Here is an 81,329-nt window from a genome sequence, read left to right as displayed (position 1 = left end):
ATCAAAACTCGTAAATCCATCGGCTACTGCATCATCACACAATCGCAAAGGGCCCGAAGGCTCCGTAGCCACAGGACTAAACCTAACTTCCAACAACAACTCTACTACCGAATAACAACTGCTGCTTAAACTCTCTATCCTAGCCCATACATTATCGTTCCAAGGATTATCATTCGTATACAAAGGACCTATGGGCAATATCCCATTCTCAGCATCCAGCATCGTCCCATGATAGGTCACTACCAAATCAGGATCACCACCCGTTAAATCATCATCCGCCATACTCAAATCAAACTCCATAAACCCATCATTGTCGTCGTCGCATAAAATTAAAGGAGCGGGGGAATCATTATAGGTAAATGGCGGTGCAAATTCAACAAAGAGTGTACCTTCCGTTTCACATCCTGTTGCACCTCCAAAAGTGACTATTAATTTATAATTTCCAGTTATGGTCACATCAACTGTTGGACCTGTTTCGGCTGGAACAAAAGGGACAAATACTCCGGAGCCTATGGGATCTTCATATTGCCATTCATAGGTAGTTCCATTAGGAACATTTAAGTCTGGTATAATAGTAAAGGTTTCCCCTTCACATCTTGCTAAATTATTATCAATGGTTAAGTCAACTCCTAAATCTACATCCCCAATATTAAAAGAGCCAGCCTCAAGAAATACTGCTATGTCATAGGCCGTGTCAGATTCATCGGCAATGACCAATTTAATAGTATATGGATTACCAACAATTACGTCACCCATAGCAGTTAGTTCTACCGTTTGACCATTAAAATCTATGGCCGCAAGATTTTGATCGTTAAAGGGTAAAAAGTTGTATTTATCAAAATACTCAGGGTTTACAGCAGAGCACTGTCCTGGAACATCTTCTCGTATATTTGTAACTTCAATTGGAATTGCTGTACCTGGTAGCACTGCTAAATTCTGTACAACACCTGTAACCTGATCTGTTAAAATAAAAGCAAAAGCATCAGAAAAAGAACACTCAAAAAGTTGGTTATATTCCTCAGAAGCCATGATAAAATCAAAGCTAATTTGTGGAATCAAGGGTGTAAAGTCAAACTGAATCCAAGAGGCATTATTTGTATTGGTTGCGGTAGTATTGGCTTCTAAATCTGCATCTCCAGGCCAACCAATGCCTCCATCACTATGAACTACTAAATTAGGCCCAGGTGCATTTGCTACATTCCCAGAAGTTAAAATAATTCCCGACTCAAAGGGGAAATCTGATCCATTTCTAAAGAAAGCTCCTATACCGTTATCATCCCCATAATCAGTCCCAGTACTTTGGGAAAAATTAGAAACATTGGCACAGGTACCACTAATTAAGATGTCCTCCACAAGTTCTTGTGTGGTAAAGGTTTCATCAATTGTAATTTGACCATACCCAAACCATGATAATAGCAATAAGATGGGGAGTAAAAGTCTTTGCATAAATAGGTTGTTAATTGCCAAATATATTGAATACTGTTGTTTTCTTTCATATTTTTGCAAAAAAATGCGACAAAATGGAAGATTTTAACATAGCTATTCAACCTACTAAGAACGAAAATATTGTAAAATTTATTGCAAATGCTTTCCTGACAGGGGCTGAGAGCTTCGAATTTAAAAATATTGATGAAGCAAAAAACAGTCCGTTAGTACAGCAGTTATTTCATCTTCCTTTTGTAAAAACCGTATATGTTTCACAAAATTTTATCGCCATTGAAAAATACAGCATTGTAGACTGGGTAGACGTTCAAGAAGAAGTGGGTGCTTCCATACAGGCTTATTTGGAAAGTGGAAAACCCGTTATTATTTCTTCGGAAGATTCCAAAAAAATCCCTGTTACAGTATACGCAGAAAGCACACCCAATCCTTCAGTGATTAAATTTGTTGCTAATAAACCCTTAACTGAAGATACTTTTGAGTTTAAAAGTATTGACGATACCGCATCTGCTCCTATTGCGAAGGAGTTGTTTAGCTTTCCATTTGTGAAAGAGGTATTTATTCATTCAAATTATATTTCTATCACTAAATATGATATTGTTCCTTGGGAAGAAATTACTATGGAATTGCGAGAATTTTTGAAGAAATATCTTGAAGATGGAAAAACCATTTTTTCTGACGGAATCCTTCAGAATCATACTTTAAATCAAAAAGAATCTTCTTCGGTAACTTCAGAAAATGTAAACCATACTGCATTTGAAAAAGAAATAGTTTCTATCTTAAAGGAATATGTTCAGCCTGCCGTAGCAAGTGATGGCGGTCATATTGCGTTTGAATCTTATAACGAAGATTCAAAAACCGTTCGGGTGGTATTGCAAGGTGCCTGTAGTGGCTGCCCCTCTTCAACCTTTACACTTAAAAATGGTATTGAAACTATGCTCAAGGAAATGCTGAATGACCAAGCATTACAGGTAGAAGCCATAAACGGGTAGTTTTTTTACTAAAAAGCCAAATTCTAGCTTATTTTTTATACTTTGAGGTATTAATCCTAAAAATTATAAAATATGGCCATTTTAAAAGTAATTGAAGTATTAGCAAATTCTAATACTAACTGGGAAGAGGCAACTCAAAACGCGGTGAAACACGCTTCAAAAAGTGTAAAACACATTCGCTCGGTATATGTTCAGGAACAGAGTGCCATCGTAAATGGAGATAACATCACAGAATATAGGGTAAATGTTAAAATAACATTTGAGGTAAAATAACACATTTGTTAAATCTTACTTTACTACGCTTTTGAAATTTCAAAAGCGTATTTTTGTTTTTATTTTTTACTATGCAAAAACTTTTACTTTTTACCCTTTTAGGAATTTTATTTCTATCGTGTAATTCTTCAAAAAAAGAGCCTTTGGAAACTCATAAATACACAAACGACTTAATAAACGAAACCAGCCCTTATTTGCTACAACACGCACATAATCCTGTAAACTGGAAGCCTTGGAATCAAAAAACCCTAGATGAGGCAAAGCAAAGCAAAAAACTGATGGTTATAAGTGTTGGTTATGCCGCTTGTCATTGGTGTCACGTCATGGAACGGGAGAGTTTTGAAGATTCTACTGTTGCAGCCGTAATGAACAAACATTTTATCTCGGTTAAAGTAGATCGTGAAGAACGCCCAGATGTAGACCAAACCTACATCAATGCAGTGCAATTAATGACAGGAAATGCAGGATGGCCATTAAATGTGATTACCCTACCAGACGGCCGACCCGTATACGGTGGCACGTATTTTAAAAAAGAGGATTGGATTACTGCTTTACAACAACTTCAACAATTGTATGAAGAGGAACCCCAAAAGCTAGTAGACTACGCTACGCAGTTGGAAGAAGGTATAAAAAGTCTTGACTTAGTAGCTTTTAATAATGATGACATTGATTTCACAAAAGTGGATTTAAAACCCATTATTGAGAAATGGGTAAATAGTTTAGACACTGTTTATGGAGGTAGTAGAGGCGCTCCAAAATTCATGATGCCTAATCAATTATCTTTTTTCTTACGGTATGCACATAAAAATAATGATAAAGCCCTTGAGAATTATGTAAATCTTACGCTTCAAAAAATGGCTTTTGGTGGTCTTTACGACCAAGTGGAAGGTGGTTTTTCTAGATATAGCACCGATGAAAAATGGCACATTCCTCATTTCGAAAAAATGTTATATGACAATGCCCAATTAGTAAGTTTGTATAGCAACGCTTATGCTGTTTCTAAAAATCCGCTTTATAAAACAATAGTTGAAGAAACGCTCTCTTTTGTTGCTGCTGAATTAACAAATAATGAAGGTGCGTTTTACTCTTCACTAGATGCCGATAGCTTAAATGAAGAAGGAGACCTTGTGGAAGGAGATTACTACACATTTGAAAAAGAAAAATTACAAAGTATCATTCCGCAAAAGGATTGGACTTTATTTGAAGACTATTACAACATTAACAGTTACGGAAAATGGGAGGCCGAAAACAACTATGTTTTAATTAGAAAAGTAACCGATGAAGCTTTTATTTCTAAACATAATATAGACTTAGCCTCGCTTTCTCAAAAGAAGAAAGATTGGAAAAAAATATTACGTGACCATAGAAATACAAGACAAAAGCCTCGACTTGATGACAAAACCCTAACCTCGTGGAATGGTCTTATGATAAAGGGATATGTTGATGCTTATAAAGTTTTTAAAAATGAAACGTATTTAAAAGCTGCATTGACCAATGCTAACTTTATACTAAAAAAGCAACTACAATCTAACGGGGCGCTTTTCCATACTTACAAAGACGGGAAAAGTAGTATTAATGGTTACCTAGAAGATTACGCTTCGGTTATTGAAGCATTTATTGCGCTTTATGAAGTAACCTTAGACACCAAATGGATTGAGGAGGCAGATGAACTTTCAAATTATGCTTTCAACAATTTCTTCGATAAAGAAAAACATATGTTTTATTTTACGTCTAGGGAAGATGCCGAAATTATTTCCCGAAATTTTGAATATAGAGATAATGTGATTTCTTCTTCAAATTCAATAATGGCGAAAAACCTATCTGTGTTAGCGCATCATTTTGACAATGAAAAATTTGCAATCACTGCGTTACAAATGCTTAAAAATGTGCAACCAGAATTGGAGAAATACCCTTCAGGTTTTGCCAATTGGATGGATCTCTTACTCAATTACCAATCTAAGTTTTACGAAATTGTAGTGGTGGGCGAAAATGCTTTTGATAAAATTTCAGAATTCAACCAAAAGTATATTCCCAACAAACTAGTTGCTGGCGCTACACAATCTTCTAACCTTCCTTTATTAAAAGAAAGATATGTTAACGGTAGAACATTAATTTATGTATGTGTAAACAATACATGCAAACTTCCGGTGGAAGAAGTATCAAAAGCCATGGAGTTTTTAACAAAATAGATCTAGTTAGAAGCCAGAAAAAACATTTCCTTAACATTTGGGTAAGTTGATAATTGTTATCTTCGCACCTTCTATTGAAAATCTCACTTATCGTTTTTTATAAAATTCGAACATGTTTTCTTTAGTTAGTTAAGCATTATAATTACTTTTAAAACATATTTAACCAAAATCAGAATTATGCAAAAATTATTTTCAACTCTATTACTTCTTACTTTGTCGTTTAGCGCCTTTGCACAAATGGAAACTGAAGAGGAAGCGAAGGATAAATATCTTACCAATGTTCCTATAACCATTAACTCTGAAGCTGTAAATTATTCAGGTTCTGCTTATGAAAATGAAGAATTTGTGCTTGGAACTGTCTATAAAAGTGGAAGAATAGTAGCAAGTAATGTGGCATTACGCTATAATGCTCTTCGGGATGAGGTTGAAGTAAAATCCTCTATAGACGCGCCAAATTCAACGGCAAGAGTAATGATGCGGAATCCAGACATTTATGTAAAGATGCTGAACAATGTTTTTGTCTATGCTGCGCCTAAAGAAGGTTTAGATAGACCTGGATATTTTTTGGTTTTATTTGAAGGTGAAAGTGCAGATTTATATAAGAAAATATCTAAAGAATTTGTAGAAGGAATGGCAGCAACCACATCGTTAACACGAGATATTCCTAGTAGTTATAAAGAAAAAGAAGCTTATTTTTTATTGAATAAAAATACAAATTCGTTTCAAGAGTTTCCTAGTTCAAGAAATGCAAAATTTGGCCTTTTCGACGACAAGAAAAAGGAATTGAAAACCTATACCAAAGAAGAAAGACTAAATATCAATAAGGAATACGCACTAATAAAACTTGTAAAATATTACAACACCTTATAGTACTCTAAACATACTTCATTTATAAAAGCATTGAACTATTTCAATGCTTTTTTTGTGCTTATTAAAAATAAAATTAATATTTTACCAATCTAAAATATTTAATCTATGAAATTCTTTTTATTTATTTCCATATTCATTTCTGCTTTTTGCAGCTTATCCGCACAATTTGATAGCAATACAAACTTCATTAATGCTTCAAATGGAACTTCTAGTAATTTTGGCATTCAAACAGTTTCAAATAATTCTAATTTCGCTAGAGTTCAATCTTATGGAGCAAAATTTGATGATGGGAGTAGCGGAAATGATCCTGATACAGTTGGATCCCCTTATATGAATGATGAATATCAATTAGGAAGTATAATTAAAGATAGTCTAGTTTACGCAGATAACATTGCAGTTAAATATCAAGTTCTTGAAGATTATTTTATTGGAAAATTATCACTAACTACTAATGATGAAGAAGCTAGAGTGATAATTAAATCCCAAGATTATAAAATAAAAATGGGAGATAAATTATTTGTTGCTCTCCCCAGTATTGAAAACTCTGGCAATTTAGAATATTTTCAAATTTTAGTAATAGGAAATAAAGGTACTCTTTATAAAAAAAATAAAAAGATATTCAAGCCTAGAATAATGGCTACTACTTCATTAACTAAAAACTCTCCACCAACATTTAAGGATGATGAAGAATATTACTTTGGAGATTTTAATGGGAATTTTACTAAGGTGCCAACTTCAAAAAAGAAAATTTTAGAGTTATTTGAAAATAATAAAAAAGAGGTGTCTGCTGTTATCAAAAAGAACAAACTTAACCTGAAGAAGGAAGAGGACTTAATCCGTTTGTTTAGGTTTTACGAAACATTATAATTCTTAATCCCTTTTTTTAAAACTTACTTATGAAAAATTTTAAATCTCAACATTTCTTTTTCTTTGTAATGCTATTTTTTTTCAACCTTTCCTTTGGGCAAAATGATAACTTTTACACTAAAATTCAGGAAAAAAAGATACGAGGTGAGCAATATTGGGATTCTTTTAAATTATATGAAGAGGCTTTAGAAAATGCTGAGGGTTCCCCTTATGCAAATCCAGACTTTCTTCCTGGAAGACTATATAAAGGCAAAGAATCTGTATCAAACATTATGTTTTTAAGATATAATGGGATGTCTGATGAAATTGAAGTTAAACCAACAGAAGGAACAACACAAATTCAAACCATTATTAAAGACCCTGAAATATTTGCAAAGGTTGGGGACGAAATGTACATGTATGTAGAAAGCGAAAATCCCGATGAAAATGGAGGTTACTTTAAAATTGTTAAGGACTTACAAGTGTACGATTTGGTTAAGAAAGTAAAAATTACCTTTAAAGAAGCACAATTTGCAAAAACATCGTATGATAAAAATACGCCAGCGCAGTTTATTACTGAAACCACCTATTTCTTAACAGATGATAAAGGTACATTTTATGAGTTACCAAATTCAAAAGCTAAAATTCTAAAAGTAATGGCAAAAAAGAAAAGCGAGGTCAAAGCTTTTATGCAAAAAGGAAATATTGACATTACAAAAGAGAATGACTTATCTAGGCTCGTAACCTATTTTAATTCACTTTTATAAAATTAAGTCTTTATAAAATCCTTTAAATAATAGGGTTCAAAATAAGCAACATCTTCAAAATCATTTTGCTGAAATTTTTCATATGCTAAAAACGCCATGGAAAGTGCTGTAGGCATTTTTCCTTCTACAAATTTTGCATTAGCATGGTTGCAAATCTCTTTAAATTTTACCACCCCATTACCTATAAAAGTAACGGTACCTTTTTCAAGGTATTCTGAAAAACTATTTTCATTTAAAACCTCTGCTTTTGTATTTCTTATTTCTTGCTTTTTTCCATTATAAACCGAAGCATAGACTTCCATTCTTCTGGCATCTAACATAGGAATGATGTAATCTGTTTGGTCCTTTACTTGCATGACCAAAGACTGTAAAGTAGGAATTGAAATTAAAGGCTTGTCTAAAGAATAACTCAATCCTTTGGCTGAAGATACTCCAATTCGCAAACCCGTATAAGAGCCAGGCCCTTTACTAATGGCTATGGCAGAAATATCATTTAAATTAATGTTAGCTTCTTCTAATGCCTCCTCAATAAATACATGAAGTCGTTCTGCATGAGAATATTCCTTACTATTATCTTCTCTAAAAGCAATAACGCTTCCGTTTTCCGAAAGCGCTACTGAGCAATTTGTGGTTGCTGTTTCTAAGCAAAGTATCGTTGCCATTATTCTTCTGATTCTTCTTTATCTTTAGATGATTCAACAGTCACTTTATCACCATTTTTCAATGTTTTTGTCACTGTGTTATAAGGTCCCGTAATAACGGTTTCCCCATCTGAAAGTCCCGAAGTAATTTCAATCTTACTATCGTCTTGAATTCCTGTTGTGATGACTCTAAGTTTCGCTTCGTCGCCGTCCATTACGAATACACATTCAAACTTTTCATCACTGTCCAAAACCGTTTCCTTCACACCTAGCTTTTTGGCACTACTAGTGTCGGTTTTAATAACAACGGCACTAATGGGTACGCCAATTACATTTTGTTTCTTTTCGGTAATAATATCTACCGTCGCTGTCATTCCAGGACGGAAGGGTGAAAAATATTCAGGCTTTCCTTCGGTTAAATCTTTATACGAATCTGCTAAAATTCTCACTTTCACTTTAAAGTTTGTTACTTGATCTGAAGACAAAGCCGTTTCTGCAGAGTTTGCAATTTCAGTAACTATTCCCTTAAATTCTCTTTTTAAATACGCATCTACTTCCACATTGGTTGAATCGCCAATTTGAACTTTAACAATATCATTTTCATTTACGTCCACCTCAACCTCCATGTTTGAAAGATTGGCCACCCTTACAATTTCTGTACCTGCCATTTGTGCCGTACCTACTACTCTTTCTCCTAACTCTACCGAAAGTTTTGAAATAGTTCCGGTCATAGGTGCGTAAATGGACGTCCTAGTAAGGTTATCACTTGTTTGTTTCACATTGGCTGCGGCGCTCTGTACATTGTAATAGGCAGATTCTTTATTGGCTTGTGCCACTTCATAATCGGTCACAGCTCGATCCCATTCAGATTTTGAAATAACTCCCTTTTCAAATAGGGTTTTACTTCTATTATAGTTTAACTCTGCATTTTTTAAAGAAGCAGTTGATTGTGCCAACTGTGCTCTAGCGTTCTGTAAACCTGCTTGTGCCTGAGTTAATGCAGACTGAATTAAATCTGGATTAATTCGAACAAGCAAGTCCCCCTTTTCTACTTGCTGCCCTTCTTTTACAGGAAGTTCGATAATTTCTCCAGATACTTCGGAAGAAAGCATTACCTCCACTTCTGGTTGAATTTTTCCTGTGGCAGCTACAGTCTCCATAATGTCGATAGGAGTAATTTTGGAAACTTCAACCTCTTTGAAATTTCCTTTTTTGCCAAACCACCCTTGACTATTCCCAATTAAGAGAATGGCAATAATTAAAATTGAAATTATTATTATCCAGTTGCGGGTTTTTGTGCTCATAGTGTTAAAACTTAAGTTCGGCTGCAGGAATACCAAAATACAATTCTAATACCTTTAATTTAAAAATATAATCATATTTTGCTCTATTCGCTTCAATTTTAGTGTTATCATAACGCACTTTCGACTGGCTAAAATCAAAAGCATTTGTTAATCCTACGTCATATCGATCTTTTGCATATTGGTATGCCAATTCTTGCGATTCTAATGCTTTTTGAGCAGCTTCAAAGGACTTATAAGCCCCTTTTGCATCTACATAAGCTTGATATACTGTGGACTCTAAGTCAAGTCTAGCTTGCTCTAGTAAAAACTCTTGTCTTTTTATATTTACTTTACTCCTCTTAACACCATTTCTAGTTGAGAATCCATTAAAAATAGGGACATTTAACTGAAAACCGTAAGAAACACCATCGTTTAAATACAATTGTTCTGTAAATGGTAGCGCATCTAATTCTCGTAACCCTAAAATATTAGGTTCATATCCAAAAACAGACTCCCCCGAAGATCCAACCACACCAATAGGAGTGTCACTTAAGGTTACAGGGTCATTTGGGTCGATAATGGTTTCTATTCCACTTGCTCGATCAGACTCACGTGTATTGTAATTAATAAATGCATTTAGTGTTGGCATGTACGTCGACTTCGATATTTGAAAGTCTTTTACGGCCAATTCCAAGTTCGTTTCTGCAATTTTAATTTCACTTCTATTCTCTTTAGCAGACGCAATAATTTCTGAAATATTTTTTGCAGTAATTCCGTCGTCAATTATTTCGTACCCTTCATCTTCAATATCGAAATTTTCGTAATCTTCAATTAATAATAATTGGGCAAGACTTAGTAATGAAATTTTTACAGCATTTTCGTTTACCGCAATATTTTGCTTTTCGGTAGCATCTGTTGCTTGAATTTCTAATAAATCACCACGAGGTAGCACCCCAGCATCCACTAAATCCATGGTACGCTGAATTTGCTCCTGAGTAACCTTGTTTTGAGATTGAAGCACTTCCAAATTTGCTTTGTTGGTAAGTACTTGAAGGTAGGAATTAGCAACAAAAAGCGAAATATCGTCTTTCATTTTTGAAAGTCCATAATCACTAGCGAGTTGAGACAATTTAGCTCTTTGATACACTCTATGGTTTCTTAATCCTTGAAAAATATTCACTCCAAGAGTTACACTATAGGAAGAGTTTCGCGAGGTCTGGTTCTCTAAAACACCCGTCGTGATATTTTGGGTTAGTCCTGTATTCCAAGAATTGGAGGCAGAACCGTTTAATGAAGGTAAAAAATTACCAAAAGCATCACTTTTTTCTATTTCTGCAAGTTCTTTATCTAGTTCACTTTGCTTTACAGAAATATTATTTTCTAGTGCATGTTCAACACACTCACGCAATGTCCATTTTTTATTTTGCGCTTGGATAGAAACCCCAAGACTAAAAAGTATAATGAATAAACCTAATTTCTTCATAATAGATTGTTGACCCATTGGTCTTTTTATTTATGAAAGTGTTACAAATATCGGCAAAATAAATTGCTAATAAAATCAGTACGGAGAAAGCAATTAATAAAGAAGATTTACCCTTCTTTCTTTTTATGCTTTTGCCTCATTTTATAAATCACATAACCCACTCCTCCTACGAGTAGATACGGGAAAAGCATTAGGTAGACGATGCCATTATTAATCCCTTTGGCTGCGGCACCTCCATCTTCACTTTCTAAAACAGCTCGACACATAGCACATTGGGATTCTGCAGGAAGTACTAGGAACAAAAAAAATAATATGAAAAGAAACCTTAATTTCATTTTTTAATAATAAGGAGAAATCATTAGGTAAACTACAACCCCAGTAACAGCAACATATAACCAAATAGGAAAGGTGATTTTTGCAATTTTTTTGTGTTGAGGAAATTTACCTGTTATTGCTCGAACATAGGTTATAAGTACTAAAGGGATTACTGTAATCGACAACACTATATGAGAAACCAAAATAATATAATACACATATTTTATAGCTCCCTCACCTCCAAAAGGCGTGGGATCTGACGTCATATGATACGCCACATACATTCCCAAAAATATCACTGATAATACAATACAAGATTTCATAAACACCTCGTGAAGAAACTTATTTCCTCTTTTAATATTAATAACTGCAAGCACTAATAAAATAGAAGTAACAGCATTTATCGTGGCATAAATAGGTGGTAAATAAATAAGGGGTTCTGCATTGGGTATTCTAACTCTAAATAGAATTGCCACAACAACAGGGATTGCTATGGATAATATCCAAGTCCAAATGGTATATTTTTTATTTGGATCAGCCTGCGACATATTATTCATTAAGTAATTTTTTAATATCTGTTATTAGCATCTCGACGCCCTCCTTTTCCAATCCGTCATAATAGATAATCGGGTTTCCATTTGCATCGATTCTGGATCGAATATTTCCATTTTGGTCTATTAATGCAAAAAAACCTGAATGCTCAAAACCTCCTTCAACTTCTGGAGCTTCTCCTACATACAAGTTAAACCCCTCGTTTGTCAATGTATAAATCTCATTATGGTTACCAGTAAGAAAGTGCCAATTTGGTTGTACCACTTCATATGTTTTTGCATACTCTTTTAAAACCTCCACAGTATCATAGGTCGGATTGATCGTTATAGAAGCTATCCCGAAGTTTTCTTCATCTAAAAAAGCATTCTGAATCTCTTTCATATTCTGATTCATTATAGGGCAAATGGACGGACACGTTGTAAAGAAAAATTCTACCACATACACCTTGCCAGCAAAACTTCGGTTTGAAATGGTATCATTGTTTTGATTAATAAATTGGAATGCCGGAACTTCACCAATGGTGATTAATTTTGAATCCTTATTAATGGACTTTCTTTCAAGATTATGACGATCATTATCAACTATTTCTTTGTTGTTGATTCTATTTAAAATTTTTGGAATGAATATAATCCCGAAAACTAGTATAACAAATGAAATACCTATATATGAATAGTTCTTCTTCAAAATTAAATCTCTCTTTTTGTTTTGTATTTTTTTAATGCTAGACGATATTCTGCTAAAACAACTTTTATATCATCACTCATCTTATTATTAATTTCGGCATAATCTGAAGCATTAAAACCATACATGATTCCTACATCTTTATCGTTATTTCTACCTCGTAAACTTCTTTCCTTGTCGATAATATATACTAGATTAGTTGCAAAGTTTTCATTTAATGCCCCATTGGTTTGTAATGAATAGAACACATCTTCAATATCCTTTGAAGAACCAAAAGCAAATTTATAATGAACTGGGTCTGCAATTTCTTTTAAACGTTCTTTCAATTCATCAACAGCCTCTCGCTGACTTTCATCAACTAATATGATAAACTGAAATTCCTCAAACTGATAATTCTTTTTATATATTTTGTGAGCAAGATTATAAGCATTCGCTTTTTTCTCTTCTACTTCTTTTCCAAAAAAACCTAATACTGTAATTTTATTTTCCAGTTGAAGGGTATCACTGTGAGGAGAGGTAAATTGAGTGAGCTCCAAAACATTATTAGTTAAAATAGGGAGCTTTACAAAGTTGTTGACTCCTGTCGCAAAAAACATGTATACCGAAATGGGTAATAAAAAAAGAATGCCAAGGACTATATATTTCTTTGCTTTCAAAAGCGATAATTTTTCACAAAAATACGACCCAAAATAAGGGTAAGCAAGCTTAAAAGGTTAATTTTAAAAAAGTGATTTTAACAAAAAACCCCATCTCTAGATGGGGTTTTAATTATTTCAAAAAAGAGAGGTTTAGAAGTTAAACTTTATAAATCCTTCCTTATATATGTCAAATATATAATCTCCTTCAATTAGTAAAATCAAAATTAAATAACAAATTAGAAAAACACCTGTCCATACTACAGACCTTCTAAGAGATTTAAGTTCGTCTCTCATGTGCATAAAATCCCAAGTAATATAATATGCCTTAACTAGGGTTAAGATGATAAATATCCAGTTAAGAACTTTCATTGCTAAGAAACGAGTACCTGTAAGTGATTCTGGCTTTATAATACCTAAAACAACTTCAACAGCAGTAACAATACAAAGGAACGCAAATACACCCCAAATCTTGGTAATGTTAGATTTAAATTTAACTAATCCTCTAAATATTTCTAATTTATGTTCGTGTGCCATGTTCTATTTTATATGAATTAAACAAGGTAAAAGAAGGTGAATACAAATACCCAAACTAAATCTACAAAGTGCCAATACAGTCCAACTTTTTCAACCATCTCGTAGCTTTTTCTTTTCTCGTAGGTTCCTAAAATAACATTGAAGAATATAATGATATTGATTATAACCCCTGAAAATACGTGGAATCCGTGGAATCCTGTAATAAAGAAGAAGAAGTTAGCAAAAAGTGGATGTCCATATTCGTTGTGCCTTAGATTGGCTCCTTCAACTACGAGTTTACCATCGTTCATTATTTTTGCTACAGACTCTTCACGAGAGAGAACCGTAGGATGACCATGTTCATCGAGGTATTGAGTCCTTACTAAAAGATTATCATTTGCTAAAAAACCAGCTTTTACTTCTTCGTATGAGAAAGAAGTTCGGGTAGGCTCAGCGGCATACCAAACCCCATTCTTTTTTTCATGGGTCACTCTTTCGGTAGGTATGTGTTTTGCAAAATCTGCAATCGCCACTCGCTCTCCTTCGGTATTTAAAAACTGAAGAATTTTTCCTCCTTTAGTTTCAACTGCTCCATAATCTCCCTTAATAAATGTTGCCCATTCCCAAGCCTGTGAACCTACGAAAATAGCCCCACCAATTATGGTAAAGAACATATACCAAATTACCTTTTTCTTCTGCATTTTGTGTCCAGCATCTACAGCAAGCACCATGGTTACAGATGAGAATATAAGTACTAATGTCATAAAAGCCACATAGTACATTGGTGCTGGAACACCATGTAAAAAGGGAACGTGTGTAAACACTTCGTCTGCAACAGGCCAAGCATCTATAAACTTAAATCTTGAAAAACCATAAGAGGCAATAAATCCAGAGAAGGTTAAGGCATCCGATACAATGAAAAACCACATCATCATTTTACCATAGCTGGCATTGAGTGGGCGATTACCTCCACCCCAGGTTTTTCCTTCGGTACCTGTTTTAGCAACAGTTGCTTCCATACACAGAAATTGGTTTATTTAGAGTGCAAAAATAAGTATAATTTTTATCTAACGAAATAGAAAAACAAAAAGAGGTAAATCCAAAGGAAATCTACAAAGTGCCAAAAGGTGGTAGCGAGTTCAATACCAAGGGTTTTACCGTCTTTATACTTTTGTTTAAAATGATTATAAATTACCACAAAAAGTGAAATAATTGCAGCAATAATATGTGCTATGTGCACCACAACGATAATATAAATAAACGAAAAGGCAATATTTTCGTTAAAAGCATAGCCAGATTGGAGATATATTTCAGAAAATCCTCTTATCTGCAAATAAATAAACGTAAGCCCCAACGCAAGCGTAACAAGTAATAAAAACATTCCTGCTCGCTGCTCTTCCTTAATAATCATTTTTTTTGCAAAATGCATGGTCAGACTGCTCATAATAATAACAACTAGGCTTATATAAAAAGCCTCTGGAAGCACTAAGCTTTCCAACCAATCCCCTCGTTCTTTACTTACTACATAAGCACTTGTTAATCCCGCAAAACTCATAGACAAGCTAATAATGCCAAACCATAGCATCATTTTTTTAGCTCTCTTGGTTTTTAGTTCTTCAGATCCCTCAGTATAGTTCATTAGCTTAAAAATTTATCGGCAACAAAAATTATTTGTAATAAGGTTATATAACTTACACTTACCAGCATTAATTGTTTTGCAGCTTTTTCAGTTTTCAATTTATATAGTCGTATAGCATAATAAATTAACCAAACGCCAATACCGAAAACAATTACCGCTGCCACCCTACTTAGTTTAAGACTACCCGTTACTTGAAATGCAGGAATTAGGGAGGCAAGCACTGTCCAGATACTATATAAAACTACTTGTATGGCTGTTCCATTATCTCTTTTACCTGTAGGGAGCATAAAAAACCCACCCTTTTTATAGTCCTCAAACAGAAACCACCCAATTGCCCAAAAGTGAGGAAATTGCCAAAAAAATTGAATCATAAAAAGAGTTCCTGGTTCTATTCCAAAAGTATTTGTAGCTGCCACCCAACCCAACATGAAGGGTATTGCTCCTGGAAAGGCTCCCACAAAAACCGAAAGAGGTGTTTTAGTCTTTAAAGGGGTATAAAGACTTACATACATAAAAATTGAAATAGCCCCAAACATCGCCGTTTGTGCATTTATAGTATATAAGATTACAATCCCCAGAAGGGTAAGCAAGGTAGCTAAAACAAAAGCCAAGCGCACACTCATCCTCCCAGATGGAAGGGGTCTATTTTTGGTCCTATCCATAAGGGCATCTAGGTCCTTTTCAATTATTTGATTCCAAACATTTGATGCACCCACCATACAATATCCTCCCAAGCATAGTAACAGTAAAATGGTAAAATTAACAGTCTCTGCCCCTAATAGATATCCAGCAATGGAAGAAAAAACCACACTCACAGATAATCTTATCTTGGTAATTTCAGCAAAATTTGCAATTATTCCAGAGGAAACAGAAGTTGAAAGGCTTTTGGACAATACAATTTATTTTTATGGCGCAAAGATACATTACACACACCTTTTTTTACAACTTAAATGCTATATAATTCGTTGTGTAATGGTTCTTTTTATTAAATTCACCCCATTAAAAAATTTAAACCATGATACGTACATTCTTACTTTTAATTTCTTTTTTTCTTTTAAGCGGCCAAGTTGTTTTTTCTCAAAATGATAGTGATGCAGCACAACCAAAAATTACCACCAATAAACAGAAGAAGAAGGAAGCAAAAAAACAAGCCAAGTTAAAAGAGGCACAGGAGAAACAAATAGAGAAAGAAACTAAAGATTTTGCCGATGAAAAAATGAAAAGTAATGAAGCAAACTATATCCCCACCTACCCTGTTGCTACTGTAAAAGTAAGAGATAGTATTTATATGCTAACAGGAAGAGGAGGCAATATTGGACTTTGTGTAGGGAAAGATGGAGCTTTTATGATAGATGACCAATTTGCTGAAGGTACTGAGGCTATTTTAAAATCTGTAAGTAATATAACAGACAAATCTGTTCGATTTCTTATAAATACACATCATCATGGTGATCATACAGGAGGTAATAAAAATATGCTTGAAGAGGGTGTTGTTATTTTTGCCCACGAAAATGTAAGAAAAAGACTTATAGACGAGGCTAGAAAAAAAGTACAAGACTCATTAGAAAAAATTTATCAAAAAAACTTAGAGAAATTTTCTAAAGATGGGTATGGAGAAGATAAGGCCGCAACTGGAGCAAAGAGGGTTGCTGAAAATGTTGAAGCATCCATGAAAATTGACAATACTTTTCCATTTATCACTTTTGAGGATGACCTAACTTTTCATTTTAATGACCAAAAGATTTTAGTTTTTCACGTCCATAATGCCCATACAGATGGAGACTCCATGGTTTACTTTACTGATAGTAATGTTCTTCACACAGGGGATGTTTTTTTTAATGGCAAATACCCATATATTGACATAAATAATGGCGGAAGTTTTGACGGTTATATTAATGCACTCTCAAAAATATTAATGTTGGTCGATGAAGACACCAAGATTATTCCAGGTCATGGGGAAATAGCCAAAATGAAAGACGTGAAGTACACTAAATCCATGTTAGAATTCTTGCATTCTAAAGTTGCCTATCACTATGTTGGTAGAAAATCCAAAGAGCAAATCATGGCTATGAAAGACATTACCAAAGAGTTTGATGATAAAGGATATGGCAGTGGATTTATTTCAACTGAAAAATTTATGGACTTTATTTACGAAGATGTTGCTTTGAAATATAAAGATAAGCGAGTAAAACAATAAATTAAAAATCGTAATACCAATTAAATAAGTCGGTCCTAATTCCAAAATTAAACCAGGTGGTTTGATTGCTGAAAACGGTTTCAGTATTTACCAACGGAGAAAAATCTCTATAAATTAGATTTCCGTAAATTTTTAAATTGGATGCTGGGTTAATTACATAGCCTATTTGGAACTCACCGTGAAAAAAATCGGTAGTATTTCCTTGAGCTAATTCATTTCCTTCATCTGCAATTCTATTGTCTTCGGTACCATAAATATTTCCTCCATAGAAGAAACTATCTTCTGAAGTATTAAACTCAAACCCTCTTTTGGCAAAAATAAGTTTTGCACTTGAAAATATTCTCCCTCTTTGGTAACGCGCTATGGTAATAAATTCCGAAAAATTAGCGCCTAATGTATGAGCCATAGATTGATTGGCGTGGCCATAGTTTAACACTACGGTATTATGAGAATAAGTGTACGGTCTTACTCGGTTATATTCTGCTTGCAAATAGAGATTTTTTAAACCGAAAGCATCATAATACTTTGCTCCTATTTGATAGCCAATTTTATTTTTGTAACTCCCATTTCCACCAAAAATATCACTGGTAGAAAACTCATCTATTATTAATTGACTATAGGCATTTACCCTATTATTTACCTTATATTTTGCGCTTAACCCAATTAGTGCATTTCCACCTCGAGAACCTGTTGAAAACTCAATGGCCCGATAAAAAATTACAGGATTAATGTAGTTAAAATCAAAACCCCTATCATTATCGTTTTCCCATATTACCGATTCAAAAAGTCCAATATTTAATCTCTTTGTCACGTTGTAACTTAAATAGTGGTTTGCCATAAATTTGGTTCTAAAAGAACCGTCTTCCGTCACTTCAGAACGTACATCTCTTAGCGACATCCAAGTATTGGTATATTTTAACTTCCAAATGGTGGTGTTAAGTTTAAAAAATGGATACGGACTGGCATTATCACTCAAAAATAAAGATCGGTATCCATCCCCAATAAAGTTTTTTCCGTGTCCTAATTGAATATTAAAATATTGAGATGGAGTAAATGAAACATACCCTGTTGCCACTGGATAATCGTAAGAGTCCTTTTTAAATCTCTTTGCAATTCCACGTCCAGGAATAATAGCAGGGTTTCCTCCATCTGGTTTTATAGACTCTGCATAGCGATTAAAATAATCTGCAAACCTTCCTTGACTTTCATATATAGTTGCGAAAAAATTGACTTGCTTTCCAATTCCTCCTTGTGTATAAATTAAACGAGTATTGTTATACGTACTTATATCTGCATCTGTGTCTTTCCCAGCTTGAAGATCCACTCCTGGGTCAAGGGTAAACCAATAATCTTTTCCTTTTAATGTCAACATATGTTCATTCCACCATTTTCTACCTAGCCAAGAAGTTCTTTCTTTTGAAATAGCCTTATTTTCAGATTCAAAATTATAATACTTATTTACCTCGCTATAAATAAATGGCTTTTGTGCTGTATGATTATTAGCTCCCACTTGATTAACATATGGATCAAAAAGACTGTAGTTATGATGTGAAAGCGGAATATTTAAAGAACTTGTATATTCTTCATTTGTATACGGTAATTTTTCAATAGCTTCGTATTCTGTAAGTTCCTCATTCCCAATAATTTCCTTGGCCTTTGTAACTGAAGAAATTTCTGAATTGTTGTTTACAGGCTCACTCCCTAATGGAATTCTAAAAGACATGGTGTATTGAGCATAGGTTGGCCTTCCATTATAGGTGGCCGGAGTTATTTTTGGAAATTCTCCAAAGACACGAGTTATCTCCTCTTTCAACTCTTTATAAAATGCATCCACATATAATACTTTGAAAACCCCTTCTGAATTTACTTCAAAAAAAACGGAGGCTTCACCATTATAGTTTTCTTCATCGACAATGCTGGGTAACTCCAAATTTGAAAAGAGCAAATCTTTAACTGTAGTATTAAAGCAGTCCTTTAAAGTTGCTACATCCACAGGTTCGCAGTTAGGAAAAATAGGATACTTTTCTAAACTATTATCACTGGTTTGTGCCTTACTAGTTGTGAAAATAACTACAAAGCACAGGGGTAGAAAAAACAAACGCATCATAGGTAAAGGGCATTTTATTTACCTCGAAAGATACGCTTTTTTTAAAATGTTCTTTTTAAAAAAACCCGCAATTAAGCGGGTTTAATTTTTTAGTGTTCAATGTTTACCATTATCGGGACAGTATAAATAACATCCACCAATTCATTTTCATGTTTGGCAGGTATCATTTTAGGAAGGTGTCCAATAACTCTTTTTGCTTCGGTATTTAAATCCTCGTTTGGATTACTCGTTTTAATATTTACAATTTCTCCTCTTGAATCAACAGTAAACTGAACATCAATTCTGTTTTTCTTACCTGCATATTTATTTGAAAACTTATCGATATCAAATTTTCTACTAATAAATGCGTTTATTTTTTCGTTTAAACAGGCCTTCCTTTCACTATTCGTTGAAAGATTTTCGCACCCTGGAAATATAGGGGCATTATCAACAGAAATTAGGTTTTTTATGTCGGGCTTTTTAACCGTAGGTGAACTTATCACAGGTTTTTCAATTGGTACATCTGGTTCCACCTCTGTCGGCGCCGTTTTATCCTCTAGCTGTTTTGAAATATTTTCTACAGGTTTAAAATTAGTCGAAGCGACGGGCTTTATAGGCTTCCTCTCCTTCACAATTTCTTTTGGTTCCTCTATCTTCTCTACATGAAAAACATCAATAACATAATTCTTTAGAGCTACTTCCTTCAATTCTTTTTTATCTGGGATAACATAAGCCATTTCAGAAAAGCCTAAATTACTTTCTACTATCAAGAATACAAATAACATGCTTATGATAAGTCCTATTTGAAAAAACAATCCAGAATTCCAACGGATATTAATTCTCTTTTTCTCCTCTCTTTTTGAAAGCCCTTCTACTTTAGAGCGGCTTTCCTTTTTTACTGATGGTACCATTGTGTTATTATTTAAAAGTTATAGTAAGAGTATTACAATGGATGTGCCAAAAATGAAAACGTCCTGCTATATGCGGGACGTTTTATATAAAGTAAGAGTTATAAAATCCTAATTTTCTACTTGGAATAAAATAGGTAGTGCATACAACACCCCAACAGCTTTACCACGTTGTTTCCCAGGGGTCATCTTAGGAAGTGCCTTTACAACATTAATAGCTTCTTGCTCAAGACGAGGGTGAGGAGCACGAGCTCTCACATCCACAACATTTCCGTTTTTATCTATCTTAAACTGAACGGAAATACGTTGTCTTCCTTCAAGACCTAAATCGTTTGCTAATTCGGTATCAAATTTTCTTGAAACAAACTGTTGTATTTTTTCAGACATACATGCTTTTTTCGCATTGTTGTTTCCAGCATTCTCACAACCAGGATACACGGGAACATTTTCAATTACTGCAAATGGTACATCTGCAATTTCTTCTTCCTCTACTTCTTCAATCTCTTCGATTTCTACAATCTCTTCATTTTGATTGGTCTCTGTAGATTCTATAATGGTTTCTTCCACTTCTTCTTCATCTTCAACAACCTCAATTACTTCAGGCGCTGGAGGTGGCGGAGGTGGTGGAGGTGGAGGTGTAATAGGTTGGGTGATTGGAATATCTTCCAAAAGATCATCTCCAACATTTAATGTGTCTCCTGCAAGATCATCCTTGTCAAAGGTCTTATGCTCGATGGCTCTCCAAGAGATGAAAAGCATTAAAGCCAAACCAGCAAGGACGTAAATGTTACTCCACTGATTTAAATTTGCTTTAGAATTTTTTTTCGGTTCCATAATAGAAAATTTAGATAGTTGCTAAAATAGGTAAAAATGTAATGTTTTTAAAAGGGAATCTCATTTTTTAGAAAGAAAAGTATCTTTTGCTTTATAAAACACGAGAACTCCAATAATAATTCCAGTTGCATTTGCTACAATATCCCAATTATCATGAGTTCGTGTAACAATATAACTACCTTGTAGGACTTCAATAATTATACCATAAATAAATAATGCGATAGAAACAAATACGTATATACTTTTAGATTCCTTTCCTAAGCTTCTAAAATAGAAAAGCCAAATAATTGCGAACAGAAAATAGAGTAACGCATGAACAATTTTGTCGAAAAAAGGAATATTTACTTTAGGTCCTTTTGTTATAGGCACCAACATAATAACCGTAACAAATAGGGAATAACCAATTGCAAGTATTCTTAGAAAGTTACTTTTCAATAATTGCTTTATAAGCTGCATCATCAAGCAACGCTTCTATTTCCTCAGGATTTGAAATTTTAATTTTAATTATCCAGCCTTCACCATAGGGGTCTGAATTTACCTTTTCAGGATCGGATTCTAAAGAATCGTTAAATTCAATTACTTCACCTGATAAGGGGGAGAAAAGGTCAGATACTGTTTTTACAGCTTCAACCGTACCAAATACTTCATGTCTCTCTACAGTTTCGTCAAGTGCTTCCACTTCAACATAAACTATATCGCCTAATTCTCCTTGGGCAAAATCTGTGATTCCAACGGTAGCAATGTCGCCATCAATAAGCACCCACTCGTGGTCTTCTGTATATTTTAAGTTTTGAGGAATGTTCATTCTTAGTATAATAAAATGTTAAATTAATTAGTTTCCAAAATTATATCTCAGGGTCAAACCACTTCTAATGGTTGTCTGTGGAAATGCAGTGGATATTGCATATTCAGAAAATGTGTGATCATAATAGAACAATGCAGTAAGATTTTTGCTTAAAGCATAATCTGCAGAAAATTGCAACCCGTAAATAGTTTGTCCTGCCGTAGTTTGATTGTTATTAATATCTAAATACCTAATGATTGTTTTATTATATCTTCTAGAAGCATCTAGCTTAAAGTTTAAATCACTTTGTAAAATTCGTTTCTTACCTCCAAAGTTGGTGCCTATACGCAGATCCTTAATACGATATCCTAACCCTAAAATGATTTCGTTTCCTTGAATTTCAGTCAACAAGTTATTTGCAAAACTTAATGACAAAGCTCGATCTTTTCTTAGCTCCACCATTATCTTTACAGAATTTTGCATCTCAAAATCAATCTTAGCTAAAGGAGAAAATTGCTCTGTAAGGTTTACATTACTTAGGAAAATAGCACTTTTAAAGTTCCCGGATTGATCTAACTCTAATGGGTTTTCTCTATCAAAATCTAAGTTTGTTTGAAATTGATTTACCGTATAGGAGGCGCGGTATCCATGTTGAATTGAGAAACGTTTAAATTGTTTCTTAAACCATTTTATACGCATGAAGCCCGTGTATTTTAAATCCCAATTAGGCAATGGTATATCACGGAAAATTCCAGTTTTTTCTTTACTTGCATCACTCCCTTTGTATGCCGATAAGAAAGACCCTAATAATACTTTTTGACTTGTAGGTCCAAACCCAACGGGGAATCCTGTTTCGGCATCAATGGTATAGGTATAATTTGGATCGTTTTGATCCAATTCTCTTGCTAAACGATCTGCAATAACGCTGCGGTTTGCTCTAAAATCATCAAAAGCAGCCGATCCATTTTCATCGCTTTTACTAAAGGCTGTTTTAATTAAAAGCGTTGAAATATTAAAGTTCCCAAAGGTATTTGGTGTTAACGATTCATATAGACCATCTTCTACTATATAGTTTTCTGCATAGTTTTCAGAATAGGCTCTACTTCCATTAAAATCAATTTTTAAATCTGGTAGTAATTCCATATTCACTTGAGCATCTAACTGTCTGCTTTCAACTTCAGTATATTGCTCGTTAAATTCTGGGTAGATTGTTAACCAACCTTTTTTAGCCGCTAAATCCCGAATCTCTGCCTGACTACCAAAAACGAATCCAGTAGATGGCTTTAACGAACCTGCAAATCCAATGGATGGAGTATAACCAGGTAAGAATATACCGTTATTTTCTTGGTAGTTTAATTGAATTTTCTTGATAGAAGTAACCAAACCTATTAACGTGTTGGCAGCCTTTTCTCCTCCACTCAAAGTACCTCGCCCTCCAGCACCAGAACCGCCTTCGTTTCCAACTTCATTAGAACCTCCTCTACCTCCAACAAGATTTTGCTCTCTACTACTTTTTGGGTCATTCTTGCCGGTTTCTTCTCCTTTTCCTCCATTACCCTTATTACCATTAAGAAGTGAAGATCCTCCTGACTTTTCATTTCCACCGCCATTTCCAACATTTCTACCTGGCTTAATTTTTGTTAATCCTACATATCGATAGAAACTATTCATATCTAATGTTGAATTTATTCTATGTGTACTAGCATTTTGAACAGAATTCCCTAAATCATAAACCGTTGGGTCTCCCTCCACAGTAATTTCACTAAATAAATCACTACCGTCCTGCCACTGGTAATCCCCTTGATAAGAATAGGCAATTCTCATCCATTTTAAGAATGGAAACTTAGCTGTAGGTAAATCGTAATTTACTTGAAGTGATTGAAAGTGTTGATTTGGGTCTCCCACTTGGAAAAATCCATCCCAAACCCCTATCGAGTTATCTACCAATCCACCATCTATATAATTATTTACAATGCGGTTATTGGCCGAATTAAAATTGAAACGTAAAGAATTAGTAAGATTATAATTAACTGTATACTGCCAATCGAATAAGAAATTTCTTTGGTATAAAGTTGGTAATCCTATTTGTCCAGGCAATAAATTCAATTCCCTAAATTTTTGCTCATTATATTGTCTGGTAATATTAGAACTAACCGAAATATTACTTGGTAATGGATTAAAGTTCAAATCCTTCAAAAACTGCCAATACTTTCCAGTAAATAACGAATCATTTTTCTTGAATGGCTCTATAGGCTTCGAATTGATGGTGTAATCATAAGTACCTCCCAAGCGAACATTTTGATTTAATGCTTCTTCAATTTCAAAGTCGTTGTGGTCTACTTGATTGTACGTAAATGAGAATGTGAAGTTTTCAATATCATAGGGCATAGGTTTACTTGGGTTTTCTCCGGCCTTATTTTTCCGTACTCCAATAAAGTTAACACTTTGCCTTTTGGTATAATCCACAGATTGATCTTCTACAGCATTCTTTTCTTCGGCATCTGAGATATTATCCAATCGTGTTTGAAGTTCAATATCTTCAAATTCTGGATCGTATTTTGGGGTTATTAACTCCTCTCCAATACCATAATTAAAGGGTAAAACAATTCCCCATTTTTTCGGAAATAATTGCCCTAAATTAAAATTAGTAACAACATCATATTGTTTCGTGTCTTCTAAACTACGTTGATTGGGTCCTTGTTCAATAGATCCAAAACCAATGGTACTTACATTACCTGTAGCACTCACATTAGCAAAGTCGGCTAGATTTGCATCCATATTAAGTACGGCTGCCCAACCTCCCTTGTTTTCTAGTTCGCTCATACGTAATTCGTTGAACCAAACTTCCCCGCAAATGTTGGTGTTGGATTTATTACGTAGTCCAATCATAATCACCCTAACATTACCAAAACTTGGTGTTCCCTTAATACCAATTCTTAATTCGTTTTCGCTCCCACTAAAGGTAGGGTCCAACTCAGATTGCATAAAATAGGTGACCTCAGTAGGGTCAACTGGAACTTCAGAGCCTAGTACTCGTGTCTTAATTTCTTGAAGTAATGAAAGAGGAAGGTTTAGTCTATTTTCAAGTGGCCAAATAGTCTCTGCATCAGATTCATTGGCACTTGGAATTTCTGGGGAAACATTTAGCGGAATTTCAATTTCGTAAAAGCTGGTGTTTAAGTCATTTCCTAATCGAATAAATGCTGACATCTGACCATCTGCTAATAGGGGAGCTGGCGCATCCAATGATTCAGCATGAATAAACATCTCTAGGTTTTTGTACTGACGCATATCCACATTAAAGTTTTTATACACAGCTCGAGCATCTTCAGGCTCAAGATCACAAACTTTTAATGCTAACGATTGCTCGTCTTGACGAATAATATTATTGTTATTATTTAACTCTTCTCTAAATACTCCTGGAGGAATAGTATAATTACTGTTTTGAATAATCCCAACTGCTTCGTTTTCAAAAGTAGTATTGTCTTGATCATTACTAGAATTGTCTACATCCAAGGATTCTGTATATCTTCTATAATCTCCACGGAAAAGCTCTAATGTTCCCAAACGCAATACGGTTTCCTGTTGGAATCCAGACATATACATTCGCATAAATCGGATAGATCTAAAGTCTGAAATTCCATTTACAGCTTCGTCATAATCACTTAAAGGAATTCTAAATTGAATCCACCTTACAGGTATTTCTTGGTTGTTTTGAGTCGTTACTGTGATTTCTTTTATGTCTGTTACATACTTTGATTCAAGACCCATATTTGGGGTAACATTAACTTCATACTCGAAGTAACTATCCACCGTATTCATGGTATTGTCACGGTTGATATCCTCAACATCAGGTTGTGCTGTTGATCCCCTATCAGTATTACTTAACTGTTCTGGTGAGTTTCCTTCGGTACCATTGTATGATTTATAGCGTTGAAGAATATTTCCTTCTCCTTGTAAGAAGTATTGATAGTTATCGTTTGCGGGATCTGGTAGTCCAGCAAAAGCCGGGAATTTAGCGGCCTCTTCACTATCACTTAACCCATCAAGACCAATATCTTGATTTATTCGTTCTTGACCCTGTGTAGCAAATGTATACACTAAGGATTGATTGCTTGGTACTTTTCCCCACTCGGTACTTAATGTATTTGCAGAAGAGCCATCCTCGGGTAAACCGTTTTCATATTGTTTACGTCCATCTTTTAAAATATCTTCAGAAATGTTTCCTAAGTTAAAGGTTAACTTCCCTCCAGGATTATTGGCGTTCTCATCATAAATAAATGGATCCATCAACCAAAACTGTATATACTCAACATTGGATCTCTCAAAATCGGTAGTAGAAAGTTGTCTTGTAATACCCCCAAAACGAGTTTCAGGATTAGGCAGTGAATTTCCTCCTGAGGCCAAAGGATTAAAGTTGTAGGGGCCTCTTTCAGATGGATAAAAAGCTAAATCTAAGGGGAATAACGCCTGCGTTTGCCCTTGAATAATATCTTGATCTGGGAAAATTTCATTTCTAAAAACTCTTCTTGTAAATGGATTTGACAAATCTTCGTCTGTAATTCCATCTGGACGTAGTGAACTATAAAAAACTGGATCAATTGTATACCAATTTAAACGAGCACGATTGTAGTTGTAAGCTAGGTTATTGTTATCCAATTCTCCTCCAAAACCAACGGGTGTACTAGAAAGGAACCAACTTAATGGAGTGGCTACATCGATGGCAGTTTGAGCAGCTTCAAAGTCATCAACGTATGCCGTTACCTTACCATCAAAATTAGAAATCTTTGGAGCTCCTGGCAATAGATAAGCAAACTCCCCTCTTATCGAAACATTAGATTCTACATCTGTATCGATATTTGGAAGTTTATTTACCAATCTAGTTAAGAAAGGAACTTCGGTTGAGTAATTGGCATTAATACCAAACATGGTATTATTAATAGGTTCGTTTTGAAAAGAAGACTTTTGTGTTAATGGTCTTTCATTCAAGTTTAGAAAAGTACCTCCTACTTGGAAATTTCTATTGAATTTATGCTGAATATCTAACCCTGTAAAGCGTTTTGTCTGTTGCCCAAATAAGGTGTTGTTTTCAACACTAATATTAATAGGGGTATTTGAATTTTGTAAAGAAGGGTCCAAAATTTGTACTCTTCCCAATTGATAGTTTACCGTATAATCTACCCCTTCAACAAGCGTTCTTCCTCCAGCAGTAACAGTCACAGAACCTTGTGGAATATTAAATGCTCCTATTGGAATCCCATCTGCTCCTGTGGATTTATAGGTTCCCTTTAACTGAAATTTGTTCTTGTCACTCCCTTCTTGTTCTGCCTGCGTTTTTGTAGATCGATACATAGTACGGAACACGTACTTCTGTTGGTTGGCATTGTATGTTAAAGGGTTGTCATAATCTTCATTGGTATTCAACTCTAACTTTTCGAAAAGATAATCCCCAAATGGTTCCACACTGGTGAAAATAATTCGCCCATTTTGCTGGTCTACAGTAATTCCAGGATAAAAATCAAAGAATCCATCTCCCCCTTGTTGTGGGTCATTGTTAAAATTTAACTTATCAAGGTTGAAGACTCTTAAAAGCGTTGCATCATCTAAATCTACATCTCCTGGATTCACTTCTGGAAACTCAGTTCCAGCAACAGGATTAATATAGTTAATAGGTGAAGGATCTAGGTATAAAATATTTAGTCTAAAGTCTTCTTGTTCCAATTGGTAAGCACCAATAGGATAGATGTTTTTCATCATAATATCCCAAACCGGTTCATTAACATTGGTGATATTACTTTTTAATAATTTTACTACTAAGTTTTGTGGAATACCTACTTCGTTTTCACCTTGATTTGGATCTCCTCCACCTTGGGTGGTTTGAATTCCAGTAGCCTCAACCCCATCTGTAGAAAACTCTCCTACTTGATACACATTTCCATTTACAGTGTACTGAAAAGCTACAGCCAATACTTCATCATTATTTAATCGTTGATTTAATGAAATATATCCAAGCTGGGTATTTAAAGAATATTCATTCCCTTGAAGTTTACGTGCATTTTCAAGACTTACATAATCTGTTCCGTCGCTTACCGCTACACCGCCAAAACCAGCTTGTACAGTTGCTACGTCTCGAATGGAACTATTAAGCACACTTTGAACCGAAGGATTGTCTATCCCAAAAGGGTTGAAATCGTTATTTGAGTTATCTGGATAAGAGTTTCTTGGTTTATTAATAAATCCTCCAGGAATAACATTTAATCCTATATTGGTTGGATCTGCCTCCCCAATATCCTGCAAAGCCACAATATTTCTAACATCATTAGTGGTTGTATTTCTATTGGTAATCCAAATTTCGGCACGAGTGACTTGGACCGAAGAATTAATGAATGGATAATTCTCTAAAACCCTATCATAGTTATCCCTAAAATAGTGAGCTAAAAAGAAGTGTCTATTTTCGTCATAATCTAAAGCAAAAAGTTCAAAATCGGTTACGGTTGCACCACCTTCGGCTACTACAGACCGTGTTTCGGAACGTTGTTCGGAAAACACCCCTGTAATTGTTGTTTTTCCAAACTGAAGTTGTGTTTTTACCCCAAATAAACTTTGCGCTCCTTGAATAAGCGAACTATTAAGTGGCATACTTACATTACCCACTTCAATTTTCTGAATAATATCATCCTCGGTAGGTGTATACTCGAGTTTTATTAGATTTTGAAAATCGAAAGTAGATTGCGTATCGTAATTAGCTGTTACCTGTAACCGTTCACCAACCTTACCCAATAAGCTTAAACTAATTCTTTGGTCAAAGTCGAAAGAAAAATTACTTCTATTTCGAGGGGAAAACTGTGGGTTGTCCTGTTTTGTATATAACAGCCCTAAGTCCATTTCTACAGTACCTTGAGGAATTACCTCAATAGTATTCCCTCCAAAAATAGTTTCGAAGAAGCTTGAATTTACATAAAACGTAGGTAGCAGATTTTTTTGACCTTCCTCAGATCCTTCTTTACGTCCATCTGCAGCATCTATCTTTTCTTTAAAATACGCTTTCATTTGCTCTCGCTGAACCAAATCGCGGTATTCTTCAGCCGTAAGGATAACTGGGTAAGAAATATCAAAATCTCCTACCATTCGAGTAAGAATATACCTATCGGTTATTGGATCATAGGTATACATATTCTGGATACTGGTTGGATTGGGTAAATCTAATCTACCCGACTCGTATCCTGTAGCAGTGGAATCTTCTTGCCCGTAACTAGTAGATACGGTGAGAAGTGTTATTCCGAAAAGTATGCATTTAAAAAAGTGGTTCCTAAAATTGTAATTTTTCACTCCCAAATCTTTACAAATTTTTTAAGGCTTGTTTTATTATTTCCTCAATGGTTGCTTGTGGATGGTTTTTTAACACATTATCGCAAGCCTTCTCGGCTTGTTTCCTTGCAAAACCTAATGTCTCCAATGCAGATAACGCTTCATTTCTGTTCGTATTGCTTGACTTTGAAGAATTAGGCAACGAGCCATAAACTTTTATTATTTTATCTTTTAAATCCAAAACAACTCTTTGGGCTGTTTTGGTTCCAATTCCTTTAACACTTTGAATTGTCACAATATCTTCCGAAAGTATTGCATCCCTTACCAATTCTGGTGAAAGTGAAGATAGCATCGTCCTTGCCGTGCTTGCCCCAACTCCCGAAACCGAAATTAATAAATTAAACACTTCTCTTTCTTCAACCGTTGAAAACCCGTACAATGTATGCGAATCTTCCCTTACAAGCAATTGCGTATACAATTTTACTTTTTCTGTATTGGGGATTTGGGAAAAGGTATGTAACGATATGTTTAAAAAATACCCTACGCCATTACAGTCTACCACCACATCGGTTGGGTTTTTCTCCACTAATTTGCCCTCAATATGGGTAATCATTCGTTAATAAAAAGTTAATGCACCAAATATAGTATAATTATTTTCAACTAGCAGTGTTGCAAAAACGAAAAATAAACTATTGCTCTTCTATTTTTTTTGCTTCTTTTTCTCCTTTGCAGCCTTCTCTTTTTGTTGTGCATCTACCACCGCTATTGCCGTCATATTTACCATTTCTTCTACGTTGGCACCTAACTGAAATATATGTACTGGTTTTTTCATTCCCAACATAATTGGCCCAATAGAAAGTACGTCTTTTTGCTCTTTTAGCATTTTATAATTACTATTGGCAGAATCTAAATTGGGAAAAATAAGGGCGTTTACTTTTTTCCCTGCCAATTTTGAAAAAGGGAACTTGTTTTTAAGCATTTCGCCATTGATGGCGAAGTCAACCTGTATTTCTCCATCCACAATCATATCGGGATTAGAATGGTGAAGCATGGAAACGGCTTGTCTTACTTTTTCAGCATGAGGATCTTTTGAAGAACCAAAATTTGCATAAGAAATCATGGCAATAACAGGATTTAAGCCAAACATTTTTACCGTGTAATTGGTCATTTGCGCAATATTTGCCAATTCTTTTGCTGTAGGATCAATATTAATTGAAGTGTCTGATAAAAATATAGGACCTCTACTGGTAAGCATTAAATTGGTGGTTGCAATTTTATCCACCCCGTCAAATTTACCAATAGTCTCTAAAATAGGGCGAACGACTGTGGGATATGAACGAGCATATCCAGAAACCATGGCATCTGTATCACCCTCTTTTAACATCATGGAGGCAAAATAGTTCCGCTCCCGCATTAATCTTGTGGCATCAAAAAGAGTAACACCATTTCTTTTTCTTTGCTCCCAAAATTTATGTGCGTACCTATGAAGTCTTTCAGATTGTTCATCAGATTTTGGGTCGATAATTTCAATATCCTCTTCAAAATCCAATTCCTTCATTAGTTCTTTAATCACTTCCTTTCTGCCCAATAATATAGGAGTTGCTAATCCTTCTTCAAAAACTATCTGTGCTGCTTTTAAAACATCCAAGTGATCTGCTTCGGCAAAAACAACTCTTTTCGGGTTAGATTTTGCGCGATCCATAAGCAGCTTGATGATTTTATTATCGCTGCCCATGCGCTCGTTCAAATCATCTACATACTTTTCCCAATCTGTAATGGGCGACTGTGCAACACCACTCTCCATAGCAGCTTTCGCAACAGCTGGCGGGACAGAGGCAATTAATCTTGGGTCAAATGGTTTTGGGATAATGTATTCTCTACCAAAATTTAATCGTGTTTCTCCATAAGCAATATTTACTTGTTCAGGAACAGGTTCCTTTGCTAACTCCGCCAATGCTTTTACTGCAGCCATTTTCATGGCTTCGTTAATTTTTGTGGCTCGAACATCTAGCGCACCCCTAAAAATAAATGGAAATCCAAGCACATTATTCACTTGGTTAGGATGATCGCTTCTCCCTGTTGCCATAATGATATCCTCTCTTACTTTTATAGCCACATCGTAAGCTATTTCTGGATTGGGATTAGCCATGGCAAAAACAATTGGGTTTGCAGCCATGGTTTTAAGCATTTTTGGTGTCACTATATCCGCAATGGAAAGTCCCACGAAAACATCCGCGTCCATCAAAGCTTCTTCTAAGGTTTCAATATTTCTAGAAGTGGCAAATTCTAGTTTTTCTGCTGAAAGATCTTTTTGACTTTTCCTAATTACCCCTTTACTATCCAACATCACAATGTTCTCAGGTTTCGCTCCAAATGCCTTGTAAAGTCTTGTACAAGAAACGGCAGCTGCACCAGCACCACTAATTACTATTTTTACTTTCGTAATGTCCTTTTCAGCAATTTCAATTGCATTTATCAATGCCGCAGCGGAGATAATAGCTGTCCCATGCTGATCGTCATGCATGACAGGAATATCAAGTTCTTCTTTTAACCTTCTTTCAATTTCAAAAGCTTCAGGCGCTTTAATATCTTCCAAGTTAATTCCACCAAACGTAGGCGCAATGTTTTTTACCGTTTCAATAAATGCATCGACGTCTTCAGTTCCTATTTCAATGTCAAAAACATCGATATCTGCAAAGATTTTGAAGAGTAATGCTTTCCCTTCCATTACAGGCTTAGACGCTTCAGGACCAATATTTCCAAGTCCTAAGACAGCTGTTCCATTAGAAATTACTGCAACTAGATTCCCTTTATTGGTGTACTTATAAACATTTTCGGTGTCTTTTTCAATTTCCAAACACGGCTCAGCAACCCCTGGAGAATAGGCCAATGACAAATCCCTTTGACTTGAATATTTTTTTGTAGGGACCACTTGAATCTTCCCAGGTTTAGGCTTTGCGTGGTATAATAAAGCTTCACGACGTTTGCTTTGTTTGCTCATCTTTCCTAATTATGTAGACTTACAAAGGTAACAGACTAGTTGAAACCAAAAAATTTTAAAGATTAATCTTTTAAAAAAGAGATATTTCGTTTGAGCCCTGAAAATTTAGTCCTTTTTACTGCACTTTTTTTGAAAATTTGATTGAAAATTTCTTCAGTAATCTCTTCCCACTCTTTTTTTGATTTTGAAAGTAATCCTGGGTAGGGATTGAACAAGGGTTCATTATGCGATTTACTAAAACGATTCCAAGGACATACATCTTGGCATACATCGCAACCAAACATCCAATCATCCATTTGATTTGAAAAACTTGATGGAATTTCATTTTTCAACTCAATTGTGAGGTACGAAATACACTTACTCCCATCTACCACATGCGGTTGTACAATCGCTTGTGTTGGGCAAGCATCTATACAGGCAGTACAAGTCCCACAATGGTCTGTTACTGGGCTATCATGCTCTAATTCGATGTCGACAATTAATTCCGCAATAAAAAAGAAAGAACCTACTTGCTTGCTCAAAAGATTGCTGTGTTTTCCAATCCATCCTAATCCACTTTTGGCTGCCCAAACCTTGTCCAATACTGGAGCTGAATCTACAAAAGCACGTCCATTTACTTCGCCAATTTCATTTTGAATAAAAAAGAGTAGTTCTTTTAGTTTTTCCTTTATCACAAAATGATAATCGGTACCATAGGCATATTTAGAAATTTTATACGAATCCTCTCTTTGTGATTCATTCGGAAAGTAGTTTAATAATAAAGAAATAACACTTTTGGAACCTTCAACCAATTTAGAAGGGTCAAGTCGTTTGTCGAAATGGTTTTCCATATATCCCATTTCTCCATGCATATTCTTTTTTAGCCATTTTTCTAATCGTGGAGCTTCCTCCTCTAGAAACTGTGCCTTACTAATTCCGCAAGAAAGAAATCCTAAGCGTTTTGCTTCTTCTTTTATAATATTTGTATTGTGAAGCTTGGATTTCATTTAAAAAAGTCCACCCTGAGTTCCTCCTTTTATCTTTCCTAAATGCGTATAAGCAAATTCAGTAACTTCTCTTCCACGTGGTGTTCTCACAATAAATCCTTGCTGAATAAGAAATGGCTCATAGACTTCTTCAATCGTTTCGGCACTTTCTGAAACCGCTGTTGCCAAAGTGGTAATCCCTACAGGGCCTCCCTTAAACTTATCGATAATGGTTTTTAAAATTTTATTATCCATTTCATCAAGCCCATGCATATCCACGTGAAGCTGTTCAAGTGCATATTTTGCAATCTTAATATCAATGTTGCCATCTCCTTTAATTTGGGCAAAATCTCTAACTCTTCGTAATAATGCATTAGCAATTCGAGGGGTTCCACGACTTCTACCTGCGATTTCAATTGCTGCTTCCATAGAAATTGGAACACTTAAAATATGGGCGCTCCGCTGAACGATTGTTGTAAGCAGTTCGGTAGTGTAATATTGTAATCTTGAAGAAATTCCAAAACGAGCCCGCATGGGAGCCGTTAACAATCCTGAACGGGTAGTAGCCCCTACCAAAGTAAACGGATTCAAATTAATTTGAACGGTTCTTGCATTGGGTCCAGACTCAATCATAATGTCTATTTTGTAATCCTCCATTGCAGAATAAAGGTATTCTTCTACAATAGGACTCAAACGATGAATTTCATCTATAAACAACACATCTCTTTCCTCTAGATTGGTAAGAAGCCCCGCTAAGTCACCTGGTTTATCTAAAACAGGGCCCGAAGTAACCCTAATATTTACTTGAAGTTCATTTGCTAAAATATGTGCTAAGGTAGTTTTCCCTAACCCTGGAGGACCATGAAATAGGGTATGATCTAAGGCTTCTTCACGCAAATTGGCGGCTTGAACAAAAACCTGTAAGTTTTCTAGCACTTGATCCTGACCGGCGAAATCTTCAAAAGAAAGAGGACGTAGCTTTCTCTCTAAATCTAATTCTTGTTCAGAAAAATTTTCGCTTGTTGGATCTAGATTTTCGTTCATACTACAAATATACAAAGGTTCCTTTACTGAAAATCTATTTAATTAAAACTGTTACACCTAAATTATACTTGTACAGTTTTCCACTTTCCTTTTTTGAACCAAATAATACCTAAAATTGCTATTAAAATTTCAGCAAAGGTAATGGCCAGCAACACGCCTGTAGCTCCTAGATTAAAGGTTAAAGCCGCTACATACGCAAAGGGTAATTGAAAAAGCCAAAAGCAGAAAAAGTTAATAATCGTTGGTGTTTTTGTATCACCAGCTCCATTAAAAGCTTGAATTACCACCATTCCGTAGGCATAAAAAACATAGCCAGCAGCAATTATACGTAGGCTCAACGCCCCTTTGGAAATAACTTCAGGATGATTACTAAATATTTTGATAATAGTTTCTGCAAACAAAAGATAGAAGATAGAGACACCAACCATGAACCACGCGTTATACTTTCCAGTTTTCCAAACAGACGATTCGGCTCTTTCTGGTTTTCCAGCTCCTAAATTTTGACCCACCAAAGTTGCCGCAGCGTTACTCATTCCCCAAGAAGGCATTAGGGTAAACATAAGAACACGAATTGCAATGGTATAACCAGCCAATAATTCGCTCCCAAATTCTGCCATAATTCGCATTAAAAATACCCAGCTCGTTGTACCAATAATAAACTGTCCAATACCTCCTAACGATACTTTTATTAAATTCCACATAATCCCTAAGCGAAGGACAAAATCTTTTAAAACTAGTTTTATTTTGGTCCAACCTAAAAATAAGATTGCAATCTGAAAAATAACGGCACTTCCTCTGCCAATGGTTGTTGCAATAGCGGCTCCTTTTACACCAAAAGCAGGAATGGGACCTAATCCAAAAATAAAAATTGGGTCTAATATGATGTTTAATATATTAGAAAATATAAGGACCTTCATAGCAGTTGAAGCATCCCCCGCTCCTCTAAAAATTGCATTGATTAGAAAAAGCAACATAACCGTTACATTACCCCCTAAAAGTATTTGAGTATATCCGTAGCCTTCTTGAACCAAATCAGGTTCACCACCCATGAGGGATAAAATTTCCTTGGGAAAAAGAATTCCAACAATGCTTACAACAATGGAAACTGCAACTCCTAAAAAGATTACTTGTACTGCTGTTTGTGAAGCTCCTTGGATATTTTTTTCACCAATCCTTCGCGCTACAATTGCCGTTGCTCCCATACTTAACCCTATGGCAATAGCATAAACCAACGTTAGAACAGATTCTGTTAGCCCTACAGTTGCAATGGCATTTGGTCCTAAACTCGATACAAAATAGGCATCTACTAGAAAAAAAATAGACTCCATCATCATTTCCAAAACCATAGGAACTGATAGTAAAAAAACAGCTTTACGAATACTCCCAGAGGTAAATTCTTGTTCTTTGCCAGCAATTGCCAAAGGCAAATTCTTTATAATTTTTTGAAAAAGAGTCATCTTGGTTAGTAACAAATAACCAAAGATATAAAAAAACCCTTCCTGAAAATAAGAAGGGTTTTTAAAGTATTTTTAAAGAATTTGCTAATGATTCATTTCTTCTTCATTGTCTTGAAGTGGCATCGTTTGAGGTACAAAATCCTCTCCTGGAATAACATAATCACTTTCGTCTTTATTCAATTTACTATAGTCGTATGGCCAACGGTGTACGTGAGGAATTGGACCATCCCAGTTTCCGTGAATATGCTTTACTTCTGCAGTCCACTCTAAAGTATTCGACTTCCAAGGATTTTTTGGTCCTTTTTTTCCGAAGAACATAGAGGAAATAAAATTGTAAAGGAATACTAACTGTGCGGCTCCTGCAATAAAAGCAAAGATGGTAATTACCACATTAATATTTGCTAAATCATCAAAATATGGAAACGCGGTGTTGGTATAATATCGTCTTGGTAATCCAGCCATTCCAATAAAGTGCATTGGGAAGAAAACTCCATACGCACCTATGGCTGTCACCCAGAAGTGAATGTACCCAAGATTTTTATTAAGCATTCGTCCTTCAAACATTTTTGGGAACCAATGGTACACTCCTGCGAATAATCCATACAACGCCGAGATACCCATTACTAAATGGAAGTGAGCAACCACAAAATATGTATCGTGTACATTAATATCGAGTGCGCTGTCTCCTAAAATAATTCCTGTAAGACCACCCGTTATAAATGTTGAAACCAATCCAATAGAAAATAACATGGCAGGGTTTAGCTGCAAATTACCCTTCCATAGGGTGGTTATATAATTAAATGCTTTTACTGCTGAAGGAATTGCAATCAATAAGGTTGTAAAGGTGAATACAGATCCTAGAAATGGATTCATTCCAGAAATAAACATATGATGTCCCCAAACAATGGTTGACAAGAATGCTATTGCTAAAATGGAAGCAACCATTGCTCTATACCCAAAAATTGGCTTACGAGAGTTGGTAGCAATAATTTCGGAAGTGATCCCTAATGCTGGTAATAATACAATGTAAACTTCAGGGTGTCCTAAAAACCAGAAAAGATGTTCAAATAATACGGGAGATCCTCCTTGATTATGTAATACTTCCCCTGCCACATAAATATCTGAAAGGAAGAACGAAGTTCCAAAACTTCTATCCATAATTAATAATAATGCCGCTGATAATAATACTGGGAAAGAAACTACTCCAATAATTGCTGTTACAAAGAACGCCCAAATGGTTAACGGTAGACGTGTCATGGACATTCCTTTAGTACGTAAGTTAATTACAGTTACAATATAATTAAGCGATCCTAATAATGAGGATGCAATAAAAATTGCCATAGAAACTAACCATAAGGTCATACCTGCACCCGAACCAGGAATAGCTTGAGGCAATGCACTAAGCGGTGGGTAGATTGTCCAACCAGCTGAAGCAGGTCCTGCTTCCACAAAAAGAGACATAACCATAATAACACTGGAAAGGAAAAATAACCAGTAAGATATCATATTCAAAAACCCTGAAGCCATATCTCGAGCTCCAATCTGTAATGGAATTAATAAGTTACTGAAAGTTCCACTCAATCCAGCAGTTAATACAAAGAATACCATAATGGTTCCGTGAATAGTAACAAGTGCTAAATAGACACTAGGATCCATAATTCCATCGGCTCCCCATTTTCCTAAAAGAATCTCGTAAATACCAAATTGTTTATCCGGCCAAGCTAATTGAAGTCTAAAAAGCATAGACATAGCAATTCCAATAATTCCCATAAACAACCCTGTAATAAGGTATTGCTTTGAAATCATTTTATGATCTTGGCTAAAGATATATTTAGTAACAAATGTCTCTTTATGGTGATGCCCGTGATCGTCGTGATGGTCTTCTACGTGGTCGTGTGCGTGTGCTGACATATCTTTCTAAACTGTTTTATTATTGTTTAAGCGCTTCGGCCAATGTAGCTTGTTCTTTTATCCAAGCATTATATTCTTCTTCTGATTCAACTACAATTTTCATTTGCATGTTGTAGTGGTTGTTTCCACAAATCTTATTACAAAGAAGCATATAATCAAATTCATAGGGTTCTAAAGCTTCGTCCCCATTAGCAACAAGTTTTTCACTATTAGCTCTTCTAATTTCATTTATTCGTTGAACTTTCCCAATCACTTCAGGATCTAATCTCATTTCTTCAGTAGTAATTGTAGGTGTAAATGCAAATTGAGTAATCATTCCAGGAACACAGTTCATTTGGGCTCTAAAGTGCGGCATATATGCCGAGTGCAAAACATCTTGAGAACGCATCTTGAAAAGAACCTTTTTACCAACGGGTAAGTGTAGTTCATTAACAATGATATCATCTTGGGCATTTGGATCTGAAGTATCAACTCCTAATGTGTTTGCCCCTTCAATAAGTCTTACGTTAGCTTCACCAAGTACATTGTCATTTCCTCCGTAACGCGCTCTCCAATCAAATTGGTACGCATACAACTCAATTACCATTGTGTCTTCGTCTTCGTCAAAATTCATAATGTCTGTCCAAGTAAACAAACCATAAATAATCAATCCTGCCAATACAATAACTGGAATTATAGTCCAGATGAACTCTAACTTGTCATTATCTGCATAGAAGGTAGCTCTTTGTGTCTTTTTACCTCGATATTTGAATGAGAAATAAAATAGAAGCCATTGGGTTATAATTCCTACTACAAAAATAAGCACCATGGAAATAAGCCAAAGTTGGTCTATGTCCACCCCATGCTCAGATGCAGATTGAGGTAAAAATACATTACTCCATTTCCAATGAGAATAGAATGCTAAAGCATAAACAAATAATACAAACATCAAACTTAGCCATCCATGTAAATTATTGTCTTTATCATTGGCTATTTGGGAAGTAGTATCGCTTTTGCCTTTGGAGAGCTGAAAAATCTTTCCCATTTGCCAGATGGCAACTCCAAAAAGAATGATTACTAATACAACTAAAAATGCGGTCATCGTTATCTATCTTCTATGTTTAATTAATAATGAAAATGTTTACTTTCCTTAATAAATGGATTTCGTTTTGCCAATAATGGCGCTTTTGTTAAGGCCGTAAATACCACCAAAACAAATAATCCAAAGAAGAAAAGCAATGAACCTATTTCTGGAATGCCAATATACCAAGACGTTCCAACAGTTGCAGGCATTACCATATTGAAAACATCAATATAATGTCCTGCTAAAATGACAATCCCTGTCATGATTACGAACCAGTTAACACGTTTATAATCACTATTCATTAATAACAACACAGGGAATATAAAATTCATAGCTAACATCCCGAAGAAAGGAAGATTATAATCTTCTATTCGGGTAACAAAATATGTTACCTCTTCTGGAATGTTTGCATACCAGATAAGCATGAATTGTGAAAACCATAAATACGTCCAGAAAATACTAAACCCAAACATGAATTTTGCCAAGTCATGAATATGACTATCGTTTACGTGCTCTAAATATCCTTGCGATTTCAAATAAATAGTAACCATGGCAATTACCGTAATTGCCGAAACCATCATTCCTGCAAACACATACCATCCAAATAGGGTACTAAACCAATGTGGGTCGAAACTCATTATCCAATCCCAAGACATCATAGACTCGGTAACTATAAAGAATACTAAGAATCCTGCTGAAGCTTTAAAATTCTTTTTAAAGTATCTATTGTCTTCTGCCGTATCGTCTGCAATAGAATTTTTTCTAGAAATCCAACGATATAAATTCCATCCTAATAAGAAAATAGCTGCCCTTATTAAAAAGAAAGGAACGTTTAAAAATCCGCTTTTCCCTGCAATTAATTTATCATAATGCTCACTTTCTGGATTTACCAATTCTGGATCCATCCAATGGAAGATATGGTTTACGTGAAATGCTGAAAGCAATAACAATACAAATATAATTACAGAAGCTACTGGCAAATAGGCTGTAATCCCTTCCATCACCCTAAATAGTACAGGAGACCAACCCGCTTGTGCAGCATATTGAATAGCATAAAACGCTAAGGTTCCTAATGCTATCATAAAAAAGAAGAACGATGCAATGTATAATGCAGACCAAGGACGGTTTTGCATTTGATGAAGTACATGCTCATAATGAGCCTCTTCACCACCGTGAGCATCTTCATTCACTTCACCATGACTGTCACTGTGTGAAACATCTTCAACGGTTTCACCATGACCATCCCCGTGGTGACTTGCCATCATTTCCTTTACTTCGGCAGTGGTTTTGGGAGCAGAAAGAAACCCTGCAATCATCCCAATGGCTCCAACTACCATAAAAGCAATCGCAAATAATTTTAATTTTTTGGGTAGCGTATACATATCTTAAGCTATTCTCTTAGTTCTTTATTTAATGTTCTGTCTCTGTTGTTACAGTTTCAGTAGTTTCTTCCACTGTAGGCGCCACTATACTTTCTGGTGTCACTAATGGCTCACCTTTAAGCGCTGCCTTCAAATTCATCACGTGTTGAGTAATTTGCCAACGCTCTAACTCATTGGTTTGAGAGGCATAAGAACCCATTGAGTTTAAACCAAACATTTGTACGTGATAAACCCCTCCTTCAGATATATCCCGTCCTGCATCATCATAACTTGGAATACCAAGAATCTTCTCGCGTTGCACTAAAATTCCTTGCCCGTCGCCATTTGCACCGTGACAAACGGCACAATAAATATCGTATAGTTTCTTACCTGCAGCTAAATTTTCTTCTGTGACAGCTAATGGGTTTTTTAATTCGGCTTTTGCCAATAGTAAACCATCAGGTGTATTTGGGTAATCATAAGGCTGCCATCCTCTTGGAATAGATCCTTCGGCAGGTAACATAGCCGCTTGACCTCCTGGGAAAATTTCATATTCCCCGTAGGTTTCATATCCAACAGGAGCATACATGTTTGGCATGTATTGGTAATTAGGATTTCCCGTATCAAAACAAGATACCATTACCGTAGCTACCATAAACAATATTGCTATTTTTGATATACTTTTCATATTAGTGATCGTCTTCATTTTCGATTAAACTAATTTCTATCGCTCCAGTTTCTTTTAAAAATTTTGAAATTTTTTCCACATCATGACTTCCAGCATCGATTGCCATAAGGAAATGATCGTCTGTGGTTCTTGGATCTGGATTTTCGGCTTTTTTAAAGGGCCATAATTTACTTCTCATATAGAAAGTAATTACCATTAAATGCGCAGCAAAAAATACTGTCATCTCAAACATAATGGGAACAAAAGCAGGCATATTCTCTATATAACTAAAGCTAGGCTTTCCTCCAATATTTTGAGGCCAATCTTGAATCATAATGAAATTCATCATAATAATAGCGACCGAAAGCCCAACAAGTCCATACATAAAAGAGGTAATCGCAATTCTAGTCCCAGCCAAGCCCATAGCCTTATCTAGACCGTGAACTGGGAAAGGCGTATATACTTCTTCTATATGATAATGTTCATTACGAACTGCCTTTACAGCATTCATAAGAATGTCATCGTCGTTGTAAATAGCGTGAATTACTTTGGATGCCATATCTTAACTATTTTTAAGTTTTGAAGCTTGACCTGCCCAATCATCACGTTTTGCTCTTCCTGGGAATTCGTCAATTATGCTATCTAATAAATCATACTCTGTATCGGTCATTCTACTTACTTGTTCGAAAGTAAAAATTCCTAATTGGTGTAATTTTTCTTCCATTTTGGGACCTACACCACTAATAAGCTTTAAATCGTCTGCTGTTTGAGTAGCAGCATCAAAAGTTCCAATACTTTTCAATAAATTCTTAGTATTTTCGGAAGTATCAGTTGCCAGTTTTGACGGAGCCTTTTCAACTTTAGTGTTGGCTCCCGAAGGTAAATCGTAATGTTTTACATCATCTCCATGTTCTGCGCGAAGTGTTTTGTATTTACTTCCAGATCCTTTCAAAATTGATTTTACTTCTGCCTGCGCAATTACAGGGAATGTTCTTGAGTACAATAAGAACAGGACAAAAAAGAACCCTATAGTTCCAATAAAAATTCCTATATCCACAAAAGTTGGAGAGAACATTGTCCAAGAAGATGTTAAGTAATCTCTGTGCAGGGACGTCACGATAATAACGAAACGCTCAAACCACATTCCAATGTTTACAACAATAGAAATAAAGAAGGAGAACATAATACTAGTACGCAATTTCTTAAACCACATAAACTGTGGAGAGAACACGTTACAGGTCATCATTGCCCAATATGCCCACCAATAAGGCCCAGTTGCTCTATTCAAGAAGGCATATTGCTCATACTCTACTCCAGAATACCAAGCAATAAATAACTCGGTAATATAGGCCACCCCAACAATGGAACCTGTAATCATAATTACAATGTTCATTAATTCTATATGTTGAATGGTAATATAATCTTCCAAATGTGAAACCTTTCTCATAATGATAAGAAGGGTTTGTACCATGGCAAATCCAGAAAAAATTGCTCCCGCAACGAAATACGGTGGGAAAATGGTAGTATGCCAACCTGGAATTACCGAGGTTGCGAAGTCAAAAGATACAATCGTATGTACCGAAAGTACAAGTGGCGTTGCAAGACCTGCTAATACCAAAGAAACTTCTTCGAAACGTTGCCAATCTTTAGCACGTCCACTCCATCCAAAGGATAAAATACTATATACTCTTTTAGTAAATGGTGTTATAGCTCTATCGCGAATCATCGCAAAATCAGGCAATAATCCAGTCCACCAGAACACTAAGGATACCGATAGATAGGTAGAAATCGCAAAAACGTCCCAAAGTAATGGCGAGTTAAAGTTCACCCAAAGTGATCCAAACTGGTTAGGAATAGGTAGTACCCAATAGGCTAACCAAGGACGCCCCATGTGAATGATAGGAAACAATCCCGCCTGAATTACCGAGAAGATGGTCATCGCCTCTGCAGAACGGTTAATTGCCATTCTCCATTTTTGACGGAAAAGTAAGAGTACCGCAGAAATAAGGGTTCCTGCGTGACCAATACCTACCCACCAAACGAAGTTGGTAATATCCCAAGCCCAGTTAACGGTTTTGTTCAATCCCCAAACTCCAATCCCTGTAGAAATGGTATAAATAATACACCCTAGTCCCCATAAAAAGGCTACTAAAGCAATAGTAAATACTATCCACCAAGATTTATTGGCTTTTCCTTCTACTGGAGCTGCCACATCCACAGTAACATCGTGGTAGCTTTTGTCTCCAATAACTAAGGGTCTTCTAATAGGTGCTTCGTAATGCGACGCCATATCTATATAATCAATTTCTTAGTTTATGCTTCGTTTGTGTTTCTCACCTTGGTTTGATAGAATACATTTGGTTTTGTACCTACCGCTTCCAATAAATGATACATTCTCTTGTCTTCTTTTAATTTGAAAACTTCACTATCGTGATTATTTATATCACCAAACTGAATGGCACCTGTTTCACAGGCAGCCGAACAAGCTGTTTTAAATTCTGAATCTTTTACTGATCTTCCGTCGCGCTTCGCATCCAAAATAGCCTTTTGAGTCATTTGAATACACATTGAACATTTCTCCATCACGCCACGTGAACGTACGACCACATCTGGGTTTAATACCATACGTCCCAAGTCATTGTTCATGTGGTAATCGAACTCATCATTTTCTGAATACAAGAACCAGTTGAAACGACGAACTTTATAAGGACAGTTGTTGGCACAGTAACGTGTACCCACACAACGGTTATACGCCATTTGGTTTTGTCCTTGCTTTCCATGAGAAGTTGCCGCTACTGGACAAACAGTTTCACAAGGAGCGTGATTACAATGCTGACACATAACAGGTTGAAATGCCACCTGCGGATTATCTGCAGGATTTTCCATTTCTCCAAATTCTGAAAGCGAACTTCCTAACCCAGAAATATTGTCTTTCTTTTCAGTATCCGCACTGAAAGAATCTTCACTTGAATAATATCTATCAATACGCAACCAATGCATGTCACGGCTCTTGCGCATTTCGGCTTTTCCAACAACAGGAACGTTATTTTCAGCATGACAAGCAATTACGCAAGCTCCACATCCTGTACACGCATTTAAATCAATAGAAAGATTAAAGTGGTGCCCAATAGAATGATCAAACTCATCCCAAAGGTCTGCATCCGGTGAAGACACAGGAATTTCCTGATGGTCTTTTGAAACCATGGGCACCGCATTCCAAGTACCCTTATCTTTTGTATTAAATATTTCTAAAGTAGTCTCACGGATAATATCTCTACCCATCATGGTGTTGTGCAACTGCACACAAGCAAACTCGTGAACCCCACTTACTTTTTCCAGAGTTACGTTTTGAACTGAAGAAAAGTTATTATATAAGGTATATGCATTAACTCCTGTTTGCATTTCTTGCTGCACAGCCGCTTTACGACCATACCCTAATGCCAATCCAATGGATCCTTTTGCTTGCCCTGGTTGAATTAAGGCAGGAACTTTCTCGACAACAACATCTCCCATTTTAATGTTAACGTAATTGCCATTCATAGCGCCATCGGCTACATGAGGGTTTTCTAACCCCATATCTGCAGCATCTGCAGCAGAAACAGTTACATAATTATCCCAAGAAGCTCTGGAGATTGGATCTGGCAATTCCTGTAACCAAGGGTTATTTGCTTGTTGCCCATCTCCTAAACCTGTTTTGGTGTATAGTGTTAATTCCAATCCTCCCTCAACCGGAGCTAATAAAGCACCATTTGAAGTGGATATTTCGTTTGTCTCGGCAGTAACTGCATCGGTTTCCACTACAACATCGTTCTCAAAAAATCCGTCATGAAGCGCTTGGTTCCAAGACCCGCCTGCTAAAATTGAGGACTCCCAAGATTCTTTTAGGTAATCGTAATATTTTTTATCACTTCCTGTCCACTTCAATAAGCAATCTTGAAATTGCATCGTGTTGAATAAAGGACGAATGGTAGGTTGCATTAATCCAAAAGAACCTTTCTTCATTTGAACATCACCCCAAGATTCTAAATAATGAGGAGTTGCTCCCACCATTTGAGCCATAGAGGCTGTTTCGTCTGCGTTCATAGCGAAAGCAAGACTCATTTCAAGGTTTTTATAAGCTTCAGCAAAAGCAGCATTTGGGAAAGAATACACTGGATTTACTCCTACAGTAATTAATCCTTTCACGCTTCCTGAAATCACTCCGTTCATCACGTTTGCTACTTCTGAAGCACTACCCATAGAGGTTAATCTTGGCTTTTCAGTATCCATGACAACACTTCCTACAGTCTTATTATAGGATAATGCGGTTTTTTGAGCTGCTACATTTGGAAGCCCCGTAATAATAACTCCTTTATTTCCGGCTTTTTGTAATTGACTTTTAGCCTTATTAACGGCATCTACAATATTCTCTGGTAATCCAGATGTGCTTCCATTTCCAGTTAATGCAAGTAACACTTTCATTTGATCTGAAGGTGTTACAGGAACTCGTTTATCTGCATTGGCACCTGAAAGCGACATATTTGCTTCAAACTGAATGTGACGAGACATTTTTCCATTCTTTGGAATACGTCCTTTGGCATAACTTGCTTCATAACCTCCACCTTGCCAATCACCAATAAAATCTGCTCCCACCGATACAATTACTTCAGCTTTGCTGAAATCATAATCCGGTAATGCTCTCATTCCAAATTCGGCTTGGAATGCATCTAATGCCTCACTTGAAGATACGGTATCGTAAACTACGTGACGAACATTAGGGTATTTTGTTTTAAATTCTGAAATTAATTTTGACGTGGAAGGACTGGCGAATGTTTGAGTCAATAAGACCACATCTTTACCTGCCATAGCGCTAAGCTTTGTAGCTACAGCACCGTGAAAATCATCCCAAGAAACATCATTTCCATCCACTTTAGGACCTTGCAAACGGTTTTTATCATACATAGATAACACCGATGCATGAACACGAGCATTTACACTTCCGCCATTTTTGGCCAAATCGTTTCGCTCTATTTTAATTGGTCTTCCTTCACGCGTTTTTACTAATACATTAGCAAAATCAAAACCATCTGCCATACTTGTAGCATAATAGTTTGCAACTCCAGGAACAATTTCGTCTGGAGCTACCACATAAGGGATAGATTTAATAACAGGTCCTTCACAGGCAGCTAAAGAAGCCGCAGCTGTTGTAAAACCTACATATTTTAAGAAATCACGACGTGTGGTTGAAGAAGCTTCAAGTGTTTCCTTATTTCCTAGGAATTCATCCGTAGGGATAGGCTCTACAAATTCATTTTGCTTCAGTGTTTCAACAATAGAACTGTTTTCATTTAGTTCTTCAACACTTTTCCAATATTTCTTATTTGATGCCATATTGCTATTTGAAAATAGTATTCAATTCTTTAATTAGTAGTGACACTTACCACATTCTAGCCCGCCCATTTGAGCCGCTGTTAATTTATCTACGCCATACTTTTTAGAAAGTTCTTCATGAATTTTCTCATAGTATGCGTTGTCTTCTACATTTATATTAGTTTCTCTGTGACAGTTTATACACCAACCCATAGTAAGGGGTGAAAACTGTTCCATAATTTCCATTTCTTCTACGGGGCCGTGACATTTTTGACATTCAACCCCAGCCACAGTTACGTGTTGAGAGTGGTTAAAATAGGCAAAGTCTGGTAGATTATGAATACGCACCCATTTTACTGGTTGCGTGTCTCCTGTATAAGCTTGTGAATCTACATCCCATCCTACAGCAGTGTATAATTTCTTTATTTCAGCATTATAATCAACTCCATATTCGTTTTGCCCTTCCGCTTGTGTAGCTTCGGCCACTTCACTAATAGTTTTGTGACAGTTCATACATACATTAAGTGAAGGTATTCCAGATGTCTTACTCTTTCTTGCAGAGCTGTGACAGTAGTTACAATCTATCTGGTTGTCTCCTGCGTGAATTCTATGGGAGTAATGTATCGGTTGTACTGGCGCATATCCTTGATCAACACCCACTTGCATCATCCATCCATACGCAAAATATCCAGCAGAAAGCAATAGGAAAATAGAAAATACTAATACCAAAAACTGATTTTGAATAAAGGCTTTCCATACTGGGGTACCCTTTTCTTTTTGGTCGTATTCTACTCCATTAGCCTCGGCAATACGACGTAATGTTTTGTTCACCAACACCAGCATTACGACTAATAGTAAAAACACAAGTGCTAATACCGCTAAAATAATATCATTAGACATTCCTCCTCCAGAACTTGCAGCAGCAGGATCAACTGTTGGTGGTGGGGCTACTTTTTTCTCTTTATAGGTATACGCAATAATATCATCGATGTCTGCATCACTCAATTGAGGAAAGGCAGTCATAACCGACCCATTATATTCTTCAAAAATCTTTACAGCTTGAGCATCACCAGACTTTACCATCTCTTGGCTATTCTTAATCCAACTGTACAACCATTGTTTTTCATACTTATCCCCAACTCCAAACAATGCAGGTCCAGTCATTTTCTTATATAAATTATGACAAGCCGCACAATTAGCCTTAAACAAGGTTTCTCCCTTAGCAGTATCTACTGCTTGAGTTGGTAAAACCGTTGTGGATGCAAATGAAATTTGAGTAACTGAAAAAGCTAGCATACACGCTAACCATAGAAGTGACAATTTAGAGGGTAGATTTCGGTAAGGTACCTTTTCCATACGATCGGTTATATTATTGTCCATAAGTTTGGCACACAATTGGTTATCTAGTTTACAGTTAAATTTACCTTTTGATGCCTAAAATAACTGTGCAAAAGTACATCATAAAAGTCGATTTTAGAAATCCAAATAAAGTGTTAATAACTAATTTATACTAATTCTAAATAATATTTTTGAACCTTTAAAAGTTATTAAGGTTTACATTTGCACTTTCAAGTAAATATTATGCTATTTAAAAATTCATTTAAGCTACTGATATTATGCCTATTGGCTCTTTTTTTATCTGTAAAAAGCTTTTCACAACAAGGGACTGTTACGATTCATCAAGATAAAAGAATCCCTACACTGCTAGATTTGAAAAAGTCTTTGGAAAAGGATAATAAGTTAACCGATGGCTTCACCATTCAATTGTACTATGGTAATTTGAGTAAAGCCAATTCTACATTGAGTAGTTATCGAAACAAGTACGGAAAATGGCCTGCTTCCATTGAATATGAGACTCCAAATTATAAAGTATGGGTAGGCAACTTCACTAGTCGTATTGAAGCCGATAGAGTCCTACTAGAAGTACAGCGTAACTTTCCCTCGGCCTTTATATTAAAACCTGGGAAGAATAAAAAAGACTAAATAAAAAAACCGCCTTAAAGGCGGTTTTTTTATTCTTTATCTAAACTATTTCAATTTCTTTTTAACAGCAACTTCTTGGAAGCCTTCAATAATGTCACCTTCCTTAATGTCGTTGTAGTTTTTAATTTGAATACCACAATCGTATCCTTTTGCTACTTCCTTCACATCATCTTTAAAACGTTTTAAAGAATCTAATTCTCCTGTAAATACTACCACTCCTTCACGAATTAACCGAATTCCAGAATTTCTTAAGATTTTTCCGCTAGTAACCATACAACCTGCAATGGTTCCAATTTTAGAAATCTTAAAGGTTTCTCTAATCTCTGCCGTACCTGTAATCTCTTCACGCATTTCTGGAGATAACATTCCTTCCATTGCATCTTTAAGATCGTTGATGGCATCGTAAATAATGGAATAATTACGGATATCGATTTCTTCTTTATCGGCTAATTGACGTGCATTACCCATAGGTCTCACGTTAAAACCAATTATAATTGCATCAGACGCAGAAGCTAACAACACATCACTTTCGGTAATGGCTCCAACTCCTTTATGAATAATATTTACTTGTATTTCTTCAGTCGAAAGCTTCAAGAACGAATCTGTTAATGCTTCCACAGATCCATCCACGTCTCCTTTAAGGATGATATTCAATTCCTTGAAATCACCAAGGGCGATTCGGCGTCCAATTTCATCTAATGTAATATGGCGTTGTGTTCTAACCGATTGTTCTCTTTGTAACTGTGTACGTTTTACAGCAATCGCTTTTGCTTCTCGTTCATCTTCAAATTCGTTAAACTTATCTCCGGCTTGTGGCGCACCGTCTAATCCTAAAATTGAAATAGGTGTTGATGGACCAGCTTCTTTTATTGAATTACCACGCTCATCGTACATGGCTTTCACTTTTCCACTGTTTTGTCCTGCCAACACATAATCTCCTACTTTTAAAGTACCTCCTTGCACTAAAATGGTAGAAACATAACCCCGTCCTTTATCAAGGAAGGCTTCCACTACGGTACCATATGCCAAACGATCTGGATTGGCTTTTAATTCTAATAATTCTGCCTCAAGTAATACTTTTTCAAGAAGCTCTTTAATTCCAACACCAGTTTTTGCTGAAATATCTTGTGATTGTATTTTACCTCCCCAATCCTCTACCAATAGATTCATGTTTGCCAATCCTTCTTTAATCTTATCTGGATTAGCGGTAGGCTTGTCTATTTTATTTATAGCAAACACAATTGGCACACCCGCTGCTTGCGCATGACTAATAGCCTCTTTGGTTTGAGGCATGATATCATCATCTGCAGCTACAACAATAATAGCAAGATCGGTTACTTGAGCCCCCCGTGCACGCATTGCGGTAAACGCTTCGTGACCTGGTGTGTCAAGGAATGTGATTTTTTGGCCGTTTTCTAACTGAACGGCGTAAGCACCAATATGTTGCGTAATTCCTCCCGATTCCCCTGCAATAACATTCTCTTCACGAATGTAATCCAACAATGAAGTTTTTCCGTGATCTACGTGACCCATAACAGTTACAATAGGAGCACGAGGCACTAAATCTTCTGGATTGTCTTCTACTTCTTGAATAGACTCTTCTATATCGGCTGTAATAAACTCTACTTCAAAACCAAATTCCTCTGCAACAATCGAAAGTGTTTCGGCATCCAGACGTTGGTTCATAGTCACCATCATTCCCAGCGACATACAAGCCGAAATAATTTGGGTTACAGGAACATTCATCATGGTTGCCACTTCACTTACGGTAACAAACTCTGTTACCTTAAGAAGTTTACTGTCGGCTTCCTGTTGTGCCAGTTCGTCTTCAGATTTTTGACGGTGGCTATCTCTTTTTTCTCTTCGGTATTTTGCTCCTTTTCCTTTTGAAGATTTTCCTTGAAGTTTTTCAAGTGTTTCTCTCACTTGCTTTTGTACTTCTTCTTCACTAGGCTCCTCTTTAACAACATTACTTCTTCCTTTTGCTCTGTTATCTCTAGACCTATTGTTATTAGGAGATTCCTTGCTTATTCTTCTTCTACGGTTCTTTTTTTCTTTATTGTCTGAACTTTTCTTTTTATCGTCCGTCTTTTTCTCTGGTTTCTTAAACTTAGTTAAGTCAATTTTTTCCCCAGTGAAATTAGGGCCATCAAGCTTTTTATATTGAGTCTTTACCGTATCAGATTCTTCAGACTCTTCCTCTACAGGGATTTCTTTTTTAACGACCTTTTCTTCTACTTTCTTAACTGGCTTTTTATCCTCTTTCTTCGCTTCTGTTTTCTCCTCAGCCTTCTTTTCAGCCTTAATTGGCTTATCTTCTACTTTTACAACTGGTTTTTCTTCAACTTTTTCAGCAGGTTTCTCCGCTTCTTTTTTAGCCTTAGCAGGATTTAAATCAATTTTTCCAACTTGTTTAGGTCCATTGAGTTTTGCTTCGGCTTTTATAACCTTTGGCTCTACTTTTACCTGTTTCTCTTCAATTTCACGCTCACGTTCTAGACGAAGTTCTTCTTTCTCCTTACGTTTTTCCTCGCCAACTTCTTTGGCTTCTACTTTCTTACTTTTGTCCGTCTGAAACTCGTTAAAAAGCACATCGTATTCTTCGCTAGAAATTTTGGTTGTGGGTCTTGCTTCTACTTCAAAACCTTTTGTTCCCAAAAATTCCACGGCACGATCCAGCGAAATATTAAATTCGCGGAGTACTTTATTGAGTCGTATCGTTTTTGTTTCAGCCATAAAATGCTTGCCTGTTATTTTCTTAAATTGATTTGTAAAAGTAGTTAATCTTTCTACTACTCTTCAAATTCTTCTTTTAATATATTGATAACTTCTTGAATGGTCTCCTCCTCAAGATCTGTACTATTTACTAAAAATGCTAGGTCTTTTTCAAGAACACTCTTTGCTGTATCTAGTCCAATTTTCTTGAATTCGTTAATAATCCATCCTTCTATTTCGTCTGAGAATTCGGTTAATTCCACATCCTCTTCTGCGCCTTCTCTTAACACATCTATTTCGTATCCAGTAAGTTGTCCTGCTAAACGGATATTGTGCCCGCCACGTCCAATTGCTTTAGAAACTTCTTCAGGCTTTAGAATCACTTCGGCTCGTTTAGTCTCTTCATTTATGTTAATAGAGGTTACTTTGGCAGGGCTTAATGCTCTTGTAATGAATAAATTCGTGTTATTGGTATAATTAATAACATCAATATTTTCATTTCCTAGTTCTCTTACAATTCCATGGATTCTTGATCCTTTCATTCCCACACAAGCTCCCACTGGATCAATTCTATCATCATACGTATCTACAGCAACTTTAGCTTTTTCGCCTGGTATTCTAACTACTTTTTTAATAGTAATTAAGCCGTCGAAAACTTCTGGAATTTCTTGTTCGAAAAGTTTTTCTAAGAACAACGGATTTGCACGTGACATAATAATGGCTGGCTTATTCCCTTTAAGCTCTACACTTTCTATAATACCACGAACGTTGTCTCCTTTTCTGAAAAAGTCTGAAGGAATTTGTTTTTCCTTTGGAAGGATAATTTCATTTCCTTCATCATCCAATAAAATAACAGCACGATGTCGGATATGATGCACTTCGGCGGTATAAATTTCGCCTTCCATGTCTTTAAATTGCTTGTATACAATAGTATTATCATGCTCATGGATTTTTGAAATAAGGTTTTGACGCAATGCTAAAATGGAACGTCTTCCTAAATCCATTAATTTTACTTCTTCCGAAACATCTTCCCCAACCTCAAAGTCATCTTCAATTTTACGTGCTTCGCTAAGTGATATTTCTTCATTAGGATCTTCCACTTCACCATCGGCAACTACCACCCTATTTCTCCAAATCTCTAAATCTCCTTTGTCTGGATTTACAATAATATCGAAGTTATCATCACTTCCATATTTTTTCTTTAACGCGTTTCTAAAAACGTCTTCAAGTATCGCCATAAGCGTAACTCTGTCTATTTGTTTGTCGTCTTTAAATTCAGAGAACGATTCGATTAACGCTAAATTTTCCATATTCTGTTACTTAAATTTAATCATCACTTTTGCTTCTACAATAGTTGAATAAGGTATTTCTGTTTCTTTTTCAACAGTTACTTTTCCTTTCCCAGTAGGTTTTGGCTCTCTTGCTTTCCATTGAAGCTTGATGGCTTCATTGGCAGCTTCAATAAGCGTTCCTTCTATGGTATTTTCTTGGGTTTTAACTTTTAAATCCCTTCCAATATTTTTTTTATACTGCCTTTTCTGAGTTAACGGCTCCGAAACTCCAGCCGATAAAACCTCCAAGGAGAAATCTTCCTCTTCCCGATCCAAGTTATGCTCTATCGCTCTGCTTATGTCCATACAGTTTTGTACGCTAACCGCCTCATCGCCATCAATAATAATTTGAATATGATTGGCGCTAGAAATAGTTAACGAAATAAGAAATAACGATGGATTTTCTTCAAGGGCTTTTTCAAGCAATTTTTCAACTTTCTCCTTCATAAATTAGGCTATAAAAAGAGGGGACTTCACGTCCCCTCACCTATTATCTTGTTAATTTCGGTGCAAATATACTATATTTATTTTGATAATAAAAATATTGCCATCTCTTTGAATTTTCGTACTTTAATGGTAAGAAAATCCTTCCAAAATAAACCTATATGAAAAGAATTTTACTCCCTACAGATTTTTCACCTCAAGCCGAAAACGCATTAAAAGTTGCCGTTCAAATGGCAAAAAAAAATGATAGTGAAATATATTTATTACACTCAATGGAAATGCCATTACATCTTGCCAATACCAACAAAGGTGCCTTGCCAGAAGCCTTGTTTTTTATTAAACTAGCTGAAAAACAATTTGCCGAATTAATGAAAAAACCTTACTTAAAAGGGATAAATATTAAACAGACCATTGGACACGGTGAAATTTATGATGATATTTCTGAAGCAGTAAAGTCCAATAAAATTGATCTTATTGTAATGGGATCCCATGGCGCTAGTGGATTTAAAGAAATGTTTATTGGGAGTAATACCGAAAAAGTGGTTCGTACTTCAAAAATTCCGGTTTTGGTCATTAAAAATGAGCATAAGAAGTTTGAAGTTAAAGACTTTGTCTTCGCAACAGATTTCTCAAACGAATGTAAAAAACCCTTTGAGGTAGCTCAAAAATTTGCTGAAAATTTTGGTGCCACTATTCATTTACTATATGTAAATACTCCAAGCGGATTTACTACCTCCATGGATGCCAAAAAAATGATGGCCTCATTTATTAAGGGAATGAAATACCCAAATTATACTTTAAATATTTACAACGATATTTCTGTAGAAAAGGGCATACTAGGTTTTGCTCGAGAAAGCAATGCACAACTTATAGGGATGAGTACTCATGGCAGAAAAGGAATCTCCCATTTCTTTAATGGAAGTGTTAGTGAAGACCTAGTAAATCACGCTAATATGCCCGTAATGACTTTTAAAATTTAATTTCTTCTTTAAATTTTTAACATTTAAGCTTCCTCTTTAACTAAAATTAAGTTAATACGCTTTCTATTGTGTTAAATCAAGTTAAATGACTTGACAAATCTTCTATTGCCTATAGATTGTAGGTGTTACTTCTTCTTATAGTAACCTCTATTAATTTCAAAAAAATAAATAAAAATGAATAAAGAAAACCATATACAAGATAAGCACATGCACACTGTAGTTTCATTAAATACTTTGCTAGCAGATTATCATATTTATTATCAAAATCTAAGAAATTTTCATTGGAATATTCTTGGAAAAAACTTCTTCGATTTACACAATAAATTCGAGTCATTATACAAGAGTGCCCGCCTTAAAATTGATGAGATTGCCGAAAGGATTTTAACTCTTCGTTACCATCCTGTAAGTAGCTATCAAGACTACTTAAAAATTTCGAGCATTAATGAAGCCAAATCAATATTAAAAGATGAAGGCATGGTAGATACTGTGATTGAAAATCAATCTATCATTTTAAATCAAATGAATGAAGTTGTAAAAAATGCAGAAAAGGTAGATGATGAAGGCACGATTGATTTAATAGGTGGATACATTAGAGAACTTGAAAAAGAGCGCTGGATGTTGAGAGCTTGGAGCAAATCTAAAAATGAAAAAATGAAAGAACTTTCAGTATAAAGAATCAACAAAAACTAAATAAAATCATGGAAAATATAAACGCTTTAGATAAGATTACAGGAAAACTCAATGATTGGTGGGAACTGTTCATTGAAAACTTACCAAATTTAGGAATTGCCATATTGGTTTTAGTTATTTCCTATTTCGTATCAAAATTAGTGTACAATATAGCTTTAAAAGTAGCTAGCAGAAAGGGTTCTCAAGATTCTGTAACTAAATTAATCGCGCGGTCCTTTTCAGTTATTGTAGTTTTATTAGGACTATTCTTAGCCTTAGGAGCATTAAATTTAGGAAAGACATTAACAGCACTTATTTCTGCTGCAGGAGTTTCTGGGTTGGTTATTGGACTGGCCTTGCAAGGAACACTTAGCAATACATTTTCAGGAATTGTATTATCCTTCAGAAAAAATATAAGAATTGGAGATTGGGTCGAAACGAATGGATTTTCTGGCGAAGTGATGGATATTAATCTCAATTACTTTGTATTAAAAGAAGCCGATAATAATTTGGTTATCATTCCTAATAAAACCATTATCAATAATCCAATTAAAAATCAAACGCTCACAACCAAAATGCGAGTTATGATTGAATGCGGTGTTGGATACGAAAGTGACCTGCCCAAAGTAGAAAAAATAGTTCGGGAAACTATTTGCAATGCTTTCGAACATATTTCTTCTCCAGAGGATGTTGAATTCTTTTATACTGAGTTTGGAGGGTCATCCATAAACTTCTTATGTCGATTTTGGATTGACAGTGAACGAAGTCTCGAGCGACTCGTAGCACAAAGTAAAGGAGTGATTGAAATAAAAAAAGCATTTGATAGAGAAGGAATTAACATTCCTTTCCCAATAAGAACATTACAATTTGAGAATACATTAAAGACAAAAGATATTGTCAAAGAAGAAATGTATTCTAACAATTAAAAATAATTATTAACCCTTAAAATTTATAAAAACATGTCAAAAACAGGAAATATTATCACAGGAATCGTTAGTGGACTTGCCATAGGAGCTACTTTAGGAGTGCTCTTTGCGCCAGACAAAGGTTCCAAAACAAGAAAGAAAATTAAGAAAACTGCAAAGGAATCGAAAGATGCAATTGTTGAAAAAACAAATGAAATTACACAACAATTAAATAATGCTTTTAGCAGTAAACAAAATGAATTCTCAAAAGAGCTAGACGCAATGGTTCAAAACATGAGCTATAAAGCAGATGACGTTATAGACGCTATGGAAAAGAAGCTAGCTAAGCTTAAAAAAGAGAATGAACAGATTAAAATGAACTAATTAGAAAGGATATGACCATTCAAGAGAATATTAAAGAAACAGCAACCCTTGCAAAAGACTATGTAAGTCAGGAATTTGAAGTAGCGAAACTTAAAACTGCCTACCAGATTACCGCTATGACTTCAAGTATTGCAAAAAAAACAATCATGGGATTAGCATTAACTCTTGCGATCTTATTCTTGTCGATTAGTGGAGCCTTTTGGCTAGGAAGTATTTTTGACAATACCGCATTAGGATTTCTCTTGACTGGTTCATTTTATCTCATCTTACTTTGCATACTATTTTTTTTAAGAAAACATCTTGAAAACTATGTTGTAAGAAAGGTAACCAAAAAATATTTTTAAAATGAAGCAATACAACTCACTTCAAGAAATGGAGTTAGATCTTAAGCGTTTGGATTTGCAAAAGCAAATTACGAAAGAACAGATAAAACAAAATAACTATCTGCTTAAGAAGTCTTTTAGAAATAATGTAGTTTCTTCAAATCTTGTAAAGAAAGTTTCAAGTATTGCTTTCATTTATCTTTTGAGAAAGATTAAAAGTAAGATTTAAATGAATCTAAAAAATCATTTTGATTAAAATAAAACCCTCAAATCAAACTTGAGGGCTTTTATTAGTGCCATAATTCAGATTCGCATATAAAAATTAACACTTTAACATGCTATTTTGATATTTAACAAAATTTAAGTTAAGTTACCTTTAAAAGTAGTTAAACCTAGTTAAATCCCTTTACTTCAACGATGTATTAATTTATATTAGATATAGTTGCAATTGAGAATGAGCAACATAGTAATAACCAAATAAACTAAAACATGAAAACAATAAAAAAAATAGTAACCATCATTGCAGTAGTGCTTGTTTCAGGAATGTATGCACAAACCGATAACAAACAAACCGCAGCAGAAACAAAAATTAACAAATTTACCGTTAAGAGTGAAAAAGGAGCCATTGATTATGTGGTCAAAATTGACACAAAATCTACAGGATATGTAAAAATGGACGACTTAAGTAAAAAGGAGGAAACCCGTGTTAATAGCCCCGCCAAGGTAGTTACTACCATTAGCGTAGATGCAGACGGAGACCCTTATTATGACAATGCTTTTACACTAACTTATGACTCTTATGAGGACAATCCTGTAACCGTAGTCCCTACAGCTTCTGGATTTAACATTAATGTCGCTGGAGAAGTTCTTCAATACGATTTTATTGAAAAAGTCTGTGAAATACCAGAGGGATGTCCAGTTAAAGTTAATATGATAAGTGTTACAAACGAATAGTTAAATTCCTATAATAAAAAACCCAGCGTAAGTCTGGGTTTTTTATTTCTTAAAAGAAAAGTCCCAACGTAATTACGTTGGGACTTTATTTTCTTGTTGGCCCACTAGGGCTCGAACCTAGACTCTTCTGGACCAAAACCAGACGTGTTGCCAGTTACACCATGGGCCAATTCCATAATGTGGGCGCAAATTTAATACAAACTTTGGGTTGCACAAATAAATTAGTTAAAAAAAGCACCCATTTATTTTTAAAAATATCTTTAGATATCTTCCGTTAGTATTTTTTTATCATTCATCTAAATATATTATTAGTAAATTCGCCTCAACGAAAATTGTAATTTTACATGGACGATTTTAGCTTTACTAAGTGGAATAAAATTATTGGTTGGTCTGTTTTTTTTATTGCCCTAATTACGTACTGGCTCACTGTAGAACCCACTGTTAGTTTTTGGGATGCAGGAGAATATATTACAACTGCAAGTAATTTAGAGGTTGGACACCCTCCTGGAGCACCGCTATATCAGTTATTGGGTGCCTTCTTCTCCATTTTCGCAATGGATGCTTCTAGCATCGCATTGACCATAAATTTAATGTCAGTTTTTGCTAGTGCATTTACCATATTATTTATGTTTTGGTCATTAACTATTTTGTTAACCAATGTAGTTTCAAAACAAACTGAAATCACAAAAAATAACGCTTTTGCCATCTTAGGAAGTGCCGCTGTTGGCTCTTTAGCTTTTACATTTACAGATAGCTTCTGGTTTTCTGCAGTCGAGGCAGAAGTTTATGCCGCCGCCGCTTGCATGCTAGCCATTATGTTTTATTGTGGACTTCGCTGGGAACGTGAGATGTTCACTCCGCGCGGAGATCGATGGCTCATTTTAATTTCTTTTATCGTTGGACTATCTTTTGGAGTGCATTTTATGGCTTTACTTACCATTCCGGCCATTGGGTTTTTGTATTTCTTTAAAAAATATAAAACGGTTACTGTTAAGAATTTTTTAGTTGCAAATGTGGTCGTGGTGGCAATCTTACTTTTCATATTTAAGTTGTTGCTTCCTATGACAATGAAGTTCTTTAGTGCAACAGAATTGTTTTTTGTGAACACCATAAGACTTCCGTTTAACTCAGGCACCCTCTTTGCAGGCTTACTTTTTATAACGCTTTTTTACTTCGGATTAAAATACACTAAAAAGAAAGGTCATACTACTTTTAATACTTTAATACTTTGTGTTCTTTTCATTTTTATAGGTTTTTCAAGCTGGCTTATGTTGCCAATTCGTGCCAACGCTGGAACTGTTATTAATGAAAATAACCCTAATAACGCACGCGAACTTTTAGCGTATTATAACCGTGAACAATATCCTGAAACACATCTTTTTTACGGCCCTCAATTTACTGAAGCCTATGTAGGTTTAGACTCCCAGAACCCTTACAAAGATGATAAGCCAAAATATGAAAAGGATGAAGCATCTGGCAAGTATATTATTGTAAATGAATGGAAAAATGCCGCTCAAAATACAGATGATGCTCAAAAAGCATTATTACCTCGTATGTGGAGTATAGAACACGCTGGAAACTATTTGGAATATACCAACGGATTAGAATTTGGAATTAAACGAGAATACCGAAATGAAGAACGATTAGTCGAAGAAGTTTCAAAATTTAAAGAAGCCTACCAAAATGGTCTTGTGGATGGCGATGATTACCATGATTTCTTAACACAGTTTGGTCCATTTTTAGACATAAAAAAACCCTCCTTTATCGATAATATGAAATTTATGTTCGTGTTTCAATTTGGGAAAATGTATTGGCGTTATTTTATGTGGAATTTCTCCGGACGTCAAAATGATGTGCAGTGGCAAGGCAGTAATCTTAACGGAAATTGGATAAGCGGCATATCGTTTATTGATGAATGGCAATTGGGGTCTCAAGATTCGCTCCCAGACGATTTAAAAAATAATAAAGCGAGAAATACTTACTATTTCTTGCCATTAATCCTTGGAATTTTAGGGTTGGTATTTCACGCCAAAAACGATAAAAAAAGCTTCTGGGTATTAATGGTGCTTTTCCTTTTTACGGGATTAGCGCTTAAAGTATACCTCAACGAAAGACCTTTTGAACCTCGTGAACGAGATTACGCTGTGGTAGGATCATTTTATGTTTTTGCCATGTGGATTGGTTTTGGGGTATACGCACTTTATGAGGTTGTAAAAGATTATTTAAAACCTAAAGTTGCACTGCCAATTGTACTTGTGGCAACCACATTAGCAGCACCCGTTCTTTTAGCAACACAAAATTGGGACGACCACGATCGTTCTGGACGCTTTACGGCTAATTCTATGGGAAGAATGTACCTCGATTCCTGTGATGAAAATGCAATTCTATTTACAATTGGAGATAACGATACGTTTGCGTTATGGTATCAACAAAATATTGAAAAGTATCGTCAGGATGTTCGCATTGTCAATACCAGTTTATTTCAGACAGATTGGTATATAGACGATATGAAGAAAAAAGCTTTCTCTAGTGATCCAATCCCTTCACAACTTAAACATGAACAGTATCGTTATGGCGTTCGCGATGTTATTGCATATCAAGAAACCAAAGAAGATACGGTGGACATTAAAACTTGGATGAATTGGGTTGCCAGTGAAAACCCATTAACCAAAGTAGAACTTAATAGTGGACAGTTTATAAGCTCGTTCCCTTCAAAAGTAATAAGAGTCCCTGTCGATAAAGAAGCTGTGCTTAAAAACGGAATTGTAGAACAAAAAGATGCCGATAAAATTGTTCCTTACATTGATATTGTTTTAAAAGGTGATTACGTTTACAAAAACCGTTTATTAATGCTAGACATCATTGCCAATAATAACTGGGAGCGTCCTATTTATTTTAGTGGCGGAGCCTTTGGTGATGACGATTATTTATGGATGAAGGACTACCTACAACTAGACGGAGTTGTTTATAAGCTAGTGCCCATAAGAACACCTGTGGATAGAAGAAATCCATTTGATATGGGAAGAATTGATGCTGACAAAATGTATGATATTGTCATGAGTTGGGATTGGGGTAATAGTGGAAATCCAGATATTTATCACGATACCGAAACCAGAAGAAACGGAATAACATACCGAAGCAATTTAGCCCGTTTGGCAGATGCCTTAATGAAAGAAGGTAAACAGGAAAAAGCTGAAGATATTCTAGACCTAGCCATGGAAAAAATGCCGGTTAAATATTTTGAATATTATTCCCTTTTAGAACCCTATATTTTGAGTTATTATGAACTTGAAAAAACAGAAAAAGCGCGAAAAGTTTTTGAAGAGACCTCAGCAAAATACCAAAGTTATGTAGCCTATTATGGCGCTATGTCTATGGAAGAACAGGCTGAAAATCTACAGGAGATTTATTCAAAATTGAATCAATATGAAAGCCTGGTAGAAATAGTGTATGTGTATGACACCGATGAATACTATCAACAGCAAAAACAAATTTTCAAAAATTATCTTCTACCGTTCAAAGGATTGTTTGAACGTTTAGATATGAATATCGACACAGAGTTTTTACAAAAGGAACGTCTTACTGAAAAATTATTGGATTCCCTTCTTAATGATTCGGTAGAGGAATAGCTATGAAATTGCTTTTTACGAAAACACCCAAATTTGTCACCTGGTTATTTCCAAAACGAATTTGGGCGTTTTCACGTTCAGAAAAAAAAGTCTACCTCACCTTTGATGATGGCCCCATCCCCGAAGTGACTCCTTGGGTTTTGGACCAACTAAAAGCCTACAATGCCAAAGCCACCTTTTTTTGCATTGGTGAAAACATAAAAAAACATACAAATATCTTCGAAAGAACTATTTCGGAAGGACACGCATTTGGAAATCACAGCTTTAATCATCTAAAAGGAACTGAAACCTCAACTGAAAAATATATTCAAAACGTTGACGCCTTTGAAAAATCCATTCAAAATTTGAAGATTCAAAAATCTAATTTATTTCGACCCCCTTATGGGAAAATAACAAAAAAGCAGGCGAAAATTCTTCAGAAAAAAGGATACAAAATAGTCATGTGGGATGTGCTCAGTTATGACTGGGATAAAGACATTTCTGAAGAAAAATGTCTTCAAAATGTATTACAAAATATACAACCAGGAAGCATCGTTGTTTTTCACGATAGTGTAAAAGCAGAAAAAAACCTTCGATTTGTATTACCGAAGGTTTTAGAAAATTTAAGCAACCAAAATCTAAAATTGGTTGCAATAACTTAATTTAAACTTTAATTAATCAATAAGTTTAAAAAAGGAACTATTAGCCCTGTAGCATCGGTGTCGTTTTGAGCCCAAACTTCAATATAATCGTTTGGCGCAAGTGTGGTTGTTCCTGTAAACGACATAGCCCTAATATCTCCCCCTCCAACTACTTTGGTAGAGATTGCAGTAGGTGTTAAAATAACACCATTCTTTGCTATAAAGAAGGTGAAAAATTTGTTGCTCCCAGCGGCATCTGCTGTAAAGGACGCCTGAATTGTAAAAATTCTAGTTTTTGTACCGTCATACACTATTCTGTTATTTACAGTTGAAGTGGTTCTAAACATCCCTGTTGAAGCTGTGGTTCCTAATATTTTTGTTCTTCCTGCAGCTCCAGAGGCAGAAAAATTAGTTGTTGCAGAAGTGGTAATATATATATTACCCGCTGCTACATCATCAATTTCTACGGGGATACCTGGACAGTTAACGGTCCATCTTTTGGTAAAATTATATCCTGTGTATGGCGAAGTTCCTACTACATAAGTACCTCCGCCGTAAAAAACAACATCTTTTAAAACGGCATCTCCATTAATAGTTGTTACTCCAGTAACTCTAAATCCTGTTCTCCCTGCAAGTACATTACTATAACCCCCCACTTTTTGAATAAGATCAAATGTACCTGTTAGGGTTTCATAAGTATTTGAATTATTAGAATCCCATCCCACATTACTCAACAGTAGACGGCTAATATTCGTATAGGTTATCCCTGCGGTATTATTTACAAATTGAACAGTACTTACAAAGACTAATCCAAAACCACTTATAGTTCCAACAGAGTTCGAACTTGCCACAAAAGAATCCCTGAAAATAATGTTTTGAGCACTTGTACCTGTAACGTTAAATACAGTTCCCCCTACTCCAGGTGCAGACAAGGTAACACCTCTAATGCTTCCTCCCGTTGCTCCAGTTAATAAAACACCTCCTGAACGTAGTAAAATGTCTTCATTGGTATCCCGACCAGCGATATAAGCATTATTTAATTCTATTGGAAAGGAAAGAGATACAGTTCCGTTTATTTCGTATAAGGTGTTAGAAGTTAACAAATATCTTGTTCCTCCCCCAGCAGTTAATTCGGAGGCTAAATCTGAAGCAGACTTTACTAGTTTATAGTTAGTTCGCTTGTCATTATCTGAATTTATTTTTACCCAAGTAGTCGTTGGAGTATCATAATAATAGTAAGCTTTTACCGTGGTATCATAAACTAATAAACTATTTGCTGGCGTAATAATAGCAAGTCTTTCAGTAGTTGTCATTCTAGGAACAAGAATTCCTTTAGAAGTTGAACTTACATCTAATATTGATGAAGTATTAGGGCTAGTGGTTCCAATTCCAACTTGAGCAGAAGTTGATGGTATTACCATAAAAAATACAGTTAGTGTAAAAAATACTAACTGACATAAGTAGGCATTTGTTTTTAACATGTAAGTAAAAAATATTTAAAATTTTCGGCACAAATGTATGAGTGTTTCAGAAACCAATACACAATATATTGTTAAATATTTAATGGTAGTTAAAAATTGTAAGAAATTTATATAAATATAATTATAACTATTTGAAAAATAGCTATTTATAATTTTTATAAAGTAGGAAAGTAATTAGATAAACAGGGAGGGAGCTAAACAAATTCCTTAACAAGACCTATCAAGGTATTGGCATCTTGTTCACCACTTTGTCGCCATTTCATTTCACCATTTTTGTAGATCATAAGAGTAGGTAGACCTTTTACGCGCAATGCATCAGAAAGTTCCTGGTTTTTCTCGATATCAATTTTAATAACTCGAGCCTTATCACCTAGGGCCGCGGCAACATCACGTAACACAGGATGCATCTCTTTACAGGCCTCATCCCATTCTGCATAAAAGTCAAGCAAAACTGGCACGTTTGTTTCTATTAGTTCTCCAAATTTTGACATACGTTTGAAGTATTTCTTTTAAATGCTAATTACAAATATAACATTTCCCCTTAATTAGGCACTATTCACCCTTTTTTTTAGTTGAATCACAGTCACTTCTGGCCAGATTCCTACTCGACCGGGATAGCCTAAAAACCCGAAGCCCCTATTTACATTTATATATCTTCCCAATTCTTCATAAATCCCTGCCCAATGTTCATAGCGATACTTTACAGGGCTCCATTTAAACCAACCTGGAATTTCTATACCAAATTGCATACCGTGTGTATGACCCGATAAGGTTAAGTGAAAATGCCTATCGTCTTGCTTTACTTTTTCCGCCCAATGGGAAGGATCATGGCTCATTAATATTTTAAAATCAGTTTTTGAAACACCTGCACACGCTTTCTCTAAATCTCCAGCCTTTTTGAATCCACCTGCTCCCCAATTTTCTACACCGATGAGTTTTATTTGATCTCCATTTCTAGTGATTTCAACATGTTCATTCAACAGTAATTTCCATCCCATTTCCTTCTGAATATCCTTCAATTTTTGAAGATTATTTTTTTTATCAACTTCCGTTGGCCAACCAATATAATCTCCATAATCGTGGTTTCCCAGTACCGAATACACTCCATCCTTAGCAGTGAGTTTAGAGAAATATTCCTTCCAGGGTAGCATTTCATCAGCTTTATTATTTACCAAGTCTCCTGTAAACAAAATAACATCGCTTTGTTGTTCATTAATTAAATCAACCCCATAAGCGACTTTCTTTTTATTATCAAAGCTTCCACTATGCACGTCACTTATTTGTGTAATAGTATACCCATCAAAAGCATCAGGAAGGTCGTCAAACTCAAGGGCGTATTTGAGAACTTTGTAATTATACTTACCTCGGTACATTCCGTAAAGCAAAGACGCAAACGGAATAGCTGCCACCCCAATAGCAATGGTACTTATAAATTTTCTTCTAGAAGGCAAATAAAAACCATCATCACTTCCTCCAAATTTTGAAAAAAGTCCTACTCCAAAACGAATAATATCTTCCCCAAACATAAATACTATTACCAGCAGTTTTGGAACAAAAATGGTAAGGAATAAACCAAAGGTATACATACGGGAGGGTGTCATTTGTCTCCCATGAACTCCTCCAGTAAGTTGGTAAATAAACAACCCCAATAAGACTATAGAAACTATAAAATACAACCAATGTAACCATTGGCTTTTTGAAACGGTTTTAATTGCCTGAAAAGCATAGATGTCTATTAAGAAATAAATAGAGATAAAAATTATCCAACGAACCATATTTTTCCTTTAAGTCGATAAAGATACAGGGCTTAGTAAAAGTAAAGTAAGAATTTACTTTTTTTTAACGTGTTTTTGTACCTTCGGTTTTTCCAACCCTCAATGGTATGAAACGAAGAACATTTATACAAAATGCATCCTTAAGCAGTTTAGGCATTGTTGCAGCAGCTTCTGTTATTGGTTGTAAAGAAAATGAAATTGTTAAAGGAGGTGCTACTTCTAATAATTCTGAAAGCACTATTCCTGTAGTTATTGCCACTTGGAATGTTCCCAATTCTACTAAAAAAGCCTGGGAAGTTATTGAAAATGGAGGCGCAGCATTAGATGCTATTGAGCAAGGTTGTATGGTAGAAGAAGCCAATGCCGAAGGACAAAGCGTAGGTATTGGAGGACTCCCCGATCGTGACGGAAACGTTACTCTTGATGCTTGTATCATGAACAAAGAAGGCAATTATGGAGCGGTAGTATATCTTCAAAATATTAAGCACCCTATTTCAGTTGCACGAAAGGTGATGGAAAATACACCTCATGTTATTTTAGCCGGAAAAGGAGCCGAACAATTTGCCTATGCCGAAGGGTTTCAGAAAGAAAACTTACTTACGGAAGCCTCTAAAAAAGCTTGGGAAGGATGGAAAAAAACCTCAGAATATAAACCCATTATTAATATCGAAAACCATGACACTATTGGGATGCTTGCAATCGATAAAAATGGTGACATCTCAGGGGGCTGTACCACAAGTGGCTTGGCATATAAAATGGCAGGACGTGTAGGTGATTCGCCTATTATTGGGTCGGGGCTTTTTATTGACAATGAAGTAGGCGGCGCTACAGCAACAGGTTTGGGAGAGGAAGTATTAAAAACTGTGGGTAGTTTTCTAATTGTTGAATTGATGCGACAGGGGAAATCTCCTCAAGAAGCCTGTGAAGAAGCAATAGGTAGAATTGTGTCAAAAAATAAAGACTTCAAAGATTTTCAGGTGGGTTATATTGCTGTAAATAAAAAAGGGGAAACCGGTTATTTTAGTATTCATGAGGGGTTTTCTGTCACAAAACATAGTGAAAAAGAGAACATTAATATTCCTTCAAAGTTTTTCAATAAAGCATAAACAATCCTTTTGCTTTGAGTTAAATTGAAATAAAATCATCTTCAAAACCCTTAATTATTTCACAAAAATGAAATAATTGAGTGGGGTAATATAATTTTTAATAGTTTTGCAGTACATAAGTAGGTTGATCCCTTATGGGGGTTAATCAAATTTGGGGCGAAAAGTCATCACATCTGTGGTGGCTTTTCTATTTTAAACCCATTCTTCTTTTAAAAATCTATGAATTCATATAGGTTTCCCAAATCTTCATAATTTATCTTTGAAGTCCCAACTCTTTCTTCCTGAACCACCTACTTAGCTAGGTATGTTACTCAAAACACAGAATTATGAAGAAGTTTATTTTATTTAGTCTTGTCACCCTTTTTTGCCATAGTCTATTTTCTCAAGTAGGTATAGGCAATACCGATCCAAAATCTACCTTGGATATAAGCGCAACAAACATAGCAACGCCTTCCAACACAGATGGAATTCTTATCCCTAGAGTAGATGATTTCCCAGCAACAAACCCCACTGTGGATCAGGACGGAATGATGGTTTTTGCTACTGGTAATGGTACGCCTTCCAAAGGATTTTATTATTGGGATAATGGCAGTACAAGTTGGGTTGCAATTTCTTCAGGTGGAGGAAGTGATGATGATTGGTATGAAGAAAACACCACATCTCCTCCAACTTCAAACTCGGCAGATATATTTACCGATGGAAATGTGGGTATTGGCCTTAGCAATGTTTCATATCCATTACAAATAGAATCCCAAACAGCGGGAAGAATGATTAGCCTTTTTAATGAAAGTACAGGGAGCAGTGTTTACGGAATTAGAAACACAATAGATGAGAGTGCAGCATCTTCAAATGGTTCTACCAATGGAATTTCAAATCTTATAACTAGAACAAATCAAGGCAGTATTTCGGGTGTTTCAAATTCCTTTTCAGGATCAGTATCAACTAATAGTTTTGGTTACCTATATGGCTATCAAAATTCTTTTGGAAACTCAACTTCAACCTCGACATTTGGTTTATTAAATAGATTTCAGGGAGTAGCAACCACAGCTTCTGGACTAACCAATCTATTGGGAAATTCCATTACAACTTTTTACGGAGTGGATAATCATGATATCACTGGGGGCAGTTTGTCTGGCAACTTTTACGGTTTGTATAATAATATTTCAGATAGTGGCTCTGGCGATAGATATGGTGTTTACACAATCTTATCAGAAACAGGTTCTGGCGACAAATATGGAGAATATATTGAAATTCCTACTACTGCCGGAGGAACGCATTATGGTGTTTATTCAGATGTACAAAACGGTGCTGGCTATGCTGGATACTTCTTAGGTAGGACTTCATTAGGAACGGGAACTACAAACAGATATTTAATGCCTGCTGCAGACGGTACTGCTGGTCAAGTCATGACTACCGACGGTGCAGGAAATATTAGTTTTACAACTCCAAGTTCAGGAGGCGGAACACTTGACCAAGCCTATGATTTTGGTGGCGCTGGAGCAGGAAGAACCATTACTGCAGACAGTGGAGCGGTTATTATTGAAGGAAATGGAGGTCTTAGGGTAGAAAGCACAAATGAAACCAACATGCTACGTGTAGATGGAGCAAATGATGCAGTGGGTATTGGTGAAAATACTCCTGTAAGTCCATTACAAATAGGAATTACTACTCCATTCGACCTTGCTGTTGCCAATAGTGGACAAGACGGTATATTTATTAAAGGAGGTAACAGTGGTGGGTTAAACCAAATTGGAGGCTCCATTGGTTTTGGGGGTGCTTCAACCACTAGAAGTGATGGAAGAAGAGCTGCCATCGCATCTATTCAAAGCGGTGCAGATGAAGATAATATTGGGCTTGGATTCTATATCCACAATGGTCCCATTAACACAGAACCTATGGTGGAAGGAATGCGTCTTAAGCATAATGGTAATTTAGGAATTAACAATAACGACCCTTCAGCGACTTTGGATGTTGTAGGAACCTTGCAGTTTGTAGATGGTAATGAAGCTTCCGGATTTGTATTAGCTTCTGATGCTACGGGGAATGCTACTTGGACAAATCCCACTACACTAATTACTCCTGGTGCTCAAAAAATTGACGATCTCACCGACGGAAAAAGTGATAGTGATGGAACGGATGATGGCTCGTCAATTTTTATAGGTATTAGTGCAGGGGCTGCAGATGACGGAACTGATAAACAAAATGTGGCCATTGGGTTTCAATCCTTTGCAACCGGATTAGGAGTCTTTAATACAGCTCTGGGATACGAAGCAATGAGTAATGCAACAGCTGGCAACTCAAACACAGCCATTGGGAGACAAACCCTACAAAATAATTCCGGTGGTGGCAATACAGCGCTGGGAAATTCAGCTTTGACTTCCAATACTTCAGGTAGTTCCAATACAGCTATTGGAAACTCTGCATTACTATTTAATACAACTGGACATGGAAATGTTGCTGTTGGGCTAAATGCGGGTAGAAATATTTCTAGTGGTAGTGACAATGTCTTAATTGGTCGAGACACAGGTCCAGCGACATCATCTGTAATTAATGACCGTCTTTTTATTGATAACCAATCAGGTTTAAATCCATTGATATATGGAGAATTTGATAACGATATTGTTAGAATTAATGGGGAACTTCAAGTAGATGACCCCACAGGAACAGGTTATTCGTTCCCAACAACTGATGGAACTTCAGGTCAGGTATTGACAACCGACGGTGTTGGGCAATTAAGCTTTACAACTCTTACCCTTACAGATACCCAAAACACATTAGATCAAGCGTATGATGAAGGAGGTGCTGGTGCAGGCAGAACCATTACTGCAGATAATGGAGCTGTTACAATTAATGGGCAAGACGGGTTTATGGTAACAGGAGGCTTTGGATCTGGAGATATTGTTTCCGTAACTGGTATTGGAACAAGGATGTTTTTCAACCCTAATAAGGCAGCATTTAGAGCAGGTAGCGTTGGCAGTGGTGGGATTTATGACCCAACAGCTTGGGATGATGCCAATATAGGGGCACGATCTTTTGCTGTTAATATTGGCACTATTGCTAGTGCAAGTTATTCATTTGCTTCAGGTGTTTCGACCGAAGCTTCAGGGTATGCATCAACCGCTATGGGTTATATAAGTGAGGCATCTGGATGGTATTCAACAGCCATGGGAGAAGGCACAATTGCAACTGGATCGGGAGAAATGGCCGTTGGTTCTTACAACAAAACTGGAATATCACGTGTTTTTGTGGTTGGAAATGGAACTAGCGATGTAAATCGCTCCAATGCCTTTGAAGTTTTTGATTCTGGAGTAATTACTTTTAATGAGGCATACTCCTTTCCAACTTTTGATGGATCTGCTAATCAAGTATTAAGAACAAATGGTGCAGGAACTGTAACTTGGGCTACACTTTCTGGTGAAGCTACAACAGCAAGTAACGGTCTTAGCGAAACTGGTAACGATGTTAGATTGGGAGGAACGTTATCACAAATTACTACAATTGATCAAGGAAATAATAATCTTCGTTTTGATTTAACTGGTAACGGAGGTTTTATGGTTTTAGATAACGGCACTATAGAGTTCATTGTAGAAGATTCTGGGGATGTAGGTATAGGGACCAATAACCCTAACTACCAATTGGATGTTAATGAATCTGATAATACCAAAGCCATTGGGGTAAATATCCAAAAAACCGATAATACTTCCACCTTAAATACCGCCGCCATGAGTGTGACTAAAACAGCCTCTGGAACAGGGAGTTCTAGTGTGATAACTACTTTTGCAGATGGTACCGGATCTGGTGAGCAACGTGGTATATATAACATTTTAAACGGGACTGGAACAGGAAATAAATACGGTGTAAAAAACGAATTAACCAGTGCTAGTAATGGATTACAATATGGTATGGAAAACAATTTCTCTGGAGGTACGAGTAGTGTGCGATATGCAATTAGAAATAACTTTTCAGCTGGAACAGGTACACAATTAGGAATGTATAATTCTTTTGCCAATAACACCTCAGGAGCCGATACTGGTATTAGTAATTTCTTTAGCGGGACAAATGCTGCAGCTAAAACAGGTCTTTCCAACATTTTTGCAATAGCATCAGCAGGGGATCAAACAGGGATAGTTAATTCTTTTGGAAGCACTTCAAACACAAATAAAGTTGGCGGTTACACAAGCTTTAGCAGCACTACAGGGGGTGCCATGTATGGCTTTCAGGTAGATGTTACTGCTACAGGAGCAACAAATAAGTATGGAATTTATGTAGATTTTGATACGGCTGTTACAGGAACCAATAATTATGGAGTTTATTCTATTGTTGATAATACCGATGGTTGGTCTGGATATTTTGAAGGTAAAAATTACGTCTCTGATGCCATTGGCATAAACAATCCAGCACCGGATGGTAGGCTTGATATTATTCATAATAGTACGGGGGCAACCTCACCTCATATTATGCTTACGGCTCAAAATGCAAATGCAGGGACAAGAATTGTTTTTGATAATGCTGTAGAAACTACTAATAACTGGGTACTTTTTGCTCGAGCCGATGATGACGTGAACGGCGGGACGTTTAATATATTTTCTAGCGAAGCTGGAACTAATGTAGTGCGATTGGATAGTGATGGTAAAATGGGGGTTATGCGTAATCCTGCCACCAATACTCTAGAAGTAGAAGGAGATGCTTCAAAATCTACCGCAGGTTCTTGGTTGGCAAATAGTGACCAAAGATTGAAAAAAGAAATTAAATCTATAAGTGGAGAAACTGCTTTAGATAAAATTGAAAAAATGCGCGGAGTGACCTATTTATGGAATGATGACAAAACAGGAACAAAACGTCCTGAAGGATTACAATACGGTTTTATTGCGCAAGAATTAATGGAAGTATTTCCTGAAAAGGTAACCAAAGACAACCTTGGATTCTATCAAACAGCCTATGGCGATTACGACCCCATATTTGTAGAAGCCATTAAAGAGTTGAAAGACGAGGTAGATACCTTATCTGAAGAAAACCAAAAACTAAAGGCACAACTTTCAAAATATGAAAGTTTGGAAGCACGGTTAAGTGCTTTAGAAGCAAATAATCCAAGTAACAATACATCTGGAATAACTTCAGAAAAAAAGAAATAGTTGAAGTTCATAATACAACTATGTTTTTGAGTATAAAAAGCCGCTGTTGGGAGCGGCTTTTTAAAACTAATTTAATATCTTTAACTAACTAAAAAACAAACCAATATGAAAACAATTTTAACATTTACCCTCAGCATTTTCATGTTATTTTCTTTTTCAAATTGTAATAATTCAAAAAGTGAATATTCAGAAAAAAAAGAAAATGAAAGCGTTTCTTTATCAAAAGAAGATCTAGTAAAAAGAGGAGAATACCTCGTAAACACTATTGGGTGTGATCATTGTCACACACCAAAAAAAATGACGGATCATGGTCCAATTCCAGATATGGATCGTCGTTTTATGGGTTTTCCAGCTACCGATTCTATAGCTGAAATTAATAAAGATGTCCTTGGCCCAGGAAAATGGATATTATTAAACAATGATCTAACTGCCGCAGTGGGGCCTTGGGGGGTTAGTTTTAGTGCTAATATTACCTCAGATGAATCTGGGATTGGCACATGGAGCTTCGAACAATTTAAAAAATCTACTACGGAAGGAAAGTATAAAGGGATGGAAAACAGTCGCCCTGTAATGCCTCCTATGCCTTGGGAGTCTTTAAATTTATTGGAAGAGGATGATCTTAAAGCTATTTATGAATTTTTAATGTCCACAAAACCTATTGAAAATGTCGTGCCAGCTTATATTCCACCTCCCGCCATGTAAAGCATAAAAAATTACCCCCATCTAGTTTTAGATGGGGGTTTTTAATTATAGTGTAAACTTAGTAACACCTTGAGCATCCTGCTCTTTAAAGCGTTTTACCAAATCTAATGCATCTGGTATCACATCACTACATAATACAATAAGAGAGTCCTTTTCGGCATGGTTTACGGCATATGTAATAGCTTCTTTTTCGGAAGGAATGATGGTCGTTTTCTTATTGGGGTCTTTCATCTGTATCCCATCATTCAACATTTTAATAAGTTCGGCTTCAGTTTTACCACGTAAACGCTTATCCTGTCTTATAATAATTTCATCAAACATTTCAGCGGCCAGGCTACCCATTTCGTTGTTATCTTCTACTCTCCTATCACCTACACCTGCAATTATCCCAACTTTTTTAGAACATTCAATAGTATCTGTAAATTCCTTTAAAGCACGCATCCCTGCTGGGTTATGAGCATAATCTAGTAATACTTTAAAATTTTCAAAATGGAATAAGTTTAACCTTCCTGGAGTTTGTGAAGCCGAAGGAATAAAAGTCTCTAATGCCGCTTTTATATCTTGATTACTTACCCCTCGAACATGAGCAGCAAGCACAGCAGCTAAGACATTTTTAATCATAAATAAGGCTCTTCCTCCATACGTTAAAGGAATTTGTTCGGCACGCATAATCCGCATTTTCCACACCCCTCTACAAATAGTTACAAAGCCATTTTCATACACAGCTGTAATTCCTCCTAGACGTTGCATGGCTTGAATTCGCGGATTTTCTTCATCCATGGAAAATAATGCTACATTGCAGTTTACCGTTCTTCGCATATCGTACACCAAATCATCATCGGCATTTAAAATAGCATACCCATCTGGTAATACGGTTTCAGGAATAACTCCTTTTACTTTTGCCAACTGTTCTATAGTATGTATCCCTTTTAAACCTAAATGATCGGCTTCTACATTCGTCACAATTCCTACATCACACTTATGAAATCCTAACCCTGCTCTCAGTAACCCCCCACGGGCACACTCCAATACAGCAAAATTGACTGTTGGGTCTTTTAAAACAAATTCGGCACTGGCAGGACCTGTACAATCACCTTTCATTAATAGTCTATTTTGAATATAAACACCATCGCTCGTGGTATATCCCACTCGATAGCCATTCATTTTTGCAATGTGAGCGATAAGTCTACTTGTTGTTGTTTTACCGTTAGTTCCTGTGATAGCAATAATGGGAATTCTCCCAGTATCTCCCATTTTGGGAAACAATTTATCAACCACTGGAGCCGCAACATTACGCGGTAACCCAGAGGTTGGAGCCAAGTGCATTCTAAATCCAGGCCCTGCATTTACTTCTAATACGGCACCACCAGTTTCGGATAGCGGCTGACTAATATCTGTAGTCATCACATCTATACCACAAATATCGAGGTCAATAATTCGTGATATACGCTCTGCCATTTCAATATTTTCGGGATGCATAATATCTGTGACATCCTCGGCAGTCCCTCCTGTGCTTAGATTGGCAGTGTCTTTTAAAATAAGCATTTCATCCTTTGGTATTACAGACTCCAAAGTATATCCTGCATCTTTAATAATGTTTTTTGTTAATTCATTTACTGTAATTTGAGTCAACACATTTTCATGACCATAACCTCGTCGTGGATCACTATTTACAATATCAATTAATTCTTGTACGGTTGATTTTCCATCCCCAATTACGTGGGCAGGAGTCCGCAAAGCAGCAGCTACTAGTTTATTATTGATTACAAGAATTCTATAGTCTCTTCCGGTAATAAACTTTTCTACAATAATCGCCCCATTTTTAGAGCTTTCTTTAGCATTTCTAAAAGCCACAAGTGCTTCTTCATAATTTTGAATATCCACGGTAATTCCTCTTCCATGATTCCCATCTACGGGTTTAATCACTAATGGGAAACCTACATATCGACATGCTTCTTCGAGACTACTTTCTCTTCTTATGATATCACCCTTTGGAACTTCAACCTCTGCCTGTTCCAATAAGAATTTGGTGTCTTCTTTATCACACGCCAATTCCACTCCTATAGAGGAAGTTTCAGAAGTAACAGTAGCCTGAATTCGTTTTTGATTGGCTCCATAACCTAACTGACAAAGTGAATATTTATTTAAACGAATCCACGGAATGCCTCTACTAGCTGCTTCCTCCACAATAGAACCAGTACTTGGCCCTAATCTTTCGTCCTCACGAAGTTCACGCATGCGCTGAATATCGTATTCTAAATCGTATTCTTTTCCTTCAATTAACGCTTCACAAATGGCTACGGAAACTTTTGCAGCGTATCTCCCAACCGATTCTTCAATATAGGAAAACACCACATTATATACTCCTTTTTCGCCGTAGTCACGAGTTCTTCCAAAGCCAGTATCCATTCCCGCTAGGGTTTGTATTTCTAAAGCGATGTGTTCTATAATATGCCCCATCCAAGTTCCTTCTTCAACACGTTGGAAAAACCCGCCTGGCTCACCTACGGAACATCGATGGCTATACATTGTGGGAAACATTTTTTCAAGCCTTTCTTTAAATCCATCTATTTTATTTGAGGGCCGCTCTTCCATGTCTTCCAAGTCCAAAACCATAACGATTAATTTATGGCGACGAACCGACCAGTAGTTTGGGCCGCGCATGGCATTTATTTCCCGAATCTTCATATATAAATAATTATTAGTTGATTATTGTCAAAGATTATAAATATATAATTTTTTTACTTCAAAAACGTGTATTTTTGCACGATTGAAATTTATAGCATGAAGACAAAAGGAATTCTAATACCCATTGGAGGAAATGAAGACAAAGGAATTGAACTCAACGAGCAATACACCCTAGAGTTTATTAGTGAGGGCATCCTTTATCATGTGGTAAAAGAAGCTGGTGGTATCTATTCAAATATTGTGGTTATTCCTACTGCTTCAAGTATTCCTGATGAAGTGGGTCAAAATTATTTAGAAGCCTTTGGAAAATTAGGATGCAAGAATGTTCATATTATGGACATTCGCTCTCGCGAGCAATCTGAAGATCCAAAAAATGTTGGAATCATAAAAAAAGCAAATTGTGTTATGTTTTCTGGTGGAAATCAGTCCAATATTACTCGAGAAATAGGGGGCACAAAAATCCACGATTTACTTATTGAAAAATTTCGCAAAGAACATTTTGTAATTGCAGGAACAAGTGCTGGGGCTATGTGTATGTCTCAAGAAATGATTACTGGCGGAAACATTAAAGAAGCTTTTACCAAAGGCGCCGTTGGAATGGGTCCAGGGATGGGCTTTATTCCAAATCTTATTATTGATTCTCATTTTATTAGAAGAGGTCGTTTTGGGCGATTGGCTGAAGCCGTTGCGCGTCATCCAAAATTAATTGGCGTTGGTTTAGCAGAAGATACAGGGCTAATTATTCGGGAAGGAAAAACGTTCGAAGTAATTGGATCTGGAATGGTTGTATTATTTGATCCTCGTAAAATAAAGCACAATAACGAGAAAATACTAGAACCAGGGACACCCATGACACTCACAAATTTGAAAACTCATGTGTTAGCGAACGGAGATGTTTTCAATATTAAAGATCGAAAAATAACAGTGCTTCCGGTAGATGCACCTTTTGTTTAGTCCTTATAAATTGCTAATCCTTTTTTCCCAACTGAAGTTTTAAAAGCACGGTACATTCCTTCGGTATTAAATGGCATCGCAATATTTCCTTTAAAATCTACTGCAATTAAACCTCCGTCTCCCCCTAATTGCAATACTTTATTTTGAATCACCTCTGAAGCTGCTTCCTCTAAGGACAATCCTTTGTATTCCATTAAGCAGGAAACATCATAAGCCACCACACCCCGTATAAAATATTCACCACTTCCAGTACAACTCACAGCACACGTTTTGTTATTAGCATAAGTTCCAGCGCCTAACATTGGACTGTCCCCCACGCGCCCCCACTTTTTATTGGTCATTCCTCCCGTTGATGTTGCTGCAGCTATATTGCCATAACCGTCGCATGCTACGGCTCCTACAGTCCCAAATTTACCATCCTTTTTAACACTATGGTCCAATTGAAAAGTCGTGCTATCTTTTATTCCTTGCCATTGTTGGTAGCGAACCTCATCATAAAAATAATGGGGAGGTAACACTTCATATCCATTTTTTTTTGCAAACTGCATGGCGCCTTCTCCAGCTAGAAATACATGGTCACTTTTTTCCATAACATCCCTCGCTAACAAAATAGGGTTTTTAATTCCTGTGATTAGAGAAACGGCTCCTCCTTTTAAGTTACTACCGTCCATAATGGCGGCATCCATTTCGTGTGTACCCTGGTTGGTAAACACACTTCCCTTACCTGCATTAAATAGAGGTGTATCTTCTAATTCCTTTACAGCTGTTTCAACGGCATCCAAGGAACTTCCGCCATTATTCAAAATGGTATATCCAGCTTCTAAAGCTTTCTGCAAGGCGCTTTTATATTGAGCTTCTAATTCCGAAGTCATTAATCCTTTCACCAAAGTTCCAGCACCTCCGTGAATAGCAATAGAAAAATTATTTTTCATGTTACATTTTTAATAGTTCCGAAAAATACAAATTGCCCTTTAATTAATTTCTATTCGCCAAAGAAGTTTTGTAGTTTTAGGGTTTCAACCACACATTTTATGTCACAACAAAAAAGACTCTTTCTCGTAGATGCCTATGCTTTAATTTTTAGAGGCTACTACGCTTTCATTAAAAACCCTCGAATAAACTCAAAAGGGATGGATACTTCTGCTATTTTGGGGTTTACCAACTCACTTTTAGATGTAATTAAACGTGAACATCCAGACCACTTAGCGGTTTGTTTTGACAAGGGCGGAAGCGATGTGCGCAATGAAATGTTTGAAGCCTATAAAGCCAATCGTGATGAAACCCCTGAGGCTATTAGACTAGCCGTTCCATATATTGAAAAAATACTGAAAGCCATGAATATTCCTATTATGGTGAAAGAAGGGTATGAAGCCGACGATATTATAGGTACGCTTGCTAAAAAAGCTGAAAAAGAAGGTTACCAAACGTTTATGGTAACACCAGATAAAGATTTTGCGCAATTGGTTTCTGAGAATATTTTTATGTACAAGCCAAATTCCTTTGGTGGCGGGTATGAAGTTTGGGGTATTCCCGAAGTTCAAAAAAAGTTTGAAGTAGAAACTCCAGACCAAGTGATTGATTTTCTTGGAATGATGGGTGACAGTGCCGATAACATTCCAGGGCTTCCTGGAGTCGGCGAAAAAACAGCAAAGAAGTTTATTGCCGAATTTGGCTCTATGGAAAACCTTTTGGCTAATACCGATAAGCTGAAAGGAAAAATGAAGGAAAAGGTAGAAGCTTCCAAAGAATTAGGATTACTTTCAAAAGAATTGGCTAAAATATTATTGGATGTGCCTGTAGAGTTTGATGAAAAGGATTTTGAAATGTGCGACCCAGATATTACAGGGGTTACCGAAATTTTTGAAGAACTTGAGTTTAGAAGATTAACAGATAATTTTCTGAAAACATTTTCAAAAGAAACTTCTGCTACAACCCCCACCGAAAATAAAGAAGAAACGAAACCACAACCAAAAACCACTTCAAAATCGGCAGGGGCTGGACAGTTTTCACTTTTTGGAGGAGATGATCAAACTACAGAAGAAAGTCAAGTTTACAGCTCCCGAAATTCGTATAAAGATGTCCCTCACCTTTATCAAACAGTCCAACATGGGTTGGGCACAAAACTCTTTGTTCAAAATTTATTGAATCAAAAGAGTGTATGTTTTGATACAGAAACCACAGGACTAAATCCTTTAACTGCCGAGTTGGTGGGGATTGCCTTTAGCTGGGAAGCTGGCAGCGGATTTTACCTTCCTTTTCCTGAAGCAAGAGAAGAGGCCCAAGAACTTATTGAACAGCTCAACCCCTTTTTTGAAAATGAATCCATTCAAAAAATTGGTCAGAATTTAAAATACGATATTAAAGTATTAAAAAAATATGGCGTTTCTGTAAAAGGAAAATTATTCGATACCATGTTGGCACACTATCTTATCAATCCAGATATGCGTCATAACATGGATGTTTTGGCAGAAACCTATTTAAACTACACGCCTATTTCTATTGAAGAACTCATTGGTAAAAAAGGAAAAAATCAACTTTCCATGCGCGATGTGCCCATAGAGCAACAAACCGAATATGCTGTTGAAGATGCCGATATTACCCTTCAGCTTAAAAATCATTTTGAAACAGAATTAGGTGAGGCCAACACTCAAAAACTTTTCGATGAAATTGAAATCCCCCTCCTTCGTGTTTTAGCAGATATGGAATTGGAAGGGATAAACCTTGATAAAGGTTTTTTGAAATCTCTTTCGGTTGAGTTGGACAGTGATATTAAGAAGTTGGAAACCGAAATTTATGAAGCTGCTGGAGAAACTTTCAATATTGCATCTCCTAAACAGTTGGGAGAGATTTTATTCGATAAAATGAAGTTAGTCGATAAACCCAAAAAGACTAAAACTGGGCAGTATTCTACAGCCGAAGATGTACTCTCCTATTTAGCCAAAGACCATAAAATTATTCGAGATATATTAGAATTTAGAGGGCTTTCAAAATTAAAAAGCACCTATGTAGATGCCCTACCAGAACAAGTGGAACCTAGCACCAATCGCGTACATACAGACTATATGCAAACGGTTGCCGCTACAGGCCGCTTGGCAAGTAACAACCCTAATTTGCAGAATATTCCTATTCGTACTGAGCGTGGTCGACAAGTGCGAAAGGCGTTTATCCCAAGAGATAAAGAGTATGTGCTTTTGGCAGCAGATTATAGTCAAATTGAATTACGAATTATTGCCGCTTTAAGCGAGGAAGATACCATGATACAAGCCTTTAAAAATGGCGAAGACATTCACGCCTCGACCGCTTCAAAGGTGTTTAATGTTCCTATTAACGAAGTCACTCGCGAACAGCGTAGCAATGCCAAAACGGTAAACTTCGGGATTATTTATGGGGTTTCAGCTTTTGGATTGAGCAATCAAACCGATTTAAATAGAACAGAAGCCAAAGACTTAATTGAAGCCTATTATAAAACATATCCAAAGCTTCGGAAATATATGAGCGGGCAAGTGGATTTTGCACGTGAAAACGAATATGTACAAACCGTTTTGGGGCGACGTCGCTATTTAAAAGACATTAATAGCCGCAACGCGGTGGTACGTGGAGCTGCTGAAAGAAACGCCGTAAATGCACCCATCCAGGGAAGTGCTGCAGATATTATTAAAATTGCAATGATCAATATCCATCAAAAATTGGAAGCAGGTAATTTTAAAAGCAAAATGTTGCTTCAGGTTCATGATGAATTAGTCTTTGATGCCTACAAACCCGAACTCGACAAACTAAAAACACTTATTAAAACCGAAATGGAAAGCGCCTATCCATTAGCCGTTCCATTAGATGTAGACATGGGAATTGGAGAAAACTGGTTGGAAGCGCATTAAATAGCAGAAGGCACCCCATTGCTGGAGTGCCCGCCTCACATTTACAGGTTAAAAATAAATTTAACCCATAAAATGTCTTAATAATTGTCAATTTTAATACCCATTAACATTTAATCACTAGGCTCTCTGCTATACACATAAGGGCAAAAATTGAACTACTTTAAAAGTGATTATTGAAAATCTATGTTTAAATGTATGTTAGATTCCTCAATAAATTGAAAATAAAGATTGCCCAAAGATGGGTATTCGTTATGGTAAGACCTTTCCCCGATGAAATGGAAGAAAGGATAAAATGTTTTAAACTAAAAAAAGCCGAAAGATATTTTTCGGCTTTTTTAGTTGTATGTAAAAATGGCTATTGTTTCGTATACACAAAGGTAACATCTTCGGTAGTAAAACCTGTACCTCCAGCTTCTTCTACTTCTACAAAAAATCCACTTGGTATAACTATTGTTAAAACAGAACCAGACAATGTTCCTGAAATAGTTTCTCCACTTTCTGTTATACTAATTGTATTACCACTTTGTGTCCAACTAAACGTGTTGGTTTCTGTTTCCTGTACACAAGTAACTGAGTATTCATATTCTGTTGTGGAACCTGCAACGAGCTCTAATGTAATGTCTGCATAAGATCTATTAGTGGCAGTTCCCGATCCATTTCCATTAAATAAAACAGTTTCATTTTGATAACAATTGGTTTCACTCATAATATTATTACTAGCGGTTCCGTCTTCATTAAAATCGAATCCAGTTTCTGTAGTAAAAGAGGTAAGTTTCCAAGTTCCTTCTAAAGAAGTTCCAGAATCACCATCATCATCTTTTTTGCAACTAAAAAGCAAGCTTGCTATTAGCAGTGTAAATACAATTTTTTTCATTTTTATTATGTTAATTTATTAAGAGTGCAAAGCAACGCATAATTACTTTAAAAACTCAAAATAGAATCATAATGTTTACAATACAAATCGATAGGTAGCTTTAATTAAAAAAGTGTTCTGTGGGCGTTGACTCAAAAGTTGATTATCAATAATAGTATTAAAATTGTTATTTGGATCGCCAATGCCAGTGATGCCTTGTGACCAGACTAAAAATATTTCGGAACCTGGAATATATTCCCATCGCACAACTAAATTTGATCGAAACTGTACAAATGAAAAGTTTGGGTCTCCAAAAGAATAATCGGTCGTACCATCTTTATCTTCATCTACATTGTAAACCCCCTCCTCAAATGAAATTTGATTGTTATCATACCAAGTAACTCGATCGTTTAAATCTTCTGCAATGGGGTTATTAACGTAATTGAAGTTGGAGTACTTAGCGTTAAAAATAAAAGGCTGCCCGTAATACTGAATGGTTAAATTAGGGTTGATATTATAGTTAACTCTTAGCGTGGCACTTAAAGATTCATTATCAATTTTCCCTAACACATACCGAGGCGTTCCGTTGAAAGACCTTTCAGTTACGTATTGCGTTTTATTTGGGTTCTGCTCGTACTCTGTAATAAGTGATAAACTTAGGGTGTTTAATGGTTGGTAAAAGAACCTTAATACATATCGCTGAAGCCCAAAATTTTGTTGTTGCGACCATGAATTTACATGGCCCACGTGCATATTAAATTTCTTTCGGCCATCGGTCCCTGCGAATAAAAAGAAGTAGTTTTCGTCACTCCATCGCCATCTTGGTCCTCCTCGCAATACAGTATTACTAAAAATTCTAGGTTTATGTGCCGCTCCACCTTCGGTCCACCAATTGTTTTTCCAATTTACATACCCATTTACTTCATATTGAATACGGTTATAGTTTCCTTCAAAATCGAAGGACGTAAATTGGTTTAAGCCAATATTTGCTTGTCGAAACCAGCTAGTTGGGGTATTCCAAAACCGTCGTACATTAGCATATTGTCTTATTTCATCTGCTTGACGCAAAAATCCTAAATCGTTCAACTCCAATTCTGGTGAGCGCCAGTTGCCTCCAAAATTATACCTCCAGTTACCTCCACTACCCTTTCCAATTTCAAATCGCCCTCCAGTTCCAGTAAGTGAGGTTTTGTTTGGGTCCACCTCAACATGACTTGCATCTACTCGTTGAAAAAGGTGGGTTAATGAATATTGTGTGTTGGTAATAGCTTCGGCAGAACCACGTACATTACTAATAACACTACTTCCTTCTACATAATATTTTCGGTCTTTCCAATTATGCTGAAAATCTAACCCTCCCGAATAGGCATGACTATGTAAAAACTGAAGATTATCTGCCATATTTCTTGTAGTGGCTGTAAAAATTCCCCCTATATAGCTATTCCTATCATTAAAATCTTTTTGTACTCTTCCCACAAAGTAGTTGGTTAAAGGCTCTACTAAAACTTCATCTTCATTTCCTTCTTCATCAACAAAGTCTGCATATTCATTAGCCGTAACACTTTCCAATATGCCCAATGTCCATCCATCTTTGGTTTTTCCACTTAATTTAGCGGCTCCCAAAATGGTTGTATTAATAGGGTCGTCTGCAAATTCTGCACCTTCACCATAAGCTGAACCTTGAGGCGTTCTACCTATCCTTCTTGAAAAGAACAAATTGTCCTGATTTCCAGCGAAATTATAATCGAATATATTTTTGTTTTCCACAA

General features: G+C 36.0%; 63 protein-coding genes and 1 tRNA gene (1 of these 64 cut by a window edge). 22 read left to right on the top strand and 42 right to left on the bottom strand.

Annotated features, from left to right (window positions below):
- The coding region (locus KXJ69_RS11115; protein ID WP_219053183.1) for a choice-of-anchor L domain-containing protein at positions 1-1,446 on the bottom strand (1,446 nt) is incomplete at its 3' end.
- Between the two features lie 74 nt (positions 1,447-1,520).
- Between KXJ69_RS11115 and KXJ69_RS11110 the strand changes: the two genes are divergently transcribed.
- The 6 genes from KXJ69_RS11110 to KXJ69_RS11085 all read left to right on the top strand — a co-directional run bounded on the left by KXJ69_RS11110 (position 1,521) and on the right by KXJ69_RS11085 (position 7,377).
- Complete coding sequence (locus tag KXJ69_RS11110) at positions 1,521-2,432, top strand: NifU family protein (RefSeq protein WP_219053182.1); 912 nt, start codon at positions 1,521-1,523, stop codon at positions 2,430-2,432.
- Positions 2,433-2,504: 72 nt separating this feature from the next.
- The gene (locus KXJ69_RS11105) at positions 2,505-2,705 is read left to right on the top strand and encodes a dodecin family protein (RefSeq protein ID WP_219053181.1); all 201 of its coding nucleotides are present in this window, start codon (positions 2,505-2,507) and stop codon (positions 2,703-2,705) included.
- Positions 2,706-2,776: 71 nt separating this feature from the next.
- Entirely contained in the window at positions 2,777-4,894 is a 2,118-nt protein-coding gene (locus tag KXJ69_RS11100; RefSeq protein WP_219053180.1) for a thioredoxin domain-containing protein, read from the top strand.
- A gap of 177 nt (positions 4,895-5,071) precedes the next feature.
- Positions 5,072-5,764, top strand: coding sequence for a hypothetical protein (locus KXJ69_RS11095; RefSeq protein ID WP_219053179.1), 693 nt, complete (start codon positions 5,072-5,074; stop codon positions 5,762-5,764).
- 105 nt (positions 5,765-5,869) lie between these two features.
- Entirely contained in the window at positions 5,870-6,631 is a 762-nt protein-coding gene (locus KXJ69_RS11090; RefSeq protein WP_219053178.1) for a hypothetical protein, read from the top strand.
- 29 nt (positions 6,632-6,660) lie between these two features.
- Positions 6,661-7,377 (top strand): hypothetical protein, encoded by a 717-nt coding sequence (locus KXJ69_RS11085; protein ID WP_219053177.1) that lies wholly within the window; start codon positions 6,661-6,663, stop codon positions 7,375-7,377.
- Positions 7,378-7,379: 2 nt separating this feature from the next.
- Here KXJ69_RS11085 and tsaB read toward each other — a convergent pair whose 3' ends face one another.
- The 11 genes from tsaB to cyoE all read right to left on the bottom strand — a co-directional run bounded on the left by tsaB (position 7,380) and on the right by cyoE (position 16,015).
- Positions 7,380-8,039, bottom strand: a complete 660-nt coding sequence (gene tsaB, locus KXJ69_RS11080; protein ID WP_219053176.1) for a tRNA (adenosine(37)-N6)-threonylcarbamoyltransferase complex dimerization subunit type 1 TsaB — start codon at positions 8,037-8,039, stop codon at positions 7,380-7,382.
- A complete protein-coding gene (locus KXJ69_RS11075) occupies positions 8,039-9,322 on the bottom strand; it encodes an efflux RND transporter periplasmic adaptor subunit (protein WP_219053175.1) in 1,284 nt (427 codons plus the stop codon). The genes tsaB and KXJ69_RS11075 overlap by 1 nt, the downstream gene beginning before the upstream one ends.
- 4 nt (positions 9,323-9,326) lie before the next feature.
- Positions 9,327-10,784, bottom strand: a complete 1,458-nt coding sequence (locus tag KXJ69_RS11070) for a TolC family protein (protein WP_219053174.1) — start codon at positions 10,782-10,784, stop codon at positions 9,327-9,329.
- Positions 10,785-10,891: 107 nt separating this feature from the next.
- Positions 10,892-11,119 (bottom strand): CAMCR motif-containing small membrane protein, encoded by a 228-nt coding sequence (locus KXJ69_RS11065; protein ID WP_219053173.1) that lies wholly within the window; start codon positions 11,117-11,119, stop codon positions 10,892-10,894.
- Positions 11,120-11,122: 3 nt separating this feature from the next.
- On the bottom strand, positions 11,123-11,656 hold the full coding sequence (locus tag KXJ69_RS11060; protein ID WP_219053172.1) for a DUF420 domain-containing protein: 534 nt from the start codon (positions 11,654-11,656) through the stop codon (positions 11,123-11,125).
- Entirely contained in the window at positions 11,649-12,335 is a 687-nt protein-coding gene (locus tag KXJ69_RS11055) for an SCO family protein (protein WP_219053171.1), read from the bottom strand. The genes KXJ69_RS11060 and KXJ69_RS11055 overlap by 8 nt, the downstream gene beginning before the upstream one ends.
- A gap of 2 nt (positions 12,336-12,337) precedes the next feature.
- Entirely contained in the window at positions 12,338-12,988 is a 651-nt protein-coding gene (locus KXJ69_RS11050; protein ID WP_255571326.1) for a hypothetical protein, read from the bottom strand.
- Positions 12,989-13,120: 132 nt separating this feature from the next.
- On the bottom strand, positions 13,121-13,504 hold the full coding sequence (locus KXJ69_RS11045; RefSeq protein WP_219053170.1) for a cytochrome C oxidase subunit IV family protein: 384 nt from the start codon (positions 13,502-13,504) through the stop codon (positions 13,121-13,123).
- A gap of 17 nt (positions 13,505-13,521) precedes the next feature.
- The gene (locus tag KXJ69_RS11040; RefSeq protein ID WP_219053169.1) at positions 13,522-14,502 is read right to left on the bottom strand and encodes a cytochrome c oxidase subunit 3; all 981 of its coding nucleotides are present in this window, start codon (positions 14,500-14,502) and stop codon (positions 13,522-13,524) included.
- A gap of 44 nt (positions 14,503-14,546) precedes the next feature.
- A complete protein-coding gene (locus KXJ69_RS11035) occupies positions 14,547-15,122 on the bottom strand; it encodes a cytochrome c oxidase subunit 3 (protein ID WP_219053168.1) in 576 nt (191 codons plus the stop codon).
- Entirely contained in the window at positions 15,122-16,015 is an 894-nt protein-coding gene (gene cyoE, locus KXJ69_RS11030; protein WP_219053167.1) for a heme o synthase, read from the bottom strand. Before cyoE ends, KXJ69_RS11035 begins: the two co-directional genes overlap by 1 nt.
- 122 nt (positions 16,016-16,137) lie before the next feature.
- Between cyoE and KXJ69_RS11025 the strand changes: the two genes are divergently transcribed.
- Positions 16,138-17,319 carry an MBL fold metallo-hydrolase gene (locus KXJ69_RS11025; protein WP_219053166.1) on the top strand — a complete coding sequence of 394 codons (1,182 nt, stop codon included), beginning with the start codon at positions 16,138-16,140 and terminating at the stop codon, positions 17,317-17,319.
- Between the two features lies 1 nt (position 17,320).
- Here the strand turns inward: KXJ69_RS11025 and remB are convergent, their stop codons facing one another.
- From remB to KXJ69_RS10930, 19 genes are all read right to left on the bottom strand, one after another.
- Complete coding sequence (remB, locus tag KXJ69_RS11020) at positions 17,321-19,426, bottom strand: gliding motility outer membrane protein RemB (protein ID WP_219053165.1); 2,106 nt, start codon at positions 19,424-19,426, stop codon at positions 17,321-17,323.
- Positions 19,427-19,515: 89 nt separating this feature from the next.
- Positions 19,516-20,316: an energy transducer TonB gene (locus KXJ69_RS11015; protein ID WP_219053164.1), complete on the bottom strand. Its 801-nt coding sequence runs from the start codon at positions 20,314-20,316 to the stop codon at positions 19,516-19,518.
- Positions 20,317-20,424: 108 nt separating this feature from the next.
- Entirely contained in the window at positions 20,425-21,147 is a 723-nt protein-coding gene (locus KXJ69_RS11010; protein ID WP_219053163.1) for an energy transducer TonB, read from the bottom strand.
- A 60-nt stretch (positions 21,148-21,207) separates the two neighbouring features.
- Positions 21,208-21,606, bottom strand: coding sequence for a VanZ family protein (locus KXJ69_RS11005; protein WP_219053162.1), 399 nt, complete (start codon positions 21,604-21,606; stop codon positions 21,208-21,210).
- Positions 21,572-21,952 carry a glycine cleavage system protein GcvH gene (gcvH, locus tag KXJ69_RS11000; RefSeq protein WP_219053161.1) on the bottom strand — a complete coding sequence of 127 codons (381 nt, stop codon included), beginning with the start codon at positions 21,950-21,952 and terminating at the stop codon, positions 21,572-21,574. Before gcvH ends, KXJ69_RS11005 begins: the two co-directional genes overlap by 35 nt.
- A 27-nt stretch (positions 21,953-21,979) precedes the next feature.
- The gene (gene sov, locus KXJ69_RS10995) at positions 21,980-29,266 is read right to left on the bottom strand and encodes a T9SS outer membrane translocon Sov/SprA (protein WP_219053160.1); all 7,287 of its coding nucleotides are present in this window, start codon (positions 29,264-29,266) and stop codon (positions 21,980-21,982) included.
- Positions 29,267-29,270: 4 nt separating this feature from the next.
- On the bottom strand, positions 29,271-29,852 hold the full coding sequence (ruvA, locus tag KXJ69_RS10990) for a Holliday junction branch migration protein RuvA (protein ID WP_219053159.1): 582 nt from the start codon (positions 29,850-29,852) through the stop codon (positions 29,271-29,273).
- Positions 29,853-29,939: 87 nt separating this feature from the next.
- Positions 29,940-32,240: an NADP-dependent malic enzyme gene (locus KXJ69_RS10985; RefSeq protein WP_219053158.1), complete on the bottom strand. Its 2,301-nt coding sequence runs from the start codon at positions 32,238-32,240 to the stop codon at positions 29,940-29,942.
- 62 nt (positions 32,241-32,302) lie between these two features.
- Complete coding sequence (gene queG, locus KXJ69_RS10980) at positions 32,303-33,226, bottom strand: tRNA epoxyqueuosine(34) reductase QueG (protein WP_219053157.1); 924 nt, start codon at positions 33,224-33,226, stop codon at positions 32,303-32,305.
- Positions 33,227-34,249, bottom strand: coding sequence for a Holliday junction branch migration DNA helicase RuvB (gene ruvB / locus KXJ69_RS10975; RefSeq protein WP_219053156.1), 1,023 nt, complete (start codon positions 34,247-34,249; stop codon positions 33,227-33,229). It abuts the gene before it with no gap.
- 62 nt (positions 34,250-34,311) lie between these two features.
- Positions 34,312-35,706 carry an MATE family efflux transporter gene (locus KXJ69_RS10970; RefSeq protein WP_219053155.1) on the bottom strand — a complete coding sequence of 465 codons (1,395 nt, stop codon included), beginning with the start codon at positions 35,704-35,706 and terminating at the stop codon, positions 34,312-34,314.
- An 84-nt stretch (positions 35,707-35,790) separates the two neighbouring features.
- A complete protein-coding gene (locus KXJ69_RS10965) occupies positions 35,791-37,617 on the bottom strand; it encodes a cytochrome c oxidase subunit I (RefSeq protein ID WP_219053154.1) in 1,827 nt (608 codons plus the stop codon).
- Positions 37,618-37,636: 19 nt separating this feature from the next.
- Positions 37,637-38,698, bottom strand: coding sequence for a cytochrome c oxidase subunit II (locus KXJ69_RS10960; RefSeq protein ID WP_219053153.1), 1,062 nt, complete (start codon positions 38,696-38,698; stop codon positions 37,637-37,639).
- A gap of 23 nt (positions 38,699-38,721) precedes the next feature.
- Positions 38,722-40,062: a quinol:cytochrome C oxidoreductase gene (locus KXJ69_RS10955; protein ID WP_219053152.1), complete on the bottom strand. Its 1,341-nt coding sequence runs from the start codon at positions 40,060-40,062 to the stop codon at positions 38,722-38,724.
- Between the two features lie 28 nt (positions 40,063-40,090).
- Complete coding sequence (locus tag KXJ69_RS10950) at positions 40,091-40,747, bottom strand: c-type cytochrome (protein ID WP_255571325.1); 657 nt, start codon at positions 40,745-40,747, stop codon at positions 40,091-40,093.
- On the bottom strand, positions 40,731-41,267 hold the full coding sequence (locus KXJ69_RS10945) for a DUF3341 domain-containing protein (RefSeq protein ID WP_219053151.1): 537 nt from the start codon (positions 41,265-41,267) through the stop codon (positions 40,731-40,733). The genes KXJ69_RS10950 and KXJ69_RS10945 overlap by 17 nt, the downstream gene beginning before the upstream one ends.
- A gap of 3 nt (positions 41,268-41,270) precedes the next feature.
- A complete protein-coding gene (locus tag KXJ69_RS10940) occupies positions 41,271-42,998 on the bottom strand; it encodes a helix-hairpin-helix domain-containing protein (protein WP_219053150.1) in 1,728 nt (575 codons plus the stop codon).
- Positions 42,999-43,021: 23 nt separating this feature from the next.
- Positions 43,022-46,078, bottom strand: coding sequence for a TAT-variant-translocated molybdopterin oxidoreductase (locus KXJ69_RS10935; protein ID WP_219053149.1), 3,057 nt, complete (start codon positions 46,076-46,078; stop codon positions 43,022-43,024).
- A gap of 33 nt (positions 46,079-46,111) precedes the next feature.
- Positions 46,112-47,413, bottom strand: a complete 1,302-nt coding sequence (locus KXJ69_RS10930) for a c-type cytochrome (protein WP_219053148.1) — start codon at positions 47,411-47,413, stop codon at positions 46,112-46,114.
- A 267-nt stretch (positions 47,414-47,680) separates the two neighbouring features.
- Between KXJ69_RS10930 and KXJ69_RS10925 the strand changes: the two genes are divergently transcribed.
- Positions 47,681-48,040 carry an SPOR domain-containing protein gene (locus KXJ69_RS10925; protein WP_255571324.1) on the top strand — a complete coding sequence of 120 codons (360 nt, stop codon included), beginning with the start codon at positions 47,681-47,683 and terminating at the stop codon, positions 48,038-48,040.
- Positions 48,041-48,085: 45 nt separating this feature from the next.
- Here KXJ69_RS10925 and infB read toward each other — a convergent pair whose 3' ends face one another.
- The 3 genes from infB to rimP are packed head-to-tail and all read right to left on the bottom strand — an operon-like array spanning position 48,086 to position 52,533.
- Positions 48,086-50,776 carry a translation initiation factor IF-2 gene (gene infB, locus KXJ69_RS10920; protein WP_219053146.1) on the bottom strand — a complete coding sequence of 897 codons (2,691 nt, stop codon included), beginning with the start codon at positions 50,774-50,776 and terminating at the stop codon, positions 48,086-48,088.
- A 56-nt stretch (positions 50,777-50,832) separates the two neighbouring features.
- On the bottom strand, positions 50,833-52,065 hold the full coding sequence (gene nusA / locus KXJ69_RS10915) for a transcription termination factor NusA (protein ID WP_219053145.1): 1,233 nt from the start codon (positions 52,063-52,065) through the stop codon (positions 50,833-50,835).
- Positions 52,066-52,071: 6 nt separating this feature from the next.
- A complete protein-coding gene (rimP, locus tag KXJ69_RS10910) occupies positions 52,072-52,533 on the bottom strand; it encodes a ribosome assembly cofactor RimP (RefSeq protein WP_219053144.1) in 462 nt (153 codons plus the stop codon).
- 158 nt (positions 52,534-52,691) lie between these two features.
- Between rimP and KXJ69_RS10905 the strand changes: the two genes are divergently transcribed.
- From KXJ69_RS10905 to KXJ69_RS10875, 7 genes are all read left to right on the top strand, one after another.
- Complete coding sequence (locus KXJ69_RS10905) at positions 52,692-53,510, top strand: universal stress protein (protein WP_219053143.1); 819 nt, start codon at positions 52,692-52,694, stop codon at positions 53,508-53,510.
- A gap of 174 nt (positions 53,511-53,684) precedes the next feature.
- Positions 53,685-54,182: a Dps family protein gene (locus KXJ69_RS10900; protein WP_219053142.1), complete on the top strand. Its 498-nt coding sequence runs from the start codon at positions 53,685-53,687 to the stop codon at positions 54,180-54,182.
- Positions 54,183-54,208: 26 nt separating this feature from the next.
- Positions 54,209-55,105, top strand: a complete 897-nt coding sequence (locus KXJ69_RS10895; RefSeq protein ID WP_219053141.1) for a mechanosensitive ion channel family protein — start codon at positions 54,209-54,211, stop codon at positions 55,103-55,105.
- Positions 55,106-55,138: 33 nt separating this feature from the next.
- Positions 55,139-55,468 (top strand): YtxH domain-containing protein, encoded by a 330-nt coding sequence (locus KXJ69_RS10890; RefSeq protein ID WP_219053140.1) that lies wholly within the window; start codon positions 55,139-55,141, stop codon positions 55,466-55,468.
- Between the two features lie 11 nt (positions 55,469-55,479).
- Positions 55,480-55,812 carry a hypothetical protein gene (locus KXJ69_RS10885; RefSeq protein WP_219053139.1) on the top strand — a complete coding sequence of 111 codons (333 nt, stop codon included), beginning with the start codon at positions 55,480-55,482 and terminating at the stop codon, positions 55,810-55,812.
- A gap of 1 nt (position 55,813) precedes the next feature.
- Positions 55,814-56,020: a hypothetical protein gene (locus KXJ69_RS10880; RefSeq protein ID WP_219053138.1), complete on the top strand. Its 207-nt coding sequence runs from the start codon at positions 55,814-55,816 to the stop codon at positions 56,018-56,020.
- A gap of 260 nt (positions 56,021-56,280) precedes the next feature.
- A complete protein-coding gene (locus tag KXJ69_RS10875; RefSeq protein ID WP_219053137.1) occupies positions 56,281-56,745 on the top strand; it encodes a hypothetical protein in 465 nt (154 codons plus the stop codon).
- 96 nt (positions 56,746-56,841) lie between these two features.
- Here the strand turns inward: KXJ69_RS10875 and KXJ69_RS10870 are convergent.
- Positions 56,842-56,914 (bottom strand) — tRNA-Gln (locus KXJ69_RS10870).
- 175 nt (positions 56,915-57,089) lie between these two features.
- On the opposite strand from KXJ69_RS10870, the gene KXJ69_RS10865 reads away from it, so the two are divergent.
- On the top strand, positions 57,090-60,374 hold the full coding sequence (locus tag KXJ69_RS10865; RefSeq protein ID WP_219053136.1) for a glycosyltransferase family 117 protein: 3,285 nt from the start codon (positions 57,090-57,092) through the stop codon (positions 60,372-60,374).
- Positions 60,375-60,376: 2 nt separating this feature from the next.
- Entirely contained in the window at positions 60,377-61,015 is a 639-nt protein-coding gene (locus KXJ69_RS10860) for a polysaccharide deacetylase family protein (RefSeq protein ID WP_219053135.1), read from the top strand.
- An 8-nt stretch (positions 61,016-61,023) separates the two neighbouring features.
- Here KXJ69_RS10860 and KXJ69_RS10855 read toward each other — a convergent pair whose 3' ends face one another.
- The 3 genes from KXJ69_RS10855 to KXJ69_RS10845 all read right to left on the bottom strand — a co-directional run bounded on the left by KXJ69_RS10855 (position 61,024) and on the right by KXJ69_RS10845 (position 64,250).
- Positions 61,024-62,415, bottom strand: a complete 1,392-nt coding sequence (locus KXJ69_RS10855; protein ID WP_255571322.1) for a phage tail-like protein — start codon at positions 62,413-62,415, stop codon at positions 61,024-61,026.
- A 254-nt stretch (positions 62,416-62,669) separates the two neighbouring features.
- The gene (locus KXJ69_RS10850) at positions 62,670-62,966 is read right to left on the bottom strand and encodes a thioredoxin family protein (protein WP_219053133.1); all 297 of its coding nucleotides are present in this window, start codon (positions 62,964-62,966) and stop codon (positions 62,670-62,672) included.
- A gap of 54 nt (positions 62,967-63,020) precedes the next feature.
- On the bottom strand, positions 63,021-64,250 hold the full coding sequence (locus KXJ69_RS10845) for a metallophosphoesterase (protein ID WP_219053132.1): 1,230 nt from the start codon (positions 64,248-64,250) through the stop codon (positions 63,021-63,023).
- Between the two features lie 107 nt (positions 64,251-64,357).
- Between KXJ69_RS10845 and KXJ69_RS10840 the strand changes: the two genes are divergently transcribed.
- From KXJ69_RS10840 to KXJ69_RS10830, 3 genes are all read left to right on the top strand, one after another.
- On the top strand, positions 64,358-65,356 hold the full coding sequence (locus KXJ69_RS10840) for an isoaspartyl peptidase/L-asparaginase family protein (protein ID WP_219053131.1): 999 nt from the start codon (positions 64,358-64,360) through the stop codon (positions 65,354-65,356).
- Between the two features lie 326 nt (positions 65,357-65,682).
- Complete coding sequence (locus KXJ69_RS10835) at positions 65,683-70,488, top strand: tail fiber domain-containing protein (protein WP_219053130.1); 4,806 nt, start codon at positions 65,683-65,685, stop codon at positions 70,486-70,488.
- Between the two features lie 105 nt (positions 70,489-70,593).
- Positions 70,594-71,190, top strand: a complete 597-nt coding sequence (locus KXJ69_RS10830) for a c-type cytochrome (protein ID WP_219053129.1) — start codon at positions 70,594-70,596, stop codon at positions 71,188-71,190.
- Positions 71,191-71,235: 45 nt separating this feature from the next.
- Here KXJ69_RS10830 and cphA read toward each other — a convergent pair whose 3' ends face one another.
- Positions 71,236-73,878: a cyanophycin synthetase gene (gene cphA, locus KXJ69_RS10825; RefSeq protein WP_219053128.1), complete on the bottom strand. Its 2,643-nt coding sequence runs from the start codon at positions 73,876-73,878 to the stop codon at positions 71,236-71,238.
- A 96-nt stretch (positions 73,879-73,974) separates the two neighbouring features.
- Here cphA and KXJ69_RS10820 point away from each other — a divergent pair, with 96 nt between their 5' ends.
- Entirely contained in the window at positions 73,975-74,832 is an 858-nt protein-coding gene (locus KXJ69_RS10820; RefSeq protein ID WP_219053127.1) for a cyanophycinase, read from the top strand.
- Here the strand turns inward: KXJ69_RS10820 and KXJ69_RS10815 are convergent.
- Entirely contained in the window at positions 74,829-75,764 is a 936-nt protein-coding gene (locus KXJ69_RS10815) for an isoaspartyl peptidase/L-asparaginase family protein (RefSeq protein WP_219053126.1), read from the bottom strand. The genes KXJ69_RS10820 and KXJ69_RS10815 overlap by 4 nt on opposite strands.
- Before the next feature lie 99 nt (positions 75,765-75,863).
- On the opposite strand from KXJ69_RS10815, the gene polA reads away from it, so the two are divergent.
- Positions 75,864-78,707: a DNA polymerase I gene (gene polA, locus KXJ69_RS10810; RefSeq protein ID WP_219053125.1), complete on the top strand. Its 2,844-nt coding sequence runs from the start codon at positions 75,864-75,866 to the stop codon at positions 78,705-78,707.
- Positions 78,708-79,062: 355 nt separating this feature from the next.
- Here polA and KXJ69_RS10805 read toward each other — a convergent pair whose 3' ends face one another.
- The gene (locus tag KXJ69_RS10805) at positions 79,063-79,581 is read right to left on the bottom strand and encodes a hypothetical protein (protein WP_219053124.1); all 519 of its coding nucleotides are present in this window, start codon (positions 79,579-79,581) and stop codon (positions 79,063-79,065) included.
- Positions 79,582-79,656: 75 nt separating this feature from the next.
- Positions 79,657-81,329 carry the 3' portion of a DUF5916 domain-containing protein gene (locus tag KXJ69_RS10800; RefSeq protein ID WP_255571321.1) on the bottom strand. Its footprint extends 973 nt past the window's final position, so the window shows 1,673 of its 2,646 coding nt (coding positions 974-2,646); its start codon lies beyond the right edge, outside the window; it ends in the stop codon at positions 79,657-79,659.

The organism is Halomarinibacterium sedimenti, from assembly GCF_019312585.1.
Lineage (GTDB): Bacteria > Bacteroidota > Bacteroidia > Flavobacteriales > Flavobacteriaceae > Halomarinibacterium > Halomarinibacterium sedimenti.
This window is presented reverse-complemented; position numbering and strand designations above follow the sequence as displayed.

Coding starts and splice junctions, on each gene's coding strand:
- KXJ69_RS10905 (WP_219053143.1), top strand. CDS start 52,692: ATGAAAAGAATTTTACTCCCTACAGATTTTTCACCTCAAGCCGAAAAC.
- KXJ69_RS11110 (WP_219053182.1), top strand. CDS start 1,521: ATGGAAGATTTTAACATAGCTATTCAACCTACTAAGAACGAAAATATT.
- KXJ69_RS10850 (WP_219053133.1), bottom strand. CDS start 62,966: ATGTCAAAATTTGGAGAACTAATAGAAACAAACGTGCCAGTTTTGCTT.
- gcvH (WP_219053161.1), bottom strand. CDS start 21,952: ATGAACATTCCTCAAAACTTAAAATATACAGAAGACCACGAGTGGGTG.
- KXJ69_RS10985 (WP_219053158.1), bottom strand. CDS start 32,240: ATGAGCAAACAAAGCAAACGTCGTGAAGCTTTATTATACCACGCAAAG.
- KXJ69_RS10830 (WP_219053129.1), top strand. CDS start 70,594: ATGAAAACAATTTTAACATTTACCCTCAGCATTTTCATGTTATTTTCT.
- KXJ69_RS11090 (WP_219053178.1), top strand. CDS start 5,870: ATGAAATTCTTTTTATTTATTTCCATATTCATTTCTGCTTTTTGCAGC.
- KXJ69_RS10955 (WP_219053152.1), bottom strand. CDS start 40,062: ATGTATACGCTACCCAAAAAATTAAAATTATTTGCGATTGCTTTTATG.
- KXJ69_RS10895 (WP_219053141.1), top strand. CDS start 54,209: ATGGAAAATATAAACGCTTTAGATAAGATTACAGGAAAACTCAATGAT.
- KXJ69_RS11070 (WP_219053174.1), bottom strand. CDS start 10,784: ATGAAGAAATTAGGTTTATTCATTATACTTTTTAGTCTTGGGGTTTCT.
- KXJ69_RS10860 (WP_219053135.1), top strand. CDS start 60,377: ATGAAATTGCTTTTTACGAAAACACCCAAATTTGTCACCTGGTTATTT.
- cphA (WP_219053128.1), bottom strand. CDS start 73,878: ATGAAGATTCGGGAAATAAATGCCATGCGCGGCCCAAACTACTGGTCG.
- KXJ69_RS10865 (WP_219053136.1), top strand. CDS start 57,090: ATGGACGATTTTAGCTTTACTAAGTGGAATAAAATTATTGGTTGGTCT.
- KXJ69_RS11105 (WP_219053181.1), top strand. CDS start 2,505: ATGGCCATTTTAAAAGTAATTGAAGTATTAGCAAATTCTAATACTAAC.
- KXJ69_RS11025 (WP_219053166.1), top strand. CDS start 16,138: ATGATACGTACATTCTTACTTTTAATTTCTTTTTTTCTTTTAAGCGGC.
- remB (WP_219053165.1), bottom strand. CDS start 19,426: ATGATGCGTTTGTTTTTTCTACCCCTGTGCTTTGTAGTTATTTTCACA.
- queG (WP_219053157.1), bottom strand. CDS start 33,226: ATGAAATCCAAGCTTCACAATACAAATATTATAAAAGAAGAAGCAAAA.
- KXJ69_RS10965 (WP_219053154.1), bottom strand. CDS start 37,617: ATGTCAGCACACGCACACGACCACGTAGAAGACCATCACGACGATCAC.
- KXJ69_RS10875 (WP_219053137.1), top strand. CDS start 56,281: ATGAAAACAATAAAAAAAATAGTAACCATCATTGCAGTAGTGCTTGTT.
- KXJ69_RS10885 (WP_219053139.1), top strand. CDS start 55,480: ATGACCATTCAAGAGAATATTAAAGAAACAGCAACCCTTGCAAAAGAC.
- KXJ69_RS10930 (WP_219053148.1), bottom strand. CDS start 47,413: ATGGAAAAGGTACCTTACCGAAATCTACCCTCTAAATTGTCACTTCTA.
- KXJ69_RS10845 (WP_219053132.1), bottom strand. CDS start 64,250: ATGGTTCGTTGGATAATTTTTATCTCTATTTATTTCTTAATAGACATC.
- KXJ69_RS10840 (WP_219053131.1), top strand. CDS start 64,358: ATGAAACGAAGAACATTTATACAAAATGCATCCTTAAGCAGTTTAGGC.
- KXJ69_RS10960 (WP_219053153.1), bottom strand. CDS start 38,698: ATGACCGCATTTTTAGTTGTATTAGTAATCATTCTTTTTGGAGTTGCC.
- KXJ69_RS10815 (WP_219053126.1), bottom strand. CDS start 75,764: ATGAAAAATAATTTTTCTATTGCTATTCACGGAGGTGCTGGAACTTTG.
- KXJ69_RS10935 (WP_219053149.1), bottom strand. CDS start 46,078: ATGGCATCAAATAAGAAATATTGGAAAAGTGTTGAAGAACTAAATGAA.
- KXJ69_RS11035 (WP_219053168.1), bottom strand. CDS start 15,122: ATGAACTATACTGAGGGATCTGAAGAACTAAAAACCAAGAGAGCTAAA.
- KXJ69_RS11015 (WP_219053164.1), bottom strand. CDS start 20,316: ATGGTACCATCAGTAAAAAAGGAAAGCCGCTCTAAAGTAGAAGGGCTT.
- KXJ69_RS10970 (WP_219053155.1), bottom strand. CDS start 35,706: ATGACTCTTTTTCAAAAAATTATAAAGAATTTGCCTTTGGCAATTGCT.
- polA (WP_219053125.1), top strand. CDS start 75,864: ATGTCACAACAAAAAAGACTCTTTCTCGTAGATGCCTATGCTTTAATT.
- KXJ69_RS11065 (WP_219053173.1), bottom strand. CDS start 11,119: ATGAAATTAAGGTTTCTTTTCATATTATTTTTTTTGTTCCTAGTACTT.
- KXJ69_RS10940 (WP_219053150.1), bottom strand. CDS start 42,998: ATGGCGTCGCATTACGAAGCACCTATTAGAAGACCCTTAGTTATTGGA.
- rimP (WP_219053144.1), bottom strand. CDS start 52,533: ATGAAGGAGAAAGTTGAAAAATTGCTTGAAAAAGCCCTTGAAGAAAAT.
- KXJ69_RS10950 (WP_255571325.1), bottom strand. CDS start 40,747: ATGAAGACGATCACTAATATGAAAAGTATATCAAAAATAGCAATATTG.
- KXJ69_RS11085 (WP_219053177.1), top strand. CDS start 6,661: ATGAAAAATTTTAAATCTCAACATTTCTTTTTCTTTGTAATGCTATTT.
- infB (WP_219053146.1), bottom strand. CDS start 50,776: ATGGCTGAAACAAAAACGATACGACTCAATAAAGTACTCCGCGAATTT.
- KXJ69_RS10820 (WP_219053127.1), top strand. CDS start 73,975: ATGAAGACAAAAGGAATTCTAATACCCATTGGAGGAAATGAAGACAAA.
- KXJ69_RS10945 (WP_219053151.1), bottom strand. CDS start 41,267: ATGGCATCCAAAGTAATTCACGCTATTTACAACGACGATGACATTCTT.
- KXJ69_RS11045 (WP_219053170.1), bottom strand. CDS start 13,504: ATGGCACACGAACATAAATTAGAAATATTTAGAGGATTAGTTAAATTT.
- KXJ69_RS11060 (WP_219053172.1), bottom strand. CDS start 11,656: ATGAATAATATGTCGCAGGCTGATCCAAATAAAAAATATACCATTTGG.
- KXJ69_RS11040 (WP_219053169.1), bottom strand. CDS start 14,502: ATGGAAGCAACTGTTGCTAAAACAGGTACCGAAGGAAAAACCTGGGGT.
- ruvB (WP_219053156.1), bottom strand. CDS start 34,249: ATGAACGAAAATCTAGATCCAACAAGCGAAAATTTTTCTGAACAAGAA.
- KXJ69_RS10855 (WP_255571322.1), bottom strand. CDS start 62,415: ATGGTAATACCATCAACTTCTGCTCAAGTTGGAATTGGAACCACTAGC.
- KXJ69_RS10890 (WP_219053140.1), top strand. CDS start 55,139: ATGTCAAAAACAGGAAATATTATCACAGGAATCGTTAGTGGACTTGCC.
- KXJ69_RS11005 (WP_219053162.1), bottom strand. CDS start 21,606: ATGATGCAGCTTATAAAGCAATTATTGAAAAGTAACTTTCTAAGAATA.
- KXJ69_RS11100 (WP_219053180.1), top strand. CDS start 2,777: ATGCAAAAACTTTTACTTTTTACCCTTTTAGGAATTTTATTTCTATCG.
- KXJ69_RS10805 (WP_219053124.1), bottom strand. CDS start 79,581: ATGAAAAAAATTGTATTTACACTGCTAATAGCAAGCTTGCTTTTTAGT.
- KXJ69_RS10880 (WP_219053138.1), top strand. CDS start 55,814: ATGAAGCAATACAACTCACTTCAAGAAATGGAGTTAGATCTTAAGCGT.
- KXJ69_RS11095 (WP_219053179.1), top strand. CDS start 5,072: ATGCAAAAATTATTTTCAACTCTATTACTTCTTACTTTGTCGTTTAGC.
- KXJ69_RS11010 (WP_219053163.1), bottom strand. CDS start 21,147: ATGGAACCGAAAAAAAATTCTAAAGCAAATTTAAATCAGTGGAGTAAC.
- KXJ69_RS10835 (WP_219053130.1), top strand. CDS start 65,683: ATGAAGAAGTTTATTTTATTTAGTCTTGTCACCCTTTTTTGCCATAGT.
- tsaB (WP_219053176.1), bottom strand. CDS start 8,039: ATGGCAACGATACTTTGCTTAGAAACAGCAACCACAAATTGCTCAGTA.
- ruvA (WP_219053159.1), bottom strand. CDS start 29,852: ATGATTACCCATATTGAGGGCAAATTAGTGGAGAAAAACCCAACCGAT.
- KXJ69_RS11075 (WP_219053175.1), bottom strand. CDS start 9,322: ATGAGCACAAAAACCCGCAACTGGATAATAATAATTTCAATTTTAATT.
- KXJ69_RS10900 (WP_219053142.1), top strand. CDS start 53,685: ATGAATAAAGAAAACCATATACAAGATAAGCACATGCACACTGTAGTT.
- nusA (WP_219053145.1), bottom strand. CDS start 52,065: ATGGAAAATTTAGCGTTAATCGAATCGTTCTCTGAATTTAAAGACGAC.